Source organism: Thalassotalea euphylliae, from assembly GCF_003390375.1.
In the GTDB taxonomy this organism is placed as follows: Bacteria; Pseudomonadota; Gammaproteobacteria; order Enterobacterales; family Alteromonadaceae; genus Thalassotalea_F; species Thalassotalea_F euphylliae_A.
Genome location: NZ_QUOT01000001.1, coordinates 2,076,171 through 2,191,513 on the forward strand (window position 1 = coordinate 2,076,171; position 115,343 = coordinate 2,191,513).

General features: G+C 44.0%; 94 protein-coding genes and 2 riboswitches (1 of these 96 only partly in view). Of the genes, 35 read left to right on the forward strand and 59 right to left on the reverse strand.

Annotation, left to right across the window (positions count from 1 at the left end; translation table 11 throughout):
- Nucleotides 1–79: 79 nt before the first annotated feature.
- From DXX94_RS09155 to DXX94_RS09185, 7 genes are all read right to left on the reverse strand, one after another.
- Nucleotides 80–1,792 (reverse strand): hypothetical protein, encoded by a 1,713-nt coding sequence (locus DXX94_RS09155; protein ID WP_116015345.1) that lies wholly within the window; start codon nucleotides 1,790–1,792, stop codon nucleotides 80–82.
- Nucleotides 1,793–2,052: 260 nt separating this feature from the next.
- Nucleotides 2,053–3,909 (reverse strand): TonB-dependent receptor domain-containing protein, encoded by a 1,857-nt coding sequence (locus tag DXX94_RS09160; RefSeq protein ID WP_116015347.1) that lies wholly within the window; start codon nucleotides 3,907–3,909, stop codon nucleotides 2,053–2,055.
- A gap of 72 nt (nucleotides 3,910–3,981) precedes the next feature.
- Nucleotides 3,982–4,126: riboswitch (cobalamin riboswitch) on the reverse strand.
- A gap of 74 nt (nucleotides 4,127–4,200) precedes the next feature.
- Complete coding sequence (locus tag DXX94_RS09165; protein ID WP_116018419.1) at nucleotides 4,201–5,040, reverse strand: cobalamin-binding protein; 840 nt, start codon at nucleotides 5,038–5,040, stop codon at nucleotides 4,201–4,203.
- 96 nt (nucleotides 5,041–5,136) lie between these two features.
- The gene (cobO, locus tag DXX94_RS09170; RefSeq protein WP_116018421.1) at nucleotides 5,137–5,751 is read right to left on the reverse strand and encodes a cob(I)yrinic acid a,c-diamide adenosyltransferase; all 615 of its coding nucleotides are present in this window, start codon (nucleotides 5,749–5,751) and stop codon (nucleotides 5,137–5,139) included.
- Nucleotides 5,744–7,297 (reverse strand): cobyric acid synthase, encoded by a 1,554-nt coding sequence (locus tag DXX94_RS09175; protein ID WP_116018423.1) that lies wholly within the window; start codon nucleotides 7,295–7,297, stop codon nucleotides 5,744–5,746. The genes cobO and DXX94_RS09175 overlap by 8 nt, the downstream gene beginning before the upstream one ends.
- Before the next feature lie 60 nt (nucleotides 7,298–7,357).
- Nucleotides 7,358–8,458 (reverse strand): FecCD family ABC transporter permease, encoded by a 1,101-nt coding sequence (locus DXX94_RS09180; RefSeq protein ID WP_116015349.1) that lies wholly within the window; start codon nucleotides 8,456–8,458, stop codon nucleotides 7,358–7,360.
- Nucleotides 8,451–9,320 carry an ABC transporter ATP-binding protein gene (locus tag DXX94_RS09185; RefSeq protein WP_116015351.1) on the reverse strand — a complete coding sequence of 290 codons (870 nt, stop codon included), beginning with the start codon at nucleotides 9,318–9,320 and terminating at the stop codon, nucleotides 8,451–8,453. The genes DXX94_RS09180 and DXX94_RS09185 overlap by 8 nt, the downstream gene beginning before the upstream one ends.
- Before the next feature lie 120 nt (nucleotides 9,321–9,440).
- Nucleotides 9,441–9,681: riboswitch (cobalamin riboswitch) on the reverse strand.
- 166 nt (nucleotides 9,682–9,847) lie between these two features.
- On the opposite strand from DXX94_RS09185, the gene DXX94_RS09190 reads away from it, so the two are divergent.
- A complete protein-coding gene (locus DXX94_RS09190) occupies nucleotides 9,848–11,251 on the forward strand; it encodes a sensor domain-containing diguanylate cyclase (RefSeq protein ID WP_116015353.1) in 1,404 nt (467 codons plus the stop codon).
- Between the two features lie 106 nt (nucleotides 11,252–11,357).
- Here the strand turns inward: DXX94_RS09190 and DXX94_RS09195 are convergent, their stop codons facing one another.
- A complete protein-coding gene (locus DXX94_RS09195) occupies nucleotides 11,358–12,434 on the reverse strand; it encodes a hypothetical protein (RefSeq protein WP_116015355.1) in 1,077 nt (358 codons plus the stop codon).
- A 301-nt stretch (nucleotides 12,435–12,735) separates the two neighbouring features.
- On the opposite strand from DXX94_RS09195, the gene DXX94_RS09200 reads away from it, so the two are divergent.
- Entirely contained in the window at nucleotides 12,736–14,769 is a 2,034-nt protein-coding gene (locus DXX94_RS09200; RefSeq protein WP_116015357.1) for a DNA topoisomerase III, read from the forward strand.
- A gap of 171 nt (nucleotides 14,770–14,940) precedes the next feature.
- Here the strand turns inward: DXX94_RS09200 and DXX94_RS09205 are convergent, their stop codons facing one another.
- The 6 genes from DXX94_RS09205 to DXX94_RS09230 form a co-directional block, all read right to left on the reverse strand.
- Nucleotides 14,941–15,729 carry a hypothetical protein gene (locus DXX94_RS09205; RefSeq protein ID WP_116015359.1) on the reverse strand — a complete coding sequence of 263 codons (789 nt, stop codon included), beginning with the start codon at nucleotides 15,727–15,729 and terminating at the stop codon, nucleotides 14,941–14,943.
- Nucleotides 15,730–16,153: 424 nt separating this feature from the next.
- The gene (locus DXX94_RS09210) at nucleotides 16,154–16,804 is read right to left on the reverse strand and encodes a hypothetical protein (RefSeq protein WP_116015361.1); all 651 of its coding nucleotides are present in this window, start codon (nucleotides 16,802–16,804) and stop codon (nucleotides 16,154–16,156) included.
- Between the two features lie 15 nt (nucleotides 16,805–16,819).
- Nucleotides 16,820–17,602 carry a PEP-CTERM sorting domain-containing protein gene (locus DXX94_RS09215; protein ID WP_116015363.1) on the reverse strand — a complete coding sequence of 261 codons (783 nt, stop codon included), beginning with the start codon at nucleotides 17,600–17,602 and terminating at the stop codon, nucleotides 16,820–16,822.
- A 218-nt stretch (nucleotides 17,603–17,820) separates the two neighbouring features.
- Nucleotides 17,821–19,503 carry a sulfatase-like hydrolase/transferase gene (locus DXX94_RS09220; protein ID WP_116015365.1) on the reverse strand — a complete coding sequence of 561 codons (1,683 nt, stop codon included), beginning with the start codon at nucleotides 19,501–19,503 and terminating at the stop codon, nucleotides 17,821–17,823.
- A 58-nt stretch (nucleotides 19,504–19,561) separates the two neighbouring features.
- Complete coding sequence (locus DXX94_RS09225; protein WP_116015367.1) at nucleotides 19,562–21,706, reverse strand: tetratricopeptide repeat protein; 2,145 nt, start codon at nucleotides 21,704–21,706, stop codon at nucleotides 19,562–19,564.
- Nucleotides 21,706–22,377 (reverse strand): response regulator transcription factor, encoded by a 672-nt coding sequence (locus tag DXX94_RS09230; protein WP_116015369.1) that lies wholly within the window; start codon nucleotides 22,375–22,377, stop codon nucleotides 21,706–21,708. The genes DXX94_RS09225 and DXX94_RS09230 overlap by 1 nt, the downstream gene beginning before the upstream one ends.
- A gap of 482 nt (nucleotides 22,378–22,859) precedes the next feature.
- Here DXX94_RS09230 and DXX94_RS09235 point away from each other — a divergent pair, with 482 nt between their 5' ends.
- Nucleotides 22,860–23,861: an aldo/keto reductase gene (locus DXX94_RS09235; protein WP_116015371.1), complete on the forward strand. Its 1,002-nt coding sequence runs from the start codon at nucleotides 22,860–22,862 to the stop codon at nucleotides 23,859–23,861.
- Between the two features lie 12 nt (nucleotides 23,862–23,873).
- On the forward strand, nucleotides 23,874–24,482 hold the full coding sequence (locus DXX94_RS09240) for a DUF6064 family protein (protein WP_116015373.1): 609 nt from the start codon (nucleotides 23,874–23,876) through the stop codon (nucleotides 24,480–24,482).
- A 91-nt stretch (nucleotides 24,483–24,573) separates the two neighbouring features.
- On the opposite strand, the gene DXX94_RS09245 is transcribed toward DXX94_RS09240, so the two are convergent.
- The 3 genes from DXX94_RS09245 to DXX94_RS09255 all read right to left on the reverse strand — a co-directional run bounded on the left by DXX94_RS09245 (nucleotide 24,574) and on the right by DXX94_RS09255 (nucleotide 31,470).
- On the reverse strand, nucleotides 24,574–26,964 hold the full coding sequence (locus DXX94_RS09245; protein ID WP_116015375.1) for a TonB-dependent receptor: 2,391 nt from the start codon (nucleotides 26,962–26,964) through the stop codon (nucleotides 24,574–24,576).
- 552 nt (nucleotides 26,965–27,516) lie between these two features.
- Complete coding sequence (locus DXX94_RS09250) at nucleotides 27,517–29,253, reverse strand: solute:sodium symporter family transporter (protein ID WP_116015377.1); 1,737 nt, start codon at nucleotides 29,251–29,253, stop codon at nucleotides 27,517–27,519.
- 3 nt (nucleotides 29,254–29,256) lie between these two features.
- The gene (locus tag DXX94_RS09255; protein ID WP_116015379.1) at nucleotides 29,257–31,470 is read right to left on the reverse strand and encodes a glycoside hydrolase family 31 protein; all 2,214 of its coding nucleotides are present in this window, start codon (nucleotides 31,468–31,470) and stop codon (nucleotides 29,257–29,259) included.
- Between the two features lie 424 nt (nucleotides 31,471–31,894).
- On the opposite strand from DXX94_RS09255, the gene DXX94_RS09260 reads away from it, so the two are divergent.
- From DXX94_RS09260 to DXX94_RS09275, 4 genes are all read left to right on the forward strand, one after another.
- Nucleotides 31,895–32,644, forward strand: a complete 750-nt coding sequence (locus DXX94_RS09260; RefSeq protein ID WP_116015381.1) for a GntR family transcriptional regulator — start codon at nucleotides 31,895–31,897, stop codon at nucleotides 32,642–32,644.
- Between the two features lie 283 nt (nucleotides 32,645–32,927).
- Nucleotides 32,928–33,887, forward strand: a complete 960-nt coding sequence (locus DXX94_RS09265; RefSeq protein WP_116015383.1) for an aldo/keto reductase — start codon at nucleotides 32,928–32,930, stop codon at nucleotides 33,885–33,887.
- A gap of 39 nt (nucleotides 33,888–33,926) precedes the next feature.
- Nucleotides 33,927–34,922 (forward strand): TauD/TfdA family dioxygenase, encoded by a 996-nt coding sequence (locus DXX94_RS09270; RefSeq protein ID WP_116018425.1) that lies wholly within the window; start codon nucleotides 33,927–33,929, stop codon nucleotides 34,920–34,922.
- Between the two features lie 22 nt (nucleotides 34,923–34,944).
- On the forward strand, nucleotides 34,945–35,937 hold the full coding sequence (locus DXX94_RS09275; RefSeq protein ID WP_374188830.1) for a YeiH family protein: 993 nt from the start codon (nucleotides 34,945–34,947) through the stop codon (nucleotides 35,935–35,937).
- Nucleotides 35,938–35,951: 14 nt separating this feature from the next.
- Here the strand turns inward: DXX94_RS09275 and DXX94_RS09280 are convergent, their stop codons facing one another.
- From DXX94_RS09280 to DXX94_RS19295, 4 genes are all read right to left on the reverse strand, one after another.
- The gene (locus DXX94_RS09280) at nucleotides 35,952–36,257 is read right to left on the reverse strand and encodes a DUF2845 domain-containing protein (RefSeq protein WP_116015387.1); all 306 of its coding nucleotides are present in this window, start codon (nucleotides 36,255–36,257) and stop codon (nucleotides 35,952–35,954) included.
- 594 nt (nucleotides 36,258–36,851) lie between these two features.
- Nucleotides 36,852–38,015 (reverse strand): acetyl-CoA C-acyltransferase FadA, encoded by a 1,164-nt coding sequence (gene fadA / locus DXX94_RS09285; protein ID WP_115998871.1) that lies wholly within the window; start codon nucleotides 38,013–38,015, stop codon nucleotides 36,852–36,854.
- A 15-nt stretch (nucleotides 38,016–38,030) separates the two neighbouring features.
- Entirely contained in the window at nucleotides 38,031–40,196 is a 2,166-nt protein-coding gene (gene fadB / locus DXX94_RS09290; protein ID WP_116015389.1) for a fatty acid oxidation complex subunit alpha FadB, read from the reverse strand.
- Nucleotides 40,197–40,617: 421 nt separating this feature from the next.
- A complete protein-coding gene (locus tag DXX94_RS19295) occupies nucleotides 40,618–42,576 on the reverse strand; it encodes a methyl-accepting chemotaxis protein (RefSeq protein ID WP_116015391.1) in 1,959 nt (652 codons plus the stop codon).
- A 526-nt stretch (nucleotides 42,577–43,102) separates the two neighbouring features.
- On the opposite strand from DXX94_RS19295, the gene DXX94_RS09300 reads away from it, so the two are divergent.
- The 5 genes from DXX94_RS09300 to DXX94_RS09320 all read left to right on the forward strand — a co-directional run bounded on the left by DXX94_RS09300 (nucleotide 43,103) and on the right by DXX94_RS09320 (nucleotide 47,956).
- Nucleotides 43,103–44,296, forward strand: a complete 1,194-nt coding sequence (locus DXX94_RS09300; protein ID WP_374188831.1) for an MFS transporter — start codon at nucleotides 43,103–43,105, stop codon at nucleotides 44,294–44,296.
- Nucleotides 44,297–44,450: 154 nt separating this feature from the next.
- Nucleotides 44,451–45,587, forward strand: coding sequence for a porin (locus DXX94_RS09305; RefSeq protein WP_116015393.1), 1,137 nt, complete (start codon nucleotides 44,451–44,453; stop codon nucleotides 45,585–45,587).
- 9 nt (nucleotides 45,588–45,596) lie between these two features.
- Entirely contained in the window at nucleotides 45,597–46,013 is a 417-nt protein-coding gene (locus tag DXX94_RS09310) for a substrate-binding domain-containing protein (protein WP_116015395.1), read from the forward strand.
- A gap of 380 nt (nucleotides 46,014–46,393) precedes the next feature.
- Nucleotides 46,394–47,530 carry a porin gene (locus DXX94_RS09315; RefSeq protein ID WP_116015397.1) on the forward strand — a complete coding sequence of 379 codons (1,137 nt, stop codon included), beginning with the start codon at nucleotides 46,394–46,396 and terminating at the stop codon, nucleotides 47,528–47,530.
- Between the two features lie 9 nt (nucleotides 47,531–47,539).
- Entirely contained in the window at nucleotides 47,540–47,956 is a 417-nt protein-coding gene (locus DXX94_RS09320) for a substrate-binding domain-containing protein (RefSeq protein WP_116015399.1), read from the forward strand.
- A 164-nt stretch (nucleotides 47,957–48,120) separates the two neighbouring features.
- On the opposite strand, the gene DXX94_RS09325 is transcribed toward DXX94_RS09320, so the two are convergent.
- Nucleotides 48,121–50,373, reverse strand: a complete 2,253-nt coding sequence (locus tag DXX94_RS09325; protein ID WP_309545216.1) for a bifunctional diguanylate cyclase/phosphodiesterase — start codon at nucleotides 50,371–50,373, stop codon at nucleotides 48,121–48,123.
- A gap of 262 nt (nucleotides 50,374–50,635) precedes the next feature.
- Between DXX94_RS09325 and DXX94_RS09330 the strand changes: the two genes are divergently transcribed.
- Nucleotides 50,636–51,547: a TIGR03899 family protein gene (locus DXX94_RS09330; RefSeq protein WP_116015403.1), complete on the forward strand. Its 912-nt coding sequence runs from the start codon at nucleotides 50,636–50,638 to the stop codon at nucleotides 51,545–51,547.
- A 13-nt stretch (nucleotides 51,548–51,560) separates the two neighbouring features.
- Here DXX94_RS09330 and DXX94_RS09335 read toward each other — a convergent pair whose 3' ends face one another.
- On the reverse strand, nucleotides 51,561–52,370 hold the full coding sequence (locus tag DXX94_RS09335; RefSeq protein WP_116015405.1) for a sterol desaturase family protein: 810 nt from the start codon (nucleotides 52,368–52,370) through the stop codon (nucleotides 51,561–51,563).
- Between the two features lie 18 nt (nucleotides 52,371–52,388).
- Nucleotides 52,389–52,826 (reverse strand): SRPBCC family protein, encoded by a 438-nt coding sequence (locus DXX94_RS09340; protein ID WP_147302263.1) that lies wholly within the window; start codon nucleotides 52,824–52,826, stop codon nucleotides 52,389–52,391.
- Nucleotides 52,827–53,031: 205 nt separating this feature from the next.
- Between DXX94_RS09340 and DXX94_RS09345 the strand changes: the two genes are divergently transcribed.
- Nucleotides 53,032–54,168 (forward strand): AraC family transcriptional regulator, encoded by a 1,137-nt coding sequence (locus tag DXX94_RS09345; protein WP_116015409.1) that lies wholly within the window; start codon nucleotides 53,032–53,034, stop codon nucleotides 54,166–54,168.
- 68 nt (nucleotides 54,169–54,236) lie between these two features.
- On the opposite strand, the gene DXX94_RS09350 is transcribed toward DXX94_RS09345, so the two are convergent.
- From DXX94_RS09350 to DXX94_RS09365, 4 genes are all read right to left on the reverse strand, one after another.
- Nucleotides 54,237–55,025 carry a phosphoadenylyl-sulfate reductase gene (locus tag DXX94_RS09350; RefSeq protein ID WP_116006567.1) on the reverse strand — a complete coding sequence of 263 codons (789 nt, stop codon included), beginning with the start codon at nucleotides 55,023–55,025 and terminating at the stop codon, nucleotides 54,237–54,239.
- Nucleotides 55,018–56,823, reverse strand: a complete 1,806-nt coding sequence (gene cysI / locus DXX94_RS09355) for an assimilatory sulfite reductase (NADPH) hemoprotein subunit (RefSeq protein ID WP_116006566.1) — start codon at nucleotides 56,821–56,823, stop codon at nucleotides 55,018–55,020. The genes DXX94_RS09350 and cysI overlap by 8 nt, the downstream gene beginning before the upstream one ends.
- A complete protein-coding gene (locus DXX94_RS09360; protein ID WP_116015411.1) occupies nucleotides 56,823–58,667 on the reverse strand; it encodes an assimilatory sulfite reductase (NADPH) flavoprotein subunit in 1,845 nt (614 codons plus the stop codon). Before DXX94_RS09360 ends, cysI begins: the two co-directional genes overlap by 1 nt.
- Before the next feature lie 276 nt (nucleotides 58,668–58,943).
- Nucleotides 58,944–59,834: a nuclease-related domain-containing protein gene (locus DXX94_RS09365; protein WP_181901525.1), complete on the reverse strand. Its 891-nt coding sequence runs from the start codon at nucleotides 59,832–59,834 to the stop codon at nucleotides 58,944–58,946.
- 397 nt (nucleotides 59,835–60,231) lie between these two features.
- Here DXX94_RS09365 and DXX94_RS09370 point away from each other — a divergent pair, with 397 nt between their 5' ends.
- From DXX94_RS09370 to DXX94_RS09380, 3 genes are all read left to right on the forward strand, one after another.
- Nucleotides 60,232–61,170 carry a slipin family protein gene (locus tag DXX94_RS09370; RefSeq protein ID WP_116015415.1) on the forward strand — a complete coding sequence of 313 codons (939 nt, stop codon included), beginning with the start codon at nucleotides 60,232–60,234 and terminating at the stop codon, nucleotides 61,168–61,170.
- A gap of 19 nt (nucleotides 61,171–61,189) precedes the next feature.
- Nucleotides 61,190–61,642: an NfeD family protein gene (locus DXX94_RS09375; protein WP_116015417.1), complete on the forward strand. Its 453-nt coding sequence runs from the start codon at nucleotides 61,190–61,192 to the stop codon at nucleotides 61,640–61,642.
- 288 nt (nucleotides 61,643–61,930) lie between these two features.
- Complete coding sequence (locus tag DXX94_RS09380) at nucleotides 61,931–63,982, forward strand: spermidine synthase (protein WP_181901526.1); 2,052 nt, start codon at nucleotides 61,931–61,933, stop codon at nucleotides 63,980–63,982.
- A gap of 194 nt (nucleotides 63,983–64,176) precedes the next feature.
- Here the strand turns inward: DXX94_RS09380 and DXX94_RS09385 are convergent, their stop codons facing one another.
- From DXX94_RS09385 to mpl, 7 genes are all read right to left on the reverse strand, one after another.
- On the reverse strand, nucleotides 64,177–65,262 hold the full coding sequence (locus DXX94_RS09385) for a ferredoxin--NADP reductase (RefSeq protein ID WP_116015421.1): 1,086 nt from the start codon (nucleotides 65,260–65,262) through the stop codon (nucleotides 64,177–64,179).
- A gap of 32 nt (nucleotides 65,263–65,294) precedes the next feature.
- The gene (locus DXX94_RS09390; protein ID WP_181901527.1) at nucleotides 65,295–66,266 is read right to left on the reverse strand and encodes an MBL fold metallo-hydrolase; all 972 of its coding nucleotides are present in this window, start codon (nucleotides 66,264–66,266) and stop codon (nucleotides 65,295–65,297) included.
- A gap of 65 nt (nucleotides 66,267–66,331) precedes the next feature.
- Nucleotides 66,332–66,763: a PaaI family thioesterase gene (locus DXX94_RS09395; protein WP_116015425.1), complete on the reverse strand. Its 432-nt coding sequence runs from the start codon at nucleotides 66,761–66,763 to the stop codon at nucleotides 66,332–66,334.
- A 54-nt stretch (nucleotides 66,764–66,817) separates the two neighbouring features.
- Complete coding sequence (locus DXX94_RS09400) at nucleotides 66,818–68,869, reverse strand: alkaline phosphatase D family protein (protein ID WP_258872137.1); 2,052 nt, start codon at nucleotides 68,867–68,869, stop codon at nucleotides 66,818–66,820.
- Between the two features lie 278 nt (nucleotides 68,870–69,147).
- The gene (locus DXX94_RS09405) at nucleotides 69,148–72,360 is read right to left on the reverse strand and encodes an amidohydrolase family protein (protein ID WP_374188848.1); all 3,213 of its coding nucleotides are present in this window, start codon (nucleotides 72,358–72,360) and stop codon (nucleotides 69,148–69,150) included.
- 256 nt (nucleotides 72,361–72,616) lie between these two features.
- Nucleotides 72,617–73,270 carry a flavin prenyltransferase UbiX gene (locus DXX94_RS09410; RefSeq protein WP_116015429.1) on the reverse strand — a complete coding sequence of 218 codons (654 nt, stop codon included), beginning with the start codon at nucleotides 73,268–73,270 and terminating at the stop codon, nucleotides 72,617–72,619.
- Entirely contained in the window at nucleotides 73,270–74,739 is a 1,470-nt protein-coding gene (gene mpl, locus DXX94_RS09415) for a UDP-N-acetylmuramate:L-alanyl-gamma-D-glutamyl-meso-diaminopimelate ligase (protein WP_258872138.1), read from the reverse strand. Before mpl ends, DXX94_RS09410 begins: the two co-directional genes overlap by 1 nt.
- A 267-nt stretch (nucleotides 74,740–75,006) precedes the next feature.
- Here mpl and DXX94_RS09420 point away from each other — a divergent pair, with 267 nt between their 5' ends.
- Nucleotides 75,007–76,968, forward strand: coding sequence for a hybrid-cluster NAD(P)-dependent oxidoreductase (locus tag DXX94_RS09420; RefSeq protein WP_116015431.1), 1,962 nt, complete (start codon nucleotides 75,007–75,009; stop codon nucleotides 76,966–76,968).
- A 42-nt stretch (nucleotides 76,969–77,010) separates the two neighbouring features.
- Nucleotides 77,011–77,478 carry a Cys-tRNA(Pro) deacylase gene (ybaK, locus tag DXX94_RS09425; protein ID WP_116015433.1) on the forward strand — a complete coding sequence of 156 codons (468 nt, stop codon included), beginning with the start codon at nucleotides 77,011–77,013 and terminating at the stop codon, nucleotides 77,476–77,478.
- A gap of 7 nt (nucleotides 77,479–77,485) precedes the next feature.
- Here the strand turns inward: ybaK and DXX94_RS09430 are convergent, their stop codons facing one another.
- Nucleotides 77,486–78,022: a response regulator transcription factor gene (locus DXX94_RS09430; RefSeq protein WP_116015435.1), complete on the reverse strand. Its 537-nt coding sequence runs from the start codon at nucleotides 78,020–78,022 to the stop codon at nucleotides 77,486–77,488.
- Between the two features lie 69 nt (nucleotides 78,023–78,091).
- Nucleotides 78,092–79,240, reverse strand: a complete 1,149-nt coding sequence (locus tag DXX94_RS09435) for a sensor histidine kinase (protein WP_116015437.1) — start codon at nucleotides 79,238–79,240, stop codon at nucleotides 78,092–78,094.
- 411 nt (nucleotides 79,241–79,651) lie between these two features.
- Here DXX94_RS09435 and DXX94_RS09440 point away from each other — a divergent pair, with 411 nt between their 5' ends.
- The 11 genes from DXX94_RS09440 to DXX94_RS09490 all read left to right on the forward strand — a co-directional run bounded on the left by DXX94_RS09440 (nucleotide 79,652) and on the right by DXX94_RS09490 (nucleotide 94,042).
- A complete protein-coding gene (locus tag DXX94_RS09440) occupies nucleotides 79,652–80,386 on the forward strand; it encodes a 5-oxoprolinase subunit PxpA (RefSeq protein ID WP_309545217.1) in 735 nt (244 codons plus the stop codon).
- Nucleotides 80,387–80,462: 76 nt separating this feature from the next.
- A complete protein-coding gene (locus DXX94_RS09445) occupies nucleotides 80,463–82,370 on the forward strand; it encodes a carboxyltransferase domain-containing protein (RefSeq protein ID WP_116015439.1) in 1,908 nt (635 codons plus the stop codon).
- Nucleotides 82,371–82,690: 320 nt separating this feature from the next.
- On the forward strand, nucleotides 82,691–84,934 hold the full coding sequence (locus DXX94_RS09450; protein ID WP_116015441.1) for a TonB-dependent receptor: 2,244 nt from the start codon (nucleotides 82,691–82,693) through the stop codon (nucleotides 84,932–84,934).
- Between the two features lie 340 nt (nucleotides 84,935–85,274).
- Nucleotides 85,275–85,865: an anthranilate synthase component II gene (locus DXX94_RS09455; protein WP_116015443.1), complete on the forward strand. Its 591-nt coding sequence runs from the start codon at nucleotides 85,275–85,277 to the stop codon at nucleotides 85,863–85,865.
- A gap of 93 nt (nucleotides 85,866–85,958) precedes the next feature.
- Nucleotides 85,959–87,104: an HDOD domain-containing protein gene (locus tag DXX94_RS09460; RefSeq protein WP_116015445.1), complete on the forward strand. Its 1,146-nt coding sequence runs from the start codon at nucleotides 85,959–85,961 to the stop codon at nucleotides 87,102–87,104.
- Between the two features lie 458 nt (nucleotides 87,105–87,562).
- Nucleotides 87,563–88,777: an aspartate aminotransferase family protein gene (locus DXX94_RS09465; protein WP_115998839.1), complete on the forward strand. Its 1,215-nt coding sequence runs from the start codon at nucleotides 87,563–87,565 to the stop codon at nucleotides 88,775–88,777.
- A gap of 183 nt (nucleotides 88,778–88,960) precedes the next feature.
- A complete protein-coding gene (gene astA, locus DXX94_RS09470) occupies nucleotides 88,961–89,977 on the forward strand; it encodes an arginine N-succinyltransferase (protein ID WP_116015447.1) in 1,017 nt (338 codons plus the stop codon).
- Between the two features lie 74 nt (nucleotides 89,978–90,051).
- A complete protein-coding gene (gene astD / locus DXX94_RS09475) occupies nucleotides 90,052–91,521 on the forward strand; it encodes a succinylglutamate-semialdehyde dehydrogenase (protein ID WP_116015449.1) in 1,470 nt (489 codons plus the stop codon).
- Between the two features lie 357 nt (nucleotides 91,522–91,878).
- On the forward strand, nucleotides 91,879–92,679 hold the full coding sequence (locus DXX94_RS09480) for a DUF1338 domain-containing protein (protein WP_115998836.1): 801 nt from the start codon (nucleotides 91,879–91,881) through the stop codon (nucleotides 92,677–92,679).
- A 515-nt stretch (nucleotides 92,680–93,194) separates the two neighbouring features.
- Complete coding sequence (locus tag DXX94_RS09485) at nucleotides 93,195–93,542, forward strand: DUF3802 family protein (protein WP_115998835.1); 348 nt, start codon at nucleotides 93,195–93,197, stop codon at nucleotides 93,540–93,542.
- A gap of 95 nt (nucleotides 93,543–93,637) precedes the next feature.
- Entirely contained in the window at nucleotides 93,638–94,042 is a 405-nt protein-coding gene (locus tag DXX94_RS09490) for an OsmC family protein (protein WP_116015451.1), read from the forward strand.
- Between the two features lie 65 nt (nucleotides 94,043–94,107).
- On the opposite strand, the gene DXX94_RS09495 is transcribed toward DXX94_RS09490, so the two are convergent.
- Both DXX94_RS09495 and DXX94_RS09500 read right to left on the reverse strand, forming a co-directional pair.
- On the reverse strand, nucleotides 94,108–95,361 hold the full coding sequence (locus DXX94_RS09495) for a hypothetical protein (protein ID WP_116015453.1): 1,254 nt from the start codon (nucleotides 95,359–95,361) through the stop codon (nucleotides 94,108–94,110).
- Nucleotides 95,362–96,261 carry a phosphoribulokinase gene (locus tag DXX94_RS09500; protein WP_115998832.1) on the reverse strand — a complete coding sequence of 300 codons (900 nt, stop codon included), beginning with the start codon at nucleotides 96,259–96,261 and terminating at the stop codon, nucleotides 95,362–95,364.
- Between the two features lie 240 nt (nucleotides 96,262–96,501).
- On the opposite strand from DXX94_RS09500, the gene DXX94_RS09505 reads away from it, so the two are divergent.
- Both DXX94_RS09505 and DXX94_RS09510 read left to right on the forward strand, forming a co-directional pair.
- Entirely contained in the window at nucleotides 96,502–97,401 is a 900-nt protein-coding gene (locus DXX94_RS09505) for a cytochrome-c peroxidase (protein WP_258872139.1), read from the forward strand.
- 6 nt (nucleotides 97,402–97,407) lie between these two features.
- Nucleotides 97,408–99,840, forward strand: a complete 2,433-nt coding sequence (locus DXX94_RS09510; protein ID WP_116015457.1) for a response regulator — start codon at nucleotides 97,408–97,410, stop codon at nucleotides 99,838–99,840.
- A 272-nt stretch (nucleotides 99,841–100,112) separates the two neighbouring features.
- Here the strand turns inward: DXX94_RS09510 and rplQ are convergent, their stop codons facing one another.
- The 19 genes from rplQ to DXX94_RS09605 form a co-directional block, all read right to left on the reverse strand.
- The gene (gene rplQ, locus DXX94_RS09515; protein WP_115998829.1) at nucleotides 100,113–100,517 is read right to left on the reverse strand and encodes a 50S ribosomal protein L17; all 405 of its coding nucleotides are present in this window, start codon (nucleotides 100,515–100,517) and stop codon (nucleotides 100,113–100,115) included.
- A 38-nt stretch (nucleotides 100,518–100,555) separates the two neighbouring features.
- Entirely contained in the window at nucleotides 100,556–101,545 is a 990-nt protein-coding gene (locus DXX94_RS09520; RefSeq protein WP_115998828.1) for a DNA-directed RNA polymerase subunit alpha, read from the reverse strand.
- Nucleotides 101,546–101,569: 24 nt separating this feature from the next.
- Nucleotides 101,570–102,190: a 30S ribosomal protein S4 gene (rpsD, locus tag DXX94_RS09525; RefSeq protein WP_115998827.1), complete on the reverse strand. Its 621-nt coding sequence runs from the start codon at nucleotides 102,188–102,190 to the stop codon at nucleotides 101,570–101,572.
- A 22-nt stretch (nucleotides 102,191–102,212) separates the two neighbouring features.
- Nucleotides 102,213–102,602, reverse strand: coding sequence for a 30S ribosomal protein S11 (gene rpsK, locus DXX94_RS09530; RefSeq protein WP_076420861.1), 390 nt, complete (start codon nucleotides 102,600–102,602; stop codon nucleotides 102,213–102,215).
- Nucleotides 102,603–102,616: 14 nt separating this feature from the next.
- Entirely contained in the window at nucleotides 102,617–102,973 is a 357-nt protein-coding gene (gene rpsM, locus DXX94_RS09535) for a 30S ribosomal protein S13 (protein WP_115998826.1), read from the reverse strand.
- Between the two features lie 150 nt (nucleotides 102,974–103,123).
- Nucleotides 103,124–103,240, reverse strand: coding sequence for a 50S ribosomal protein L36 (gene rpmJ / locus DXX94_RS09540; RefSeq protein ID WP_074496180.1), 117 nt, complete (start codon nucleotides 103,238–103,240; stop codon nucleotides 103,124–103,126).
- A gap of 19 nt (nucleotides 103,241–103,259) precedes the next feature.
- On the reverse strand, nucleotides 103,260–104,582 hold the full coding sequence (gene secY, locus DXX94_RS09545) for a preprotein translocase subunit SecY (protein ID WP_115998825.1): 1,323 nt from the start codon (nucleotides 104,580–104,582) through the stop codon (nucleotides 103,260–103,262).
- Between the two features lie 8 nt (nucleotides 104,583–104,590).
- Nucleotides 104,591–105,025 carry a 50S ribosomal protein L15 gene (gene rplO, locus DXX94_RS09550; protein WP_115998824.1) on the reverse strand — a complete coding sequence of 145 codons (435 nt, stop codon included), beginning with the start codon at nucleotides 105,023–105,025 and terminating at the stop codon, nucleotides 104,591–104,593.
- A gap of 2 nt (nucleotides 105,026–105,027) precedes the next feature.
- Nucleotides 105,028–105,207 carry a 50S ribosomal protein L30 gene (gene rpmD, locus DXX94_RS09555; protein WP_115998823.1) on the reverse strand — a complete coding sequence of 60 codons (180 nt, stop codon included), beginning with the start codon at nucleotides 105,205–105,207 and terminating at the stop codon, nucleotides 105,028–105,030.
- Nucleotides 105,208–105,213: 6 nt separating this feature from the next.
- The gene (gene rpsE, locus DXX94_RS09560) at nucleotides 105,214–105,720 is read right to left on the reverse strand and encodes a 30S ribosomal protein S5 (RefSeq protein WP_115998822.1); all 507 of its coding nucleotides are present in this window, start codon (nucleotides 105,718–105,720) and stop codon (nucleotides 105,214–105,216) included.
- Between the two features lie 9 nt (nucleotides 105,721–105,729).
- Nucleotides 105,730–106,083, reverse strand: coding sequence for a 50S ribosomal protein L18 (rplR, locus tag DXX94_RS09565; protein ID WP_115998821.1), 354 nt, complete (start codon nucleotides 106,081–106,083; stop codon nucleotides 105,730–105,732).
- A 9-nt stretch (nucleotides 106,084–106,092) separates the two neighbouring features.
- Nucleotides 106,093–106,626, reverse strand: a complete 534-nt coding sequence (gene rplF, locus DXX94_RS09570; protein ID WP_116015459.1) for a 50S ribosomal protein L6 — start codon at nucleotides 106,624–106,626, stop codon at nucleotides 106,093–106,095.
- A gap of 11 nt (nucleotides 106,627–106,637) precedes the next feature.
- Nucleotides 106,638–107,030, reverse strand: coding sequence for a 30S ribosomal protein S8 (rpsH, locus tag DXX94_RS09575; protein ID WP_116018435.1), 393 nt, complete (start codon nucleotides 107,028–107,030; stop codon nucleotides 106,638–106,640).
- Nucleotides 107,031–107,043: 13 nt separating this feature from the next.
- On the reverse strand, nucleotides 107,044–107,349 hold the full coding sequence (gene rpsN / locus DXX94_RS09580) for a 30S ribosomal protein S14 (RefSeq protein WP_116015461.1): 306 nt from the start codon (nucleotides 107,347–107,349) through the stop codon (nucleotides 107,044–107,046).
- An 11-nt stretch (nucleotides 107,350–107,360) separates the two neighbouring features.
- Nucleotides 107,361–107,900, reverse strand: a complete 540-nt coding sequence (rplE, locus tag DXX94_RS09585) for a 50S ribosomal protein L5 (RefSeq protein ID WP_115998818.1) — start codon at nucleotides 107,898–107,900, stop codon at nucleotides 107,361–107,363.
- 14 nt (nucleotides 107,901–107,914) lie between these two features.
- Nucleotides 107,915–108,229, reverse strand: coding sequence for a 50S ribosomal protein L24 (gene rplX, locus DXX94_RS09590; RefSeq protein WP_115998817.1), 315 nt, complete (start codon nucleotides 108,227–108,229; stop codon nucleotides 107,915–107,917).
- A gap of 12 nt (nucleotides 108,230–108,241) precedes the next feature.
- On the reverse strand, nucleotides 108,242–108,610 hold the full coding sequence (rplN, locus tag DXX94_RS09595; protein WP_115998816.1) for a 50S ribosomal protein L14: 369 nt from the start codon (nucleotides 108,608–108,610) through the stop codon (nucleotides 108,242–108,244).
- Between the two features lie 256 nt (nucleotides 108,611–108,866).
- Entirely contained in the window at nucleotides 108,867–109,724 is an 858-nt protein-coding gene (locus DXX94_RS09600; protein ID WP_116015463.1) for a hypothetical protein, read from the reverse strand.
- A 26-nt stretch (nucleotides 109,725–109,750) separates the two neighbouring features.
- Entirely contained in the window at nucleotides 109,751–111,535 is a 1,785-nt protein-coding gene (locus DXX94_RS09605) for a phosphate ABC transporter substrate-binding/OmpA family protein (RefSeq protein ID WP_116015465.1), read from the reverse strand.
- A gap of 275 nt (nucleotides 111,536–111,810) precedes the next feature.
- Here DXX94_RS09605 and DXX94_RS09610 point away from each other — a divergent pair, with 275 nt between their 5' ends.
- Nucleotides 111,811–112,632 (forward strand): glycosyltransferase family 2 protein, encoded by an 822-nt coding sequence (locus DXX94_RS09610; protein ID WP_258872140.1) that lies wholly within the window; start codon nucleotides 111,811–111,813, stop codon nucleotides 112,630–112,632.
- A 256-nt stretch (nucleotides 112,633–112,888) separates the two neighbouring features.
- On the forward strand, nucleotides 112,889–115,072 hold the full coding sequence (locus tag DXX94_RS09615) for an OsmC domain/YcaO domain-containing protein (protein ID WP_116015467.1): 2,184 nt from the start codon (nucleotides 112,889–112,891) through the stop codon (nucleotides 115,070–115,072).
- A 65-nt stretch (nucleotides 115,073–115,137) separates the two neighbouring features.
- On the opposite strand, the gene DXX94_RS09620 is transcribed toward DXX94_RS09615, so the two are convergent.
- On the reverse strand, nucleotides 115,138–115,343 hold the 3' end of the coding sequence (locus DXX94_RS09620) for a DUF2145 domain-containing protein (RefSeq protein ID WP_116015469.1). It continues 565 nt past the right edge of the window; 206 of the gene's 771 nt are visible here — the last part of the coding sequence; its start codon lies off the right edge, out of view; its stop codon occupies nucleotides 115,138–115,140.

Below are 115,343 nucleotides of genomic sequence, written 5' to 3' on the forward strand. Positions count from 1 at the left end.
GGCTGAAACCGACATTCGGCTCTGACACGAAATTACATCCTATTGGTCAAATGGTCGATAAAGGGGATTGTGGTCACACCTAAGACTGATACAAAATATCCTCCATTTTCACTAGGCCTCTAGCCAGCCCCAACCTCATCGCTGGTGTATCGTTGTTGAACCCTCCCTTCCTGTTTCTAGTTAACTTGACGTAATTGTTATAGACGCGATAGATGTCCAGTACCTTCTGTATGATTTTAGGATTGTAAGGAGCCATACCATGCCACAACCTCCCCTCATTACTTTGTGTCGCAAATGGCCTACCTAGTAATGGAAGATTGCGACGGATGCTCTGAAAATAGCTATCAAGCCGTTCAACCGATGCCGCATTGTACAAGTCGGCCAACTCATTGATATTTAGGTGGAGGTCTACTCTTGTCAGTGCCTTAGCATTTCGGTATGGCTCATTTATCTTGTGTATCTTGTTTTTAAATGTCGTCTTGAATAGCTTTCCGAAGCTAGCAAAGTGCTCTTCCAGTTGTGATTTGGTGAATAGAAACTCAATGAGCTTCTGGTCGTCTTTGTACTTCAAACCGTGCTGAATAGCGAATCTATGCAACATTAATAGTGACTCTGCTCGTAGCGATTTTTTTGCGTCATGCGCCATCCCTTTGGCAAAACCACATGTAAGCGCATGAGTCGTGCCTGCCGATATGCTGCTCTTAAAGACCGACATTACCCCATTGGATAGCATAGAGTCACCATCAAGATAAAAGTAGAGGGGACGTCCTTCACCGATGAGATGACGTAACAGCATACAGTGCCCAAACACCACATATTCGCTATGCAACTGGGAACCTTTTGAGGGAAGGGTTGCATGTGAACCTAGATGTTGTTTGTCGAATATTGATATTTCTTTGCTCATAGCGAGCTCTACGTCGTTGGGTATAAAGTATTGGGCAAACGTCCGAAAGCAACTGTCCGTATTCAAATCTCCAACCTCTCCGGCTCTTTCAACGACTTCACTCGTACTTATCGTCGGGTCATAGTTCACACTAGACCCGAGAACATACCCTCTAGCAGCTTCGATTGAAGTAACACCGGTAAGTTGCACGTTCTTCTTAGAGTGACTATCTGTCCAGTTAACAACGTAATCCTGCTTATCCATTGCTATAGCAATAGGACTAGGCAACTTGTCCGCCATACCTTCTTCGCGTTTTGCGATGAAGCGTATGCACTGGCGGTGTATAAAGTCGATTTTCTTATATAGGGCATTAGGTGTCAGCCCTGTATGCAACATGATCTTATTTAGTGCTGTGTTGTTTACGAGCAAGCTAAAAACACTCTTGTCTTGTGCACTGTACAGTCTGTGTTGGAAACAACGCTTTGTCCTCTGAGTGATTGATTTACGGCACAACTTGCAAGTAAATCGTTTGTTTCCAGAAGTTCCTTTGCCCTTAGAGTGATAGCGTTTGGGGTGTAACTCAACAGAATAGTGGTAGTTGTCGCATTCGTGATTGCTACAAAAGGTCTGATTATCTCTCAGGTAGTTAGATTGGCGTTCAAACTCTTCGATGATGGCCTTATTCGACTTAACGATTGTGTAGGTATTGCAGTATTTACACCGGATAGCTCGCTCTCGGCCTTTTCCTGTCAGGGCATAACCGTCTTTTACGCTGTTGCCGTGTCCTTCGCAGATAGGGGGTACCATGAAGTTACGACATGCAGGATTTTTGCAGCCGTTAAATTGAAATCCTTTAAACGGAAAGGGTACCCGAAGTTTTTTTATCTGGTTTGATAATGCGTTACTCAATTGGCGGTCTCCTAAAAGATATTAGAAAACCACAACTGGAAGACTTGTCAAAAAAGTGAAAAGCCTTGTCACAGGCTGACTACCAAGCAAAAAAATGCCTAGAATATATATTCTAGGCATTTTGATTACATAATTTCCTTTGTAAGCAAAGTTAAATAAGCCATTCGTCTATCTAACTTTCTGACATTCCCCTCTTTGGGTTAATGCCTTGGACGCACCCTCACTTTTTGTGTCGAAATACCTTATCGGTAGTTAACTAGCTACATTGCGTAATTAATACCAATATACGCAGCGCGATCTTGAGTATTGTAATTGACCACCGTTTCATAGTTTTCGTTGAATGCATTAGTAATACGCGACTCAACTGAAAGGTTTGGCGTTACAGGGTAGCTTGCCGTTAAATTAACTAGGTGGTAGCTGTCTAGTTTTACGCGACCAACACCAAACACATTGTCTTCACGCTCGCCGCGATACTGGTATTCAACATAAAGCGATAAATCGCCAATGTTAGTGTCGAACTGGTAACTAAATTGATCTTTAGCACGGCGAATTAACTGCTCACCTGTCGCTTTGTCTTCAGCATCAACATAACCCGCATTAATCTGGTGGTTACCACCAAAACCTTGGTACTTCGCGGTAAACTCGATACCTGACATTTCAGCTTCATTCACATTGGTTGGCTGGAAGAAGAAATTTGCATCAGGTAGCCAAACAATCAGGTTATCGACATCTGTTTGATACAGGTTAAACGCCATATCAACGTTGGCGTAGGTCGTTTCAAACACTAGCTCAATTGTATCTGAAGTTTCCGATTGCAGATCTGGGTTACCAGAGGAGAACTGGCTGGCTGGGAAGTACAAGTCGTTAAAGCTTGGCGCTTTAAAACCACTGCCTGCATTTAGCGCAATGCGCGTATCTTCATTGATTTGGTAGCCAATGCCTGCGTTGTAAGTAGTTTCTGAGTCAACATTTTCAACATCGTCATGGCGAATCGCCGCTTCAACTGTTAAGTCATCTTTGCTGTACAAGCTATGAGCATACAACGCCGTCACATCGCGCTCGTCTTCGGCAAAATCAGTCGTACTGTTGAGTTGCTCGTTGTAGTAGTCAAAGCCTAAGTTGAACTGTAAAAATGGGAAAACTTGCGCATGGTTTACTAGCGAAAACTGATCACGGCGTGTTTCAAATACCGTTGTGAAAACATCGGTACCATCAAGGTAATTTTCCGAGTAGTCACGATTTTGACCAACAGACAAAGTGGTGTGGTTTTGTACATGACCAATAATTTGGCTGTAAGTACCACGTACTAACCAAGCGTGGTTACGAGTTTCTGCTTCGTTGGCACCACCAAATGCATTGTCATATTCATTATCACCTTGATCGGCTCGCGCTAACCAATCAATTGCTAGTTGGCTGTTAACTTGCTGCTGACCTTTGATCGCCACCGAGTCATACTCGTAGCCATCGTTGTCATCTTCAGCAGTTTTTAACACGTCAAAGCCATCGCTTTTCTCACGGTTCAAGGTAATGCTGGTATGGCCCTTACCGTCTGGATGTGCGATGCCTGCCCCCGCTTTGTACTGGCGGTAGTCATCAGCACCCACGGTGACACCAGCAATATATTCACTGCCTTCAAGCTGGCGCGTGAAAATTTGAATCACGCCACCAATGGCATCAGAGCCCCAAATAGCGGCACGAGGCCCTTTCACTACTTCAATACGATCAATCAGTTCAGGTGCAATAATTTGCGTGTTGGTTGAACCCAAGCTAGCAGAGCTAACACGAATGCCATCAATCAGCACTAACGTTTGGTTTGAGTTTGTGCCACGCAAGAACAGCGATGAATTTTGACCACGACCACCTTGGTTAGTGATATCAATACCCGGAATGGTATCAAGCACATCATCAAGTGATTTTGGCTGAATTCGGGCGATATCTTCACGCGTGATCACAACCACGCTAGCAAGCGCGGTATCGATGTTGACCGGCGAGCGACTGCCAGTTACGGTAATAACTTCTTCATCAGCGACAGAAGGAGCTTGGGCGTAAACGTTGGCATTTACAGTGATTGCAGCGCCGATAGCCACTGCTAATTTGGATAAGTGTTTTATGTTCATATGTCCTCAATTATTGATGCCCACCGCACCAAGTACTGCATTAGTGACTTTATTAAGTCTTTATTAAATTAAAGCTATTTAGGTAATCGGGCTTTATGGCTCACAGCTAATGTTTAACTATTCAGAGCGGCCATATTACCGTTGCGGGGGCAGCGCTGAACTCTCATCAGCTTCCCCTAAATAACCCTGCTATGTAGCCTAATAACGTTGGCTAAACGGCGTTAACTTTTCTAGAGTTAACTTTCTAGCGTTAACGCGAAATTTCTTTGTCAGCAATGTGCTTGCTATACGCTATTCACGAAAGCTATCAAGTTGCTGGCACATATCAGCCAAGCCAACCAGCATATTGCTACTAAAGCGATGCATCACATCGCCATTGGTATGAATAATTTGCTGCTTTTTCACCGCAGGAATTTGCGGCCAATTTTGCCAGCCAGCATCCGGCTGCTTGTTGCCTTCACCGCTGCTGGCATCAGGTATGACAATCACATCAGGCATTGCCACCAAGACATTTTCAACACTAACTTGCGGCGTTTTGGTTGGTGCATTAGCAAAGACATTATTGGCATTGCAGCTAGTTACCAGTTGGTTGATCCAACTGTCTTGATTAATGGTCATTAACGGCGTTGACCATAGCTGATAGAACACCGACAGCGCTTGCTTGTCTTGGTATTGCGCTTCAATGTTGCTCAGTTGCGTCATAAACTGATCCGCTTTTTGTTGAGCTAATGCTTCTTGCCCAGTAAGCTTGCCAAGCATCACCAACTCTTTGGCAACATCAGCCAATGCCTTTGGTTCACTAAGCTGCACATTTAAGCCCAGTTCTCGCATTTTGGCTAAGTATTGCGCCTGATTGCCCCCTTGCCAAAACAAGATTAAGTCGGGCTGATAGCTAAGTAACTTTTCGATACTAATCCCCGCATGTCCGCCAATGCGCGGAATTGCCTTGGCCGCTTCAGGGTGGTTGGCATAGTCAACGGTCGCAACAATGCGATCGCCGGCGCCAATTTCATAGAGCATTTCTACAATATGCGGCGCAAGGGCAACAATACGCTGCGCTGGTTTGGGCGCAGACGCGGTTTCTAGACTAGCGGCATCTGGTACTTTTTCTGTTGCTATTTCTGATGCCATTGCTTGTTCCACAGCAAAGCAATTTAGCAATACAAACAGCAGAAGAAAGTAGCTAGTAATTGAGCTTTTAAACAAAATCATAACTTAGTACATTGTTTAGTAATCAAAGCCAACTTGGGCTTTTATGCCAGCATCGAATGCATGTTTTACATTTTTCACTTCGCTAACGGTATCCGCCAGTTCCACTAATTTTCGATGGGCGGCACGTCCGGTAACCACAACAAACTGATGCTTAGGGCGATTGGCTAAACAGTCAATCACTTCATCAACCGGCAAATAATCATAGCTCAGCATATAGGTCAGCTCATCAAGCAAAACAATGTCTAGCTCAGGGTTGGCAAGCATTTCTTTAGCCCCTTGCCACGCGGTTTTCGCTGCCGCAATATCGGCTTCGCGATTTTGCGTTTCCCACGTAAAGCCGGTTGCCATTACGACAAACGGTACATCAAACTTTTCTAACAGCTTGCGCTCACCACAGTCCCACGTACCTTTGATAAACTGCACCACGCCTGCTTTTAAGCCATGACCCACAGCACGTGTTACTGTGCCAAAGCCAGCCGTGGTTTTACCTTTACCATTGCCGGTGATGACCTGCAAAATACCGCGTTCTTCTTGTGCTGCCGAAATACGTTCATCAACTTTTTCTTTCAGTCGTTGTTGGCGTTTTTGGTGGTTATCCGAACGATTTGTCGATTTATCCACGTCACTCATTGCCATGACGATAAAACTCCCGAGTTATGTCTAATAATCTGTCGATATCTAAGTGTTGTTCACACACTGCGGCCAAGCGTTCAAGCTCTTGCTCGCGGTGCAGATCTAAATCCAATGCAGGTGCTGCCGACTGTGGTTTAACCCAGTGCAAAATTGCTTGGGTTGGTGCAGGCTTATCAAATAGGCCGTGTAAGTAGGTGCCGATCACTTGCCCATCGCTTGAGATAAAGCCATCGTGAATTAATTGCCCTTGCTGGTTACGATAACGGGCAAAGGGCTGTGCCATCGCGCTTCCTTGGCTAATACCACAATGGATTTCATAGCCATGAATAACAATAGATTCTGCTGCCAATTTATTCTCAAGCACTTCACTTTCAAGCAATTCACTCTCAAGCAACAGCTCAGCAGCCACTTGCACAAGTGCTTTTTCTTCGGTGAGCTCGGTAACAAAATCGGCAAGACCTAAGGTGGTTTGCTCCGCAACACTTGATTCGATTCCACCAGGGTCGCAAATTTTATGGCCCAGCATTTGTAAACCGCCACAAATTCCCAGCACTTTACCGCCATAGCGCAAGTGCTGCTTGATTTGCTCTACCCACCCTTGCGCGGCTAAAAACTGGTAATCACCAATTACGTTTTTCGAGCCGGGTAGAATAATCAAATCACAGGCAGGAATGGCTTGCCCAACCCGCACATAATGAAGATTAACCGACGGGTTTAAACGCAGGCTATCAAAGTCGGTATGATTGGAAATATGCGGTACCAGCAATACCGCAATGTTAATTTGTTCAATTTGAGCATCGTTAACATTGGCAAGTGCTAACGCATCTTCGGCATCTAGTGCCAAGTCATGCAGGTAAGGTAAAACGCCAAGTACTGGCTTGCCGGTTTCTTGTTCAAGCCAATCAAGCCCAGATTGCAGCAAACTAATATCGCCGCGAAAGCGATTAATCACAAAGCCTTTTACCCTTGCTTGTTCAGTTGGCGACAGCAAGGCCAGTGTTCCCACTAAATGAGCAAACACGCCACCTTTGTCGATATCGGCAATAATAATTACTGGGCAATCGACTGCTTCGGCAAAGCCCATATTGGCAATATCGCCTGCGCGTAAATTAATTTCGGCAGGGCTGCCTGCTCCTTCCACCAACAAATATTGAAACTGCTCACTCAGTCGTTGATAAGAGTCGAGCACCGCATTCATCGCGACTTTTTTGTAGTCTTGATAGGCTACCGCTTCCATATTATTTATCGCTTTGCCGTGCACTATTACTTGCGCACCAGTATCGGAATTTGGTTTCAGCAAAATGGGGTTAAAGTCCACTTGCGCGGGCACTTTTGCGGCTATTGCTTGCAGTGCTTGAGCACGGCCAATCTCGCCGACTTCATCACTTTCTCCTATTGCCGCAACCGCGCTATTAAGTGCCATATTTTGTGGTTTAAATGGTGCGGTATTAAATTGACGGTTTGCCAAAGCGCGGCATAAACCTGCAACGAGCGTGCTTTTACCCGCATCAGAGGTGGTGCCCTGTACCATCAAGGTTTGCATAGATAGGGTTTGCATAGTATCTCGAGTTTTCTCAGTCATTATTGCACCTTCTCGTTACTTTTAGCGGCTTTGGCGGCGATAGCGCACCACCATTAACGACAAGAAAAAGCCACTACCCAGTAGCCCTGTGATAATGCCGAGCGGTAATTCTTGGTGAGATAACAAGGTGCGGGCAATCACATCGACCCAGACCATAAACACGCCACCAAGTAAACAAACAGCAATTGGGTGAATCACTTGCGCCTGTGAAACAAATAGCCGAACAATGTGCGGGATCATTAACCCAACAAAGCCAATACCGCCGCACACTGCGACTAAGCTTGCGGTCAGCAGTGAGCTTAATAGCAGCATAACTAAGCGAAATTTTGCGACATTCACGCCCAAAGTAATTGCACTTTCATCCCCTAACAGTAGGGCCGAAAGCTGACGACGAAACAGTAATACCGCCACTAACGTAGTTAACAATAAAGCCAAGGGCAGAATCAGTTGTAACCACTGGGCGCGAGCAAAGCTGCCCATAGTCCAGAAGATCACCGCGCTGATAGCCTGTGGATCGCTAAAATATAACGTCACGCTAGTAATGGCGCTAAATAAGAACGACAAAGCGACACCAGCTAACAGCATAGATTCAACCTGCCGACCAATAGCCGAACCTGCGACCGCCAGCAATATCGCAATGGCAATCAGTGCGCCAACGAATGCGGCAAACGATAAACTCAGTTGATTAACGAGCGGCGATAGCCAACTCTCGCTCTGGCCGAGTGCGGTGCCAGCAAAGGTCATAAACAGCACGACCCCAACCGTTGCCCCTGACGATATACCAAACAGATAGGGATCAGCGAGTGGATTGCGGGTCACGGTTTGCAGCATAAGTCCCGCCAGTGCGAGGCCGCCACCGGCAATAAAGGCCAATAAGGTACGCGGCATACGCAGTTGCCAAATAATTTGCTCGGCTAAGGCAGCACTTGTTGCGATGCCTTGCTCAGCGGGCTCAGTGGGCATAAATGGCTCAGTAGCTTGAAGATCGCCAATAACAGCATAAAACGCTTGCTCAAGGCTAATCTCCGCCGCGCCAAAAGACAGGGCTGACACCAGCGAGAATAAAGACAAACCCAATAGCCCGAAAAACCAAAGTGTTGAGCTCTTGGTACGACTAATCATGCGCAGCACCTTGTTCTGCCGAGCTCTCTAATTTATTCTCTGAGCGATAGTGGTAAGTAATTAACGGGCTGCCATGCTCAGGGTGCGGCTGCAATTGGGCATTCACACCAAACACTTTGGCGAGCAACGGTTGAGTAAGCACTTGATTTGGTGCGCCATCGGCCACTAGTTCGCCATTGCTAAGTACCAGTAACCGATCACACATTGCGCTGGCTAAATTCAAATCGTGGAACGAGGCAAGCACCGTAATACCAAGTGATTTCGCTAAGTTAATAATTTGAATTTGGTATTTAACATCAAGATGGCTGGTGGGCTCATCCATGATCAGCAAGCTAGGTTGTTGCACTATCGCACGGGCAATTAAAACCCGCTGTTTCTCACCACCAGAGAGGGAATCAAAGCTTTGCTTTGCTTTATCAAGCATCGCCACTTGCGTTAGGGCTTGTTGCACTTGCTGCTGTTCATTTAGGCTAGTGCGATGCCAAATCGAAGTGCGCGGTAATAAACCTAACTCCACCACATCAGTAACCGAGAGGTTAAAAAAGCTTGGTGATTCTTGTAGTACCACCGCCACTTGTTGCGCATAAGCTTGCTGGATGTAAGTGTCGAGCGGTTGGCCTTGATAATATACTTGCCCAGTCGTAGGGCTGTGATAGCGATAAAGACAGCGCAATAAGCTAGATTTACCCGCGCCATTGGGGCCAAGTAAGCCAACAAATTCACCTTGTTTTAGGTGAAAATTAATATCGCTTAAAATGACTTTGCGACCAGTTTGCCAACCAAGATCAGTAACAACGAGCTGTTGCCCACTTAAACTAGGATCTGAAGTTTTAGTCGCGTTCGCTTGTGCTGCTCGCTGCATCGCCTTTGCCAGTATCAACAAGCTATCATCACGATAGCCGCCAAATGTCGGCGCAGTTGCACAGCAAAGCCCGGCCAGTTAGACCGAAATGACAATGCCCGAGTAACCCGCTCGACTTGTTAAAATGAGGTGGTAAATACCGGTATCCTGACTAACAGCATCTCGACCTACACCTTCCCAAGTTTGTTCGCTAGCTTATCGCATTAGCACTTCAATACTCAGTGGTTTACCAATTCTAGTCGCTCAAAATGAACGATGTTTTGGCAAATAGGCTGCTCTGTTTACAGTTGCGGGTACAGTTGAGGATTTTCACCCCATTCCCAAGCACTTACCTTGAGCGGCAATTATCAAGGCTGGCGCTAAAAAAGCAAGCATAACTGGCGATAACTTATACCGTACGCGCATTTAGGTGAGGCACATTGACCGCAATATCGACTCGATATCGATTAATTACAATTTATCATTGGTTAAGCGTTAAGCAATTCGTTAAAATCCGCGCAATTTTTTGTTAATAGCTTGTTACCTCGATGCCTAGAAGTGAAAATTACTTAAAAAAGGAACTGTATTCTCTAATAAAAGAAGATGCGAAGATATTTGAATTTTTACAGTCTGGCGCCACTGATGGCATGTGGTATTGGGATCTAGAGCAGCCCGAAAATGAATGGATGAGCGATCGATTTTGGACTGAGCTTGGCTATGATCCGACGAAAAATTCGCATCACGCTTCAGAATGGCAAGATATAATCAACCAAGACGATTTGCAGTTAGCACTGGAAAACTTTCAAAAGCACTGCGATGATCCAAACCACCCTTACGACCAAGAAGTTCGCTATCGTCACAAAGATGGTTCCACCGTTTGGATTCGCTGTCGCGGCATCGTCATTCGCAATAGCAACAACCAACCCTATCGCATGCTTGGTGTCCACAGCAATATTACCGCACTAAAAGAAAGTGAAGCGCGTTACCGAACAAGCCTTAAGAAAATCGATCATGCCTATGCGTCAGTTAAATTGGCACTAGAAGAAAGTGAGCGACTATTTGAAATGGCACCAGACGCTAACTTAAAGCTGGATGTCCGTGGCAATATTATTAAAGCTAACCAGCAAGCCGAAGAATTATTTGCCTGCCCTCGCAACAAACTAGAACAGCTAAGTGTTTTTAGTTTAGTGCCACTTGCTAAACTGGAAAAATACCAGCAAGCATTCAGACAGTATTTCGATCCTTGCTATACCGGAGACAGCCTTTTTAAAAAATCACTGGCCATTCTCGATTATGCTGGCCGCCCACTAACCATTGAAGTAACGCTTAACCTAATTCCGACAAGAGCAGGGAAAATCGCACTTGCGACCATACGTGATATTTCGGAAAAAGAAGCCCTAATTCAATCGCTGCAACACCAACTAGAAGAAAACCAAAAGCTACACGCTTTGGCCTTATCAGACCCTTTGACCAAAATTTTCAATAAGCGTCACTTTAACAATATGATGCTGGAAGAGCACAATAAAGCGGTTCGTCATCAACAGCGTTTATCCTTGATTCTCTTCGACATTGACCACTTTAAAGCAGTGAATGACAACTATGGTCACGATGTTGGCGACAAGGTGTTAATGCAACTAACCCTGTTTATTAAACAATTTGTGCGCGAGGAAGACACCTTTGCCCGAGTTGGCGGTGAAGAATTTGCCATTATTGCGCCATTTACCAACACAGATGCAGCGTTAACTATCGCCGAACGTATTGTCGAAGAGTGCGCTAAACACCCGTTTGTGATTAATGATCAACAGCAAATAAACATCACGGTTAGTGTTGGTACCGCTTCCCTATCCAGCACAGATAAAACTTGGTCACCATTGTTTGAACGAGCTGACAAAGCGCTATATCAAGCCAAACGTTTAGGCCGCGACCAAGTTCAAGTTAGTGCGATTTTTTAAGTTAAAGGGTTTAAGCTAAGAGCTACCAGCTAAACTTCTAAGTGAGTATTTTAGTCGCAATTCTCGAGCAGCTAAGCACTGCATTAATGCGCTACCATCATATGGGTTAGCTCGCATTTGCTAAGCGCCCTGGCGCTACCAAGGCTTCAGACAATTGCTGTTTTAGTTGTTCTGGTTTATCGACAGCAAGCCAGAGTTTGTTAACGGGCTCTGGCATTTGTCCCATCATTGCCATGTAAGTTTGTGGCTCGCTAAACACCAGTTCAATATTGGCGGTTTGACTCTTGTCGCTACCTGCGCCCTTCGCTTTACCAAGCAATAGTTGCTCTTGGTTATCTGTTTGCTGAAAATCCCCTAAATTAACCTCTGAAATGGCTTTAACGTCAATCACAATAAAACTCCAAAAGGCAGCATTAACCACTAGTTTGTCTCCTAATAGATAAACAGAGTAATGCCTTGCGATACGATGATTTGCCGTACTAAAAATAACGCTGTAGAAGAAAAAGCTGGCAACAATAATCGCCACAAGCTCGCTCCAGCCTGCCAATAACCAATAACAGGTTGTGCCAAGCACTACACAGCCTGTGAGCAATAACAACCAATGCCAACGCTGAGTCGAGTTTACCTGTAACTGCGCCAGCGCCTTTGCGTGGTTACGCGAGAATTTTGGAATAGCGTAATACCAACTAGCTGGCTCCCATGCAAATGGCACAGCCAGCGTTAGCTTCTTGTCATCATCTTGGTACTGATTAAACGCATGAACGCGCGGATCGCCACTTAGCTTTCTGGCCTGCCATAGGCCTTTTACTATGGTCACCATCAAATACAATTCGATAATCAGCAAAACACCGATAATTGGATAGCGCAAATAGGTAATAAATTCGAAATATTCTGCAATGTTGCTAGGAAAGCTGTAACGAGCGCATAACGCACTTAGTGAAAAGATCAGCAACATTTTCCAAGGCTTTTGCTGACCGGCTTTAATCACCCAAAACCAATACAACACAGGTAAGAAAATAAAGTAGCCAAATACCGCCAGCAGCAGTGGCGACATGGCGATTAAGTTGTCAGTGGTTAGTGCTGAGCTGAATGCTAACTGCTCTGGCAATAACTGAAAGCCTGCGGTAAACACCACTATGGCGGTCAATAAGAATTGCAGTTTTTTTCTAACAGGGGTGCGCATCGCTTCATCCTTGAATAATTTTTATAAGTACTCCCTATCAGTCAGCAAGCATAAAAATTTATTACACTATCTCCCCTAATTTATTGAGCTAGCTTTTTGTGCCACTAATTTATTAAGCGAATTTGTTGCGCCGCCAGTTTAATGCGCCGTTAGTTTACTGTGAAAAGATACATAGCTTATTGATTACTGATAACAATTCTTGCTACAACTATTCTTGCTACCACCTTAGCAACTGGATATTTAACCAGTATCAAGTTACACTCGCTTTATCACTCTGCTAGCACTCACTTAATAACACTGCATGAAGCTGTATATCGCCGAAAAACCTAGCCTAGGACGAGCCATCGCAGATGTGCTTCCCAAGCCGCATAAAAAACAGCAAGGTTATATTCAAGTAGGTAACGGCGATATTGTCACTTGGTGCATTGGTCATATTTTGGAGCAAGCTGAGCCTGAAGCTTATGGTGAGCACTATAAGAAGTGGCAGCTTGAACACTTGCCGATTATTCCTGACAGTTGGCAATTAAAACCTAAGTACAAAACCAAAAGCCAACTGACTGTGATCCGCAATTGGCTGAAAAAAGCGGACGAAGTTGTTCACGCCGGCGATCCTGATCGTGAAGGCCAATTACTGGTCGATGAAGTGCTTAATTATTTAAAGCTCACTAAAACGAAAACCGCAGCGGTAAAGCGTCTCTTAATTAGCGACTTAAACCCAGCTGCAGTGAAAAAAGCCCTTAACCAATTGAAGTCTAATCAGGCTTTTATGCCGCTATCGGTTTCAGCGTTAGCACGCAGCCGAGCCGATTGGCTTTATGGCATTAACCTGACCCGCGCGCTAACCATTCAAGGGGGCAAAGCTGGCTATCAAGGAGTGTTGTCAGTGGGCCGTGTACAAACCCCAGTGTTGGGGCTAGTGGTCAATCGCGATCGCGAAATTGCTAACTTTGTTAGTAAGCCTTTTTATGAGGTGGAAGCCAAATTAACGCTTAACCAAACCGCATCCGCGCCAAACATCATGGCCAAATGGCAACCGAGTGAAGCCTGCCAACCCTACCAAGATGGAGACGGACGAGTAGTAGTAAAAGCGCTGGCAGAAAATGTGGTGAGCCGCATTCACCAGCAACCAGCGCAAGTTACAGAGCTGACAAAGCAAGACAAGCAACAAAACGCACCACTGCCTTATAACTTATCAGCCCTGCAAATTGATGCGGCTAAGCGCTATGCCATGAATGCTAAATTGGTGCTAGACGTTTGTCAGGCACTGTATGAAAAACATAAACTGATCACTTACCCAAGATCAGATTGCCGTTATTTACCCACCGAGCATTTTAGCCAAGCGCCACAAATACTTGCCATGCTAAAAGACAGCCAACTGCCACTGGCAAAGCAGTTAGGCGATGCCGATCCCAAACGCAAAAGTCGCGCTTGGCAAGACAGTAAAGTGGGCGCTCATCACGCGATTATTCCGACCACCAAATCGCCAGCTAAGCTCAATTTAAATAACTTTGAGAAAAATATTTATCAACTGATTTGCCGTCAATATGCGGCGCAGTTTTTTCCGGCTTATTGCTATCAGCAGATTAAAGCGAGTTTTTCGATTGCTGGTGGGCTATTTACCGCTAGCACCAATATAGTGTCACAACTGGGTTGGAAATCGCTGTTTACTCCCTCAAAAAATAGCAAAGAGGAAAGCACGAAAGCAGAGCAAGCTATACCTACCAGTGCAGAGGACGCAACACCTACCAGTAACAAAGAAGATAACGATGAACAGCAAAATAACAATCCTGCACTAGCAAACTTAACCCAAGGGCAAACCTTATTTTGCCAACTTGGGCACTTACGGGAAAAACAAACCGAGCCACCAAAGCATTTTACCGATGCGTCTTTACTTGCCGCCATGACCGGAATTGCCCGCTTTGTTACCGATAAACCCCTTAAAGCCATCTTAAAAGAAACTGATGGTCTAGGCACTGAAGCGACCCGCGCTGGGATTATCGACTTGCTATTTAAACGTGGCTTTTTACAGCGCCAAGGCAAACAAATTCATGCTACCGACACAGGAAAAGGATTAATTGATGCCTTGCCAAGTGATTGCACACAGCCAGATATGACCGCACGTTGGGAGTTATCACTTAACCAAATTGCCGATAAAGCCTGTAGTTATGGACAATTTATGCAGCCCATTGAAGGCTCATTACACGGCTTGGTTAATTTGCTTAGCCAGCAATTGCCAAGCTCATTACAAGGGCTGAAAAGTCCACAAAAACCCGCTTATAAAAAACGCCGAAAAACGTCAAATACCAAGCGTAAATCGAGCACAACTAAAAAGTAACAAACTCACAAGCATCAATCACTTAATGAGGCATTATCACCTTATCTCGAAGATTGCCGCCTGAGCGCGGAGAAACGCCGTTCCTTGGCGAGACTTTAACAAAACAAACACTAGACAAACACTAGACAAACACTAGGGCAAACTAACCCTTGATAAGTGCTAAGCAATAATCTATTTAAACCACTTTTTGCGTCGAATGCATAGCGCGGCGAACGATAGTGCAAACAAACTCAACATGCTTGGTGTCGGGATCGTTGCTACTTCGCGGACTAACCATGTCCCTACTGTGGCATTAGCAAATTGCGCAGTATTGGTACCAGTAAATGACAGGATATCGGTAACGTTATCGCTGATCTGAAAACTAGTTTGTCCATCCAAAACAAAAGGGGAGCTAAACCTGCCACGATTACCCACGGCATTATTTGTAAATCCGCGCGTTTCACCTATGTTGGGTAAATTTGGATTTATGTCAAAAATAATGGCACCGCTATCTTCCGATGCCTCATGCACAGTGTCACCAAAGGCAAGAATAAACTGCTCAGTGAGATCGCTTGAGCCGTTTCCTATCGTTACTTGCTCATCACCAGCTAAAGTGAGACCAAAAAACGTTCCAAATAAGCCGGCAAGGTCTGAATTCGCCACGGTTGACCAACCACTACTTAAGTCTGGCGTGAGACTTAGCACGTCATTCAACGCTCCACTATTTGTGGTCAACAAACTAGAAGAATTGTTTAATCGTCCATCATCGTTCAAATCGGCGACAAGGCTGTTATAAGAAATACCATTGGTAACAGACAGATCTAACCACTCCCAAATACTGCCATCACTTCGATATTCAAGAACGGTTAAGCCATTGTCTTCAAAATTATTGTCAACGCCTATCATCGCCGCTTGTGAGCTGACTGATAGACCAGCGAGAAAAATCGTACCGACTAATGCTACTGACTTCAAAAAATTCATAAAAATTCCTTATTTACTAACCACATATAATAACTACACCAAACAACTGCATCCAGTAGTCAGATCAAAAGCGCCTAATCACTTCCTGCTTTTTGGCTAGCTGTCCAATCGACTAGTACTACAATCAATAGAGAGGCGAGTGACTAGCTATGCAAGGATTGCGGCGCAGACCTAATCCGACAAATACAGGCTAACAACAAAATATGGAGGGAAAATGGAGATAAACTCACTGATTTAAGTCAAAAAATGCTTTCGAGAAGAAATTTTTTATAAGAGGGAATGGCGGTGCCTTATTGGCTCAGCCATTAGCTTAACTCTGGCCTAATAGCTAACAGGAAAAGTAGCTATTAGACCTATGATTTAGAGATTTGCTCTTAGTGGCTAAACCAAAAGGTTTAGCGGCTTAAAGGCTTGGTAACTAAGCCTATTGATGAACAGAATTTACTTTCCACAACCTTAACGCCGCTAACGCGAGCACAAAAACCGCAATAGAACTAGGCTCAGGTACTGGTGTTGATGTCGCACTAATCACTTGAATACTATCAATATTCAAGCCATTAACTGAACGGTCAAAAATAGAGGCATTGCGATGACCTGTACGGACAAATAATTGATCAAAGCCACCACCTTCAAAGCCCAGCACGCCTTGCTCTTTCTTGCCAATGTCGAGCGCCCCTTCGAATACGACTTGACCGTCGTTCCACAGGCTGTAATGCACCGCCTGATTATTTAAGTTGGGGCCAAGAAAAAGAAACTCTAACGCAGTAAATTCAGCGCCACTTGCCATGGTGATTTCGGTATAGCCATAATCCCCACCATTGGGAAGCCAAGAGCGCTCGCCTTCAATGCTTGAGCTCAAGATAATATCATTTCCCGCTTGCGCGAAAATTTGGCGCACTTGAATTCCATCTTCTTCGTAATAGTTTTTACCGCTTTTAAAGGTATTACTAAAGCCTTCAAAGCCGTTAAAATGCGTTAGGTTTGACTCATCAATAAAATCAGTGGTGTTAACCATTAGCCCGGCATTGACAGCAAATGCAATTAAATAGGCGCATAAAAAAACAAGCTTGGTCATACGCTTACCCTCAGTTTACGACAAGGGTTTTGCACGGCGCGTGCAAACCAAAGCAATTAACCCAAATGCAACGAGCACTAGTGGCGCAGGCTCAGGAACTGCGGTTGATTCAGTCGAGCGAACAAGTGCGACACCCAAATCTTCACGAAAACCATCAGTTAAAAATTCACGATAATTTACGGCTGTCGCACCATTGTAATCTTGCATTATTCCCCGCTCAAAATCGAAATCATCACGGACAAAGGCAATCTTGTAGTAGTCATCACCACCACTAAAACCAAATAGCGCGCCGGCATATTGCATAGAAAGGCCATTCTCATTTAATGAGAACTCTAAATAGGTATTGCCAAATAGAGAAACAAACATCAGCTCTCGATCATCAGCAGCCTCAGTTCTGCCATCAGAGCCTGAGTTGTGAGATTGATCAACTTCACCACCCTCACCCCAAGTAAATTGGCCATAACTAAAATCAAAGGTGTTAAACAAGTCAGACATTTGAGCAGTAGAGGCTAACTGCCAGCCATCATTAGCATAGGTTGATAACGCTTGATCGATAGACATGCCATCTGTAACTGACCATTGCAGCCATTCAAGGTTATTGCCAGAGTCGGTGACAATATTGGAGTCACTATCAAGCGAATAGTCGCTGATAAGCCCAGCAGAACTGGTTGGCGAAACTAGGCTAGCAATACTCAGCATAATGCCTAAGCCTAATTTAAATGAGGCTAACCAAAATGAGCTTAGTTTGAGTGCGTTACCTTTCTTGTTTACCACCTTTAGAGATGTATTAGATGTCATCGCCATTTCCTTGCAAAAAAGTTGTTACTAAAACCGATAGCTTAAAATTAACAACAAAATATGGAGGAAAAGTGGATAGCTATGAGGTATTTGTAAGTTTTTTTGGAAAAAACACTAAGGCATAAGTCACATAAGCCAAAATTCAGACAAGGCAAACAGGAGCAAGCTATCAGGTCTTGCTCTGGTCAGATAAATCAAGCAAACGGCAGTTACCTAATTTACTCGATGCGTATGCGCTCACCTTCGGCGTTAAGCTCCGCCACAATACCGGATAAAGAGGTGTCGTTGATAAGATCTTCAGCTTCATCAATGTCTTGGCTTATTTGGTATAAGGCTTGTGGCTGACCATCTAAAGCAAGCAGTTTGTAATCTTGATTCCTCACTGACCAGCCCGTTGCGCCATCGCGAATAAATTCAGTGTAATTAAATTGGCGCAGTGGCTGCTCAGCGCTGCTCAGTAGCGCGTAAAAGCTATAGCTGTTATTGATTTGACTGGCCGTGCTCTGCTCACTCGCCGCGCCAACAAACTGGCTAATAGTGGCAAAAATATCAGTGCTATTAATGAGCGCATCTTCTCGCTGATTTTCGCGCTCCACACCAAAGCCAGCGGCTAGCATCGGCACCCTGACCCCGCCTTCGTATAGTGAGTTTTTACTGTGGCTGCTACTAAAAACACGGGTATCAATCACACCGCCTGGCGTGCCATTATCCCCTAAATAAATAATTAAGGTGTTGTCTCGCTCATCTTCTGGCAGCGACGCCAATAGCCGCCCAATTTCACTGTCCATCGCTTCAATCGCGGCCAAATAATATTCCCGTCTGTTGCTTTGGATATCTGATGCCGTGCCAGTTAAATGCGAACGCGAGTGCAGTTCAGCGGGCGGTAAATGAAATGGCGAATGCGGAGCTACGTAAGCGAGCCATAAAAACCACGGGTGTTCTTGCTGGTTTTGCTCTGCCAGCCAATCAACAGCAAGATCGGTAATTCCTGAGGTGTGATAGTCCATGCGTTCACTGGTTTGCCCCATTTCCGTTAGTTGCCATTGGTAGTAATCATCAATTGTGCCGGCGATAGTACCAGCATAATAATCCACGCCACTGTCAGTGGGGTGGGATAAATCTGGGTTGGCACCACCTAAGTGCCATTTACCAATCACTGCGGTTTGATAATCGCTGTCGATGCTTTTTATTTGTCTTTGCAGGGTATTCGTATTGGCATCCATTACCGCAGGAACAAAATCAACACCGCTGTTAATGCCGTGCAGCCCAGTAATTATGGTTGCTCGTGTTGTGGTGCAGGCAGGGGTAGCCCAGACATTGTCGAATACTAATCCTTGAGCAGCCAAGGCATCCAAGTTAGGGGTCACGGGTAAATCTATCGAGAGGTTGTATTGCGCAGAAGCATCAAGCCCTTGGTCATCAGCAATGATCAGTAAAATATTGGGTTTACCAGCACTGTTTTCATCAGAAGTGAGCGCAATAACAGTATCACTTTCGGCGCTGGTAACGGTTTCTTGAAAGTTGTCGCCATCGGTATATTGGATCTGCACAGATAAGCTGGCACCGATATCTTGCTCGGTTATTTGATAACTAGTTGACGTTGCGCCAGAAATCGCTTGATGACTGTTATCGACAAAGCGACGCCACTGATAGCTGAACTGACCCAGCCCATTTGCATCTGCCAAGTTTTGGCTTAAACCCAAGGTTTGCCCAACAACTGCCTCGCCAACTAGCGTGATACTGCCAGTTGGCGCACTGTTTGTTGGTGTAGGGTTAGTGGGTGCCGGACTATCAGGTACTACGGGTGTTGGCTCGTTGGCGTTACTCGACTCGCCACCACCGCCACAGGCGGTAAGCAAAACGAGTAGATAAGCTGTCATTAACACCGGATACTTCATCATTTAACCTTATTCAACTTACGTATTTAACTGCCATTAAGTTGCTGAAAACTTATATGACTTATAGACTAAAACTAACCTTTAGCCCGCCCAGTTCACTCTGCTTTGCACTTATCTTGCCGCCATGAGCTTTAATTAAACTTTCACATATCGCCAAGCCCAATCCTGAGCCCCCCGTTTGACGGCTGCGAGAAGACTCTACTCGATATAAACGAGCAAATATCTTGCCTAGCTTGTCTTCACTCACTGTCGGTGCAGTGTCTTCAACACTAACCACGAGCTGCTGGTTTTCGATAGCTGCAGTTAGCACAATCTTGCCGGGTTTATCGGTATAAACGGTGGCGTTAGACAACAAGTTATCAATTACCTGCTTAATGCGTTCGGTATCCATCGATTTACGCGTATTAGCAAGTGCCAACTGACAGCCCCATGCGAAACCGCTATTTTCCACTGTGCTTTGCCAGTCTGCTTGCCAGCGCTCAAATAAGGGGGAAAGTGCCACTTCTGTTAGGTTAAGTTCAATTGCGTTAGTATCAGCTTGAGCCAGTTGGTAGATGTCAGCAATTAAGCGATTAATCTCATTCACCTTGCCCGCCAGCTTGTCGTAACTGTCTTCAACATTGCTCACTAAGTCGTGTTGCAGCGCCTGAATTTGCAATTTTAAGGCAGTTAGTGGCGTGCGCAGTTCATGGGAAACATCCGCAAATAGTTGCTGCTTTTGTTGAAGTGCTTGTTCAAATAAGTCGGCTTTTAGCACCGCTAATTTACGTCGTTGAATTAGAAAAATTACCAGCACAATAAACACAATGGTTGATGCCAACATCATAATAACAAGGCGCTGTTTAACGGCCTCTTGCATTTCTATGGCTTGTGCTTGCTCAGCCTCTTTTTGTTCTAATTGGCTAACCTTTAATTGTTCTTCTAACAGGTTTAAGTCACCTTTATAGCGCTCAGATTTTTCGCGTAGATCTTCGTTATCCAACTTCTGTTGCAGCGCAAAGCTAGTGCTTAGGTGTTGGTTTGCCTTTTTATAGTCATTTAGCGGCTGGTAAGCATCCGCTAGCAGTTTATTCACCTCTAATTGTACAGGCTCCAATGACAACTCATCAGCAATAGCAAGGGCACTTAACAGTTGCTTTAGGGCTTGCTGGTGATCCTGTTGTTCCAAGCTATATTTTGCTTTTTCAATATCAACTGACATGATCTGATACTTCGACTGCGATTGTGCCGCAGTTCTTTCCGCCAGTTGTAAGCTTTTTAATTGTTCTGTTTGATCGGCAAGATCGCGATAAATTCTCGACTGTTGCAGGTAAGCCCGTGACAGTTCTTGCGGTGCCTTAATTTTGACGAGTTGTTGAATCGCTTTTTGGTTGTTTTGTAACGCCTTTGTATGTTGTTCAAGCGCGGAATAAGCGTGTGCAAGGCCCGTATAGTCGTACGCAACATTACCCAAATCACCCAATTCTAAATCGATTTCCAGCGCTTGTTGATAATAGCTTGCCGCTTTTTCGGGTTCGTGAGAGTCGCGAAAAACATCCCCTAAATTATAGTAAACCGTTGCGCGATACCCTTTACTACCACCGCGCTCTACCGCTTCTCGGGCTTGCAATAAATATTTAATGCCATTAGCCAAGTCACCGTTATCTTTGTGTACTACACCAAGGCTATTTAACGTAAGTAACAGCCCTGTATCGTCTTTCATTTGTTTATATTGGGCTAGGGCAAGTTCAAAATGCTGTTTTGCTGCTAGAATTTTCCGTTGCGCCATTAGCGAATTACCCAACACATAGTAAGTATTGGCGAGTAAAGGTTGGTGAGAAGCTTTAGCAATCGCTGCTGCGCGCCGTGCATATTTCTCAACTTCGCGGTGATTATTGCGTCTTGATTCAAACGACGCTTGTGTTAGCAAGCTTTCCACTTGGTATTTAGGTGGGTAATTATCAAAACCTCGCGAGACATCTTGCAGCACAGCTTCAGCTTGCTCGAATCGCCCTGTTTTCCAATAAAGTTCCGCAATACGAATTTTCGCGCTAACACGAATACCTTGATCTTGATGTTCAAACAATGCGGTTAAACGCGCTTCGTTTTCAGCAGATGGCACCTCTGTTGCCACAATTTCATCTAACAAGCCTTGATAGTTTGATTCGAAAGCGAAAGCTTGTGCCAAGGTCAATAACAGCAGTAAAGCAACAATGATATTATGCATTAGCTAGTAGGCTCTTGGTTAAAACGATAGCCAGCACCATAGACCGACTGAATATGAGCAGGGTCTGCACCATTTTGCTTAATTTTTCTTCGTAAGTTCTTGATATGGCTGTCAACAGCACGGTCAGTGATATCACGATAATCGGCATAAATAAGCTCGATAATCTGATCTCGCGAAAATACGCGATTAGGCGCGTTGTAGAGTAAGGTAAATAATTTAAACTCACCTAATGTAAAATCCACCATCGCACCGTTAAAACTTACGGTAAGCTGCTCTTCATCAATTACCCAGGGCTGATAATGCACTTGTCCTTCTGTTCGTCGCAGTAGCGCTTTAATTCTTAGCAGCAACTCCTGAATATCAAAGGGTTTGCACAGGTAATCATCAGCACCAGTTTCTAAGCCGGCGAGTTTATCGCCTTGCTCAACCAAGGCGGTAAGCATAATAACTGGCACATTAAACGATTGACGAATTTCTTGCGTGCACGTTAAGCCATCAACATTAGGCAGCATAATGTCCATAATAATCAAGTCAGGCTGATTCAATTGCACCGCGCCAATCACTTCAGCGCCATCGTCAACGTGGACAACATGATAGCCTTCATTGCGCAGAAATAGCTGAATCAACTCAACAATATCGGCGTCATCTTCGACAAGCAAAATAGTTTTCATATGAAATTTAGTCCCTAGCCTTTACTATTAAAGGATCAAAATATGGAGAAAATATGGAAGCGATTGCGGCAATTCCTAGTGTTTTAGTATCTAGTCAGGTCGCTAAAAGACAATAAACCAATAACGTAAACTTGTTTTAGATTACCCCTTGAGTAATAAGAATAAAAGATTTCATATTCTGAATAAGCCAATAAAACATGGATTGGAAATGGATAAATCATCTTCGATTAATCCTTACATTCCAAGGGCTAAAAATAGCTGAAAATTCAACTAAAGCTCACTTCTGAAAGGCAGTTATAAAAAGCACTGCAATACAAATAAAGCATGAATCGATTAGCTTGTAGTTAGTCTTTATAATACCTAGATTTACCGTAAAAATATTGCCAATTATCGCATCCCCATATATCTGCTTAATCAGCACGCGATAAAAGGACTATGCTCAATAGAGTAAGCAAATAGCGAAGCAGATATTGGGGTGAATTATGGCAATCAAAGATAGACAACTGACCAGACGCGCGCTGTTAACCACATTAGCTAAGCTTGGTATTGGCGTTGGTTTATTGCCTTTATCAGCACTTGCTCAGCAGCACAACCAACCGCTTAACCCCAATACCATAGCTTACCAGTTAAAAGCGGCAAAATTTCTCAAGAAAACGATTCCCAGTACAGGGCAGACGATTCATCCGATTGGCATGGGCACTTGGATTACTTTCAATGTTGGCAAGGATACGTCACTGCGCAACGAGCGCACTGAAGTGCTTGATACTTTCTTTCAGCTTGGTGGAGAAGTGGTCGACTCATCACCAATGTATGGCTCTGCTGAAGAAGTGCTTGGCTATGGTTTGACAAAACTCAAGGCTAATAGCGCTAACTATCAATCATCACTATTTGCTGCCACAAAAACATGGACAGGTTCGAAAAGTGAGGGCAAACAACAATTTAACGACTCACAACAGTTGTGGCAGCAAGCACGCTTTGCGCTACTGCAAATTCATAACTTAGTGGCGTGGCAGCAACACTTGCCGATGCTGCGCGAGCTTAAGCAGCAAAGGCTGATCAAATACATTGGCGTGACTACCTCACACGGCCGTCGGCATCGCGAACTTGCAAAGATTATGGCTACTGAGCCGATTGATTTTGTACAACTCACTTACAATATTCTTGATCGCGAAGTTGAGCAGGAATTACTGCCACTTGCACAAGAGAAAGGGATTGCCGTTATCGCAAATCGCCCCTTTCAAGGTGGACGTTTAATGCAACGATTCGAACGAGAACCATTGCCAGCATGGGCAACTGAATTAGGTTGTGACAATTGGCCACAATATTTTCTGCGCTTTGTGATCAGCCACCCTGCACTCACTTGCGCCATTCCAGCTACGTCAAAAGTTGACCATATGCAGGAAAACATGAGCGCCGCGAATATCATGCCATTGCCCAATGCACAGCAGCGCCATCAAATGGTAACTTATCTCAACACCTTATAATGATGAAGCCTAGTGTTTGCCGATTTACTTAACCAATTATTTAGCTATTCACTTCATGATTTTTTGCTGTTTTCGCCAGAAGTGTATTGGCGGTTAGTCACTAACTATCTTAACGCGCATCAACTGATCGGTGCCGATGTTGCGATTGCCACCAGCATCGCGGTTTACCTGCTCGTAAAACACCGTTATCCAAGGCTAGTGTTGTGTTTTATTGCCTTACTTTGGCTTTGGTTGGGGTGGCAGTTTTACCTTACTCACTATCAAACCATTAACCACCACGCCATCTACCTTGGCTTTATCTGTTTATTACAGGTTGCTTTATTAGTAGCGCTGGCCATAAAAGAAAATTACTTTCAAAACAAAGCCGCTAACGCAAAAAAAATAACCGTTGGTTTGATTATCAGTACTATGCTGACCATGCCAATTTTAGCGGTTAGCAGTGGCTTGCCTTGGTCGGCAGGTATGGCTGGGCTAATGCCTATTCCCACCGTGATTTTAAGCCTGTTTTTCACCAGCCAACTTGCCTCAAGATGGCGTTACCTATTGTACCCACTGCCAATATTAATTACTGTTGTCGAGCTACTGACACTGGACTTACTGACTTGGCAGCTTATTACCTAAACTGTTAAATAGAATTAAAAGCGCACTTGGTTTGAAAGCAAAAACACCGCCGAAGCGGTGTTTTTGTTATGTAAATACCTTAATAGTTCGTTTAGAAATTTGCTCTAAACTGGACACCAAAATGGCGATCCGCATCACGCAGCACTTGATAACGGAAGCTATCGCCACTGTAGGTAGTAAAGAAGCTTTCATCCGTTAAGTTTTTACCGATAAAGGTAACGCGGTACGCATCGTCATTAAATGACAAGGCAACACTTGCATTCAAAATGCCATAGTCAGGTAGCAATACGGCAGGATTAAATTCACCATTATTGTTTGGCAAGGTTGCAAACTGCTCATCAGTATAGATATATGAAGCATTGAGCAATACTTCCATATCGTCCATTTCCCACACATAATCCGCAGTTAGGTTGTATTTCAAATCAGGCGAAAATGGCACATCTAGGCCAGAACGATCGGTACAGGCTTCGCCATCAGGACAGAAAAACTCATCAATTTCGGCATCGACACTCGCTAAGCCGCCAGACAAGCTAAGTTGATCAGTTGCCTGCCATAGAAAATCAATTTCAAAACCTTGAGTGCTCACATCGCCCGCGTTAGTCAAACGGGTAATCGTCACCCCTGATGAGTTATCAAAGTTATTGGCTTGAAAGCCCTCAATGTCAGTACTGAAAATCGCAGCATTAACCATTAAGTTGCCCATCGCGTACTTGTAACCAAGCTCATACGAATCAGAAACTTCATCGCCAATGGCTGCTGTATCTTTTTCTGCCATATTGTAGAAGACATTAAAACCGGGGCCTTTATAGCCTTGCGCATAGGTTGCGTACACCATGCCCATGTCGCCAAGGTCATACTGTGCACCTAACTTAACCGAAGTATTGGTTTCTGTGGTTTTACCATCAAAATTAGTATTTTCACTGGCCGGACGAACACCAACACCGCGGCGGCCATAAACGTCGTTACTGATGCGGTTATGCATAAACTCCACTTCATCATCGGTATAACGCAAACCAAACAACAAGCGGAAATCTTCACTGACATGATAGCGACCATCACCAAACACCGCCCAGTTGTTAAACTCGGTGCGCATAAAGGCAGTGGCGCTAACAATATCATTGGCGTTACAGGTAATGCCTTCTTGGCTAATAAAGTCGGCAACATCTTGCTCACTTGGGTTCGCTACACCAAGCTCATTTTCAAGATAAAAGCCTATTTCACTGGCCAGTTGACCATTGTTATTTTGACAGCTGGCATCCCGGGTAAAATTACGCTCGGAGTCTTTTTGCCAGAAAAAGGCGCCAACTAACCATTCCAGCGGCTGGCCAACGGGCGACGTTAACCGAAATTCTTGTGAGAACTGATCCCAACTTTGTGGGCCAATATCGTGCAGTTGAAATGGCACGCCAAAGACAGGCTCAGTTGACTCACCTGCAATAGAGGTAAAGTCACCTTCTCGAAATTCGGTGTTTTCCCACTCGCGATACGCGGTGATTGAAGTAAACGTATAGTCGCCAAATTCATGCTCTAATTGCATTGAAAAGGCGGTATGCTCGTCAATCGTGCGGGATTCAAAATCGTGATCTACTCGGCGTTGGTCTAGGTCTAAATCGGCAACACCGTTAACAATCCCATCACTGTTAGGCGCGGCTTCTGACGCTGGGTTGCGGCCGCTTGGCAAGCCTTCAATATCGGCACAACAATCGTCGTCAGCATCCATGGTCTCGAAGATAAACAACATGTTCGTTTTGTTGCTGATCTCAGCATCAACCATCAGGCGCATGCCTTCTTTGTCATAGCCGTTTACTTGCTCATTGTTGTAAACGTTAAATATGTTGCCATCAAATGCCGATTTAGTCGCGACTAGGCTGGCATTAACATTGTCTGTGATTGCCCCCTCAATTTTTGCCTTTAAACGATATTCGTTGTCTTGCAACAAGGTTGCTTCAACCATACCTTCAGTCTCGCCAGTTGGTCGTTTAGTGGTAATGTTAACCACACCCGCTGACGCGTTTTTACCAAACAGTGTACCTTGAGGGCCACGTAAGACTTCGATGCGCTCTAAATCGTATAAATCAGTAAATGCTTGGCCTGAACGCCCCAATACCACGCCATCAACCACCGTTGAAACGCTAGGTTCAGCGGCTACACTAAATGAAATGGTACCGATGCCGCGTACCGTGATTGCCGAGTTTCGCGTTGTGGTACCTTTTCTAAAACTGACAGAAGGCACTAAGGTTTGTAGCCCCTCAAAGCCAGCGGTAAAGGTGTTGTCGATTTGATCACTGCGCAATACCGAAACAGCAACCGGAATTTCCGATAGCCGCTCTACACGCTTTTGTGATGTGACCGTAATACGTTCGATTTCACTTTCGTCATCTGCCGCTTCGGCAGCGAAAGCTTGGGTTGGTAAGGCTGTTATTGACAAGGCAGTTGCTACCGCCAAGCCTAACTTGTTTAGCTTGCTGTTGCTTATGTTCATGTCCATCTCCCTCACTATTTTTTTATTAGTGTTATATCGCTTTGCGATCGCTCTACGGCGATTTTTACGTGGGAATAACGGACGACCTCATTTGTTAACTGGCGATGCCTAAACAAAGCCTGCACAAAACTTTCCGAGAACTGCTTCCTTGACGCTTGTTGTCTATTCAGTCACAAAATGTAGCCATGACTAATTGAATCTTTATTAGCTGGGCTGTGGATTTCACGCTGAAATTGTTGTTATTTGTTTTTCTTATTTTTCTTGTTTTTTATTCTTACTGACTATTTGCAGTCTTAGTAAATGCGCATTTAGTTCTGCGGAAACCAACTTAAACCAACTTAAACTTGCTTGGGTTGCACATTATTTAAACAATACTGTACTGGCTAAAATACCATAATACAATATATATCTTATATAAGACCTAAACGACTTTAGCTAACTATAGATCACAATCGCTAGTTTGCTATTTATTTCAATAAATCAGCAGTGTTCGGCGGCTAGTCTGTGATGAATCTGATTACCATAGTTGAGCGATCAGCTTATCTAACTGGCTCAGACCTTATTGATCTGTACCGCATTAACACTGCACTGGTATCTCTTCTGCCAGCGCTTAATACTCCAAACGCAAAGTGCAACATTTGCTAATAGTATTGCCGCACTTATGCCGTAGAACATCGACCAAGATCCTGTCACTACACCCAATGGCGAGAAGAATACATAACTAATAATAATCAATGACACTAAACTGATAGCAACCGGATGGGCGTAGCGCCAAGGTACTAAATCAACCGTATTTTTATGATGGTAAAAGCGCTGTTCTTCGGTCGGCTGGAAGTAACCAAATAACAGCATAATGGCGGTTTCAGTGACAAATAAAATCGCATAGATGTGAATAAAGTTAATATCCACATCCCAAATAAATTTGAGCAGTGCGTATGCAAGCACATGGAAAATAATCACTACCTTGGCTGCGATGGCGGGTACGCGACGAGTAAACAAACCAACAATAACAATGGTGATCACAGGAATATTGTAAAAACCAGTAAATACCCGAATAATTTGCCATAACCCTTCTGGCGCGAACATCAGCAATGGCGCAACCACAAAAGAGAACAGCGCGATAATCACGCTGGCAATTTTGGCGACTTTAATCAGCTGCTCATCGCTGGCTTTGTCTTTTTTCAGCGGCGCGTAAACATCTAAACAGAATAAGGTAGCGGCACTGTTAAGTAAGGAATTAAACGAGCTAAATACAGTGCCAAGTAATACCGCCAAGAAAAAGCCAGCGAGCGATACAGGTAACACATCTTTCACTAACCTAGGATAAGCCATATCGATGGTTTCTAGCTGACTGGTTTGATAAAGGTGAAACGCGATCACCCCAGGGACCATCATCAAAAATGGCACCAATAATTTAAAATAGCCGGAAAGCAGCACCCCTTTTTGCCCTTCTGCTAAATTCTTTGCTCCTAACGTTCGCTGAATCACGTACTGGTTGGTACACCAATAGAACAAGTTGGCGAAAATCATGCCGGTAAATATGGTGCCAAACGGTACCGGATCTGTTGGCCGGCCAATAGCATTGAGTTTGTCGGTATGCTCAGTTAATACTGTGGTAACACCAGCTGTAAAGCTACCACCACCCAACATCATAAATCCTAAGACGGGCACTAAAATACCAATAATTAGCAAGCCAACACCGTTGATAGTATCGGAAACCGCCACCGCTTTTAGGCCGCCAAAAATCGCGTAAACGGCGCCAACACTGCCGACCATAATAATGGTTAACACCAAAGATTGTTGATAGCTCATCGACAGTAAGGTGGGAATATCAAAAAGTTTAAGCACGGCAACAGAGCCGGAATACAAGACTGACGGAATGGTGATCAAACCATAGCCAACCATAAACAGCACCACAGTCATCCGTCGTACGGTATCGTCGAAACGTTGCTTTAAAAATTCAGGTAGTGTTGTGAAAGCACCAGAAAGGTAGCGCGGCAAAAACACTAAAGCCATAATAATAGTGGCAATGCCAGCCGTGACTTCCCATGCCATGGCACTGAGGTTATAGCCAAATGCTGACCCATTTAAGCCAATAAGTTGCTCAGCAGATAAGTTGGTCAATAACATAGAGCCCGCAATAAAAGTGCCTGTTAACCCCCGCCCCGCAAGAAAATAACCATCTTTAGAATCAGCAACACCTTTGGTTTTTTGGTAAGAAATCCACGCCACTAGCCCCATAAAAAACAAGCAGCTAATCAAGGTAAAAGCGATATCTTGACCAGCCATGAATTATTCTCCGCCCTTAGCTAACTCAGCGTCAGGCCAATAGCGAGCGATGCTGGCAACCGATTTACGCTGTGCCTTGAGCTGTTCAGTATGCTCAACAGCATCACCAAGCGGCATGGCATCGCCCTCACGAATAAATACGGCATAGTCATCTAACGCCAGCTTTTCTTGATAAACATGACCACCTTGATAGCGTGTTAATGCTTTAGTGTCTGGATTAAAACGCAGCCAGTTATTTGCACCACTAACCGAGGCTTGTGTTGCGGCTTGTGTTGAGGAGTGAGGCAAATAAAACTCAATTTCGCCTCCTGCCTGTAAGCAAGGGACAACCAAGAGCTTATCACCAAACATAAACTGGTCTTCAAACGCCCATGATTGTCGCTCATTTGGAAACGCAAGCACCATTGCACGCTGAACCGGTAATCCGGTTTCTGTAGCTTGCGCCATAGTTTGGTGTAAATAGGGTAGCAACTGATAGCGCAGCTTCAATGCTTTGTTCGCTGCACATTCGGCTTCTTCACCATAGCTCCACGGCTCTCGCTGACCAATACCGTGCAAACGCATATGGGCGGAAAATACCGACGATTGGATCCAACGAACATAAAGCTCGGCGTCTCTCGTATCTTTATAAAAACCGCCAACATCCGTCGCGTAAAAAGGCGCTCCGGTTAGCCCCCACGACTGACCACCGCGCAAGCTTGCTGCTAGTCCACCCCAATCGGCTTGAGGGTCGCCTCCCCACTGAGCGGGGTAGCGTTGTGATCCCGTCCACGCAGAGCGACTAAATAAAAACGCGCCATTTTCGCTAAATTTCTCAGCTGCCTCATAGACACAGCGGTTGTATAGCAAGCTATAAACATTGTGCAGCGCCATGCCAGACTCACCATTGCTGGCGAGCATATTGTCATCTTCAATTTGTTCACCAAAATCCGCTTTGATCATATCAATACCTAACTCAAACAAACTTTGATGGCTATCGCGCCAAAAGGCATACGCATCGGGATGGGTGAAATCTAAAATGCCAGATTTGGGCAATGGAGTAAGCACTTCGCCAAAAGCGCTCATGTCCCATTCGTATTGATAGGCTTGCCCTGTGCGCTTATCTTTGATTAGCCAACCTTTATCTGCCAATTGATGATACAGCGGGTTTTCAATCGAAATTAGCGGATATTCCCAAATGCAAATTTTAAATTGCATGGCTTTAAGTTGGTCAATTATCGGTTTGGGGTCGGGGTAGCGAGTTTTATCCCACTCAAAGGCAAAGCGAGTATCAGTGTCTTGCCAGGCACGGCCATCAAGGGTAATTACATCACACGGCATTTGCTGCTGGCGAACCATTTTTGCCGTGGCTAACAATTCATCTGCATCTTGGTAATAGGCTTTGGAAAGAATAACGCCCAAGCTCCACTGTGGCGGCATAGGTGCCTTGCCCGTTAATTCGGTATAGGTCTGAATTAATTGCTCGCCATTACCCCCAGTAAATATAAATATGTCGAGCGCGCTGTCTTCAACCAGTACGCCATAACTGCGCTGCGACCATGGCGCATAGCCAACGCCATGGGTCACTGGTGATGGTGTGTGGACAAACAGCCCCCAACCGTTTGGGCTCCAAGCAAAAGGGGAGTTTTTATAAGAAATTTCTGCGTTTACGCCGAGCGCATCGTGATTAAACGAGCGAATCAGTTGGCCGCGTTTATCGAGCTTGCCCCACTTTTCACCCAAGCCATAAACAGGCTCGCTACTGCCCAACTCGAATGCCATAAACCAACCTTGCTCAATACGGGCAAGTGGCGGTAAACGATAACGACGAACAAAGTGACCATCAGTAGCAGATTGCAGAACGGTTTTGGTGTTGCGTTTTACTTGAATGGCAAAAGGTTGATGAGCGATAACTACTTCGGTATCACCAGCGCTAATAATCGATTCTTGGCCATCCTTGGTTAGCTTAACACCTTGGTTAGCGTCTTGGTTGGGGTTATCTTCTTGGTTGGTGCTCAATGATAAGCTTTTTGCAACAGGGTTGGTGACCAACATTTGATAGTCATAATCAATACGCTTACCCAATTGCAGGCGAACGCCAAATTGATTTACGCTCAAATACAAGTCGCCATGATCCGTTGGGATCACGGCATGATCATCTTGCACTCTGATGTTATCGATAACCTTAACGGCATCAATAGTGTCCCAGCTTGGCGATTCAACACTAAAGCCTGACATTGCTTCCCCCTTGTGATACAGACCTTAGTAATGCGTTTTTTAATCGTTATGTAATGCTTATTTTGATGCTCGCTACGATGACAACTTTGAATAATTTTATAGTACGTTTTGTGTCAACAAAGCTAATTCTTAGGTCTTATATAAGAATATAAACTACCTTAGTTCGATTATTTGTCAAACTTATTTTTTGACCATTTTGTTTAAGGTTTGAGCGTTACTTGAGCATTAATAGCTTTTGAATAAGCGCTAATATTCGCTCATTATTTTATGCAATTTACTTTTCTCTCTGGCTCAGTATGATAGAAAGAGTGAAACTCTTATATAAGATAAAAGAAAGCCTTAACCTGCATAGTCATTGTCTTTTGCACAGCGTTAGGTAGTGAAAATATAGAGTGTCGATTCGCTTATTTGAATAGGAATAAAGATGGCTGATACTGAATTCGGTAATAAACTTGGCACTTCTGGCTTAGCCTTCTTGCCACTGTACAAACAAGTGGAAAAACACGTTACACAGTTAATTGTTGAGCAACGCTGGAAGCCCGGCGATATGCTACCTAGCGAGTTTCAACTGGCTAGTGAGTTTGGGGTCAGCCAAGGCACAGTGCGCAAAGCGCTCAATACCCTAACCGATGAAAAAGTACTAACCCGCAAGCAAGGCTTAGGGACTTTTGTTGCAGAGCATACTGGCATGCCAGCACTGTACCGATTCTTCCCACTGGTCGCCGATAATCACAGCCCTGAGCTACCGATATCTGAAGTGTTATCGTTAACCATTGAGCCCGCAAATAAAAGCATTGCGAAAGAGCTAGATGTAAAAGCTAAAACCAAAGTGGTTGTACTCAAGCGTCGCCGTACATTGAATGGTGAATATTGTTTGCTAGAAGATATTTATCTGCCCTATTCCGCATTTACTGGCATAGAAAACGAACCAGAAATTCCGCACACCCTTTATCACTTTTATCAAACCAACTTTAATCTGACGGTGCATAAAACAGAAGATAAAATCAAAGCGATTCTGGCCGACGAAGCTGATGCTGATTTACTCGCCATAGAACACGGCTCGCCATTGTTAATGTTTACTCGTTCAACTAAGTCGCTAAACGATCAAATAATAGAATATCGCATCACCCGCTGCCGTTCAGATCACTACCACTACTTAGTAAATTTTGATTAGTTCTTTCTTCTGCAGGTAAATTTGTTCAGCTCATTTTCCTGCTTATTTTCCTCTATCTTACGTCATCAACTAAAGCTCAACGTATAACAATCCTCTTGTTATCGGCTCTCTTTTTGCTCCTAGCTCACAACCAACCGAACACTGCCACTGATGATTTTTTCATCAATTAATTGACACCTGAAATCACCAACGCTAACTTATAGTCTTATATAAGATATAACTTTAATGTTAGGCAATATCTCTAACAGCGGTAACTACTTTTCAATTTCAAAGCGAGTAAGTGATGGCAACAACGACTATGCCTCAGGTCGGCTTAGGCCTATGGAAGATTGCAAAACAAGACTGTGCACAAACCGTATACGATGCCATTAAGGCGGGTTATCGACATCTTGACAGTGCCTGTGATTACGGCAATGAAATTGAAGTCGGCCAAGGCATTGCCAAGGCCATAGCTGATGGGCTATGTAGCCGTGAAGACCTATGGATCACTTCTAAGCTTTGGAATACCTACCACGCACCTGAACATGTGCAACTCGCATTAGAGAAAACCCTTAAAGATCTTGGCGTAGAATACTTAGATCTGTATTTAATCCACTTTCCTATTGCTCAAGCCTATGTGCCGATTGAAGAGCGCTATCCACCGGAATGGTTCTTCGATCCAGAGGCAGAGAACCCGAGTATGAAGCTCGCCCAAGTGCCGCTACATAAAACCTGGGCAGCGATGGAGGAACTGGTCGATAACAGTCTAGTGAAAAATATTGGCATCTGCAATTACAACTCAGCACTCATGCATGACTTGATGACCTATGCCCGTATTAAACCCTACGCCTTGCAAATTGAATCGCACCCTTACAACACCCAAGAGCGTTTAATTGCCATGGCCAAAGCCTATGACGTAGAAGTCACAGCATTTTCACCGCTTGGGGCACTCTCGTATTTAGAATTAGATATGGCAGGTGCTGATGAATCCGTACTCACCCAGCCAGCGGTAGTTGCCGCCGCTGAGCGCTTAGGGAAAACACCAGCACAAGTAGTACTGCGCTGGAACGTGCAGCGGGGCTGCTCAATTATTCCCAAGAGTACCAAGCTTGAACGTTTAAAAGAAAATATTGCAATTTTCGACTTTGCTCTCAACGACGAAGAGATGACCGCCATTAGCGCATTGAACCTTGATAAGCGCTTTAATGATCCTGGGCATTTTTGCCAAGCAGCCTTTAATACGCTTCACCCAATTTATGACTAGGAGTGTGGCATGTCTTCAAATACAAAGCCTTCAAATAAGATGAAGTTAACCAGTGTTGACAAGCAGTTTTGCACAGATAAGCCGGATGTATTTCCTGCCGTAGTGGTCAATCCCGATGATTGCGCTAGTGTCGCTGAAAGTGCTGATTATATTAGGCACCATAAAGCGGTAATCGAACAGCAATTGGCACGATCTGGCGCAATTTTGTTTCGCGGTTTTCCGCTCGATTCCGCAGAAGCATTCGACGAGTTTACTGCAAGCTTTGGCTATCCCAACTTTTATTACAAAGATTCGTTATCGAATGCCGTGCGCATTAATTTCACAGAGCGGGTATTTACCGCTAATGAAGCTCCCAAAGAGGTAGAAATTTACCTGCACAATGAGATGGCGCAAACGCCAATTTACCCCGATAAAATCTTTTTCTTTTGTTTAACGCCAGCCGATCAAGGCGGTGCCAGCCCTATATTACGCTGTGATTTACTGCTTGATGCTTTAGCACAAGCCAATCCAGAATTGGCAGCGGCATTCGAGCAAAAAGGCGTGAAATATACCACCACTATGCCGGGTGAGAATGATCCCAATTCAGGTCAAGGACGCAGCTGGAAAAGTACACTCAGTGTTGAAACACAAACCGAAGCAGAAGAAAAGTTAGCGCGCTTAGGTTATCGCTGGCAATGGCAACAAGACGGCAGCTTAAAAGCAACAACGGGAAAATTACCTGCGGTGCGCACCTTAACTGATGGTCGGAAAGTGTTCTTTAATCAATTGGTAGCGGCTTATCAAGGCTGGTCAGGGGTGCGTGAACATCACCAAGATAGCTTATGTTTTGGTGATGACAGTGAAATTCCCAAGGCATGGCTAGAAGAGATTATCGCAACCGCCGAGCAATACGCATTTGATGTAGAGTGGCAGGCAGGTGACGTCGCTGTGGTTGACAATAATCTGGCAATGCATGGCCGTCGCCCTTATGGCGGTGAGACAAAACGGCAAGTGTTAGTTGCACTTGGCGCCGCAACAGATAATATACCAGCCTAGTTGTAAAAATCTGTGTATGTTAATGAAAATAAAGGCGCTTTTTCCCGGAAGTTTTATTGCTGTAATCACTGGCCTTGCCGCCTTATTCCTTGCTGAGCATTACAATGCCCCCGCCATGCTGTTTGCATTACTGCTCGGTATAGCCCTGTCATTTTTACACGAAGAAACTAAATGTAAAGCAGGTATTGAATTTACCGCCTCTACGATTTTACGCATTGGTGTTGCTTTGCTTGGCTTTCGAATAGCCTTCGATGATTTAACGTCGCTTGGTTGGTCAACGGCGTTGCTACTGATTGCTGCTATCGGCTCAACTATTATTTTCGGCGTTTTACTCAGTCGGGCTATGGGGATGAGTCGGCGCTTTGGCATGTTAACCGGTGGCTCAGTCGCTATATGCGGCGCCTCTGCCGCCATGGCAATTTCAGCCATACTGCCTAATGATAAAAACAAAGAACGCGATACCTTGCTGACGATTATCGGGGTCACTTCGCTGTCTACTATTGCGATGATCGCCTACCCCATTATCGCCACCAGCCTAGGCTTAAACGAATACGATACCAGTATTTTCCTTGGCGGCACCATTCATGATGTAGCGCAAGTGGTCGGCGCAGGCTATTCAGTATCAGAGCAAACGGGTGATTTATCAACGCTGGTAAAATTAGTGCGCGTTAGCTTTTTAATGCCAGTGGTACTAATGATGTTGCTAGCGCTTAGAGAGCAATTTAAAAATGACCAGCAAGTTGATCACAAACCTCATTTCCCCAGCTTCTTAATCGCCTTTGTTGTGTTTATGGTAATTAACTCACTGGTCGATTTACCGACTGTGATCACCGAAGGAGCAACTACCATTAGCCGTTTTGCCCTTGTGATTGCTATCGCCGCGATTGGCATGAAGTCCAACCTGTCAAAATTGACCAGTGTTGGTGTTAAACCTATCATTTTAATGGTCGCTGAAACCATTTGGATAGCACTGTTTATTATTGTTTATCTGCTGTGTATGAAAATGATGGGCTAGTCGTATCAAAGCACTTATCTAGATTCTTTAATATTGATCAGCTTACCGCCACGAAAGGTGAAAATAATCAGTGGTGCGGACGGCGATCGTTTAAACTTATAAACCAGTTTATCGACTTTAGGCTGGTCATCGCCGCTAATCGTTTCTTGCGCTCTAGGGTCACCGCAGCGGCTGATCACTTGGTATTTATCCATGCCGTGACGAATATGACCGCCATCACAGCGAACCGAACTACGATCTCGCTCCATGGCCAATAATGGCAAACATACAATAGTAGCTAACACCAAAGTTAATAAATACTTCACTGATATGACCCCCATTCCACCACCATTAAACGACAAAGCTAACCCAACGTGCTTTGGATCTATTGTTAGAGTAGACCATACTAACCGATAAAAACTTAACACTAACTGAAAGTTAAAATTAACTATGCAATAAAATACATAACTTCGTTAAGTCTAAGTTTACTTGCGCGCTAAAATACTTTGAAGAATCATTATTTATTTAAATTGTATTGTCGGGGTGCCGACAGCACAAAAGAGGGAAAAAGCGCTTGTTTCCCTCTTTCATCTTCCTCAGCGCCCTGCACAGTGAAAAGCATTTATATTGCACTTGCGCTTGATTGCTATCCCTGATGATGTCACGTCCATGTGCCACATCAGTGCTCGACGTCCTGTCTCGCATAGCAATACGCCTGCAATTACACTATCAATTTCCTGTGAAGGGATAATGCAGTATCCAGCTCCCGGAGAATCAATCAGGCACAAAAAAGCACCGCCGAAGCAGTGCTTTTAAAATACCTTTAGCGTTTAGCTAATCACGCCGGATAATGACGTAAATTCAAGGCCGAAGCGCGGAATGTACAAGGGTACATGAGCACTTCCAACGCGGAAGTTACGTTATTAAACCAGTGATTAAACGCGTTCGAAAACGGTTGCTACACCTTGACCTAAACCAACACACATAGTTGCTAAACCAATGTTCACGTCTTGCGCTTCCATTAGGTTAACTAGCGTGGTTGAGATACGTGTACCTGAACAACCTAGTGGGTGACCAAGTGCAATCGCACCACCGTTTAAGTTGATCATGTCGTCCATCTTGTCTTCAAGACCTAGTGCGCGAACACACGAAACCGCTTGTGCAGCGAATGCTTCGTTGAATTCAGCTAACTGAATGTCTTCTAATGATAAACCAGCGCGCTTAAGGGCTTTCTTAGTCGCTGGTACTGGACCGTAACCCATAGTTGATGGATCGCAACCTGCTGACGCAAAACCACGGATTTTAACGCGTGGTGTTAAGCCTAGCTCTTTCGCTTTATCAGCAGACATCACTAACATCGCTGATGCACCATCAGAAAGCGCTGATGAAGTACCTGCAGTTACTGTACCGTTTACTGGGTCGAATACTGGGCGTAAGCCTGCTAATGATTCAACCGTTGTTTCAGGACGAATTACTTCATCGTGCTCAATTAGTGACAATACGCCGTTAGCGTCGTGACCTAATGTTGGGATGATTTCGTTTGCCCAACGACCTTCAACAGTTGCTTTGTGAGCAAGCTGGTGAGAGCGAGCGCCAAATGCGTCTTGCTGTTCACGTGTTACACCGTGTTGCATACCTAGTAACTCAGCCGTTAAGCCCATGTTACCAGCAGCACGAGAGATGTACTTGCTTAGTGCTGGATCGAAATCCACATCGTACATCATAGGTACGTGACCCATGTGCTCAACACCACCAACCATGTAAACGTCACCTTGACCTGCCATGATAAAGGCAGAAGCATCGTGTAATGCACTCATTGAAGAGCCACATAAACGGTTAACGGTAATAGCGCCAACTGACTTAGGAATGTCAGTTAATAGCTGAGCGTTACGAGCAATGTTGAAACCTTGCTCTTTAGTTTGCTTAACGTTACCCCAGATAATGTCTTCGATTAACGCTGGGTCTAAGTTAGGGTTGCGATCTAATAGCGCTTGCATTAGGTGCGCAGATAAGGTCTCGGCACGTACGTTACGGAAAACACCAGCCTTAGAGCGACCCATAGGGGTACGAATACAATCGACAATTACGACTTCTTTCATTTTTCTTTCCTCGGCTTAAGCTGTTTTCACATCAGTGGTGTAGTAAGACTTGCCAGATTTAGCCATCTCACGCATACCGTCTGTTACTTGGTAAATTTCACCTAAGTGGGCGAACTTGTCAGCCAATTCGATGAATTTCTCTAGACCAACTGTTTCTAGGTAACGAATTGGACCACCGCGGAATGGAGGGAAACCTAGACCGTAGATTAAGCCCATATCTGCTTCAGCAGCCGTATCAACGATACCTTCTTCTAAACAACGAACTACTTCGTTCACCATAGGGATCATTAGGCGTGCGATAACTTCGTCAGCGTCGAAGTCCTTCTTGTCAGCAACGTTGCCAGCAAATAACTCGTATGCTTTTTCTGCTGGTACTTTGGTTGGACGACCGCGCTTGTCTTTACCGTAGTCGTAGAAACCTTTGCCATTCTTCTGACCGTAACGATCATCACCAAATAGAATGCTTACTGGATCGTTGTCGATCTTCTGCATACGTGTTGGGAAGCCAGCAGACATAACACCTGTACAGTGATCAGCTGTGTCGATACCAACAACGTCAAGTAAGTACGCAGGACCCATAGGCCAGCCGAATTGCTTCTCCATTACCTTATCAACGGCAGTAAAATCAGCACCTTCTTTTACTAAGTGGCTGAAACCTGCAAAGTATGGGAATAATACGCGGTTTACGTAGAAACCTGGGCAGTCGTTAACCACGATAGGTGATTTACCCATTTTCGCAGCGTAAGCAACAACAGCAGCAACGGTTTCGTCAGACGTTTCTTTACCACGGATAACTTCTACTAATGGCATTTTGTGCACTGGGTTGAAGAAGTGCATACCACAGAACTTGTCTTTGCGCTTAACGCTTTCAGCAAGTAGGTCGATAGAAATCGTTGAGGTGTTTGAGGCAAGAATTGCGTCGTCACCTGTAACGCCTTCAACTTCGGCTAATACAATGCCTTTTACTTTCGGGTTTTCAACAACCGCTTCAACCACAACGTCAACATCTTTTAAGCTGTCGTAGCTTAACGTTGGTGTGATGTTATTTAACACGCCCGCCATTTTCTTAGCGTTCATGCGACCACGTTCAACCTGCTTAGTTAATAAGCCAGCTGCTGTGGTTAAACCTAAATCAAGTGCGCTATCAGCAATGTCTTTCATGACAATTGGCGTGCCTTTAGCAGCTGATTGGTAAGCGATACCGCCACCCATGATACCAGCGCCAAGTACCGCAGCTTTTTCAACAGGTGCACCTGCTTTCGCCGCTTTCTTCGCTTTGCCTTTGATCACTTGATCAGACATGAAAATGCCGATTTGTGCTGTCGCTGCGTCAGTTTTCGCAAGCTTAGCAAAACCTTCGTTTTCAATTGCCATTGCCCCAGCACGGTCTAAACCTGCCGCCGCTTCTAATGACTTAACCATAGTCATTGGTGCTGGGTAGTGCTTACCCGCTTTCGCTGCGATCATACCTTTACAAGTATTGAAGGTCATGATGGTTTCAGTTGGCGTTAGCTTTAAAGGCTCTAATTTAGCTTGGCGTTTTGCTTGCCAGTTTAACTTACCTTCGATCGCTTGTTTCACCATAGCAATCGCTGCATCGCGAAGTTGCTCAGGCGCAACAACCGCATCAACAACACCAACGGCTAGTGCTTGTTCAGCTTTGTGAGCTTTACCTGTCGACATCCACTCAACTGCGTTGTCAGCACCGATAATACGAGGTAAACGAACAGTACCGCCAAAACCAGGCATTAAACCTAATTTAACTTCTGGTAAGCCGATAGATGCTGTTGTGTCTGCAACACGGTAGTCACAGGTTAAAATCATTTCACAACCGCCACCTAGTGCGAAGCCGTTAACTGCTGCAACTTTTGGTAGGTCGATATCTTCAAACGAATCAAATAAGTCAGTAGCCGCTTTAACCCAAGGGATTAACTCGTCCATTGGCTTTTTGAAAGTTTCTAGGAATTCTGTGATGTCAGCGCCAGCAATGAATGCTGATTTGCCAGAGGTAACAATAATACCTTTTGCGTCGCTGCAGTTTTTGATCGCGTCGACTACTGCGCGATATTCTTCAAATGTTGCCTGATCGAACTTGTTTACTGAACCTTCGGCGTCGAATTTAAATTCAACAATACCGTCAGCAAGTAACTCGGCAGAAAGGCTTTTGCCTTGAAATAACATGCCTGATCTCCTCCACCCGATTAAGGTGCTTGTTAGACTGGTTTTTGTAATTACTTATTAGAGTGTATTGACCTTTCAGGGCTACTTTAATGCCACCTGCTTGGCCGCTCTAAACATAATTTAACCTCGAAAGGTCAACACACTCGATATAACTAAATCGTTATGAATTGTAATGCTAGCCGACTGAGTTTGCCCTGAAAGAATGCGAAAAGCAACTTTTTTAAACAGGTGTTTTAATTGAGTGTTTACTTGTACACTCAAAATAGCAAACCTAGATAGAATCGGCGGTACAACAAACTTACACACTGACAGATTGACTCCAACTATGCCAATGAATATTTGCTATATCTTGTATTAATATGGGGCGCATAATTTAGTATTCAAGCAATAGCTAAACCATGCGCATTTCAAATAGAATCGACTAACGAAGCTTAAATTGCGCCAATTGTTTTGAAAGGTCGTCGGCTAGTTCAGCCAAGCTGCCAACCGCCTGCGCCGCCCGATGGGTAGATTGCAAAATGGTATCTGCCCCTTTAGAGATATTCTCAGTATTGCTGTCGATATGGCCCAACATACTATTTTGCTGAGTGACCGCTGCTGATATTTGATCTGTACCATCAACAATATTGCTCACTGATTCGGTAATATCATTAAACGATGCTGAAACAAGCTCAGTTTGCTTAACCCCTTGCTCGGCGCGTTCGACACCTTGGGTCATGGCGTGTACCGATTGCTCTGTGCCTTGTTGTAACTTTTCAATAATGTCTTGAATTTCACCCGTCGCATCTTGCGTTTTACCCGCTAAGTTTCTGACTTCATCAGCAACCACAGCAAAGCCTCGCCCTTGTTCACCCGCACGCGCCGCTTCAATTGCTGCGTTTAATGCTAATAAGTTAGTTTGATCAGCAATCTCACGAATAACACTGACAAACTGAGCAATTTCAGAGGTATTAGTGGCCAATGTATTAATCACTTGTGAGGTTGAATTAACTTGCTCTGAAATCTGGCCGATCACAGCAGCAGTTTCAGCAATAATCGTTTGACCGCCATTAACGTGATCACTGGCGGCATGAGTTACGTTACGGGCACTATCTGTATTGTCAGCAATTAGCTGAACCGACTGCGAAAGCTCGTGTATTGCACCAATCACACCATGGGTATTGGTTTGTTGATCCGATACTTGATGCTCCATGCTATCAGTCATTTCTCGAATATTCGCGGTGTCTTGTTCTAGCTTAATAATGTCCTCTTGCACCAGTAATAACAGCGCGTTTACTTTTTCTTGCATATGACAAAAGCTATCACTGATATCACCAAATTCATCTTTGCTGTCTATTGCTATGTGCTGAGAAAAATCACCATCACCCATGATTTGCGCGGCGTGTTGCAATTGCTGAGCATTGCTCTTAATTGACCAGTAAATGACATACAAGAAGCCGGCAATTAGCACGACACCTAAAGACAACAAAACACCAAGCACTACTAACGAGTTCATCTGCATTGATAGTGCTGCACTTAAACGCTCAGTGAGTAACTTGTTAATCTCACTTTCGGTATCCACCACAGCAGCTAACGCTGCTTGCACTGCGCGTCCAGTATCGGCGCGTGACCATTGAATTGAGTCAGGATCGATAACTTGTTGTTGCAGCGCATTTTGGAAATTATCAATATTGCTAACAATGGCTGAAAGTTGCGTAGCTAAACTTTGCGCTGTCGCTTTATCAACACGCTCCAGTTGCATTTGCGACTTATCGAATTGATGCTGAATTTCATCAATACGATTATTTAACGCCACCAAAGAGGTATAAGACTGCGCATTAAAGCCTTCGTTGGTAATGATGTTTTGTGTCAGGTAGCTAGTGCGAGCAAGGTATTCATGCAAGGCCGGTAAGCGCATACGACCAAGCTCAGAAAGGTAGAAAAGACTTGCATCACCTTCACGGCTTAAGCCAGTAATCGCTGCAATGTTTTCACGCAGCGAAAGTGTCAGCTCATAGATTTCCGCAACATTCGCCAAGCTGGTATCTGAATCACTTAGCTGATGGCTAGCTATCAGCTCTTGCAGCTGTGATGCTTTGCTGCGCACTGGGGTTAACAATGGTGATTCGCTAATTGCTTTAGTGAGTTGGTTAACTTGTGTTCTGGCTTGGCCAAGCTGTGCATTTGAGTAAACTAACTGCTCAATCCCTACGATTTGTTCAATCAATTGATGACCAGCAAGTTCTTGATCAAGTATATCGATTTTATTGCGCTGGCTATCGACAATCCACAGTAGCGCAGCGATTAGCGGAATAAAAAAAACCAGCGCCAGCAGAGCAAACTTGGTTTTAAAGCGTAGTTGATTTGAGGCGGCACTGACCACATTGACCAAAGAACTCATAAATTTCCTAACAAGTTAGATGTTAAGGTCTTATTGACCTTTGATGGATTAATATACTTTCATTGCTGATAAAATGATTACTATTAGCAATGTATTAATACCAATCCGCATAATAATATGGTCTACTCAGAGCTATTTTAGCGGTTCAAGTACAAGAAAAATTTTTGCTAATATAGTCGCTCTACATCTAGAAAATTTTGTGCTGTAATTGTGCTGCTGAAAAGCTCCCGAAGGGCTTGGCCAAAACACTTTACTGCGGTGTTGCATGCTTTTGAAATAGAATAACTATGACGAGCAAACATGCGCCTTGCATTAAAGTGTTTTATCTCAAGCTGAGTGAACATTTATTTATGCGGATTGGTATTATATGTTTGGCAGTATAGCTGATACCTCGTCAAGTCAGTCAAGCCATTCAGAAAATTAGCATTTTCCATTAACTGTTTATTTACATAAGCAGTGCATTAGCTATTATTTTTCGATGTTTGAAGCCGACTAGCTTATCTATTTACCATACGGTGCCCAACGCATGATGAAAGGTTTTATCCAACGTTATCACCAACCTCAAAATTTACTGCTGGCAATGGCCTTTATCATGCCGCTGGTATTTTCTGTTTGGATGGTTTTACTCAATAACTTTGTTGTCGAAAAAGCCGCCTTTACTGGCAAAGAAATTGGCATATTGCAAAGTCTGCGGGAAGTCCCTGGGTTTCTTGCCTTTACCGCCGTTTACCTACTGCTATTTATTAAAGAGCAAAAATTAGCGCTTTTATCACTTGGCGTGACAGCAGTTGGTGTGGCGATTACCGGCTTTTTCCCCAGCGCGCTTGGCCTTTATATTACCACTGTGATTATGTCGGTCGGTTTTCACTATTTCGAAACAGTCAATCAATCGCTCACGCTGCAATGGGTAGATAAAGACAATACCCCACATTTTATGGGCAAGCTGTTATCTGCAAAATCCGCTGCGTCACTGGTGGCGTTCAGTAGTGTTTGGTTATTAATGAAGTATTTTACTTGGTCTTATCAAGCTACCTACGCCCTATTTGGTATTGTCGCCTTGCTCATGACAATACTGTTGGCGATGAGTTTTCAGCAATTCTCTGCGCCTACTGAGCAAAGTAAAAAACTGATACTGAAAAAGAAATACTGGTTGTTTTATGCCTTAACCTTCTTTAGCGGTGCGCGTCGGCAGATCTTTGTCGTCTTTGCAGGCTTTTTAATGGTTGAAAAGTTTGGCTATTCCGTTGCCGACATCAGTGCCTTGTTCTTAATTAACTACGTGTTTAATTGGTTATTCGCGCCTTCCATAGGCAAAATTATTGGCAAAGTGGGTGAACGTAAAACCTTATTATTTGAATATGTAGGGCTTATCCTACTCTTCATTTCCTACGGGCTAGTTGAAACAGGTTATCTTGCTGCCGTCTTGTATGTTGTTGACCACCTGCTGTTTGCCTTAGCCATTGCAATAAAAACCTACTTCCAAAAAATTGCCGAGCCACAAGATATCGCCGCCAGTGCTGGCGTCAGCTTCTCAATTAATCATATTGCCGCTGTGGTAATCCCTGCATTATTGGGGATTGTTTGGCTGACTAACCCAAGCTGGGTGTTCTTCGTCGGTGCCGGTTTCGCAGCTTGTTCACTAACACTGTCGCTGCTCATACCAGATAAACCAAATCAGGGGGTAGAATGGCGCTTCAAACATCGACAAAAAGAAGCTTAATTTCACCCGTGCTATCATGCTGTCGCTTGATGCGGGTCAAATTAACTGACTAATAATTAAACTAAACTATAGTTAACTAGGTGTTGGCCGATTACAGCTAAGTAAACCTATATTGGCCTGCAGCATTATTACATCACCTTAGGAATTTTGTGATATGAAAAAAACACTACTTGCTCTCTCGCTTGGCATGGCGTTACCGCTTACTGCCGTGCATGCAGAAATTAGCTTTAACGGCTTTGCCAACATTGTTGCTGGCAAAGCGTCTAGCGGCGATACCCAATGGGGTTATGATGATGACGTCGACTTCAAACAAGATTCATTATTCGCTATTCAGGCATCAACCGATCTTGCTGAGGGGCTAAGTGCAACGGTGCAGATCATCTCGCGTGGCGAAGACGATTGGGATACAGAATTTGAATGGGCCTACCTTGCCTACGATGTAAATGATCAAACTCGTATTTTATTGGGTCGCCAACGTGCGCCTATGTATATGTTCTCTGATTACCTCGATGTGTCATATGCTTACCCTTGGATCACGCCACCAGAAGGTGTTTATGATTTAGAACTTTCGACCTATGATGGCCTAAGTGCTAGCTATAACTTTACCTTGGGTGAGTTCGACAGTACTGCTCAATTATTTCTAGGTTCAGAAACAAACGAAATTGAGATTCTTGGTACTGAAGTTGAATCAGAATTTGACAAGATCTACGGTGGTAGTTTAACCCTAAACCGTGATTGGTTAACCGTTCGTGCGGCTTACTTAACAACCGATTTAAGCTTACCCGCACCGGGGGCTGATCAGCTTATCGCGGCATGGCAAACCATCCCCGGCTTTGAAACCATCGGCGACGAAGCAACCATTGACGAAGAACAAGCCAAATTTGCCGAAGTAGGTTTCCAAATTGACTACAACAATTGGTTGCTGATTGGTGAATATACCCATATTGACTATGAGCAAATGCCATTAGATACAGAAGAGTCAATGTTTATCACCGCGGGCTATCGTTTTGACACTGTTTTAGTTCACTTAACTTATGGCCAAGACGAAAACGAAGTTAACGGTAACGTAAACAGATTACCATTTGGTGTTAGCCCTGAACTGGACGGCTTATCAGCGGTTACCGAGCAAACATTCCGTTTTCGTGAGCAAGACTCGTCATATTACACCCTTGGTGCTCGTTGGGATTTTCATGACTCTGCGGCGCTGAAAATTGAATACAGCCGCCGAGATAACGATCTCATTAACCAAGACACTAATTTAGTTCGCACTGCCCTAGTTACCGTTTTTTAAGGAAGATTTATGAAGTTGTTAAAGTCCTTAACCCTTTGTTTATGCGTCTCTGTTAGCAGTTTAGCCGCTGCTGAAACCGCTATTATTGTTAACCCAGCCAATGCTAATGCCATTTCTGACAATGACATTTCACGTGCCTTTTTAGGTAAGTTAAAGAAGTTTTCAGATGGTCAAAGCATTGAAGCGGTCAACACCAAAGCCAACAGTGATACACGTGTAGCATTTGAGAAAATGGTATTAAAGAAATCACCTGCACAAGTAAAAGCCTATTGGTCTAAACGTTTATTCACCGGTAAAGGTAAGCCATTACAAGAGCTAGCTTCAGATGCTGAAGTACTTAATTTTGTTGCCTCAACTCCCAATGCGATTGGTTATGTTGATGCCAGTGTAGTAAACGACACGATTAAGGTTATCAAAACTTTATAACAAACAAGTATTAAACGATTATAAAGCCGACAACATTGTCGGCTTTTTTATTGCCTCTCCTTTACCCTGTGGCTATTTGTTCTTGGTTTTAGTGTTGGTTTTGATATAGCCTACTCTCAAAGAGATCAACCTCTGCTATTCCGACTAAAAATACCCTCACCTCAAATATTACAGTTTTATTACAAAAACAGAAAAACTTTGACCTCGCTCAATAAAAATACTATCTTGCGCGCGTCATAACGCAGTTGTGACGGGTGATTAACAGTGTGACAACAATTGATCCTGCATAATACAACAATAATTTCACGTCAAACTAGTCCGATTAGGCTAGGCAAGAGCAATTTCACATAAATCCAGACACTAACGAAGTAAGGTAACTCATGAGAAAAGCATTACTGAGCTGTGCCATATGTGCAGCATTACCCTTGGCTTCTGCGCAAGCAGAAATCACCTTCAATGGATTTGCAAACATTGTTGCTGGACAAGCATCTAGCGGCGATACCCAATGGGGCTATGACGATGATGTCGATTTTAAACAAGACTCATTGTTCGCGCTTCAAGCGTCTACGGATTTAGGCGAAGGTTTAAGTGCAACGGCACAAATTATTTCTCGCGGTGAAAACGATTGGGAAGCTGAATTTGAGTGGGCCTACATTGCCTACGACATCAACGACAACACACGTGTATTAGCTGGTCGTCAACGCGCACCTCTTTACATGTATTCAGACTATTTAGATGTCTCTTATGCGTACCCTTGGATCACACCACCGGAAGGCGTGTACAACCTTGAACTATCAAAATTTGATGGTGTCAGCCTAAGCCATAACTTTACGCTTGGCGAATTTGACACAACAGCCCAAGTGTTCTTCGGCTCAGACAATGATGATATTAATGTTCAAGGCATTGATGTTAACTCAAGCTTCGACGAAATTTTCGGTGGTACATTTACCTTAAACCGTGACTGGCTAACACTACGCACAGCCTACTTAGCCACAGACTTATCTATTCCAATTCCAGTATTTGATGAGTTGGCAGCTGCTTGGAATAACATCGAAGGTTTTGGCGGTGTAGCCGAAGCTTTAGTTATTAATGAAGACAAAGCTAAATTCTTCGAATTCGGCGCTGTTATTGATTACAACAACTACTTATTGATCGCTGAAATCACGCGCATTAACTACGATAACATGCCACTAGACACAGAAGAGTCAATGTTTGTTACCGCGGGTTACCGCTTTGATGATGTGTTAGTGCACTTAACCTATGGCGTTGATGAAAACACCATCAATGGTATTGGTGACACGTTACCAGTTGGCTTATCACCAGAGCTTGACCAATTAATTGGCTTTACTCGCCAAGGTTTAGAGTTCCGTAACGAAGACTCATCATACTACACCTTAGGCGCACGCTGGGATTTCCATCCTTCTGCCTCATTCAAAGTTGAATTTAGCAAGCGCGATAATGATTTAATCAATCAAGACTCAAGCTTAGTTCGCACTGCCCTAGTTACCGTTTTTTAAGGAAAAGTCATGAAGTTATTACGACCTTTAACCCTTGCCGTAGCACTTGCTACCAGCATGGTAGCCTCAGCTGAAGTTGCGGTTATCGTAAACCCAGCCAATGCAAATAGCATCTCTGATAATGACATTTCTCGTGCATTCTTAGGTAAGCTGAAAACATTCGCTGACGGCCAATCAATCAAAGCAGTGAACAGCAAAGCAAATAGCGCTGCGCGTGTTGAGTTTGAAAAATTGGTATTGAAGAAATCAGCGGCACAAGTAAAAGCCTATTGGTCTAAACGCTTGTTCACTGGTAAAGGTAAGCCATTACAAGAACTAGGCTCAGATGCTGATGTACTAAGCTTTGTTGCCTCAACTCCTAATGCTATTGGTTACGTTGACGCAGCAAGCGTAAACGGCACTGTGAAAGTGGTAAAAAGCTTTTAAGCTTAAAGCTGGCTAAAAAAGCGATCAAAAAGAGCTACCTAAGGTAGCTCTTTTTATTTGTCTGTTCACTGTGTGAAGAAATCATCGTGCGAAAAAATCATTGTATGAAAAACGGGCGCTTTACATTAGCGCCCGTTTTCAATCATTTAACTAAAATCGTTTGCTTAGACTTGCTTGCTTAAGAACGCCAAGAAATCTTCTGCGGACATTGGTTTGGCATAGTAGAAGCCTTGCACTTCATCACAGCCTTGCGCCACCAAATGCGCTTCTTGTTCTGCATTTTCAATACCTTCGGCAATCACTTTCAAGTCAAGTTGCTTGCCTAGGTTAATAATGGTGTCTGCCAGCAATGAGTCGCCGTCTTCCGTCACATCATTGATAAATGAGCGATCCACTTTAAGACGGTCGATTGGTAGCTTTTGCAAATAGCTCAGTGATGAATAGCCGGTACCAAAGTCATCAAGTGCTATGCTGATCCCTTCTGATTTCAGCTTTTGCAACGCATCGATTATCAGCTGCGGGTCATCCATCAATATATTTTCAGTGATTTCCAGCTCAAGTTTAGCTGCTTCTACATGGTGAGTGCGCGTAGCTTCAATTACCTTGCTGACAAAGTCATCTTGCCTAAACTGTGGAATAGACACATTGATAGAAATACCAACATCACTAAAGCCATGAGCTTCAATGGCTTTAATATGTTTACAGGCTTGGTGCACAACCCAGTCGCCTATGTCTAAAATCAAACCTGAGTATTCAGCTAACGGAATAAACACCGCTGGCGAAATAAAATTGCCATCGCTAGTACGCCAGCGCAACAAAGCTTCTGCGCCAATCACTTTACCTGTTTCTAGATCTAGTTGAGGCTGATACCAAAGTGCCAAACGATTTTCAGAAAAATCGGTACGCAACTGGCGGATCATACCCAAACGCCATAGCGTTTGATCTTCCATTTCTTGCTGATAGTACTGAATATTCTTTTCGCGGTTTTTCTTGGCAAGGTTTAGCGCGATATTAATTTGGTTTAATACCTTAACACCGCCTTGACCTGCATCGCGCTTGCGACATAAACCAATACAAACATTAATAGGTAAGGTTTGCTCACCAGCTTCAAATGGGTGACTGAAGATATCAGCCAATAGCTGAGGCGTAAGTAGCTCCTCTGAGCCAACTAAACCAAACACATCAGCACCAACGCGAGCCACCGACAATGACTTATCCGTGCTATGCAATCTAAGCGCAACAGCACGTAATAGCTGATTACCAATATCTTGGCCTAGGCCATCGTTGATATCACTAAAGTGATTAATATCAACAAGTGCTGCCACAGTATTTTGCGACTGATCTGCTGAGAACTGATCGAGCATATTCAAGAACTGCAAGCGATTTGGTAATTCAGTTAGCCAGTCTTTATAAGCGGCATTACGCAATTTTTGGAATAAGTGAACATTTTCGTAAGCAATTGCAACGTTCGACAGGAACACTTCCGTTAACTGAAAATCAATATCTGAAATTGGGCAATCCAACTCAAGATAAATAACGGCTCGATAACCACCATGACCAAGATACAAGGCAATATGGTCGTCCGTTTTCAAATGCTCTTTATGTTGAAAACAAGCATTGACCGCTTCGGTTAGCTGCACACAACCCACTTGCTCAATTTTGTCGTTGATTGCGCTCTTTTCCCAGCCCTCTTGCGCCAGAATATATAAGCCAAGATCATCTGCACCATCGATAATGCCATGACCACGAGCACAAAACGTTCCTTTGACATAGCCTTTAATCAATGATTTCAGTTGGGTTAATACACCCAGACCAAATTCATGAATGGTGTGAATTTCAAGGAGGTTTGATGCGCCGTTAATAATTCTTTCTAGGCCAGCGCGACCCTGACTTACCGCTGTTATTTGTTGGTATGAGCGAATGGCAGCATAAACGGTAGTCACTAATTTACGGCGAGTTAATTCCGTTTTAGTTTTGTAGTCGTTAATGTCGTAATCTTTGATAACACTTTCTTCAGGCGCGTAACCTGGCTGACCAGTACGAAGTACAATACGAATATCTTCGCGCTTAAGCTGCTCTCTAATATGCTTAACAACATGTAAGCCGGCATCATCGGTTTCCATTACAACATCAAGAAGTACCAAAACAATTTCTTGGTCTTGCTCAATAATGGTTTTTGCTTCTTCACCTGAATAGGCATGAAGATATTCTAATCGGCGACCTAATACGGTGAGGTCGGACAGGGCTAATTGCGTAACAGAATGAATCTCAGGATCATCATCTACGATTAATACCTTCCATGTCTCGCCACATGTTTCATCGACAATTTGGTCGTCTTCACTGTCATCAATAAACAAGAAGTCGTCATTGGTATGTTCTGAAGCCTGCATACTGCCCTCTGCTAACCAACAATGCATTGGTTAGGATCTGTCCTAAGAAATTATTATTGACAATAACTTGGATTACACTATCTGCGTGAAGTACATAATAAAAGTCACGTCCACAATATTCAACTAAACAATTGCTAAACTGCTCACATATGGCTGACCAGTTCTAGATTACCAGCTGACTGCTGCTGAAGTGATTAAATGTAAAACAAAATAAGCATTTGAAAGTTATATAAATCTAGCTAAGAATAAACAATAGCATAGTAATTTTAACTGAATGTGATCTTATCGCATGAATAATGAAAAAACTTCCAATACGCCAGCGGTAATCGATGCAGATGTCGACAACTCAGCAAGCGCGAGCAAAACAATCACCACACAAGAGCAACCAAATAGCCAAAGTAAAAAAAGCAGCCAAATGAGCGCACAAGTGCAATTGCTTAATTTAGCAAAGTTATTTGCCCTCGATGGCAGTCTAAAACCGGCAGATAAGCAAATGCCAATCGAAGACAGAAGTGGTCGTCGCGTTCGCATTAGCCATTTGCGCCGCCAACAAAACATGGAAAAGATTGTTGAAAAGTCGATCCACTATTGCGCAGGCGACCAAGTCGCAGATCGCACAGACGCCGATTGGTTTGATAGCTTTATCGAACTTGCCGAACGTGTGAGCAACCCCGCGATGCAAGAGCTTTGGGCGAAAATTCTCGCCGGTGAAATTAGCCAACCTGGCTCTTTTTCCCTTAAAGCCTTACAAGCATTTAAAAATATGAGCTTGCACGAAGCGAAGTTATTTGGCAAAGCGTGCGCACTAGCGGTTAGCGACAGTAATAAAAAGAATATTCGAATTATCACGGGCTGTTACCAACAACCTGGATTATTGAATTTATTTGATAGTAAGCGCGAACAGCACGTGGGTTTAAGTCAATTTGGTTTCAATTATGGAGACGTGTTAACCCTCGCAGAGCATCACTTAGTCTTTACCCAAGAAACAGAACTAGAAACAAGTAGTTCAGGCGGTGTATTAAACCTAAAGTACAATGGCTTGCCGCTAGCAATCAAAGCAAAGAAAAAGCGCTGCGCATTAACCTGCTATAAACTCACCCCGATAGGTGCTGAATTAGCACAACTGATTGCCGATAAACCCGACAATCAGTTTCTCGAACACCTAAAAGCACAATTGAGTCATCATTATAGTTTTGGCTAGACGTTAGTCGCCCCTACTCATGAGTTGGATAGCCAAATAATGCCGCACGCTTTTGCTGCCAACCTTTGGCCTGTTTTAATTTGCGTAGCATATGTAAGCCTTGGTCAATATTAGCCTTAATCGGATTATTGCCTGGCAGTACACCAACAATGCCAAATTTACATGGCACGTCGTCTTTTTCCTCGATAAAGGTGCCAAACATTTTGTCCCAAATAATTAATATGCCGGCGAAATTCTTATCTATGTATTCGCGGTTCGTTGAATGATGAACCCTGTGGTGCGACGGCGTGTTAAATACTTTTTCTATCCAGCCCAATTTACCCACCGCTTGCGTATGAATAAAAAATTGAAACGCTAAATTAAGGGCGACAATCGCAAATACCATAGTTGGCTCAAAGCCGACTAAAATCATCGGTAACCAAAACAGCCACATACCGGTGATTGGGTACAGCACGCTTTGACGAAATGCCGTCGAAAAATTCAGTTTGGTTGAGCTGTGATGGGCGACATGAGCAACCCAGAACCAATGAATAAAATGTGACGCACGGTGGAACCAGTAATACAGAAAATCTTGAATAATAAAGCCGATCAGTAGTGTCCAGCCGGTAAACGGGATCTCAAACAAACTAAATTGATGCAGCCAAATAAACGCTGGCATCAGTAAGAACAAAATCAGCGTATCACTTACTTGGTAACTAGCGCCCAACGCCATATTAGAAAGGCTATCTTTGACTTCATAGAAATGGCGATATTTAAGATATTCCGCCACCATAAACAGTAAAAATATAGGGCTTAGGGCTATTAAAATTAATTCAACACTCATGATTAACACATTCCAAACTTAGTTATATAAGGCAGCGAGCCTTTGCATTGCCTTAGCAACATCCTTGGTTAATAAATACTGCAATAAAGCCGATGGGATAAACCAAGGCGCCTGGCAGACAATTTGATAGTCCACCACAGTCGTACCATGCTTGGTTTCAGATAAAACAATATCACCGCGATGATTTTTCACAGGCCAGTCACCGACAATCTTGTAGCTCACGCCGTTTTCATCTGCCGCCAATATTTCTTCGACAAAGCGAGTGCCCAGCATTTTTATTTGTCGCTGGCTACCGATGCCGCCTACCACAGCACCATTTTGCTGAGCACGCACTAGGCTAAATTTGGCATCAAAAAAACGAGACAAATTCACATGATCCAACAGCTCAGCCAGCACTTGCTGACGACTTGCCTGAACTTGTTGTTGAACACTCACTTTTACCATATTGCTTTGCACCACACTTCGTTAAGTCGACTTATTCATTAAGTTTACTTTTGCCGAGTAAATTTTTAACGCCTCAACTACGAGACATAAATTATCGGCGCTTAAATTATCAACATGTGTACTAGCATAATAAAGATTTCTATGGGAAACTTGCGCCATCACGCCAACTTTTTGTCCTAAGGCGACATCAAGAAGTCGCAACAAACAACACGCCATTATGGAATTTACCAGCTCAACCCATTACTTTTTAAGCATACTGCACTTTCTTGAGCGGCAAGGAATTCTGTCTAAGCACGCGCTTGAACAAGTAGGTTTGGAAGGTTTTGATCTTAATGATAATGAACAACGCATTGCGCTTAAGCAATACAGTGACTTGCTGGCATTTGCCGAGCAGGAATTAGCGCATCCGTTAATTGGCTTTGAGTTAGGTAAAGATATTAAAAGTGCCGATTTTGGTTTACTTGGCTATCTGATCGAGTCAGCAACCACCCTCGCTGATGCCGTTGATGTGTTATTAAAATATGATCAACTGGTCGCCAATATCGGGCAAGCAAGCTTTAGCCAGCAACACAAGCTAGCACGCATTAGTTGGCAACCGTTTGAGCCTTGCAGTCGGCAAGTAGTTTTGCGAAATTTCACTGCCTGGCTGGCTTCAACAAGGCAGATCCTTGGCCGCGAGCTCAGCCCAACGCGGGTCTGTTTTCAAGACAGCTGGTTAAGTGCGGAGCAGCAAAGCTTAGTGGATTGGTTTGGCTGCCCCGTCTTAGTAAATTGCGATAGCAACTCTGTTGAATTTCCAACGGCATACTTAAAACTTCGGTTTCAAAGTGCTAACCCGTCCTTATTTACCTCGCTTGCAGAGTTGTCGAAACAACAGCTTGCGCAAATCATCGCGCTTAACGATAACCAAGATGGCATTCAAGGTATTAACCAAAAATTTAGCTCTCAAGTAACATCACTACTGGCAGATCACCCAAGTCTAACCGACTGCTCTATCGCACAAGTTGCGCAGCACTTTGCAATGTCGACAAGGCAGCTACAGCGAAAATTGAAAGCAGAAGGGACAAGTTATGCCGAGCTCTTTGATTTAGAACGTAAAGCAAGAGCTGAAGCCTTGCTGAATCAGCTGGTCGGCAAATACTCAAGTGATAACCAAAAAACAAATGCAAGCCCCTCGCCTGCTACAAAGCCCTCTGCTGCACAACACATAGCTAACCAGTCTATTGGTGATATTGCCGCCGCCTGCGGTTTTAATGAACAAAGCTCATTTAATAAAGCCTTTCATCGCTGGTTTAATTGCTCACCATCACAGTATTTGAAATCTAAAGCTCGAAGCTCAGAGAGCAAAATCTAACGCGCACAAAAAAGACTCTTAAAAGAGCCTTAATCAATTCCAACACGCGAGCGTTTCTGTTTACGAACTTAGATACCATCACCATCCGTATGCAAACCACATTCACGTTGCATACCGTTAAAGCGCGTATCACTTTCGTCCATATCAGCCGTTAATGGTCGCGTGCTATGGGTATCGCCAACCGAGACATAGCCTTGATCCCACAGCGGATGGTAGGGTAAACCGTGTTTCGTTAAGTACTGATGGACATCACGGTTTGACCAATCAATAATGGGGTGTACCTTAAAGCGGCCACGTAAAGTGCTAACAACCGATAGACTGGCACGGTGATCCGATTGCTGGCGACGAACACCGGAGAACCAAGCACCTGCACCTAAGTCAGTTAAACCGCGCTCTAGCGGCTCTACCTTGTTCATTTGGTTATAGCGTTTTAACTCATCTGCGCCTTGCGCCCATTGCTCACCATATTTCGCTAACTGCCAAGCCGCGCTTTCTTTGGCGCTGTATACCTGCAAATTCAGGTTGAGCTTAGTGGTTAGCTCATCAATAAAGCGATAGGTTTCTGGGAACAAATGGCCTGTGTCTGTCACCAACACCGGAATGTTCGGATCCACTTGCGTTAGCAAGTGCAACATTACCGCTGATTGAATACCAAAGCTTGATGACAGCACAAAGTTACCCGGCAAGTTTTCCATTGCCCAAGCAACACGCTCTTGTGGTGTTTGCTTTTCTAGCTGCTCGTTCCACTGGCTGAGCCAAGCGGCTGGTACAGTAGCGGGCGATAGCTCGCTACTCGGCGCACCAGCGACGGGCAATTCAGCGACAGAGGCAGCAGCTTCTGACTGAATACTAGGCATGAAAATCCCTTACACTAATGATCACTTCTTCAACAACGCCAGCGCGGATCACAAAGTCACCAAAGCGCTCTACTTGGCCTTGCTCATCTGTTTTACGCTCAGCGACCCAACGGCCAATTAAACCGTCTAGTTCTGCTAATACCGTTTGCTCGTCAATGTTGTCTTTGTAAAGCTTAGGAATACGTGTACCGCCAGTGTTACCACCTAAGTACATTTGGTATTTACCCGGGCCTTTACCCACTAAGCCAACTTCGGCCAACATGGCGCGGCCACAACCGTTCGGACAACCCGTAACACGCAAAATAATGTGCTCGTCAGCGACATCATGCTTAGCAAGTAAGCCTTCAACATCGTCAACTAGGCCCGGTAAGTAGCGCTCTGCTTCAGCCATCGCTAATGGACAAGTAGGGAATGCTACACATGCCATTGAGTTTTGACGTTGCTCTGACGTTGATGCGTCTAATAAACCATGCTCAATCGCTAAGGTTTCGATTTGCGCTTTATCAGCTTCGGCAACACCGGCAATGATGAGGTTTTGGTTAGCCGTCATACGGAAGTCACCTTGGTGAACTTTCGCAATCTCACGTACACCGGTTTTTAGTGGCTTACCTGGGTAATCTAATAAACGACCATTTTCGATAAATAGGGTTAAGTGATGCTTGCCATCGATACCTTCAGCCCAACCGAAACGATCACCACGTTCAGTGAACTCATACGGGCGGCTTGGCGCAAATTCAACACCAGCGCGTTTTTCTACTTCCGCTTTAAAGACATCAACACCGACGCGATCTAGCGTGTATTTCGTTTTTGCATTCTTACGGTTAACACGGTTACCCCAGTCGCGTTGTGTGGTCACCACAGCAGCGGCAACATCTAACGTTTTCGCTAATGGCACAAAACCAAAATCGTCAGCACGGCGCGGGTACGTTGATTTATCACCATGCGTCATTGCAAGGCCACCACCAACTAACACGTTAAAACCAATAAGCTTGCCGTTTTCAGCGATAGCAACAAAGTTTAAGTCGTTCGCGTGCACGTCAACATCGTTTTGCGGCGGAATAACAACCGTTGTTTTGAACTTACGCGGTAAGTAAGTACTTCCTAAAATTGGCTCTTCCGTGGTTTCGACTTTTTCACCGTCTAACCAAATTTCTGCATAAGCTTTGGTTTTTGGTAGTAGGTGTTCACTGATTTTCGTTGCCCACTCGTACGCTTCTTGGTGCAGTTCAGACTCAACTGGGTTTGAGGTACACAGTACGTTACGGTTTACATCACCTGCGGTGGCAATTGAATCAATACCAATGCTGTTCAGCGTTTGGTGCATTAACTTAATGTTCGGCTTTAACACACCGTGGAATTGGAATGTTTGACGCGTGGTTAAACGAATACTGCCATAAGTGCTACTTTCTTCTGCGAACTTATCAATCGCTAACCATTGCTCAGGCTTGATAATACCGCCCGGCATACGCGCACGTAGCATGACATTGTGCATAGGCTCTAGCTTTTGCTTTTGGCGCTCGGCGCGAATATCACGGTCGTCTTGTTGGTACATACCGTGGAAGCGAATTAACTGGAAGTTATCCGCGGTAAAACCACCGGTAATGCGGTCTTGCAAATCTTGAGCAATGGTACCGCGTAAAAAGTTACTTTCGCGCTTTAGACGTTCGTTATCAGCTAAGTTACCTTCTACCTTAATTGGGCCTTCGCCCTTGAGAGGACCTTGCGCAGGTAATGGACCTGTCACTGTATCTAATGGCTCAGTGGTCGCTACTGGCGTTGGTTTTTGTACAGCACTCATTAGTAAACATCCTTCTGATAACGCTTGCCCTTACGCAAGGTGGTTAAATATTCTTCAGCTTGCTCGGCAGTTTTACCTGACTGCTCAGCAACAATTTCAACTAAGGCGTTGTGCACGTCTTTCGCCATGCGGTTTGCATCGCCACACACGTATAAGTGCGCGCCGCGCTCTAACCATGCAAATACCTCAGCGGCATTTTCTTTCAGGCGGTGTTGTACATACACTTTCTCTGCTTGGTCACGTGAGAAAGCGACGTCCATCTTAGTTAACAGGCCAGATTTTAAGTAATTCTGCCATTCCACTTGGTAAAGGAAGTCTTGGGTAAAGGTTTGGTCGCCAAAGAACATCCAGTTATCACCGCTCGCATCGTTTGCTTCACGCTCTTGCATAAAGGCTCTAAACGGCGCAACACCTGTACCTGGGCCAATCATAATTACTGGCGTTTCTGGATTTTCAGGTAAACGGAAGTTGTCGTTGTGCTCGACAAACACACGTACTTGACCGCCCTCTTCTAAACGGCGACCTAAGAAACCAGAAGCACCGCCAACACGCTCATTGTCGTTAAATGAATAATTCACTACACCAATAGTTAAGTGTACTTCTTCATCCACTTCCGCTTGGCTTGACGCGATTGAATATAAGCGCGGCGTAATTTTGCGTAAGTTGTCTGCTAACAATTGCGCTTCAATCGCTGTTGGCGCCGCTTTAATCACATCAACGACTTGGTGATTGGCAGCAAACTCACGCAATGTGTTCTTATCAACAACCTTCTCAGCTAGTTGCTCGTCACCACTGTGCTGTACCCAGAACTCCACAAACGCTAGTGGTGTTTGGGTAATTTCAAGCTGCTCAACTAAGGCTTGCTTGATCGGTAGTGATAAGGTTTCACCTGATTTTTGTAGCTCAACCGTTTCATCACCCGTCAGTGATACCGCCGCTAATAGCTCTTCAACTAAGGCTTGGTCGTTATCAAAATAAACACCCAGTGCATCACCTACACGGTAAGTAACCCCTGACTCACCTAAATCAATTTCGATATGACGAACGTCTTTCGCTGAATCGCGACCCGTAATTCTCTGGCTAACTAACAGCTCTGCGGCATAGGGATTTTGCTTGGTGTAAATCGACGCAGGCGCTTGAGTGCCCGGTAACTGAACGACTGGTGCAAGCCCCGCTGCCGGCGCAGTTAATTCATCTTTTAATGACTCAACAATGGATACGCGCCATGCATCGGCATCAGCATCGTAATCAACATCACAATCAACACGATCAGCAACACGTGTTGCACCTAGCTCAGCTAAGCGTAAGTCAAAGTCTTTACCGGTTTGACAGAAGAACTCGTAGCTAGAATCACCCAGCGCTAGTACGCTGTATTTCAGGTTATCTAACTTAGGCGCTTTCTTGCTGTTTAAGAATTCGTGGAACTCAATAGCATCATCAGGTGGCTCCCCCTCGCCATTGGTACTCGCGACAATTAATAGATGGGTTTCGGTTTTCAAGCCTTTCGCTTTGTAATCCGCAACATTTTTCAAGACAACTTCAATACCTGCGGCTTTTGCAGCATCAGCCACTTGCGTTGCCACGCCTTTCGCGTTGCCCGTTTGCGATGCATAAAGCACAGTTAACGTTTGGCTAACAGCAGTTTGTGTTGCTGCTGCAACCGCAGTTGCCACTGGTGACATTTCGCTTTTCGCGGCTAAGTAGCCGCTTGCCCAAGCCAGTTGCAATGGCGAATAGCCTTGCGTGAGTTGTTGCAGCTGCGCTAGCTGATTAGCATCTAATGCACTAGTACCTGAAGCTGGCGCACCAGAAGTAGGATTCGAGTTTTGCTGATTAGTAAGCATGAAATACTTCGCCCATTTAAAAAGATGGGCAAAGGATAGACAAATGCGGCTTAAAAGAAAAAGAATAGAAAACGCTTTTTTATTCCAAAAGTGAATAGCAGTGATATTAGACTGCAACAAAGCCAGTGACACTGAATCAACTCAGAAATGTGAATGTACTTCGATATTTCGAACTTTCCTCAAAGCTCTCAACTCTAGCAAGCAGTCTGCTTGTTTATGTCGAACATTTACCGCTGCCATTGTTTAGCTTATTGAAACCAAATTTATATCAACGTTCTAAGAATGCAAACTACCACTATGTTTTTCGTTTAAGTAGTCAACATGTTGCTTATCGGTCTTTCGCCCTTGTTTTAGCTTCACAACTCCAACATGCTTTACCACTTTTATTTTCAATTTATAGTTAATGATTTCTTCATTAAAAGCTTTGATATAACTCACCATTTCATCCAAATGACCAACATTTTCAGGAAACTTTGTTTTCAGTTCGGCATTGCGGGTAAACACAACAACCGAATGGAAAAGCTCGTGCGGCAAGTCCAGCAAATCAGAAAGCGTTTTAGTGTGTTTATAATTTTGCCTTAGCGGATTCTGAAACTGATGTTTTGAGCGATGAATCGTTTGCGTCCATTTGGCCTGCTTTTCGTTACCAAAGATCCAGCCGCTCATATTCTTAGTTTCAATGATAAAAATGCCAAATCGAGAAACAACAACATGGTCTACTTGAGTGGTTCCACCATCTTCAAGCGGCAAGGTGACATCATTGATGATGGTATATTCGTCACGATCTAGATGCTTTTCTAAGCCCTTAATTACTAAATTTTCACCGATACGACCTTTAATCTGCGGTAGCTTTTTCTTGAAGTACGCCAGCGCTAGTGAACCTAAAAAGGCCAAAAGTAACATTATTAGCAATGGTTTAAACATTAAAGTAAACGGTGACGGTGGCTCCGTACGCTGCCCAGCTAAATCAGTATCTTTAGTTGGCAGAAAGGCACTAGCTACATGATTTTCTTTAGCAACGAATTCAGCTTTAGCTATTCGGTTGGACGAAGGTTGAGACAAGCGGACAGTCTTTCGAACAGGGTGTTGGCAGTGCTTATCAAAACTTGTTTTTGATTGCAGATATAACCCTGAATTGCTGCCAAGCCTACGCTTATAGTCAGCCACTTGCTGCTTAATAAGAATGCATTCAGCTTCAGTATATTGCTGAATCTGATATTGTTGGATTGAGGCCTGCTGAGTCGCGTATAGCGGTGCCGACATGAGTATCAGCAACCATAAAATCCATTTCACTTACTATTCCTTAGTAACGCCCTATCACTTCCAGCCAGTATAAAGGCGTAAGAGTTTTATCTTCAAAGAAAAATTTAACTTTTCACAACCATCGATATAAGAGTGCCAGCAACAATACCTGCCTTTGTCAGCCAACAAATAAAAACTAATCGTTTCAATATCTTTACTATTCGCTTATGGTAATTATTAAATTTTCTTAGTGCGATTAGTCACCTAATATAGCGCGAGAAATACAGACGGAATTTGAATTTATTAACAAAAAGGATACTCGATGGACATCATCTTAAATTACGTATTTACCGTGCAGTTTGCCCTGCTTGTTTTTGTACTGGTAGTACTAAAAAGTGGGATTAAATTTGTACCGCAAAATCGTGCCTATGTAATTGAGCGCTTTGGTAAATACACCCGCACCTTAGAGTCAGGCCTAAACTTTTTAGTGCCTTTTATCGAACAAATCAGCGCCGATCGCTCGTTGAAAGAGCAAGAGGTCGATGTCCCCAGCCAAAGTGCCATTACTAAAGACAACATCACCCTTACCGTTGACGGCGTTTTGTATTTCCGCGTGCTAGACCCACAAAAAGCGACGTATGGTGTTGATGACTATAATTTTGCCGTGACTCAACTGGCACAAACCACCATGCGTTCTGAAATCGGTAAAATGGAGCTGGATAAAACCTTTGAAGAGCGTGACGCCATAAACGCTGCCATTGTGAATGCCATTAATGAAGCTGCGGGTACTTGGGGCGTACAGGTATTACGTTATGAAATTAAAGATATTATGCCACCGAATTCTGTGATGAATGCGATGGAGCAACAGATGAAAGCGGAGCGAGAAAAGCGTGCTACCGTCCTAGAGTCTGAAGGTTTAAAGCAAGCGGAAATCAATAAAGCAGAAGGTGAGAAACAAGCCAAGATTCTAGCCGCAGAAGCGGATAAACGTGAGCAGGTATTAAAAGCGGAAGGTGAAGCTGAAGCGATTATTAAAGTTGCCAATGCACAAGCGGAAGCGATTGAGAAAATTGGTGAGAAAGCGGCAACCCAAGAAGGTCAAAAAGCGGTTGAACTAGAGCTAGCGACAAAAGCCATTGGCGCTAAAGAAGCCATCGCCAAAGACTCAACTGTTGTGCTGCTACCTGATGGTTCAACTGAAGCAGGCTCACTCGTTGCTCAAGCAACCAGTATTCTTAATGTGATGAAGCAGAAACCTTAATCAAAGGTAAGGAAATCAAATGGAACTTATTGCCAATAGTGCCGGTGAGTCATTAGTGACGCTCGGCCTTTTGCTGCTTATTATTGAAGTAGCCGTACTGGGTTTTTCCACCTTTATTCTGACCTTTGTCGGCCTTGCTTTGGTGGTTGCCGGTAGCTTAGTGTTGACTAGCCTTGTCCCTGTGCAATTGATGCCGATAGTGTTGACCATCGCGATCTTTACTACGATTTTCGCGGCGATATTGTGGAAACCATTAAAGCGTTTCCAAAACCGCCAAGATACACACAAGGTAAAAAACGACTTTATCGGTATGGAATTTGTGCTTGATAAAGAAATTGATGCAACATCTTCTGCGACCCACAAATTGTCAGGTATCGACTGGCAAGTGAAAGCTAAACAAGCGATTCCTGCCGGCACTAAAGTGGTGGTTACTGACACTGAAGTCGGCGAACTCTGGGTAGAGCCAGCTTAGTTTCAATTTTTATAGCTGTGACGATTAAAAATATCAGTCTTCACGTTCAGCAAATAATGCACTAGCCAAGCCAAACACTTGGCTTTTTATTGTCAGTTTATAGCGAGCAACCTGACAAAAAACAGCAAAGTTACAAAAAGCCTCAATGACACCTATTTTAACATTCACCTAACTCGCTAGCTTTTCCCAACACTAACCGAGATAATTGCGCCATTATTCTTCTGTCACTAATCCAATACCATGCTGTTTTTGCTCACCGTTTTTCTAAGCGCTTTTTTACTATTTCAAGTGCAACCTTTTATTGCCAAGGTAATTTTACCCGCCTACGGTGGCAGCGCGACAGTATGGACAACGTGTATGCTGTTTTTCCAGCTGTTGCTGCTGGCTGGCTATAGCTATGCGCATGTCTTGCAGCGACTATCGTTTGCGCGGCAGTGGCAAACCCATGGCGCAGTATTGATTTTAGCGGCATTAAGTCTGCCTTTTACAACACCAGCCGCTAGTCTTGAGTTTGGCATAAATGAGCCAATCACTAATATTTTACTCACCTTAGCCGTTGCCATTGGCCTCCCCTATTTTGCCTTGTCGGTCACAGGCCCGTTAGTGCAGCGTTGGTTAACTTTTAGCGATGAAACTAAGGTGCCGTATCGCCTGTATTCTTTGTCAAATGTAGGTTCATTGTTGGCGCTCATTAGCTACCCATTTGTCTTCGAACCCGTATTCGATTTACCACAACAAACCCTTGTTTGGTCGAGCGGCTTTATTGCATTTGCTGTTGCTATAATGGTACTGGCACTTAAGCTTGAAAAATCAGGGGTTAGTAACGCTAACCAAGCTCAATTGGATAATCATAAGGACACTAGCGATCAGCTAGAAAATACCGGCCGTGCCGTAACTAAAGGCACACTTGCATTGTGGTTAGGGCTTTCTGCACTCGGGGTGATGTTGCTCGTTTCTACCACCAACGCGATGACGCAAAACGTTGCGCCTATGCCATTTCTGTGGGTATTGCCGCTCGCACTTTACTTGCTAACCTTTATTGTCGCTTTTCACAGCCCACGCCTATATGTGCGCTGGTACTGGCTAGCTTTCTATTTAATTTGTGCATTAATGGCCATCATGCTGCCAGTGGTTGGTTCACAATTTGATTTTATCTCGCAAGTGCTGATGTTCAGTTTCATTTTGTTTGCCGGCTGTATGATTTGTCATGGTGAGCTGATCAAACAAGCACCAAATGCTGAGCACCTGACACTCTTTTATTTAATTATCGCGCTAGGAGGAGTGTTGGGCAGTGCCTTGGTCTCTTTAGCGGCACCACAAGCTTTTGATCAATTCTACGAATACCCAATTACGGTTATTGCTATTGTGTTCGCACATATGGTGAGCTTAGCCAAGGCAACACAAGGAATAGCTGGCATTAGCACGGCATTTGGCACTATACCTCGTACTTGGGTGTTGAGCTTTTTAGGGCTTACTGTAGTCGCTTTATCCGGTGTTCAACTGTCATTAGACAAACAGTTAACACAACATCAAATTGCCAGTGAACGTAACTTCTATGGGTTGTTATCAGTGGTTGAAACTTCGGTGAATGGTCAAGCAGAGCGCCGCTTAATTGATGGTACAACTTCACACGGTACCCAAGCCATTGAATCGGCATTGGCACAACAACCAAAAAGCTATTATCGCGAGAATACCGGAGTCGCATTAGCACTTGAAAACTATATGCCTCTTAAGCGTGCAATAACGCCCATTAAAGTTGGCTTAGTAGGGCTAGGCGCAGGCACACTTGCAGCCTATGGCAAACGTGGTGAACAATACCATTTTTACGAGTTAAACCCAGCGGTTATCAATTACGCTCAGCAGTATTTTAGTTATTTAGCCAATAGCCAAGCTGACATTAGTTTGCACCAAGGTGATGGTCGCCTATTGCTGCAAAACGCACTGCAAACAAACGGTAGCGAAAACTTTGATGTGCTAGTGCTCGATGCCTTTTCAGGTGACGCCATTCCTGCACACTTACTGACGATTGAGGCGATGCAGTTATACCAAGCGCACCTAAAGAAAAATGGCGTACTCGCAGTTCACATCTCCAATAGTCATTTAGATTTAACTTCGCTAACCCGAAACTTAGCAGACTTCATTGGCATGCAAGCGCATTATTTTTATACCGCCCCTACCGCCAGCGAACCTAATGCCGCGCAATGGGTATTAATCTCCAACAACACTGAGTTGATGAAGCGCTACCAAGTTAAAAAGCACATTTCCCAATGGCCAAGTGAGCATCAAGCGGATGTGCTTTGGCGCGACGATTACAGCAATCTATTGTCGGTATTGAAATAGTCTTTGTGATTGCGTTATGCGGGTAAAATTCTGGGAAGCAGAAAGAAGAAAGCCAGGTAATGAAACACCTTATCAAATCCCGTTAGCCCCCTAATGGGTTTGATAAAATATTCAGCACTAGGCTTAATATCGCCTGGCTGTATTTATCTTAACAGTGTCCAGTCGCGCTTGACAATTACAAATATATGAAAGAGTTAGAGGCGAATTTTCACTTGAGTTGACTGGGCAATTGCTTGGCAACTAAGAATACTACCCTGTGCTTGTTCTTCGTCGGTTAAGAACAAGTTTTCAACCATTGCGACTTCACCGCTGATGAGCTGGCATTGGCAACTTCCACAGACCCCCTCTTCGCAGCTAAACGGCGCATCGATATTCGCTCGCAACATTGCATCAAGCAGCGATTCATTCGCCTCAACATTGACGGTTTGTTGCTGGCCACTGAGTTCAACGCTGAGCTCAGCAGCTTGACTAGCAGACGCTTTAGCCGTGTTGTTTTTGCCGCCAGCACCAAAGCTTTCCTGCAAAATAAACTGTTTATCGATATCTGCTTGTTGCAATGCCTGATGAACTGTTTCCATAAAACCATTGGGGCCACATAAGTAGTAAACCGCTTGCTTGGCTTGCGTAAGCTCGCCCAACACCGACTGCACTACCGTGTTAGTTACTCGACCCTTGTGCCATAGATGCTTACGCCCAAACCAACTAGGCTTTGAGTGACAGAGCATTAAGGTGAAGCGATCAGGAAATCGTTCAACTAACACCTGTAACTTATCAGCAAAAATCGTATTTCGCTGATTACGGTTACTGTAAATCAAATACACTTTACTACGCGGTGTTTGCTTTGCCATTAATAGCGCCGTGATCATGCTAAAAATTGGTGTAATTCCGCTTCCTGCGGCAAAGAAAATATGGTGTAGTGGCGCGTTTAAATCTTGCTGGGTCGTAGCGTGATTGATGAACGATTTTGGCAGATTGAATAAACCACCAGGCTTACTAACCTCCAAATATTGGCCAGCTTTAACGTTCTTCAAGAGAAAATTTGAAACCGCGCCCAGTTCTACTGATTTTATCGTTAGCCGTAAACCAAGGGTCTGCGGGCAGTTCGACAACGAATAACTACGGATATAGCTTTTATCGCCAAGCTTGACTCTGATATTAACGTGTTGGCCTGGTTGCCAGCTAAAACTGCCTGCTAGGTTGGTGGGTACATCAAGCAAAAACGATTTAGCGTGTTTGGTTTCCTTAATGACTTCTCTGATTTTTAGGTTAAAAAAATCCATGGCAACTTACTGATTATTAGCGCATCCTGATATTACTTAATAAACCATGCCAGTGTTTTTTGCCACCAGCTCGGCTCACCAAGAGGATAAATAATGACTTTATCCAATACTTTACGTTCTGCAACATCACCTAGATTAATCAATTCACGATTAAGCTCATTAAGTAAGCTTGGCGCAAGCGGCAGTGGCAATTCATTTGGCTGATAGGTGCTGCCCATTGGGAAGTCTTTGCCCTTGGTAGTCGACATTTCAATATGGGTGCCCATCAGTGCCGAAATCGGTTGTGATTGCGTAAATAAGTACAACAAACGAATACTGGTTTTAAAGGCTGGCCAATCGCGAATGTATAAACGACCTGGGTAAATCGTATCGCCAGTTAACAGCCAACCGGTTTGCGGATCATAAACAGCAACACTCTCAGCTTGATGCCCGGGGATCGGCATCACAATTAAGCGACGATTACCTAACTGCAAGTAGCTTTGTTGAATGGCACTTTGTTCAACATAGTTAGGGTTGTTATCCGCTTTATTAACCAGTGAAGTGTCGGGCTGAGTAAATTTAAAAAACGCCCTGACGGCTTCAACCTTAGGCGCGATAAAAACTACCTCTGGTTTATTGATAAATTGGCTATCACCAGCGCGATGATCGCTATGAGAATGCGAGTGGCTGACAATCAGCGGATAGCTATCTAACTGGTTCGCTTGTTTAAAATCATTCAAGATACCCTTAACGGTTTGATAAAGCGGGAAGTCTTTGGCACTTTCTGTCGCGCCTGTATCTTGCAACAAAGCTTTGTTATCGCCGAGCAGTAAATAGATAAATGGCGCTTCAAAATGCTGGCATTTGTTCTGCCTGAAAATATAGGTGCGCTCGTTAACTTTAAGGGTTTCAATCGCTGGTTGAGTGTCGTTAGTACAGTCTTCGCTACCTGCATACCAAGGATGCTGATTGACCTTGTCTAGCCAAGCTTGTTGTTCAGCAGTAATTGAGTTTGCGGACGCCACGCCAGACGCCATTAGCATCAAAAATGCGGCTAACATGCTGGGCAAATTTATATTTATCAAGAATTTCATTGGCAGCCATAACCCTTTGCATCAACAAGTCGATTTTTACTGCGGACAAACAGGCCATTGCCACGCCCAACTTCCCTATCTTGATCATCGTAAACTACAGCTTCAACAATAAACTGTGACTTGTTAGCGTTCACCACTTTGCCAACCGCCCGCATCTTACCTTGCGAGATTGGCCTTGTGATATACGTGGTAAACGATGTAGTAACGACAAACACTTCAGTTTCCAGCGAATTAGCAGCAAAGAAAGCGGCATCATCAAGCAGCTTAAAATACACTGAGCCATGGGCACTACCTGCAGAATGTAAATGCTGAGGCTGCAGCTCGATAACCACTTCGCTCACCCCTTCATCGATAGTCAGGGTTGGATGATAAAATTCATTGATTGGCGCTGCGGCATACATGCTGATCAATTGTTGGTAATGCTTCATTGGTTTATTCTTTTTCTTATTAACTTTTAATTGTTAAGTGTTATGAGTGTTGTTTCATTCGTTGCTTGAGCGAGCTGGCGACTTGAAACTAACCTGCTGACCACCTTCAATCAATAAACTTGTGGTAACTTCACTGGCATCGGCATTGAGTTCAAGCAAGCCAATGCCGCAGCCGTTATACAAGGTTTTATCAACCGCAACGTTCGGCCTTCTAACCCGAATACGCATTCGGCGACGCTTGGTAAACCAATTTAGTGGTGAATACCTGCCGTACAAGTAGTAATTTAACCGCTCAAGAGTGTGCAGTAACTTCGGTGGAAACGCATTTTTAATACCGCTACAGGTAATTTGCACAATCGATGAGCTAGAGCGAATAAAGCGATGGCTAACATCGTAAACAAACGAGTAATGAACATCACCTGACAGAATAATAAATTGTGGCGGTGTTTTGCGATTACGGAAGATATTCAGCATTACATTCGCGGTGCCGCGATGTGCCATCCAGTTCTCAGCATCTACCGCCAGCGGATTGCCAAAGAAAGTAAATACCCGCTGCACGGTTTCAATAAGCTTCACACCATAAATAGGCGCTGCTGACACTAAAATCACACTCGGCTCGTGAATGAGTTGTTGCTGTAACTCCGTTAGCGATTCCCAATCCATTAATCCTGAAGGTTTACCGGCATTGCTCTCGCTGCGCCAGCGTTGAGTACGAGTATCGAGTACCAGCATTTTTGGGCTGGTCGGCAAGTGATAATGCCATTGATTAAACGCCAGCATAGTGTCGACCAGCTGATCATACTGCTTTACCCCTTGCTCAGTAAACCAAGCATTATGCTGAGCAATTAATTCGCTATGACGATGGGTTTGATTACCTAGCCCTTGGCATAAGTAATACGCCACTAAGGCATTACCTATAATACGTTTGGAAAACGGATTACCATAGGCGGCTTCTTCCCAGCCACGGGTGAGGTTCCAATCATCAGTAATATCGTGATCATCGAAGATCATATACACAGGCACATGTGCCATCGCTCGCCTAACTTGGCCTAAGCCGGCGATAAAATCTTCAATCGCCTGTAATTCATCAAGGTAAAGTTGATGGCTTTCAGGGGGAATATTAGTCGGCGGCTGCTTAGGAATATCCACTAATGCCCATAGCGTTGGCGACCACGTAAGTAAATACATGGCGAGCATTTCACTTAACGTGACTAAGTGGTTTTTGGCATTAACTGAACTAAAAATCGGTAAACGCCGCGCACCAAATAAACGTCGTTTCCACCCTGTACTGGCTTTGCTATGTGGCAGTAATTGTTCACGTTGATAATAGCCAAGCGGATGATGAAAAAGCTGCTCGCTGTTATGAATACTATGTTCTTCTTTATCGCTACTCTTAACTCTATCGTTATTCTTAACTCTGCTAAAACGACTAGCTTGGCAATGGTCACTCGCAAGCTGCCATGATTCATCAAATAAACCCAGTTTTTCGATCAACTGATGAATGGCGATTAACATGGGGCCTGCAACATCATCGATATACACTTGGTCGCCACTGAGCATTAGTAGAGACGGTCGCTGCTCGGCAGAAAATTCGCTATTTGCGAGTTGGTTATCCAGCTCGACTAAGCTGTCTTTGCCAGCAAAATGCGGCTTGCGACATGAGCCATGATATAAACGGCGAATATCCGGTTTAATGGCAAAACTTGGCCTATGCTGATTGGCACTTCCCTGATCGGTATAGCTCTGGTCTGGCTCTTTTTGTACTTTATAGCAAAGCTCTGGCAGATCTTTGCCTAATGAGAAAACAACCTCGCAGTCATCAGATACCAGCTTTAAGTCATAATGAATAAGCGCATTGGTAGGCAGTGGCTGCGCCAGCTTAATATCAATCACATTGATAAAACATTGCTGGCCCACAGGTATCTGGTGATATTGCTCTACTGTTAACTGCTGTGAGAATAGCACTTGTGTATCCTCACCTTGATCATAAGTTAATTCGAGATGAAATCGATAAGCAGCCTTAGTGGCCAACCACAAGGTAAATTGATGCTGGTGACAATCACGTAATATCGGCCCTGCTAATAGTGCAGGTAAAGAATGCGGCAAGTTAATAAGTGACCTCTTTTTATCGCAACTCAAATCAACAGAGTGTAGTTTTTCTTAGTGAATAATTTACTTTTAAAAACAATAGACTGTCTAGAAGATAAGCCAATGATTACCAGACTATTGTGTTAACAAGTATTTATTTAGTCTAGATAAGGATTGGCTTCAGCACGTAACAATCAGATAAAAAGTACGTAAAAAACCCGAGACAAGCTCGGGTTTTTATAGATTGCCTTATTTTAAGTTAAGGCTAGCGGGTAAAGGTTTACTTTGGTTGCACTTTACTGCTCAAAGTAGAACTTCTCCCGTTTATTGTCGTAGTTACCAATTTCATTCATGGTTTCCGCATCGTACAAACGACCATTAATCATGGTATGAGTAACGCGATCACTAATGCGAATGTCTTGGGTAATATCGCCATCAACAATCATCAAGTCAGCCAGTTTTCCCGCTTTTATCGAGCCTAGCTGCTTATCTAAGCCTAAGGTAATCGCTGGCGACATAGTAGCGGTGCGCAGCGCTTGCAGCGGCGACATACCACCTTGCGCCATCATCCACATTTCCCAGTGCATGGCTAAACCTTCACGTTGACCATGACCGCCTGAGTTAACCTCGACGCCAAGATCTTGCATTTCTTTGGCAACGCGCGCGACATTCATGTGATTATAGTGATGATGCGGCGCAGTTGGACGACGCATTGAACGAGGATCTAAAAACTCAGACGGCACATATTGGCTTAAGCGCGGATGCTTCCACACCTCAGTTTTATCGTACCAGAAGTTTTCGCCCCAAATACCGCCATACGCGACGCCCATAGTCGGTGTGTACGCCATGCCTGAAGCCGACCACAACTGTTTAATATCGTCGTAAACATGTTCAGTTGGGATCGAGTGCTCTAGCGTCGTATGACCATCAACCAACATGGTTAAGTTATGCTGTAATAGCGAGCCGCCTTCTGGCATTACCATCACCTCTAACTCACGCGCTGCTTGAATAAACTGCTGACGTTGGTTACGACGTGGTTGGTTGTAACTTTTCACGCTAAAGGCACCGGCTTTTTTCAAGCGTTCAACGTGGAATTTGGCATCGTCTAAGCTATCAACATGCGAGGTGTAACCCGCAACGGTTGCACCGTATAAAATCGTACCTGTTGAATATAAACGTGCCGCAACAATATCGCCCGCTTTTTGCATTTCACTCGCTGCAAAGAACTCAGTGGTATCGTTCGACGGGTCATGGATTGTTGTCACACCCAAGGCAAGGCCCGCGTAGTTCTTCCAGTTTTGCTGTGGAATGATTTCTTCCAGACCTTGTGGGCCATGAGCATGAGCATCAATTAAGCCCGGCATAATTGACTTGCCTGTGATATCAACTACTTTCGCGCCACTTGGAATCGCAACGTCCGCTTGAGCGCCAACCGCTTTGATGGTGTTGCCTTCAACGATAACCACACCATTGTCGATCACTTGATCACCTTCCATGGTCACCACTTTGCCGCCTACAAAAGCAACCGTACCGGATGGCTTATCGACTTTGTGCTTAAAGCCTAAATAAGTTTGCTTCGGTTCTAATTTGTTATCTGCATCTGACTTATCAGCAATATCAAATAAACCCGTCACCTTGGTTTGATATAAATCAGCACCTAAGCTCCAATACAGCTCGTTTGATTTTGCACCCCAGCTAATACCTTCACCAGCGCGCATGGATAGCTTTTTCACTGGTAAATTACTAGCTTTCGGCCCAGTATCAATAACATCGCCACGCTCGATGTAAGGCGTGACAAACACTTTAAAGCGCTCCGCAAACGCCACGTGCTCGCCATCAGGTGATACCTTGTATTCTGTGGCAAACTTGCCTTGGTATAGCGTGGTGTCGTGCTGACCGTCCAAGTCGATGCGCGCCAGCTGGGTTTTCTCGCCGTTACGTACCACGTAAACGCGATCATTGCGCTTACCAAAGTGCGGTTGTAAACCGTTTTCAGTCACTAACTTAGGCTCACCACCTTTACTAGATACAGCGTAAATGCCAGGATTTAAGCCCCAAACAGGGTTTGTAATAAAACCACCCGAAACTTTGCGATAAACCACAGTTTTACCGTCAGGTGAGAAGCTAGGCTCAACGTATTTACCCGGCGCTTTGGTGATCACTTTACCTTTGCCGCCACGGCTTGACGCGACACGAATTTGACCTAGGTCGTTATCATCCCAAGTCACGTAAACAATTTTCTTACCATCGCGTGAGAAGCTTGGGTTGTATTCGAAATGCTCGCTTTGCTTGGTTAAACGCTTCGGCTTACCGTTTGGCAGGCTGCGCGTATAAATATGTCCCATGGCTTCAAAGACAGCGCGGCGGCCGTCTGGTGAAATTTCCACATCGCGCAACATTTTTACGTCGAATTCATCTTGCTCAATGGTTTGTTCAAAGCGTACAGCGGTTTGTAGTTTTTTCTCAGTTTCCACGTTAAATGGAATAACGCTGGCAGATTTTTTCGCAATATCTAGCTTGTTAATTTTACCGTTTGCCCAGAATACTATGTGCTTGTTATCTGGCGTCCACGCCATGGTTGGGTAAACACCGTGGATCGCCCACGTTTCCTGCATATCACGCTCTAAGTCGTCATAAACCAGCGTTTGTTCACCACTTTGTAGATCGTACAAGTACAGCTTAGATTGGAAATCATCTCGGCTGACAAACGCTAAATAGCGACCATCAGGTGACGGTGTTGGGCGAATCGCGCCGCCGCGACCAGAAAGAATGACTTCAATCTCACCAGTTTCCAGTTCAAGGCGCTTAATTTTATAAATGCCTTTTTCTGAATCTTTCGAGTAATGGAAAGTTTTGCCCGGTGTTTCATCTTGTGAGAAGTAAACGTATTTGCCATCAGGTGAAAATGCTGGCTCGCCTAAATCTTTTTGCTGATTTGGGCGCTTGGTTAGCATCACCCCTTGGCCGCCAGTTTTGTGGTAAAGCCATACTTCACCTGCACCCAGTGAACGTGCGCCAGTGTAGTGCTTACGGCCGACTAAATAGTTACCATCTGGCGACCATGCTGGGCTGTTTAATAAACGGAAAGTCTCTGTGGTGATTGCTTTACCGCTAGAGCCATCGGCATTCATGATCCATAAATTATCGCCACCGTCTTCATCTGAGGTGTAAGCAATATGCTTGCCGTCCGGGCTAAAACGCGGCTGCATTTGCCACGCAATATCTGTCATCAATGGCGTCGCTTTACCGCCAGAAATTGGCATGGTGTAGATATCACCCAATAAATCGAAGGCAAGGGTTTTGCCATCAGGGCTGATATCAATGTTCATCCAAGTACCTTGGTCAACACTGATTTTGGTGGAAGTAAACTGGCCTTGTGGATCGTTAACTGACCACTTGCTCTCGTCTGCTTTTGTGTCAGTAGCAAAGGCGGTTGACGAGAACGCCATACCGACGGCCAAGGCAATCGCCGAAAGTTTGTTTGCGCTATACGCACTTGATTGACCCATCAAGCGGCTAGAAAATCGTTTAGACATGTTGGAGTAACCTGTTTTTATAAACGTTATTAGTTTGAAATTGCAGTGCAGCCACTAACTTAAGCACAGCGGCTGCAAAAAGATAAGGTTTTTGCGATAAATAGGAATATTTTTGCGGTTGTATTCTTTAACTAAGAGTAAAGTAAATTTTACTACCCAATTTTAGGGGCAGCATTAAACCTAATACAAATGCCCTTGCCAAAGGCTAGCTTGCTTAAGGTTGCTTTACTCAAGGTTGATAACCCCAGCGTGGCATAATTTTTTGGTCAATACCTAAGTGATCCAATATTCTACCGACCATAAAATCCACCAAATCACTAATGGACTCGGGTTGATGATAAAAACCCGGTGCGGCGGGCATTACAGTCGCCCCCAATTCAGATAAGCTCAGCATATTGCGCAAATGTATGGTTGAAAATGGCGTTTCGCGTGGCACTAAAATTAGCTGACCGCGCTCTTTAATCACCACATCCGCTGCGCGCTCAATTAAGTTATCGCTCATGCCTTGGCTAATTGCCGATAGCGTACCAGTAGAACACGGGCATACCACCATTTGTTTGGGCGCGGCAGAGCCAGAGGCGACTGGCGAAAACCACTGCTCTTTACCAAAGGCGATTACTTGCTCCGGCTGAGCATTAAAATGCTGGCACCAAAACGCACTTTGCGCTTCTGGTGAGCCCGGCAGTTTTAGGCCAACTTCCGTATCAAACACGACACGCGCCGCGCTCGACATCAAGACATACACTTGCTTATTAGCAGCTACTAAACATTCAATTAATCGTAATGCATAGCAAGCACCGGATGCACCAGTAATGGCGACAGTAACGGCGCTATCAAAGCCCTTATGTTGAGCCTTCGCGATTGTATTAAATTGTTCTGTCATTAAACCTGTTTCAACCTTTCATTCGTTTTCTTTGCTGCAAGCTCTACGTTGTGCTCGTGCTTTTGGCTTAATGCTGCAAGGAGTTTGTTATGAAAACCGCCAAAGCCACCATTGCTCATCACGACAATATGATCTGCTGGCTGTGCCGCTGCTGTAACTTTTGCTACCAGCACATCAATATCAGCCTCGGCAATACAAGTTTGCTGGCATTGCTCAGCGATATCTGCCACTGACCATTGCACCTTTTCCCCTTGGAAAATGTAGACTTCATCTGCTTGAGCAAGAGATTTACCCAAAGTGTCTTTATGTACACCACTTTTCATGGTGTTAGATCTCGGCTCCAGCACCGCTAGCACTCGACCCTTATTGTCATGGCTGGCAACGTGGGCGCGCATGGCACTCAGGGTTTTGGCAATTGCCGTCGGATGGTGAGCAAAATCGTCATAGACTTTGATGTTATTGATAGTACCGCGCAGCTCTAAACGGCGCTTAGTATTGATATATTCTGCCAGTGCTTCAATTGCGATATGACTTGGCACACCTGCATGGCGCGCCGCACCAATCGCCATCAGCGCATTGTCGATATTAAAGTCGCCAATCAGTGACCAGCGCACAGTGCCTTGCAGCTCGCCATTAAAGTAGACTTCAAATTCACTGCCATCTTCCGCTAATTTTATTGCTTGCCAGCCAGCACTTTTCTCTTCTGATTGTGCACAACCGTGGGCTTGTTCGGTTGGCGTCCAGCAGCCTTGTTCTAGGGTTTCGTTAATGTAAGTTTCATTGGCTGGCGATAATACCAAGCCATTACTTGGCACCATACGAATTAAATGATGGAATTGACGCTGAATATCACTGATATCATTAAAAATATCCGCATGATCAAATTCCATATTGTTGATCACCAGCGTTCTTGGGCGATAGTGAACAAACTTAGAGCGCTTGTCGAAAAAGGCTGTGTCGTATTCGTCAGCTTCAATCACGAAAAATGGCGCATCACCTAAGCGTGCTGACACCTCAAAATTTTGCGGCACACCGCCAATTAAATAGCCCGGTTTCATATGGGCATATTCTAAAATCCAAGTCAGCATACTGCTGGTTGTGGTTTTACCGTGCGTACCTGATACCGCTAGCACCCAACGATCTTTTAACACATTCTCTAACAGCCATTGTGGGCCAGAGGTATAGGGTATATTGCGATCGAGTACATATTCCACCATAGGGTTGCCGCGCGCCATGGCGTTACCAACAATCACCATATCTGGCTCATCACTCAAGTGAGCAATGTCATACCCTTGCATCAATTCAATACCTAAGGCTTCCAATTGAGTACTCATTGGAGGGTAAACGTTGGCGTCACAACCTGAGACGCGAAAGCCCAGTTGCTTTGCAATGGCGGCGATACCGCCCATAAAAGTGCCGCAAATGCCAAGAATATGTACGTGCTTCATTTGTTTGTTGATAATTTTCATCTAACTGCAATTAGCCGACAATATACCTGACTGGCAAGCAATTGAATACTTCACCCTATTATCCGCTAATCCACTTAGTTGTGTTCAATCTAGTATTCACAAAGAATTTCATAGATTTGTCATTGCTTTATTGTGGCTAATTGACCAAGATTTATGGAAATAATAGCGCGTAGGCTTTCGGGTTCATTCTTTAGGGTTTCATTTGTTAGGTTTCGAATTAGCAAGACTAAAGCAAACGCGAGCAACAAATAGGAGTAGACAAGCGCAATGGCACACTTGCAACAAATCAGCGTGTATCCGATAAAATCAACGGCAGGTATTCAGTTATCATCCAGTTGGGTTGACCCAATTGGTTTACCTTACGACCGTCGCTTTGTAATTTGCGATCAAAATGGCCAATTTATTACCGCCCGCACCCAGCCAAAATTATGTTTAGTGCAAGCTAACTTAACGCCAGATGGCCTGATGCTAACCGCGCCAGACATGCCCTTGTTAGCAGTGCGATATAGCCAGTGTCTTGACGAATACCAACATGTTACTGTGTGGGGCGATACGACTTTAGGCCAGCGCAGTCATGAAAGTGTTGACCATTGGTTTAGTCAGTTTTTAGGGCAACCTTGTCACTTATTGTTCTTCGGTGAGCAATCTAATCGTCAGGTAAAAAACACCACCAATCCGGTCGCCTTTGCCGACGGTTACCCTTTGCTATTAATCTCGCAAGCCTCGCTTGATGACTTAAATAGTCGCTTAAAGCAGCCAATTTCGATGCGCCAATTCCGCCCCAATATTGTTGTGCAAGACTGTGAGCCATTTGCAGAAGATACTTGGCGTCATATCCGCATTGGTGAAGTAGAATTTGAGCTAACCAAACCCTGCACCCGTTGTGTGTTTACTACGGTCGATCCAGATACAGGTGAAAAACACAGTCAGTTAGAGCCATTAGCGACATTAAAAAGCTATCGCCAAATAGCCAAAGGCGATGTGTTATTTGGTCAAAACTTAATTCCGCTTAATCAAGGGCAAATTCGTTTTGGTGATCAAGTCACTGTTTTAGATCGCCAATCAGCCCCTGATTTCGTCAACGTGAAACCTGTCAGCCGCACCAGCTCAAAAAAACAAACCAGTGATAACAATCAAGTAGCGCAGTCAGCAACTATGGCAGAACAAGCTACGAATCCAGAACAAGCAAGCTTGGTTTGTCAGCATATTTACGAAGAAACCCATGATGTTAAAACCTTTGTTTTTGCTATTGCAAATAATGGCCAACTGCCGGATAACTTTGCCCACTACCAAGCGGGTCAACATTTGCCATTTAAACTAACCATTGAAGGGAAACAAGTTAATGCCATTTACACGCTAAGCTCGTCGCCAACGCGCAACCAGAGCTTAACCATCACCGTTAAACGTGTACCTAATGGCAAAGTCTCCAACTTTTTGCACGATCACTTTAATGTTGGCGATGAAATTCAGGCCAAAGCACCGAATGGCAAGTTTCACTTAGGCAACATCAGCCAGCAACGGATTTTATTACTGAGTGCAGGCTCTGGTATTACCCCTATGTTGTCGATGCTAAAAACGCTAACCGACCAATGCGATAACCGTGAAGTGATATTTTTCCATAGCGCCCGCAGTGAAAAAGACTTAATTGCCATGGATGAAGTCACGGCGTTAGCCAAGCAACACGGTAACTGCAAATTACACTGTACCTTGACGCAATCGGCCCAGCCCCAATGGCAAGACTTTCAAGGACACCTAAGCGCTGACATGCTGGCAGTGATCCCAGACATTGCGAACCTTGATGCTATGATCTGTGGCCCGCAAGGGTTTAGAGACAGTGCCAAAGCATTGCTAATGGCCGCCGGTTTGCCAGAGTCACAATTTCATTTTGAAAGTTTTGGCAAACGTCCGACCGATAAAAAACCTGCAACGGAGTCATTGGCTGAAGCAGCGGCTGCACAAGTCAATATTCGCTTCGAGTCATGGGATAAAGCTGTCGTAGGTAACACCAAGGAATCCGTATTAGATCAGGGTGAAGCGGCTGGGCTAATTATGTCTTACTCTTGTCGCGGCGGTATGTGTGGTAGCTGCAAAGTAAAACTGGACAGCGGAGAAGTGCGCCAGCTCGCCACCGATGGTTTAATGCCGGGCGAGCAAGAGCAAGGCTATATTCTTGCCTGTAGCTGCGTGCCAAAAACCGATATTGTCATCAGTAAAGCGCCAAGAAAGTAGTTAGCGACCCATTTATAGCGTTAAAAGTATAGTAACCAACATATGACCCCAGCAGTTACCTTTGCCAAACGCCAAAAACTGGCGTTTGAGCTTTTAGAATATCAACATGATGCCAATGCCAGCTCGTACGGGATGGAAGCGGTTGAAAAACTACAACTTCCCGCCGAAAGCGTATTTAAAACCTTAGTGGTGGAAACCGACCAAGGGCAACTGGTCGTCGCCATTATCCCAGTGAGTGAAAAACTTAGCCTAAAACTCATCGCCAAAGCAGCAAAAGCAAAAAAAGCCGTGATGGCAGATCCTGAGAAAGTGCAGCGCACCACAGGTTATGTACTTGGCGGTGTTAGCCCACTTGGACAGAAAAAGCGCCTACCAACCTTTATTGATAGCAGCGCTGAACAGCAAGCGAAAGTTTATGTCAGTGCCGGTCGTCGCGGCTTAGAAATTGGCATAGCGCCACAAGATTTAAAGAAATCGTTAAATGCGGGGTTTAGTGCGTTAATCGCATAGAAATCTATCAACTATTTACCGGCTTTTTGACCAGCTTACGCTGCAAGGTTCGACGATGCATATTCAATTGGCGCGCAGTTGCCGAGACATTACCTTGGTTTTCTTGTAGCACACGTTGAATATACTCCCACTCAATGCGCTCAGGTGAGGTTAAGGTTTGCGCTGGATTAGGCAGATTATCCAAACAAAGCTGGTCATTCATCAAACCTAACACCGCCAAAAGCGAGCTAAGCTCAATTGGTTTGGGCAGGTAATCATCTGCGCCTGATTTTATCGCGGTTACTGTTGTAGCAATACTGGCATAGCCTGTTACCAAAATGATTTTACTATTCGGTAAAGCAGCGCGTACTTGGGTGATCATTGGCAGTGATGACTCACTGCCTAAGTTCATATCCAAAACCACCGCATCTGGCTGCCAACGCTGGCAGGTAGGTAGTAAGGCATCAAGCTGGTCGATATGCTCGACCTCAAACCCTTTGCGCGTTAGCTGGCGTGCTAATACTCCCGCAAAGGCAACATCATCTTCTAATAGTAATAATTTCAAACACTTGCCTTTTTCGTTACCCTGCGGAGTTTATGATTGAAAAAATAGAACCTCATCAGTGACCAATGCTCAATGGCCAAGGGCCAACGCCTGACAAGGTAAAGTCACTTGGCTACGTGAGCCGCTGGGTAAATTAAATAACTGTAATTGTCCAGCAAATCGTTCAATGGTGGCATTGGCTAACGCCAGCCCCATGCCCATACCTTGTGATTTACTGGCAACCTTCACTTGCCCTAATTGTGACAAGAGTTTGGGATCTATGCCTTGTCCTTGATCATCAATATTTATCACCACTTGCTGAGCGCTGACACTCACATCAATGGTGATTTCATCCTGCTGATTAGCAAGGCTAGCATAGGCGGCATTTTCCAATAAATTGGTCAGTGACATTTGCAGATTAAAGTCGGTGGATAACACATAGTTCACGCACTCAGGTGCAACATTGAGTTGATAGCGAATATCGTTGCGGCTAATCCACCAATATTGCAAAGTCTGCTCAATAAAGTCATCAATTGCGACCAGTTTCATATTGGCTGATTGATGGCTACGTACTTGCTGGGCAATGGTATGTACAGTTTGGTGACAAACATGAATTTGAGCACTGAGCTCGTCCACTAATCCCTGCTCATACGCTTGATTTTCCTTGAGTTCATCAACTAGCAAGCGTGCCGTCGATAACGGCGTTGCCAAACGATGCGTGGTATTCGCCCCCATGGTTGCCACTGACAATATTTGCTCATCTCTTAACTGCCGCTCACGCAGTTTTAGAATTTGTTTTTGCTGGCTAATAATCGCTTGCCGTTGCTGGGTAACAAACCAAGTCATCAATAAGGTGGAGATAACAAAAGTCAGCCACATACCAGACAAATGATTGGTAAAACTTTCCGATAAGTGTTCAAAATGAGCAGCATGCCCTTGCAGCATTAAGCCGGTATATATGGCAATTGCCAAGACAGCGACCAGCCAAGCAATGCGCCGCTTCATCTCCATGGCAGCAACAATTACTGGCAAATAAAGTACAAAAACGCCTGCATTACTTGCACCGCCATGCATTTGCAGCAACACACCGTAAAAACATAAATCGAGCACAAAAGGGAACAACGACCATAGGTGATTAATAAGATCAGATTGGCTTTGCGCCGCTAGCTCGCGAACATCTAAGTATCGAGTCATTAACGCCAATAACAATGCATAGCCAGCGCAGATTCCCCAAACCATAGGATTGGTCGCATCTCCAAAGAAAAAAATGGCTACTAGGCAGGTCAACCAAAGTAGCCAAGGTAGAAAAAACCATGAGGTTTTTTGCGGAACTTTGTTTGGAACATAGTTCGGAACATGGTGCGGAGTGTTCCATGAAAAAAGAGCAGAAATCACTTGTGCCTTCAATTAGGTAATCTATCAACTAAAGCCAGAGGCTAATCAAGCCACCGGCGTATTGCAAGTTTGCATAACATCACTAGCTAGCTGCTAGCTAAGTGTTAGCTATGCCCAAAATAACACTGGCTAGTCGATCGCTTTATTGGCCTTATTTTAATGTCCGTAGGCTGATATGAGAATGTGACAAATTGTCGCACCAAATGATGAATTGCGGTATAACCAAGAAACCAATGATAGCGATGCAAACTCAGCGTGAAAAAAATTAAGCTTAACTGTGATTTAGGGGAAAGTTTCGGCCAGTGGACGATGGGCCGAGATGAGGCAGTTATGCCATTAATTGACGAGGCAAATATTGCTTGTGGTTTTCACGCTGGTGATCCTTTGGTTATGCAACAAACGGTCGCTTTGGCAGTGAAGCATCAAGTCAGTATTGGTGCGCATCCGAGTTACCCAGATTTACAAGGCTTTGGTCGTCGCTCAATGGCGATGACGTCAGCAGAGCTTATCGCCCACTTGCACTATCAACTAGGGGCGTTGCAAGGCATCTGTCAGGTCAATAATACAAGCTTGGCATTTATTAAACCACACGGCGCACTCTACAACGATATGATGCGCGATATCGCCCTATTTACAGCTATCTGCCGAGCTATCAGCCAGTTCGACCAAAACTTAGTGTTGGTGATACAAGCCTTACCTGATACATCAAAATGGCAAACAATTGCTGAGCAATTCCAGCTAACATTGCGTTTTGAAGCGTTTGCCGACCGCCATTATCAAGACAATGGCTTGTTGGTGCCACGTAGTGAAGCCAATGCGGTCATTACAGATGCTGAGCAAGCTCACAAAAGAATTAAGCAGCTAGCGGCAACAGGTCAACTACTCAGTATTAATGGCAAACCGTTAACACTGCAAGTTGACACCATTTGTGTGCATTCTGATACAGACAACGCATTAGAAATTGCCAGCAAGTTAGCGAGCATTAACTAGCCTCACAACCCTTTTACTACAAGCTTTATTAGGCTTTTGTTAGCCAAGTATAAAATCACTTTATAGGATTGAATTAATGAATATCAGCGCAATCGAATTCGATTTTATCAGTGAAGACACTTTGCTATTGCGTTGGCCGGAAAAAGTGTGTCGTCAGCAACACAGACAAATTATCAAAGCTCAGCAACATTTAACCATTGAACTAAGTCAGTTTATTTCCGACACGTTAGTAAGCTTTAACTCACTACTGATTTACTACCGCTACCCTCTGCTCTCTGCTAATCAACTTCAAACACTGTTCGAACAAGCATTGGCTAACCATGCAGAAGGCTGCGCCACTGCACCGGAGCATGCAAATCCAGCAAGTGCCGATGATAAACCACTAGCGGGTAAGCAAATTAGTATTCCCACATACTATGACGAGCAAGCCGGTTGGGACTTAACCGAGGTGATGCAAACCACGGGACTAAGCCAACAGGCGATAATCGCCAAACACAGTGAACCTGACTATTATGCCTATGCCCTAGGGTTTACGCCGGGCTTTGCCTATCTCGCCAGCCTAGACTCGCAACTGCAACTGCCCAGAAAAGCGATCCCTCGCAAACAAATGCCAGCAGGTGCAGTTGCCATTGCAGGTGAACAAACTGCGGTATACCCAGATACAACTCCAGGAGGCTGGCATATTATCGGGCAATGTCCCGTGCCGCTTTATCAAGTGACGGATACCGGCATCGAAAGTGTTATCAAAGTGGGAGATAGTGTTCGCTTCACGCCAATTGACCGCGCTGAATTTATTGCACTTGGCGGTACGCTAGCAAAAGCACAAGAGTCAATAGCTAGTCCATTAAGCGAGGATCTCACCAACTCAACATTAAATACTTCACCGCCAGAAAAGAGCCTTAGCGCGAATAGCAGTCAACAGCACACGCCACTACTGCACTCGCAACTACTAGACAAGCCATTACTGACAATCAACAAAGGCGCAGCTCGCGTTAGTTTGCAAGACTTAGGGCGCAAACATTGCAGCCAGTATGGCGTAAGCCCATCTGGTGCTGCTGATGAATATGCGTTGATGACAGCCAACCAATTACTAGGTAATGCCTGCTTTGAAGCGGCACTGGAAATACTACTCGGTGATGTTGAAATCGTATTCCATCAAACATGCGAGCTCGTGGTCGCAGCTGTTGGTGATGAACAGCCACTCACGTTAAATAATGAAGCCAAGCCAGTGTGGCAAAGGCTCGGCATTCAAGCAGGAGATACCCTGACTATTGCGCCACTTAAGCAAGGTAATTACGCCTACCTGAGTATCAAAGGCGGTTTTGCTATTAGCCCATGGTTTGAAAGTGCGGTACCTAAACTTAATGCACCAATAGTGAGTGAGTATTTTGCCGCTCAGCCATCTGCTAAAGCCGAACCTGACCTTGCTCAACAAGTTGATTCTCAAGTTACTGCTAAGATAGCGGCTCAACCTGTCAAAAATCAGCGCAGCTATTCAACCTTTTATCCGCATCAAGGGCTGATGAGTGAGCAAGAGCAACCTTTTATCGCCAGATTTATACCAAACCAAACATGGCAACACTTAATGGATGAACAGCAAGACGAATTGCTTAACCAAGTATTCACGATTGATATCAGCTCAAACAAAATGGGTTATCGCCTTAATGGCCAAGGATTTGTGAACACATCAACTAACAGCCAATCTGCATACCAAGCTTTGGGTGACAGCGCAGGCACAATTTCCAAACCAGTCACTTATGGTCAAATTCAGCTACCAAGCGCAGAACAATGGATTGTGTTAATGAAAGATAGGCAGACCATCGGCGGCTACCCAAGTATCGGCAACGTGATGAAAACCGATCTGTTTCGTCTCGCCCAATTAAAGCCGAATCACCCTGTGCGTTTTCAGCCAATTTCGCTGGCGCAAGCGCAAGTGCAACTCGCCGCTTTTTATCAGCGTTTTGGTAACTTGTCAGAAAACTAATTGCTTAAACTTAGTTAACCGCCTGCTTTAAAAGTCTCTGTAATCTTCCGTTAACGAGCGTCTTACGCCGACAATACCTAACCTCAAGATTCACTTGGTATCAAGGGTATTAACCAACGCTTAGACCTCAAGAACCACAAACTACTCATTAACATCATATTTACACTTATTTACATTAATTTAGGTGGAATCGAGTAACATTATTCGCGAATGATACTAATTATCATTTAACAACAAGTACGTGACGGATTACTGCACCAGTTAGTGAACTGAATTAATCCTCGCTTTCCCCTCGGATAATAAGCATTAAAAGGAATATTGTGAAAACACTTAATCTCAATACTATTTCACTAGCAATGATCTCTCTTTTTTCAGCAACCAGCATAGCGGCAACTCAGCCTTCAGACATCGAAGTGATAGAAATTACCGCTAAACCTTTTGAAGTACCCGTTTCATCTTTACCAGGTACCGTGCAATTAATCAGCCAAGCAGAAATTCAGATACAAGCAGCGGTTAGTGCCGATGTTTCGTCACTACTTGCTAACTTAGTGCCCAGCTACAGCCCCGAAACACAAATGCTGTCGAGTACTTATCAAGGGTTTCGTGGTCGCAAATCAATCGTGATGATCGATGGCATTGTCGTGTCTAATTCTTTGCGTGAAACCAGCCGCGTACTAGCCTCGATATCAGTTGAAAACATTACTCGCATTGAAGTGATTCATGGTGCCAGCGCAGTTTATGGCAATGGTGAATCGGCAGGTATTATTAATCTAGTCACTCACCAAGCCAGTGATCAAAACGTTGAATTTTGGAGCCAAGTTAAGTTTGACGGTTCAATTCATAATTCAGATTCACATGGTTATCAATTTAACCAGCGTATCTCTGGCACTGTCGATCAGTTCTCATATCTTGGCCAGTTGAATTGGCGTGACAGTGGTGAAATTTTTGATGGCAATGGTAACCAAATCCCTTCCGATCCCGCGGGTAGAGGAGGTTTAGGCGAACTAAAAGATATTGATGGTCTATTGAAATTCACTTACCAATTTAACCAAGACGCCGATTTAGCCCTCAATACTCATTACCGCAAACTGGAAAATGAATTGAGCTTTGGCCGCAAAACTATCTTTGACGATGTTGTCGTAGTAGATCCAACCAAGCCATTTACTGGAGATGCACCTTATAGCGAAAACCAGTATCTGCAACTTGAGTTTAATCATCAAAGATTATCCAACCACAAAGTCAATATTGAGCTTAGTGTCGCCAACAGTGAGAATACACAGGCGAACACAGTCAAAGTTGAGTCTGATAAATTCGCCTTGCGCTTCGCTGCACAACCTTTATCACTGCCACGTGCGCAAGATGTGTTTACTTACGGTATCGATTATCAAATTGATGAAACAACTCAGCACAGTAGTCGTGGGGTTTGTGAAATTTGCGATGTTGAACAAACCAACTTAGCACCCTTTGCAGAGTACCAGTTCAATTTTGACAACTTTATGGTGCAAGTCGGTGCACGTTATGAAAATTTTGACTTGGATGTGCCAAGCTATGTGGCGACAGGTCGCTACGGTGACGCCCCTTTCTTTGGCCAGCAAATTGATGGCGGCGAATTAAGCTATAACAAAACTGTGTTTAATGTCGGTGCTGTTTACCGCTTCACAGATACCGAAGTTTATGGCTCATTTTCACAAGGATACGGCCTAGGAGACCTACGCCGATTAAGGTCAATTAACGTTAACGATGTTGATAACTACCGCCAAGCACTTCAGCCCGTAGAAGCCGACAACTATGAATTTGGTTTACGTGGGCAAATTAACGCTTTTAGCTTTGATTTAAGCCTTTACTACACCGAAGCTGAGCATGCGCAAAGCTATGTTGATATTACCGACCAAGTGATTTACGCATCGCTTCAGCAAGTCGACCCAAGACTCACTTATGATTTAAGCCAAACGTTTAATCCTGATGCTATTGATGCCTTAGTGACCCGCGATGAGCGCACATACGGTGCAGAGTTTAGCTACGCCTACAGTTTCACCGACTCCTTAGATATCGGCGGCACCTTGAGTCACAGCGAAGGAGAGTATCGCCATCCAACAAGCGGCTGGATTGATCTCAACCACTCGCGTTTAAGCCCGTTTAAAGCGACCCTTTACGCTAACTTAGAGCTAACCGACAAGCTAGGCGCTAATATTCAAATTAATCACATTGGTTCACGCGGTGCTGGCGAGCGAATTAATTTAGCCATCCCACAAAATGGTGCTTTTGGCACGTTTGAAGGCTACCAATACTATGGTGCAGGAGTCGAGGGCTATACAACGGTTGATCTGTCGATGTATTACAACACCGATATGGGTGATTTTAAGTTAGGCATTAAAAACCTATTTGATCGCGTTTACTTGCCAACTTATGCCCAGCAAGGAAGTGGTAGTGTTTACGGGCAAATTGATCTGCCACCAAACCCAGCACTTGATCAGATCGAAAGCTTAGTACGTGATTTTGCTTTTAGAGACAGTTACAACGCCCAAGGAACAACGTTTACCCTAAGTTACAGCGTGGCTTACTAACGCTATTTTCTTCCCTAAAAGCATTATTCGCTTTGTGAGATAAGATCCCAATGATTGGTGCGCTGCTTTAGCGTACTAATCATTCATGTCGATAAGGTTCTCTTTAGGTTGCCCCACTACTTTTTTGCCAAACAGCAATGTAGCAACGAATCGACAGCAGACTGACTACTACCAATCCAGCACAAAATAAGGCGCTGAATAGCGCATTACAGCAAAGCCATTTATCACAAACTGAGCATTCCAATATTTATGCGAAGTATCATAGGCACTCGCATCAAACGCTGAATTACGTTTAAAATAGCGCAGCTTTTACCATTGAGCGTTATAACGAGGTTTTTCTGTGCTGTTAATGATCGACAATTATGATTCTTTTACCTTTAACCTCGTACATTATTTTCAATCGCTCGGGCAAGAGGTAAAAGTGGTTCGTAATGATGAAGTTACTATTGCCGACATCGAAGCATTAGCCCCTCAATATTTAGTGGTTTCCCCTGGCCCTTGCGATCCCGACAAAGCGGGGATTTCACTGGCGGCTATCGCACATTTTGCCGGAATTATCCCCATTCTAGGCGTATGTTTAGGGCATCAATGTATTGCACAACACTTTGGCGCTAAAGTGGAACGTGCACGACAAGTTATGCACGGTAAAACGAGTCATATTAGCCATTTGGGTTCGGGTTTATTTCAAGATCTCAATCAGCCACTGGAAGTCACCCGCTACCATTCTCTGATTGTTAATCGCCAATCACTGCCTAGTGAACTGCAAGTCACAGCATGGACAACATACCCTACCGGCGAGTTTGAGGAAATCATGGCGTTAGAGCATCAAACCTTACCAATTGCTAGCGTGCAATTTCATCCCGAGTCAATATTAACCGAGCAAGGCCATATACTCCTGAATAATTTCTTGGCAAAATACCGTAGAGAATGACGCGTCTAACATAAATTCCTCATGAATTTATTGCCTTAGTCGATATAAAAAACAACTATAATCGCCAGTAAGCCAAAATAATAATTACTCTTCATGCAGCTTTTTGAACAACACGACACCACTTGGGTACTTTATCAGCGCTATATTAGCCTGTGTATCAAGAAAGAATTTGCCCAGCAGCAAACTGGTACCCTAGTGACTTTTAGTCACCAAGACAGTGAACAAGCACATCGTCGTCGTGAATTACTCGAAGTTGAAGAACAAGCAAAACAAGAAAAGGCAATAAAAGAGCACGGTGAGCAACATTTTCGCAATCAAGTAATGAATAAGTTCTTTACCAAAGTTGCTGGCGAGATTAACACTGAGTTCGAACAAAAAGAAAATTTTTACCAGAGCTTTCTGGCCATTGAAGATGCCGCGCCAGCCATTCTGGAAATTCTCTCATTGCGCGCAGCCTCACTTAATCGCGTTACCCCGCTGGTTAGCAGCTTGCATTGGTTGGCTGAAGAAGCAATTAACCTAGTCAATAAACCACAGTATCGCAAAAATGCAGACGTAAAAGTTACACAAGCCAATTTGGCCGTTAGCTATATTGGTTTAGAAAACTTAAAGTTGGTGATGCCAACCTTTATTTTAAAGCACTGGTTACCGCTTAGCACAGCGCCTTACCCGCTGATGAAACGCAAATTGTGGAACGATAGTTTATCAGTTGCCTTAGCGACTAGAGCATTAGGCGAAGCGCAAGGGGTAGACTGGTATCGCGCCTTTACCGCGGGCATGTTATCCAATGTTGGCACACTCGCTGTCACCCGCTGTTTTCTTGAAAAATTTAGTGACTCGTATAACCGAGAAATTAAAGATGCTTACGATAATCGCGATAAGCGATTGCATGACGCGCTGGTCAGTCTAGAGCAATCACCTGAGCTATTGCTAGAGCAGCTGTGCACGCGCAGTTATATGGTAGGTGCAGATCTAATTGAACAAATGAAGTTTGACCGCCTGCCGATTACCGAACCATTATTCGACCTAGCTTTCGCTCGTACCACCTCGGCAATGAGTGAACTGGCACAGTTGGTAACGAAAGCAAAGGCTTACGTAATGTTTCGCACCTTAGCGAAAGATGAACTGATCAATAATGACGAAGCAAAACAATTATTGTCTGTTGCGAAAATAACGCCGGCAGATATTGCGTTGCTTAAGAAAACCGATATCAATCATCTTAAACTGAACTTCAGTTAAGCTAACGCCTAACGGCCTTAATCACCTTTTCCGATTACACTTGTGGGTAAATGCTTCTCCCCTAACGTTTGCTTACTACTTCCTTTTAAAGTGAAAAGTGCTAAGTGATAATCATTCCACCCTTTATTGGTGAATTTACCATCAAGGTTTCACTCGTTTTGACGATAATTGCACAGATTTTTTTTTGATTAGTTATGAACTCAGCTCATAAGGCAATTCTAGCCAACAGCGTTTTGCCTCCCTTGAACGCCTAGGAATCACCGCATTTGGGCGACTAAAATAGTTATGCACTCTTGATGCATAAATCCCTACAAGCCTTGAATTTACTGGCCTTGCAACCTTCTCAAACAAGACATTGATGAATTTTTCTGCCATACTGTCGGTCTTAATTTTGCCCTTTCAGCGTAAAAAGCTGAGCAAAAACTAATTAGACAAGCCCACAAGTAGAGGAGATTAAAATGTCGAACCATTTTCCTGTCGACCGCGCGTTATTTGACGATGTTATGGTGCCAAACTACTCACCATCAGCAGTAATTCCAGTACGCGGTGAAGGCTCTCGAGTTTGGGATCAAGAAGGTAAAGAATTTATCGATTTCGCTGGCGGTATCGCGGTGAACTGTTTAGGCCATTGCCACCCTGCACTAGTTGGTGCATTAAAAGAGCAAGGCGAGAAAATCTGGCACTTATCAAACGTAATGACCAACGAGCCAGCACTGCGTTTAGCGAAAAAAATGGTAGACAGCACGTTCGCTGAAAAAATCTACTTCGCAAACTCAGGTGCTGAATCTAACGAAGCGGCATTAAAACTTGCACGTCGTTGGGCACTAGATAACTTTGGCGCAGAAAAGTCACAAATTATCTCATTCAAACAAGGTTTCCACGGCCGTACTTTCTTCACGGTAACCGTTGGTGGTCAAGCAGCATACTCTGACGGCTTTGGTCCTAAGCCAGGTGATGTCGTACACGCTGAGTACAACAACCTAGAGTCATTCAAAGAGCTAATCTCTGACAAAACTTGTGCAGTAATGATGGAACCACTGCAAGGTGAAGGCGGTATTGTTTCACCAACACAAGAATTTGTTGAAGGTGTACGTGAGCTTTGTAACCAGCACAATGCACTATTAATTTTCGATGAAGTGCAAACAGGTGTTGGCCGTACTGGTGAACTATATGCATACATGGGCTTAGGTGTAACACCTGACATTTTAACGTCAGCCAAAGCACTAGGTGGCGGTTTCCCAATCGGCGCTATGCTAACGACAACTGAGATTGCTAAGCACCTTAAAATCGGTACCCACGGCAGCACATACGGCGGTAACCCATTAGCATGTGCAGTTGGTGAAGCAGCATTCGATACCGTTAACGACCAAGCGGTTTTAGACGGCGTAAAAGCAAAAGAAAAACTTTACTTTGATGGTTTAAAGGCAATCAACGAAAAGTACAATGTTTTCCAAGAAATCCGTGGTAAAGGTTTATTAGTTGGTGCCGTGCTAACTGAAGCATACCAAGGCCGTGCAAAAGACTTCTTAGTTGCTGCGATGGAAGAAGGTGTAATGACCTTAGTAGCTGGCGCTAGCATTGTTCGTTTTGCACCGTCGCTAATTATTCCTGATGCCGATATTGCTGAAGGTTTAGCACGTTTTGAAAAAGCAGTAGCAAAATTAGCTCAGTAATCAACCGAGCTGAACTAAGCTATTAAGCTAAGCGCCTTAGCCAAGCACATAAACCAAGTACATAAGCTTAGGCGCTAAATCAAACAGTTAAACTTAACCAGTAAAATAAGCCAACTAAATAACGCTTGCCGAAGCTTAATTTTAATAAAGCAGCAAGCGTTATTTCTCTACAGAGACAGATTTATGATTATTATACGCCCTATTCAAACTAGCGATTATGATGCTTTGCATCGCATCGCCGTCGAATCAGGACACGGTTTTACATCACTCCCTGTTAACGAAGAACTGCTCACCAATCGTATTAATCATTCGGTAAGTTCATTTGATAGTCAGGTTACTCAGCCGGGTAATGAAGGCTATTTGTTCGTCATGGAAGATACCGAAACAGGTCAAGTTGTCGGTACTAGCGGCATCGAAGCGGCAGTCGGCTTAGAAGATGCATTTTATCACTACCATTTAGGCAAAGTGGTTCACAACTCACGTGAGCTCGGCATTTACAATACCGTCGAAACCTTGTCATTGTGTAACGACTACACTGGTGCTTCTGAAATTTGTACCTTGTTTTTAAGTGAGTCGCACCGCAAGAACAATAACGGCCGTTTCCTATCACGCTTCCGCTTCTTGTTTATGGCAGAGCACAGCGAACGCTTCTCTGACACGGTAATTGCCGAAATGCGCGGCGTGTCTGACGATGATGGCCGCTCACCATTTTGGGCATGGTTAGAAGAACACTTCTTCTCGATGGATTTTCCAACCGCAGATTATCTAACGGGTATTGGCAAGAAAGTTTTTATTGCTGAGTTAATGCCGAAGTACCCAATTTACGTCAACCTACTGAGCAAAGACGCTCAGCAAGTGATCAATAAGGTACATGACAAAACTGTTCCAGCGTTACGCTTACTGGAAGCTGAAGGTTTTGCTCGTCGTGGCTACGTTGACATCTTTGATGCCGGCCCAACGGTTGAAGCGACCAAAGGTAGCATTCGAACCGTTAACGAAAGCCGAAAGTATCAAGTGATCTTTGGCGATGTTGATGAAACCACGAACTACATTATCTGTAATACCAAGGTGAAAGATTTTCGTGCCACACAAGCGCATGCTTCGGTTAGAGAAACGGCTAATCAAGTGGTGATAAACCACGCGGTTGCTGATGCCTTAAATATCGGTGAAGGCGACTGGGTACGTATCGTCGCTAACTAAGCTTATTGCTTTATGGTCGCTCTGCTTACGACATTGCAGAGTGATACCGACAGCAAGAACATAGAGAAATACATATGACGCAAGCAATTCAATTTATCAATGGTCAATGGCAAGCTGGCCAAGGCCATGAAGTTACCTCGCTTAACCCTGCAAAAAATGAAGTCATTTGGCAAGGTAACACAGCTACTGCAACGCAAGTAGATGAAGCGATTAAAACCGCTCGCACAGCATTTACTAGCTGGTCAATGCGAAGCTTAGAAGACCGTATCGCGGTAATTGAAGCGTACGGCAAGCAGTTAGAAGAAAACAAAGAAGCAATGGCGCGTACTATTGCTGAAGAAACTGGTAAGCCATTGTGGGAAACTCGCACAGAAGCGGCGGCAATGATGGGTAAAATTGGCCTATCATTAAAATCTTACCACGAGCGCACGGGTACCGTTGAAAACCCAATGCCAGGCGCAAAAGCATTTATTCGCCATAAGCCACACGGCGTTGTTGCGGTATTTGGCCCATACAACTTCCCAGGTCACTTACCAAATGGCCACATTGTGCCAGCGCTAATCGCAGGTAACACTGTGGTATTTAAGCCAAGTGAATTAACCCCGAAAGTAGCTGAGTTCACGTTAAAACTTTGGGAAAAAGCAGGCTTACCAGCGGGTGTGATTAACCTAGTACAAGGTGAATTAGAGACCGGTAAAGCGCTAGCAAGTCACCCACAAATTGACGGCCTATTCTTCACTGGCTCGTCAACCACAGGTAAATTGCTACACGAACAATTTGGTGGCCAGCCAGGTAAAATCTTAGCGTTAGAGATGGGTGGTAATAACCCGCTTATAGTTAAAGACGTTGCTGATGTTGATGGTGCAGTGCACGAGATTATTCAGTCAGCCTTTATCACCACAGGTCAACGCTGTACTTGTGCCCGTCGTTTATTCATTAAAAACGATGCTCAAGGCGATGCTATTATTGCCAAATTAGTTGAAGTGACAAAGAATATCAAAATTGGTCATTTCGATGCCGAAGAACAACCATTTATTGGTTCAATGATTTCAGCCAAAGCGGCACAAGGTTTAGTGGCAGCGCAAGCACAATTAGTTGAATTGGGCGGTAACAGCCTAGTTGAATTGAAGCACTTAGAAGCTGACACAGGTTTTGTTTCACCGGGTATTATTGACGTTACTGCGATTGATGCATTACCAGATGAAGAGCACTTTGGCCCACTATTGAAAGTGTTCCGCTACACAGATTTTGATGCAGCGATTGTAGAAGCTAACAACACGAGCTTTGGTTTGTCAGCGGGTCTACTTGCCGACAGCAAAGACGACTACGATTACTTCTTCGCTCGCATTCGTGCCGGTATTGTGAACTGGAATAAGCAAATCACCGGCGCCAGCGGCGCGGCACCTTTCGGTGGTATTGGTGATAGCGGTAACCACCGTGCATCGGCATACTACGCAGCAGACTACTGTGCGTACCCTGTTGCTTCTGTTGAAGCTGACAAGGTGGTGATGCCTGCAACATTAAGCCCAGGATTAAGCATTTAATTGATCTTGATTAATCTTTCGTATGCCCGCTTTCTTTATCATGCCTTCTTTTAGCATGGCAATGGTATAGTAAACAGGCATACGATTGATTAAAATATCGACCATGAAGCTGACGTATCAACTACAAACTGCAGGCTTTCGCCCAGCATTTTTCAAAAGTATTGATCAAATCTAAATCACTGACGACAAGTTAGCGTTTGCTTTCGTCATGCTCAACTTTTACACCTAAGCGCTCGCTGACCTGACGCCCTCTTATTCACGTTATTTGAATTCTTTTTATCAACGAATTTAATAACGGGATCTTAACCCTAACTAATGATTTATTAGCGTTTAATTCGCCTCTTATTAGGAACTGTTATGACTGCGCAAGTTACACAATTATTTAACAACATTTGGCAACACTACTTAACCGTGACTCCGTCTGCGGAAAAAATTCACCAGTTATTAGGCTCGGGCAACGATGTGATTAACGATCACGTTGCTTACCGCACTTTTAACATTGAAAAGGTTGGCTTAGACAAGCTAGCAGCTCACTTATTAGCGCTTGGTTACAAAGAGTGTGGTGAGTACAACTTTGAAGCGAAAAAGCTTTACGCTAAGCATTTTGAGCACGCTGACAGCACGCAGCCAAAAGTATTTATCAGCGAATTATTAGTTGAAGAATTCTCACCCGAAGCACAAGCGATTATCCACAAGTTAGTTGAGCAATTGCCAGAAGAAGCTGTTACTGCAGAAAACTTCTTATACTCAGGTCGTCAGTGGCAAGTAAGCCATGAAGACTACCAAACACTATTAGCAGAAAGTGAGTACGCAGCTTGGGTTGCGGCATGGGGGTACCGTGCAAACCACTTTACGGTAAGCATTAACCACCTAGAAAACCATGAAACTATCGTTTCAGTAAATGATTCACTAAAAGACGCTGGTTTTACGCTAAACAGTGTTGGTGGCGAAATTAAAGGTGACGAAACGGTGAAGCTAGAGCAGTCTTCAACCATGGCAGATCACGCTGAAGTAGCGTTCACTGATAAAACCGTTAGCATTCCTAGCTGTTTTTACGAATTTGCTAAACGCTACCCACTAGAAAATGGTGAGTTATACACAGGCTTTGTTGCGGCATCTGCGGACAAGATTTTCGCCAGCACTAACGTTGCAGCCTAGTTGCTCAACTCTCCTGTCGCTTAGCCTAAAAGCTAACCATTAGCTCAGCAAAAGCGAACGATACGCGCTGTTACTGTATTACTTTATGCAGTAGTGGCGCTACCTTTACTAATTAACTGTTACCTTACTCGATCAAATTCTCCGCTTGTCATTTGATGCGTTTTAAATCAATTAGTATAACTACCAAACCACACAAATCCTTCGATTACCTTCACTAAACGCGTTATTTACACCGTGCTAACCAAGCGATATTTTCTTTCGACAAATATCCCATACCAATTGAATTAAATAGTTGATCAATTATAGCGTAGGAAAAAGGTTCATAAACAAGGCGTTATTTTTTAGTAACTAGTTGTTCTAATTCCAAAAATAACAACGAAGTTTATGAGTGTTTTAGCCAGCCAGAATGATCAAGTATATATTGAAATTGGTATCACTAAGCTACTCGCAAACTTGCGTCAGACAAGCGATTAAGAGTAAAGTATCTGCCAATTTAACATTAGTTTTGATGAATTATGGTTACCGATACTGAAGGTTATGTTCATATCATTGAATACCTCACTGAACACTTAAGCCTGTTTGAGAACGCCAATAACAGCAATAGCGGTGAAACCGTAATGGAAGTGATTGAGCAGGAGCTCAGCGAGCAGATCATTTTGGTGTGTAGCCAGAACGAAGATTTAACCTTTAACCAACGCAATATGATTATTCGCGAGGTTGATTCTATTGTTTATGATTTAGAAGAGATTTTATCGGCCGTTGTTAACAATGCAGTCTCTGATAAACAGCGCGTATTTCTTAAAGAATTTGCCACCTTGATCAAAAACCTATTTGATACCGAAATTCACCACCTTCCTCACTAAACTCGTTAGAGGGTCAAACAGCAAAGCGCTTATTTCGCCGCAAACAGTCTCCTAACTACGAATTTACATCTTATATAACAACGACAGAGGCAATTATGAAAGCAACCGTTACTTGGGCTGGTGAAGAACTGTTTTTAGCACAGTCTGAAAGTGGCCATTCATTGGTACTTGATGCAAATGGCGGTAAAACCGCACCAAGCCCACTTGAAAATGTTCTCCTCTCGCTTGGCAGCTGCTCATCAGTTGATGTAGTCAGTATTCTGCAAAAAGCACGTCAAAAGATCACCGACTGTCGTGTCGAAATTGACGCTACACGTGTTGATTCTGTGCCACGTTTATTCTCTGATATTCATCTACACTTTGTGATCACTGGAACAGACATTGCCGCCAAGCATGTTGAGCGCGCTGTCAGCTTATCAGCAGACAAATACTGCTCAGTTGCACTAATGCTGAATAAAACCGTCAAGATTACTCACGACTTTGAAATTGTAGAAGCGTAGTTTTACGAGACTAATCCAAACCAAACTGGGCTAAGCAGAGCCGAACTAGGCAGAGCTTAGCTAAACTACCAGCCAAATGTATCTAGCACTTGCTGGTAATCATCATCAGACAGGAAAAGATTGGCAACCGCTAATGCCGTTGCCTTGTTCACTTGAGCACCTGCTTGTGCTTTAAAGCCCAGCCCCAACCAATAGTCGTAACTGATTTTATCTGGCGCGCCGCTATATTGTGCTAACAATTGATAAAAGTAAGCGCCACACTGATAGAGTGCTTGATAGGCTTGCTGCTCAGCAAATTCATCCACCGGAATTTCGGCTAACTTTACTTCACAGCTAAGCTTCGCCTGTTGACGCTTGTGTTCAACAAAAGCTTTCGCCTCTGGGTAGAAGGTCATGAGTAACTCGCCCGCCACAAACTCAGCGTGACCTTCATGCATCCATGCGTCTTGAGCGCTGATGTGCTGTACATAGCTACCTTGATAAAGGTGCACCACTTCATGGGCGTAAAACCAAATTAAATCATAAGGATTGGTTTGCTTTAGCTGACCGTACCAGTGCATAAAGATCTGATCGGGTAATACCCCACCTTGGCGGCCATAGCGCTCACCATTGGTTTGTTCAAACGAAGCAAAAAGCATAGGTTTACGCGGTAATTTAGGAAAGCGCTCTGTCATTGCGGTGATTGCTTTCGGCAAGAATTGATGAAGTGCAGAAGTAACCTCTTCAGGTAGGGCTTTGTCTATCACCGAGATGTAATAGCGAGTATCGTTGACTTCTGTATTGCCAACAAATACTTTTCGTCCGTCATTATCATCATACCAACTAACTTTGCCATAGGCTGATTGCCCATTGAGGATAATGCGCTCGCTAGGCGGCGCAGACAGCGTTAAATACCAAGTATGCTCATTACCCCTGCACAAAACCGCGCACGCAAAAAAACGCCCGCTATGCAGCAATATGGAGCCATCTGAAAATACCGCAAATGGCGCATAGGACTTAGGCAGATGTGTGTAGCTTGGCGTTAATGCGAATGAAACCGAAGTAAAGCGAGTATTATCTTTTCGAAAAACAGTATCCTTACCGTTGACCTTACGTAAGACGTAGCCTTTATCTAATAATTGCCAACGGTCAAAGCGCGAGTTATCCGGTGAATGATGGAACTGGATGCTTTGGATTGGCGTTTTACTGCGATAGGTGACCGACCACTGATTATCTTCCGATTTCTGTAAGTCAGTAATTAGGATGTTATTGGCACTCAGCGTAAAGCTAGAGGAAAGCAGTGCTATCCAAAGAACAACACGAACTGCTAACGCCAACATTTATAGATCTGACATCCAATCAAGCTGTTTGTTCGCTTCCGCTTTTTTGTCCATCAACTCTTTGATCAGCGGGGTTAGAATTAACTCCATGGCAAAGCCCATTTTACCACCCGGCACCACCAAGGTATTAACACGTGACATAAAAGCACCGTCAATCATCGATAGATAATACGGAAAATCAATATGGGTGGAGTCACGAAAACGGATCACCACAAAACTTTCATCTAATGACGGAATGGCTTTAGCGCTAAACGGATTTGAAGTATCAACCGTTGGCACGCGCTGAAAATTCACATGAGTACGAGAGAATTGCGGTGTAATAAAGTTGATATAGTCATCCATCGAACGAACAATACTATGAGTTACCGCTTCACGGCTGTGGCCGCGCTTATTAGTGTCGCGGATAATTTTCTGTATCCACTCTAAATTGACAATCGGTACCATGCCAATCAGTAAATCAACATGCTGAGCAACATCGTTTTTGTCGGTTACCACACCGCCATGTAAGCCCTCATAAAACAGTAAATCTGTTCCCTCACCTAAATCTTCCCATGGCGTAAACGTTCCTGGCATTTGGTTGTAGGGCACAGCTTCGTCAAAGGTATGCAAATAACGGCGCATTTGGCCTTTGCCCGTTTCACTGTAATCTTTAAAGAGCTTTTCTAGTGCATCAAAGTCATTGGCTTGATCGCCAAAGTAACTAATATTGCGCCCTTCATCGCGAGCTTTGCGCTTTTCTAAATCCATTTCTTGGCGTGAATAACGGTGAAAGCTGTCTCCCTCAACATTGGCAGAGGTAATATCTAACGTGCGAAAAATATGCTCGAACGACTCAGTCGTTGTTGATGTACCTGCACCTGACGAACCGGTTACAGCAATGATGGGATTACGTGAAGACATTGAAAGTCACTTAATTCACTTTTGAGGCCAAGGAGTTTTGTTATACGGGCAATCAATTTTCAGGTCAAGCCATTCTAATTGTTTATTATTCAGCTAAACTAAGGAGGTATTTGAATGGCATAGAACGGATTAATGGTTAAGCGGTATTATCAGTCACTTATCGTTGGAATTGCTTTAGCTACCTCCATTCCTTTTAGTTATTTTGTTTTTTTAACAATAAGCTACGATAAAAGTGAAACTTTGCTCAACAAAACGCAGTACGACTTTGTCAGTGTTGATCATGCGATTCAACCTTTACCGACAAGCTATGTTGTCGATCAACAATGGGCCACGTTAGGCAAAGCCTTATTTAACAGCCCACTACTCTCCAAAGACAATACAATCTCTTGCGCTTCCTGCCATATGCTGGATTTTGGTGGTGATGACGGTTTTAGTGTTTCTACTGGCGTCGGCAGTCAATCCGGTTCCCGTAACTCCCCCACTGTACTTAATGCAGTTTTTAACTTTAAACAATTTTGGGATGGCAGAGCCAATAGCCTAGCGCAACAAATTGATGGCCCTATTCACAACCCCGTTGAAATGGCGACATCTTGGCCAGAGGTGATCAGTAAACTAAGCCAAGATAGCTACTTCTCAACAGCCTTTAGACAGCTAGGCATTAGTCATATTGAAAGTGAACACATTGTTCAAGCACTGACTATTTTCGAGCAATCTTTGATAACCCCTAATGCCCCTATTGATCAGTACTTACTGGGTGATGAAAACGCACTGACTCCCCAGCAGCTTCGTGGTCTAGAAAAATTTACACAATTTGGCTGTAGTGCCTGCCACCAGGGTCGTAATATTGGTGGTAATCTATTTCAAAAATTGGGCCAAGTGGGTGATATTCCTGCTGAGCTAGCGGCAGACAAAGGGAAATTTCACCTTACTAGCGACCCACTCGATTTGTACGTATTTAAAGTACCCAGCTTAAGAAATGTCGCCTTAACCGCCCCTTACTTTCACAATGGTGCGATTAAAACCTTACCAGAAGCAATACAGATAATGGCGAAAACACAGCTAGGCAGAGAGTTATCAAGCGAAGATATTAACGACTTGGTTGCCCTATTAGAAAGTTTTACCGCACCAATGAGTCACTAGCTTGTCATGAATATTTTTAAGTACCTACCTGAAATAGTTTGCTTGGCGGTATTTTGTATCGGCTCAGTTATTGGCGTAAATCTACATCATACAAAATCTCAAGAGCGCGAATCCTTAAACCACCTCTCCAAACTTGCCCAGCTTGTTCCTAAACACACTAATGAGGTGGTGAATACAAACTTCGCTGCTCAGCAGCACTACGACATATATGCTCAACTTCAATTTGAGATTGATCAACTCTTAATTAAGTTGCCGGCTGATAGTGAAGTTAGGTTTTTAGTTAAACGGTACAACGAACTTTCAAGTAGTTATATGCAACTCGTCACTATGCTAAAAACCTCCAGGCAACTAGTTGCCAGTACCAAGTTAACTGAGCTGTCGACCCTCCAATTAAACAAGCTTAGCTTGTTAACCAAACGGCTTTTTCTATTTATTATTGCTCCAAGTCCAGCCTTGCAGTCTGAGCTTTTAGAGCTTCTTCAAGCAATTGACCAGGATGTTACCAGTAAAGCAGCATTGGACAATAGCTGGGCATTGTTTATGCAGCATGTTGTCTTTATTCTCGAAAACACTATTAAGTCTGATGAGCTAAAGCTCGCCATGGAAGCGCTTGATGTAAATAGTGCACTTCAAGCAGCACTAGATAAGCAAACAGTTGCGATTAAGCAAGCTGAACAAAATGCCTTTATCAGTCTTTTAGCCATGCTTATTGCCGCCCTAACACTGGTAATTACAGTATTACTGCGCTTGCAAAAAGAACTCACCCTCAAAAATGAAAAATATAAAGAAAGCGCTGAGGTTAAAAGTAAATTCTTAGCCAATATGTCGCACGAAATTCGAACGCCAATGACGGGAATTATTGGCCTTGCTGAATTATGTTTAAGCACACAATTGAACAGAGAGCAAAAAGACTACCTAGACAAATTATTATTTTCCGCTAATTCACTGCTAACAGTGATTAACGACATTCTCGACTTTTCTAAGATAGAGTCAGGCAAGCTAAATATCGAGCATGTGACATTTGACTTTATTGATGTATTTGACAATTTAAGTGTATTAGTTGGCCGGCCTGCGGAAGAAAAGGGTATTGAATTAATCTTTGATATCGATGAACAAATACCAGCAAAAATTATCAGCGATCCCGTTAGAATCAGCCAAATCCTACTAAACCTCACTTCCAACGCAATTAAATTTACCGACCAAGGCCATGTACTAATTTCGGTAAAACTTAACGCTGACAATACCATAGCCTTCGCGGTAGAAGATACGGGGATTGGCTTATCAGCTAAACAGCTAGCGAGTCTATTTGAACGATTTACTCAGGCAGATAACTCGACAACTCGAAAATATGGTGGGACTGGTCTAGGTTTGGCCATCAGTAAAAAGTTAGCTAAATTAATGAATGGTGATATCCATGTTACTAGCGAGCTGGGTAAGGGATCGACCTTTACCTTAACGCTACCAGTAGAGTTAGTTAACACCGAAAATGCCGATCAACTAGTTAGAGTAGACTCCCCAAAACGCATACCTAATAGTACCCAAGATTCCGTTCAAACAGGTTCTCCTAATAAAAACGCCCTACCCCTTCAGGGCAGTAGACTACTACTCGTTGAAGACAACAAAGTGACACAACATGTTATTGCTCAGATGTGTAAACGATTAGGGGCTAGTGTCGTAATTGCCGCCACGGTAAACGATGCGATAACCAAAATACGAGAAGCTTACTTCAACATTGTGCTGTTGGATTGGCACTTATCCAAGCAAAATGGCTTGACCCTAATCAACCACCTGAATAGCCAGGCCGATGCTGTTGGCTGTGTCATCATTTGTAGTGCATTTAGCCCTGAGTACATTAGAGCCCAAACTCAAGATAGCGGCAGTTTTAAGTATTTAGCAAAACCTGTCACCATAGCTAGCCTAGAGCGTGCACTTGCTGACAAGTGCGATGAGCATATAGCTGCGAAGCAAATAACCCCTAACCCTCCTCCGTCTTTAGCGACACAGAAGAAAGAGGCAAATGATGATGCAAACGTAAGTAGTAAAACGCAGCCGGAAAATCAGCGCAAAAACACCGTTCTTTTGGTTGAAGATAATCGGATCAACCAACTAGTGGCTAAAAACTTGTTAACTGAGTTTGGCGTTAATGTTGATTTAGCTGAAAATGGTAAGGATGCAATCAACGCCGTTGCCGCTACTAAGTATCCACTAGTACTGATGGACATACAAATGCCCGTAATGGATGGTATGGATGCCACTAAAGCGCTCAGAAAGGACTACGATAAGGAGACCCTACCCATTGTCGCCTTAACAGCTAATGTGACTGAACAGGAAGTTTCACAATATTTGGCACTAGGCATGAACGCCCATCTAAGCAAGCCTTATGAAAAGGACAAAATTAAAGCCTTGCTACATGATTACCACTTAATTACGGAAGTCTAATAAACCTTAGCTCAGAATAACAAGCTTAAATTTGCCATCAAAACTAGCCTTGCTAATCTCATGCATATACAGAGAAGTGTGAACAAGTGATTTATTCTAAGGCTTACAATGAGGTTTGTCTATTAATTAGTTTTAGCTAGATATAAAGGGAATAGCTGTAAGAAGCACATTCGCAATGAAAAACTGAGGAACCTCGTTAATTGAGCTCAAATTTCAGCCATAAAAAAACGGAGCCTAAGCTCCGTTTTTTAGTCTTTCACTTAAAGCGTGGTTTATGCTTCAGTGTTAGCTTCTTCTGTTTCAGCTGCTTCTTCAACAACTGGACGATCTACTAACTCAACATAAGCCATAGGCGCTTTATCACCAGTACGGTAACCGCATTTAAGAATGCGAGTGTAACCACCTGGGCGCTCTTGGTAACGAGGACCAAGTTCGCTGAATAAAAGACCTACTACTTCTTGGTCACGTGTACGAGCGAATGCTAAACGACGGTTTGCAACGCTGTCAGTTTTTGCCAATGTAATTAGTGGCTCAACTACGCGACGTAATTCTTTAGCTTTAGCAACAGTAGTTTTGATCACACCGTGCTTAACTAAAGAGCTTGCCATATTGCGGAACATCGCTTGGCGATGACTGCTATTACGGTTTAACTGGCGACCGCTTTTACGATGGCGCATAAGTTAATCCTTCTCTACTATTAGGTTACGATATCGATTTAGTCGTTATCAGCAATGCTTTCTGGTGGCCAGTTCTCTAGGCGCATACCTAAAGATAAACCACGAGACGCTAACACGTCTTTGATTTCAGTAAGTGACTTCTTACCTAGGTTAGGTGTTTTAAGAAGTTCTACTTCTGCACGCTGTACTAAATCACCGATATACTGAATTGCTTCTGCTTTTAAACAGTTCGCTGAACGAACAGTTAACTCTAAGTCATCAACAGGACGAAGAAGAATTGGGTCAAATAGAGGTTTCTCTTCTTTTTGCTCCACTTCTGTCACATCACGTAACTCAACAAACGCATCTAGCTGTTCAGCTAAAATAGTTGAAGCGCGACGGATAGCTTCTTCTGGATCCAACGTACCGTTAGTTTCCATGTCGATAATTAGCTTATCTAGATCTGTACGTTGTTCAACACGTGCAGAATCTACGTCATAAGCAATTCTTTCTACAGGACTGAATGAAGCATCAACCAATAAACGGCCAATTGCTCGCTCTTCTTCTTCGGCTTCGCGACGAGTAGAAGCTGGAACGTAACCACGACCTAACTCTACTTTGATACGCATGCTGATAGAGCCGTCACCTGTTAAGTGACAAATAACGTGCTCTGGATTTGCAATTTCTACATCACCATCGTGCTGAATATCAGCAGCCGTAACAGGGCCTTCACCAGACTTTGTGATCGTTAGAACAGCTTCGTTTTTGCCTTCTAAGCGAACGGCTAGTCCTTTAAGGTTCAGCAAAATTTCGATGATGTCCTCTTGAACACCTTCTTTACTGCTGTACTCGTGTAATACGCCATCAATTTCTACTTCAGTGACAGCACAACCTGGCATTGAAGATAGTAAAATACGACGTAAAGCGTTACCTAAAGTGTGACCAAAACCACGCTCTAATGGCTCTAGTGTAACTTTAGAGCGAGTAGGGCTGATAGTTTCAACATCTACTAAACGTGGTCTTAAGAATTCGGTTACAGAACCCTGCATTGTGTCCTCTCTTAAAGTTCAGCTTTACTTCGAGTAAAGCTCGACAATCAACTGTTCATTAATTTCAGCAGACAAGTCTGAACGCTCAGGAACACGCTTGAACACGCCTTCCATTTTCTTGTTGTCTACTTCAACCCAGACTGGCTTCTCGCGTTGTTCAGCTAATTCTAAAGCAGCAACGATACGCGCTTGAGTTTTAGCTTTTTCACGGATTGAAACCACATCTTCTGCTTTAACAGTGAAAGATGGAATGTTTACAACAACACCGTTTACTACGATTGCTTTGTGGCTCACTAGCTGACGTGCTTCAGCACGTGTGCTTGCGTAACCCATGCGGTAAACTACGTTGTCTAAACGAGTTTCTAAAAGTTGTAACAAGTTTTCACCTGTGTTGCCTTTTAGACGAGCCGCTTCTTTGTAGTAGTTACGGAATTGCTTCTCTAATACACCGTAAATACGACGTACTTTTTGTTTTTCACGAAGCTGAACACCATAGTCAGATAAACGACCGCGACGCGCGCCGTGCTGACCTGGGATAGTTTCGATTTTACATTTAGTATCGATCGCGCGAACACCAGACTTAAGGAATAAGTCAGTACCTTCACGACGGCTAAGTTTTAGCTTAGGACCTAAATATCTTGCCATTTTCTTTCTCCAACTATCCTAATTAAACGCGACGTTTCTTAGGAGGACGACAACCATTATGAGGAATAGGAGTAACGTCAGTAATGTTGGTGATTTTAAAACCAGCAGCATTTAAGGCACGGATTGCAGATTCACGACCTGGACCTGGACCTTTAACGAATACTTCAATATTCTTCAAACCAAACTCTTGCGCAGCTTTACCAGCGCGATCTGCAGCTACCTGAGCAGCAAATGGAGTAGATTTACGTGAACCACGGAAACCTGAACCACCAGCAGTTGCCCAAGATAATGCATTACCTTGACGGTCTGTAAGAGTTACGATTGTGTTGTTGAAAGAAGCATGGATATGAGCCATGCCATCAGCAACTTGTTTTTTTACGCGTTTACGCGTACGAACTGGAGTTTTAGCCATGTCTAATTACCTCGCTACTTTTTAATAGGCTTACGAGGACCTTTACGGGTGCGCGCATTAGTTTTAGTGCGTTGACCACGTAGAGGAAGACTGCGACGATGGCGAATACCACGGAAACAGCCAAGGTCCATCAGACGCTTGATGTTCATAGAAACTTCACGGCGTAAGTCACCTTCAACGGTGTACTTATCCACTTCTGCACGAAGCAAATCGATTTGAGCTTCGTCTAATTCGCTGATCTTAGTAGATTCTGCGATACCAGTTGCCGCCAAAATTGCTTTTGAGCGAGTTAAACCGATACCGTAAATCGCAGTAAGGGCAATTACTGCATGCTTACGATCAGGGATGTTAATGCCAGCGATACGGGCCACTAACACATCTCCTATATTTAAAAATTAATAACCACAGGTTGAAAAGCCCGTTAGGATACTCAACCTGAACCTTTTTGCAAAGCGAAGCGGCATTATACAGAAATATCTCCATAATGCCACTTCTAAAAGATTTAGCTAGCTAAGGGTAAATTAACCTTGGCGTTGCTTGTGCTTAGGGTCGGTCTTGCAAATTACACGAACAACACCTGCACGCTTAACAACTTTACAGTTGCGGCAAATCTTTTTTACGGATGCACGAACTTTCATCTTACTACTCCGTTAAACCTTATCGGCCGTAGCCTTTAAGATTAGCTTTTTTAAGCACGCTGTCATATTGATGAGACATCAAATGAGTTTGTACTTGTGCCATAAAGTCCATGATTACTACAACAATGATAAGTAGCGATGTACCACCAAAGTAGAACTGAACGTCCCACGCAATCATCATAAACTCAGGAACCAAACATATAAAAGTAATGTATAACGCACCCGCTAAGGTTAAACGTGTCATTACTTTATCGATATATTTCGAAGTCTGCTCACCAGGGCGAATACCTGGAATAAACGCACCAGACTTTTTCAGGTTATCTGCTGTTTCACGCGGGTTGAAAACCAACGCCGTGTAGAAGAAGCAGAAAAAGATTATCGCAGCAGCTAGTAGCATTACATACAGAGGCTGACCCGGAGAAATTGCCATCGACAAGTTCTGGAAGAAATCAGCTACCGCACCATCACCTTGGCCAAACCAGTTAGCCAGTGTTCCAGGGAACAAGATAATGCTTGAAGCGAAAATTGGTGGAATAACACCCGCCATATTCACTTTCAATGGTAAATGCGTGCTTTGTGCAGCAAACACCTTACGGCCTTGTTGACGTTTAGCGTAGTTAACAACGATACGACGTTGACCACGTTCAACAAATACAACAAAGAAGGTTACTGCAAACACAATCACTGCAATTAGCAATAATACTAATAAGTGCAATTCACCTTGACGCGCCATCTCTGCTGTTTGACCAACAGCGGATGGCATACCAGCAACAATACCAGCGAAAATTAAAATCGAGATACCATTACCAATACCACGTTCTGTAATTTGCTCACCTAACCACATTAAGAACATGGTGCCGGTAACCAAAGAAACGACCGCAGTGAAATAGAAGCCCATACCTTCGTTAATCACGAGGCCAGGCATCATAGCCGGTAAACCACGAGCAATCGCGATTGACTGAACTGTTGCTAATACTAAAGTACCGTAGCGAGTGTACTGGCTGATCTTACGACGTCCAGCTTCACCTTCTTTTTTCAGTTCAGCCATTGCTGGGTGAACTACAGTTAATAACTGCATGATAATCGAAGCTGAAATGTACGGCATAATACCGAGTGCCAGTACAGAGGCACGCTCAAGTGCACCACCAGAGAACATGTTAAACATTTCTACGATGGTGCCCTTTTGTTGTTCAAACAACTGAGCTAATACAGCGGCGTCAATACCAGGGATTGGCACAAATGATCCAAGTCTGAACACAATAAGTGCAAGTACCACGAACCATAATCTTTGCTTAAGCTCGGTTAATCCACCTTGAGCTTTATCCGTACCTGGTTTAGCCATAGTCTGTATTATTCCTCGATTTTACCGCCAGCAGCTTCAATGGCTGCACGTGCGCCTTTAGTAACACCAATACCACGAATTGTTACAGGCTTAGTGATCTCGCCAGAAAGCATGATCTTAACTGTTTCAATGTTACGCGTGATAAGGTTAGCGTCTTTTAACGTGTGAATGTCAACAACATCGCCTTCGATTTTGTTCAACTCGTGTAAACGAACTTCAGCGTGAACTAAAGATTTACGAGAAGTGAAACCGAACTTAGGTAAACGTTGTTTTAAAGGCATTTGACCGCCTTCGAAACCAGGACGTACGCCACCGCCAGAACGAGACTTCTGACCTTTGTGACCGCGACCACCTGTTTTACCTAAACCAGAACCGATACCGCGACCTACACGTTTCTTGGCTGATTTAGCGCCTGGTGCAGGAGATAATGTATTTAAACGCATAATTAGTCCTCCACCTTAATCATGTAATGTACTTGATTAATCATACCGCGTACAGAAGGAGTATCTTCTAACTCTACTGTGTGGTTGATACGACGTAAACCAAGGCCACGTAATGTCGCACGGTGCTTAGGTAAGCGACCGATTGAACTTTTAACTTGAGTTACTTTAACTGTTTTAGCCATGCTTGATTACCCCAAGATGTCAGCAACGTTTTTACCACGCTTAGCAGCTACAGACTCAGGCGACTTCATGTTCGCTAGAGCACCGATAGTTGCGCGTACAACGTTGATTGGGTTAGTAGAACCGTACGCTTTAGATAGTACGTTCTGAACGCCAGCTACTTCTAGTACTGCACGCATCGCGCCACCGGCGATGATACCTGTACCTTCAGAAGCAGGTTGCATGTAAACTTTAGAACCTGAGTGACGACCCTTAACTGGGTGCTGAAGAGTAGTACCCTTCAAGTCAACAGTTACTAAGTTACGACGAGCCTTTTCCATTGCTTTTTGGATTGCAGCAGGAACTTCACGTGCCTTACCGTAACCAAAACCAACGCGGCCATTACCGTCACCAACTACAGTTAATGCTGTGAAACTGAAAATACGACCACCTTTAACCACTTTTGATACGCGGTTAACAGCGATTAGCTTTTCAGCCATATCTGTTTGTTGTTGTGTGTTTTCTACATTAGCCATGATCAACTCCTAGAACTGAAGGCCAGCTTCACGAGCTGCTTCTGCTAACGCTTTTACGCGACCGTGGTAACGGAAACCAGAGCGATCAAACGCTACAGACTCAATGCCTTTAGCTTTTGCGCGTTCTGCGATTGCTTTACCTACAGCAGTAGCTGCAGCGATGTTACCAGTTTTTTCAACTTGTGCTTTCACTTCTTTGTCTAGAGTAGATGCAGAAGCAACTACTTCAGAACCAGTTGGAGCGATAAGTTGTGCGTAAATATGACGAGGAGTACGGAATACGACTAAACGATTCGCACCCAACTCGCTGATTTTTGCACGTGCACGTTTTGCACGGCGTAAACGAGATGTTTTCTTATCCATCGTATTACCCTACTTCTTCTTAGCTTCTTTACGGCGAACATGTTCGTCATCGTAACGGATACCTTTACCTTTGTAAGGCTCTGGCTCACGGTATGAACGAATGTTTGCAGCAACTTGACCAACCAACTGCTTGTCTGCACCCGTAAGTACAACTTCAGTTTGGCTAGGAGTTTCACACTTGATTCCTTCAGGAATAGCGTGATCAACTGGGTGAGAGAAACCTAAAGAAAGGTTTAACACTTTACCAGCAGCTTTTGCACGGTAACCAACACCATTAAGAATTAATTTCTTAGTGAAGCCTTTGCTTACGCCTTCCACCATGTTGTTGATGTTAGCGCGCGCTGTACCAGCTTGCATCCACGCCGCTTTGCTTTCTACAGCAACAGTAGTAACAATTGCTTCGCCTTCTTGGGCTACGCTTACTAAGCTGTTGATAGTGCGAGAAAGTTCACCTTGTGGACCTTTAACAGTAATGTCTTGACCTGATAACGTAACAGTAACGCCAGCAGGAATTGACACAGGTGCTTTTGCAACACGAGACATATTCTTGCTCCTTACGCTACGAAACCGATGATCTCGCCACCTAAGCCCGCAGAGCGAGCAGCGCGATCAGTCATTAAACCTTTAGAAGTAGAAACAATAGCAATACCTAAGCCCGCTAATACTTGTGGAAGCTCAGTGCTACCTTTGTATACGCGAAGACCAGGGCGTGAAACACGTTTGATTGTTTCGATTACTTCTTTACCTTCGAAGTATTTCAACTCAACAGTTAGTTCAGGCTTTGCTTCACCTGCAACTGCGAAATCTGAAATGTAACCTTCTTCTTTAAGCAAGTTAGCAATAGCTACTTTTAGCTTTGAAGAAGGCATAGTTACTGCAGTTTTAGTTGCAGCTTGACCGTTGCGGATGCGTGTAAACATGTCCGCGATAGGATCAGTCATCATAATTGCTTTCTCCTTATTACCAACTAGCTTTCTTAAGACCAGGTACTTCACCGCGCATCATGTGCTCACGCAACTTGATACGGCTTAAACCGAACTTGCGCAAGTAACCGTGTGGACGGCCAGTTACGTTACAACGGTTACGTTGACGTGAAGAACTTGAATCACGAGGTAAAGCTTGAAGTTTTAATACTGCATCCCAACGCTCTTCTTCAGAAGAGTTTACGTTAGAGATAATTTCTTTAAGTGCACGGCGCTTTTCTGCGTACTTAGCGACTAATTTAGTGCGCTTAGCTTCGCGTGCTTTCATAGATGATTTAGCCATAACTCTACACCTTATTTCTTAAACGGGAAGTTAAAGGCAGTCAGCAAAGCACGACCTTCCTCGTCAGATGCCGCAGTAGTAGTGATAGTAATATCCATACCACGGATCTTATCGACTTTATCGTAGTCGATTTCAGGGAAAATGATTTGCTCACGCACGCCCATGCTGTAATTACCACGGCCATCGAACGATTTCGGGTTCAAGCCACGGAAGTCACGGATACGAGGAACTGAAATAGAGATTAAACGCTCTAAGAATTCCCACATGCGCTCACCGCGCAGAGTTACTTTTGCGCCAATAGGGTAGCCTTCACGAATTTTGAAGCCAGCAACTGATTTGCGTGCTTTCGTGATTAAAGGCTTTTGACCTGAGATTGCAGTAAGATCATTTGTGGCGTTTTCTAATACTTTTTTATCAGTAATAGCTTCACCAACGCCCATGTTTAGGGTGATCTTTTCAATCCGAGGGACTTGCATGACACTTTTGTATTCGAACTTCTTTTGAAGTTCAGCTACAACTGTATCTTTGTAAAAATCATGCAGTTTCGCCATCGTTTACTCCAATATTAAACTAATTCGTTATTAGACTTGAAGAAACGAACTTTTTTGCCGTCTTCAATTCTAAAACCAACACGATCCGCTTTGCCCGTCGCAGGGTTAACGATCGCTACGTTTGAAACGTGGATTGGTGCTTCTTTTTCAATGATGCCGCCAGCTTGCTGTAACTGAGGTACAGGCTTCTGGTGCTTCTTGACTAAGTTAACGCCTTCCACAAATACTTTGCTGTCTTCAACAAGAACTTTGGTAACTTTACCAGTTTTGCCCTTGTCTTTACCTGCAAGTACAATTACTTCATCATCACGACGAATCTTAGATGCCATTATCGTGACTCCTTATAGTACTTCTGGTGCTAGTGACACGATTTTCATGAACTTTTCAGTTCGTAGTTCACGTGTTACTGGCCCGAAAATACGAGTACCAATTGGCTGTAAGTTAGCATTTAACATTACTGCCGAGTTGCCGTCGAAACGAATGGTAGAACCATCTGAACGACGTACGCCCTTTTTAGTGCGCACCACTACCGCGTTTAAAACATCACCTTTTTTAACTTTGCCGCGAGGAATTGCTTCCTTCACTGCAACTTTGATGATATCGCCAATGCGTGCGTAGCGACGGTGCGAGCCACCAAGGACCTTTATACACTGTACACGCTTTGCGCCACTGTTATCAGCAACATCAAGCTGTGATTGCATTTGGATCATTTATATGTGCTCCGCTGTTAATAAATTCAAGGCCAGAAATTTGACCCGTCACTGCCTTTAAAACCCAACCGGAATTCGGCGGGCGCGAGATTATAACACCACCCATTTTAAAATGGTACTTTATTTGAACAATTAAATTAATTGGCGAAATTAAAGACTGAAAATGGATAATTAACTACCGCTAGCTATGCCATTTTACATTGATGAGTTAACAGACAACTGTATCAATTGGTTACCCAAAAGCTATTTTTATTGGCTAGGTTTTCATCATACTTAACAAGAACTTCTTTGCCGCTGAGCCTTCAATCTCTAATTCGTGTTCCATCACTATTTGCTTTTTTTCAGAGGTTTGTTCCAGAGATAGCGCATTGAGGCGATTTTTAATGGCTAATACCTTGTCTTTCTTGTTGTCACCTGCTGAGAATTCCGCAACATTTTTAGGTAACGAACCCACGACTTCCGAGGTTTCGTTGCTAACTTCTTCTATTTGCATAGATAGCACTGTTGAGAGTTTATTGCGTATTATTTGAGCCTTGTCCTCAGGCTCGTGTTGCGACACTCCTTGCTTTTTGTCTTCTAGCGACTTTTTGCTTTGTGGCGACGATCTATGATCATCGCTAGATGCTTGTGGCTGCAATAAGATGTCACCCTTTCTTTTTAGCAATTCAAGAGGTCCTGGTTTTGCTTCCGCAGCTGGCAAAATACCGGGTAAGTCAATGCCTTCCGCCGCCATCCTTTTCATCAGCTCAGGAGAAGGTAATTTCAAATGACTCGCTAATTGCTCGATGTTATCTCGTACCGCCAGACGTTGGGAAAAGCTTAACCCCTCTATCGCCACTAGCAATTCTTGCCGGCTTAAAAACATACGATACAAGTTTGAACGAATAACACTGCCGGGTAAGTCGTTACTAGCAGTTGTTCTGCGCACAGGTTCACTGTCTAGGTCATTAACCGACAGTCCTTCGGCTTCCATCTGTGCCACTAACTCCGCTGACGGTAATTTTAACTCTTGAAAAATTGATGTGAAGTGATGTTTTACTTCCAACGCTTGTGGCACAGAATATTTTTCAAAAACCTGCACGATGTTTTGATCGTCCATTAATATTGCAAACATAGCGAATTCTCCTGATTAAGCGTGCTTTATATCACCCACACTTCAACACGACGGTTTCTTTCACGTCCAGCGTTGGTATTGTTGTTAGCGACAGGCAGCAGTTCGCCATAGGCTTCGACAGCCATCACAGCTATGCCCCGCGCAACCAGCTCTTTCTCTACCGCTTTGGTACGTCGATAAGAAAGTTGTCTATTACTGGCTTGCGCACCAGAGCTGTCAGAAAAGCCCATCAAGACAATACGCCGACCGGGGTTTTGTTCAATGAAGTCTATTAGGCGTAATAAATCTCGTTGCCCTTTGTTGTCTAGATCACCGTTACCTTGATTAAAGCGAAAGTTTAAAGACAGGCGCTGACCACGATTCGTATAATTATTGTAAGAGCGTGGCGCTCCCTGTGAAGGGTATACTTTTTGAAGACGAATGTTCTGCGATATTAAGCCCACTTGATCAACAAGCTCCTGCCCTTCTTTACCAATCGCAAACTGTGCAAAGTCTTTAACAATCGGCGAAGCTGCTGTAGGTGTGTATAGATATAGACGACGAGATAGCGCGTAGTCTTCCGTTCCAACAGTGAACTTGGTCGGGAAAATTGGCGTGGCACCATTACCTTCGGTAATTGCTAGTGCTTTATTGTGACCAATGTAGTTTAGGCCAATAAAGCCAATCGCATGCTCATGCCTAGAGACTTGTTCAGATAACTGAGAGCTAGATTCAAAACGCTCTGGTGAACTATTTAATTGCTTACCTGTTTTTTTGAGTACAAGTTTGTTGAACGTATCCCATGTGCCAGAGTTTGCATCTCTTGCAAAAAGCTTTATCTCGCCTTCGCCTTGACCTATTTGTGCCCAATTGGTCACCTCGCCGGCAAAAATTTTAGCCAGTGTGTTTAGCGACATGGATTTTAACGGACTATTTTGGTTCACAATAACCGCAAGACCATCTAAGCCAATGATATGTTCGTTGCCGACTCGGCTTAAATCACCCAAAGCTGTTTTTGATTGCGCCAACTCTTTCTCTTTAATTGGACGAGATGCCATACCAAGATCAGCTACGCCAGTAAGCATGTCCTTAAAAGCCGTACCAGAACCATGGGCGTGCAACTCAACTGCTTGTACTTTACCATCTGCTATAAACTGAACAGTTCGCTCGACATTATTGTTACCTTCTACCCAAGTGAAATTTTCAGCTCCCTGCTTTTTAAAAAACGCTTCCACTAGAGCCGGAGCAAGCTTTTCACCTATGGTATTAGAGCCGTGAAGCTTAAATACCATGTCTGGGTTTTTAACTGGTAGCGCAGGCAATTCATTAAGCGTTGTATCGCTTTCGAGTGGCGCTTTACTCGTTTTGGCTGATTCCCTTGCAGGCTGAGGTGCGGCTTGTGCCGCTTGAATAGGTTCCTGTTTTTCACTTGATACAATTTGAGGTACAACCTGCGATGATAACTGCTGCCCAGAGTCTTTAACTGCAAAGAAATAAAGTGCAGCAATGACGATTAACGTCAAACAAATCATGGCAACTAACGGCAGCAGCTTGTTACCTTGTTCACTGGCTACTGGCGCTAACGTCGTTTTTGCATCATTGCTTTGTCCAGAGTAGGAATGCATTAAGGTATCGAGCTGTGTATTAATATCTTGATCGTCTAAGGTTCTAAGCTCATGTAATACAGTAAGGCGATACTTTGCATTACTCAGTACTTGTTCAACTGAAATCTCAATATCGTAATCGCGCTTTACTTGTGCTGCTAACGCCGAAATCAATTCTCTTGGGCCAATTTGTTTTTGTGCGGTATTTCCTTTTAACGAGCTAAACATCCTACTTCCACTTCAAACTCAATAGTCACATAGAGTCAAAACTCTATCACCCATTCATTACAGCTAAGTTAATGTTTTATTTCACAATCATCTGCCGTACGACATTGCTTATCATCATTCAGTCTGTCGTTAACCATATGTTTGCTAGCTTTTTTGACATTGCTAAAAGCTGACGTCATTGAACTGACATATATCTGTAAATTTCGCGTCACTTAACTGTTATCTTGCGCGATAAAAATAGGACATTAGTTTGCTCGTTTTATTTGGAAGCCATTGTGTATCAGAAATTGATTAGCGTAATTTTCACCACATACAATTCAATAGACTGGTTGGAAAAAGTGCTTTGGGGCTTTCACCACCAAACCGATAAAAACTTTGAAATCATCATCGCCGATGATGGCTCTGAAGAGGACACTCGAATTGCGATTGAAAGTTTCGCACAGCATAGTCACCTTGATATTCAACATGTTTGGCAACCTGATGACGGCTTTCAAAAGTGTAAAATAATGAATAAGGCATTAAAAAAAGCAACTGGTGACTACCTAGTATTCACTGACGGTGACTGCATTCCACGAAAAGACTTTGTTGCAGTTCATCGTGAACATGCCGAACCAGGTTTCTACCTTTCTGGAGGCTATTTCAAGCTACCTATGACAATTAGCGAACAAATCACACCCAGTGACATCGCTAGCGGCAATGCTTTTGATGCCTCTTGGCTGTTGGCAAATGGCCTTAAACGTACACACAAACTCAGTAAGCTCACAGCACAGGGTTTTAAAGCTAAACTTATGAACAGCATTACACCAACCCGCCGCACTTGGAATGGCCACAATGCCTCTGGTAGGAAAGCCGATTTGGTTGCGGTTAACGGTTTTGATGAGCGCATGCAATACGGTGGTCAAGATTGTGAGCTTGGTTATCGCCTACGCCACAATGGCATTAAAGCGAAACAAATTCGCTACAGTGCGATTTGTGTTCACTTAGATCACGCTCGTGGCTATGTGAACGAAGAGATGCTTGCAAACAGCCGTCGTATTAAAAAAGCGACTCTAGGCCAAAGATTGCGATTTACCGAGTTTGGCTTAAATCAACATTAGCAAGGTTTGGATGGCTACCATTGCCTTACGTTATTAGTGGAGCTAATGGTATATGCGCTTACATTGTTGAGCAAGCCCAAGCCTTACTACTCTTGTTACCTTTGCTATTTACAAAGTAACAATTTTTCCAAGACTATTAGGCTAAAAACACCGATAATTACAGGAATACTTATCATCGCTTGAATGCAGTCTGTTAGCTGCTCAGCAAAGCAGTAACTTATCGACGTAAGTTACTCGCCTGTTATTAGGATCCCCTATGGAAATCAAGGTTAACTTTCTTGACAACCTTCGCTTAGAAGCGAAGTTTGATGACTTTACCGTTATCGCTGACCAACCTATCCGCTATAAAGGTGATGGTTCAGCACCTAGCCCATTTGATTACTTTTTAGCGTCTTCTGCATTATGTGCCGCTTACTTTATTAAGGTGTACTGTAAGGCCAGAGACATCTCTACCGACAATATTCGCCTATCGCAAAACAATATTGTCGACCCAGAAGATCGCTACAATCAAATCTTCCAGATTAACGTTGAGCTACCAGACGATATTTCTGAAAAAGACAAGAAGGGAATTCTGCGTTCAATTGAACGTTGTACCGTTAAGAAAGTGGTACAAACCGGCCCAGAGTTCAAAATTGAAACAGTCGACAACTTAGACGCCGACAATCAAGCCATGATCATGGTATCGCCGGATGAAGCCGCTTCGACTTACATTCTGGGTAAAGACTTACCACTAGAAAAAACCATCAAGAACATGACGGGTATTCTCGAAAACTTGGGCATGAAAATCGAAGTCACCTCATGGCGCAATATTGTTCCTAATGTGTGGTCACTGAATATTCGCGATGCGGCCTCACCTATGTGCTTTACCAATGGTAAAGGAGCAACCAAAGAAAGTGCGTTATGTTCAGCACTTGGCGAATTTATTGAACGCCTAAACTGCAACTTCTTTTACAACGACCAATTCTTCGGTGAAGAAATAGCGAACGCTGATTTTGTTCACTACCCCAATGAAAAGTGGTTCCAGCTAACCGACGATGATAGCTTGCCACAAGGTTTGTTAGATGAGCACTGTTTAGCCATTTACAATCCGGAAGATGAGCTATGTGGCTCACATCTGATTGATACCAATTCAGGTAATATTGAGCGCGGCATTGTTGCCCTGCCTTATCAGCGTCATTCAGACGGTGAAACCGTGTATTTCCCATCAAACCTGATTGAGAACTTGTTCCTCAGCAATGGTATGAGCGCCGGCAACAATGTTTTTGAGGCACAAGTACAGTGTTTATCAGAAATCTTTGAACGCGCAGTAAAACGCCAGATCGTTGAACAAGAAATTGTACTACCTGGTGTGCCGCTATCAGTGTTGGAAAAATACCCAAGCATTCTTGCCGGTATTCAAGGGTTAGAAGAGCAAGGTTTTCCTGTCGTTGTTAAAGATGCCTCGCTTGGCGGCCAATTCCCAGTAATGTGCGTGACGCTAATGAACCCAAGAACGGGTGGCGTATTTGCATCATTCGGTGCACACCCCAGTTTTGAAGTCGCATTAGAGCGCAGTTTAACCGAGTTGCTACAAGGTAGAAGCTTTGAAGGCTTAAACGACGTACCAAAACCAACGTTCAATAGTATGGCGGTACAAGAGCCAGAAAACTTTGTTGAACACTTTATTGACTCAACCGGTGTCATTTCATGGCGCTTTTTTAGTAGCAAGGAAGATTACGAGTTTGTGGAGTGGGACTTCTCTGGCACAAATGAAGAAGAGAACCAGCAGTTACTCGCCATTTTGGAATCGCTTGGTAAAGAAGTGTATATCGCCACTTACGGTGATTTAGGCGCTACGGCATGCCGTATTTTGGTACCTGATTATTCAGAAGTTTACCCAGTCGAAGATTTGATTTGGGACAACACCAACAAAGCCCTGCAATACCGTGAAGATATTCTTAACCTTCATCGCTTGTCAGAAGACGAGTTAATCGACTTAGTGGAGCGCTTAGAAGAAAGTCAGTTAGATAACTACATTGATATTCGTACTCTAATTGGCATTGAGTTTGATGAGAATACGGTGTGGGGCCAACTCACCATTATCGAACTTAAAATTTTGATCTACTTGGCAGTTGGTGGCTTAGAGCAAGCCTTTGAACTCATTGGTGACTTCCTTCAATACAACGACAATACTGTTGAACGCACTATGTTCTTCCGCGCAGTACACAACACACTGGAAGTTGCATTAAATGAAGCGCTTGAATTCGAGCATTACCAAACGGCATTCACTCGTATGTATGGTGAAGATCGTATGGCTGAAGTAATAGGACTCATTAATGGTACTGATAACTTCCACGGCTTAACCGAAACTAGCATGGCACTAGAAGGTATTGAACCACACTTACGTTTGATTGAAAGTTATAAGAAGCTACATCAAGCAAGGGCGAAGAAAGCCTTGTAGCGTATAGTATTTGTAAGTAGCGCTACTACTTTCTAAGTAGCGCTTTTTCTTCTAGCTTTACGGCTTTATCCTCTGAAGATATGGGTATCACCTGCCAGTTCATATTTTTCTAGATATCGCACAATAGAGCCAAACGACGTAGTTTTAACTTTTCCTTTGTGATCTCGAGTCGTCACACCATCGGCAAACAAACCGCCCAAGGCTAATTTAAAGCCACTGACTCTGACACGTTGTGGGTCAAAATACTCACGCGCGTTCGCTTTTAACTGGC

Bases quoted from the DNA above. Each gene is read 5' to 3' on its own strand.
- DXX94_RS09160 (WP_116015347.1), bottom strand. From the start codon at position 3,909: ATGAACATAAAACACTTATCCAAATTAGCAGTGGCTATCGGCGCTGCA.
- DXX94_RS09165 (WP_116018419.1), bottom strand. From the start codon at position 5,040: ATGGCATCAGAAATAGCAACAGAAAAAGTACCAGATGCCGCTAGTCTA.
- cobO (WP_116018421.1), bottom strand. From the start codon at position 5,751: ATGAGTGACGTGGATAAATCGACAAATCGTTCGGATAACCACCAAAAA.
- DXX94_RS09175 (WP_116018423.1), bottom strand. From the start codon at position 7,297: ATGCAAACCTTGATGGTACAGGGCACCACCTCTGATGCGGGTAAAAGC.
- DXX94_RS09180 (WP_116015349.1), bottom strand. From the start codon at position 8,458: ATGATTAGTCGTACCAAGAGCTCAACACTTTGGTTTTTCGGGCTATTG.
- DXX94_RS09185 (WP_116015351.1), bottom strand. From the start codon at position 9,320: ATGCAGCGAGCAGCACAAGCGAACGCGACTAAAACTTCAGATCCTAGT.
- DXX94_RS09190 (WP_116015353.1), top strand. From the start codon at position 9,848: ATGCCTAGAAGTGAAAATTACTTAAAAAAGGAACTGTATTCTCTAATA.
- DXX94_RS09195 (WP_116015355.1), bottom strand. From the start codon at position 12,434: ATGCGCACCCCTGTTAGAAAAAAACTGCAATTCTTATTGACCGCCATA.
- DXX94_RS09200 (WP_116015357.1), top strand. From the start codon at position 12,736: ATGAAGCTGTATATCGCCGAAAAACCTAGCCTAGGACGAGCCATCGCA.
- DXX94_RS09205 (WP_116015359.1), bottom strand. From the start codon at position 15,729: ATGAATTTTTTGAAGTCAGTAGCATTAGTCGGTACGATTTTTCTCGCT.
- DXX94_RS09210 (WP_116015361.1), bottom strand. From the start codon at position 16,804: ATGACCAAGCTTGTTTTTTTATGCGCCTATTTAATTGCATTTGCTGTC.
- DXX94_RS09215 (WP_116015363.1), bottom strand. From the start codon at position 17,602: ATGACATCTAATACATCTCTAAAGGTGGTAAACAAGAAAGGTAACGCA.
- DXX94_RS09220 (WP_116015365.1), bottom strand. From the start codon at position 19,503: ATGATGAAGTATCCGGTGTTAATGACAGCTTATCTACTCGTTTTGCTT.
- DXX94_RS09225 (WP_116015367.1), bottom strand. From the start codon at position 21,706: ATGCATAATATCATTGTTGCTTTACTGCTGTTATTGACCTTGGCACAA.
- DXX94_RS09230 (WP_116015369.1), bottom strand. From the start codon at position 22,377: ATGAAAACTATTTTGCTTGTCGAAGATGACGCCGATATTGTTGAGTTG.
- DXX94_RS09235 (WP_116015371.1), top strand. From the start codon at position 22,860: ATGGCAATCAAAGATAGACAACTGACCAGACGCGCGCTGTTAACCACA.
- DXX94_RS09245 (WP_116015375.1), bottom strand. From the start codon at position 26,964: ATGAACATAAGCAACAGCAAGCTAAACAAGTTAGGCTTGGCGGTAGCA.
- DXX94_RS09250 (WP_116015377.1), bottom strand. From the start codon at position 29,253: ATGGCTGGTCAAGATATCGCTTTTACCTTGATTAGCTGCTTGTTTTTT.
- DXX94_RS09255 (WP_116015379.1), bottom strand. From the start codon at position 31,470: ATGTCAGGCTTTAGTGTTGAATCGCCAAGCTGGGACACTATTGATGCC.
- DXX94_RS09260 (WP_116015381.1), top strand. From the start codon at position 31,895: ATGGCTGATACTGAATTCGGTAATAAACTTGGCACTTCTGGCTTAGCC.
- DXX94_RS09265 (WP_116015383.1), top strand. From the start codon at position 32,928: ATGGCAACAACGACTATGCCTCAGGTCGGCTTAGGCCTATGGAAGATT.
- DXX94_RS09270 (WP_116018425.1), top strand. From the start codon at position 33,927: ATGAAGTTAACCAGTGTTGACAAGCAGTTTTGCACAGATAAGCCGGAT.
- DXX94_RS09275 (WP_374188830.1), top strand. From the start codon at position 34,945: ATGAAAATAAAGGCGCTTTTTCCCGGAAGTTTTATTGCTGTAATCACT.
- DXX94_RS09280 (WP_116015387.1), bottom strand. From the start codon at position 36,257: ATGGGGGTCATATCAGTGAAGTATTTATTAACTTTGGTGTTAGCTACT.
- fadA (WP_115998871.1), bottom strand. From the start codon at position 38,015: ATGAAAGAAGTCGTAATTGTCGATTGTATTCGTACCCCTATGGGTCGC.
- fadB (WP_116015389.1), bottom strand. From the start codon at position 40,196: ATGTTATTTCAAGGCAAAAGCCTTTCTGCCGAGTTACTTGCTGACGGT.
- DXX94_RS19295 (WP_116015391.1), bottom strand. From the start codon at position 42,576: ATGAGTTCTTTGGTCAATGTGGTCAGTGCCGCCTCAAATCAACTACGC.
- DXX94_RS09300 (WP_374188831.1), top strand. From the start codon at position 43,103: ATGATGAAAGGTTTTATCCAACGTTATCACCAACCTCAAAATTTACTG.
- DXX94_RS09305 (WP_116015393.1), top strand. From the start codon at position 44,451: ATGAAAAAAACACTACTTGCTCTCTCGCTTGGCATGGCGTTACCGCTT.
- DXX94_RS09310 (WP_116015395.1), top strand. From the start codon at position 45,597: ATGAAGTTGTTAAAGTCCTTAACCCTTTGTTTATGCGTCTCTGTTAGC.
- DXX94_RS09315 (WP_116015397.1), top strand. From the start codon at position 46,394: ATGAGAAAAGCATTACTGAGCTGTGCCATATGTGCAGCATTACCCTTG.
- DXX94_RS09320 (WP_116015399.1), top strand. From the start codon at position 47,540: ATGAAGTTATTACGACCTTTAACCCTTGCCGTAGCACTTGCTACCAGC.
- DXX94_RS09325 (WP_309545216.1), bottom strand. From the start codon at position 50,373: ATGCATTGTTGGTTAGCAGAGGGCAGTATGCAGGCTTCAGAACATACC.
- DXX94_RS09330 (WP_116015403.1), top strand. From the start codon at position 50,636: ATGAATAATGAAAAAACTTCCAATACGCCAGCGGTAATCGATGCAGAT.
- DXX94_RS09335 (WP_116015405.1), bottom strand. From the start codon at position 52,370: ATGAGTGTTGAATTAATTTTAATAGCCCTAAGCCCTATATTTTTACTG.
- DXX94_RS09345 (WP_116015409.1), top strand. From the start codon at position 53,032: ATGGAATTTACCAGCTCAACCCATTACTTTTTAAGCATACTGCACTTT.
- DXX94_RS09350 (WP_116006567.1), bottom strand. From the start codon at position 55,025: ATGCCTAGTATTCAGTCAGAAGCTGCTGCCTCTGTCGCTGAATTGCCC.
- cysI (WP_116006566.1), bottom strand. From the start codon at position 56,823: ATGAGTGCTGTACAAAAACCAACGCCAGTAGCGACCACTGAGCCATTA.
- DXX94_RS09360 (WP_116015411.1), bottom strand. From the start codon at position 58,667: ATGCTTACTAATCAGCAAAACTCGAATCCTACTTCTGGTGCGCCAGCT.
- DXX94_RS09370 (WP_116015415.1), top strand. From the start codon at position 60,232: ATGGACATCATCTTAAATTACGTATTTACCGTGCAGTTTGCCCTGCTT.
- DXX94_RS09375 (WP_116015417.1), top strand. From the start codon at position 61,190: ATGGAACTTATTGCCAATAGTGCCGGTGAGTCATTAGTGACGCTCGGC.
- DXX94_RS09385 (WP_116015421.1), bottom strand. From the start codon at position 65,262: ATGGATTTTTTTAACCTAAAAATCAGAGAAGTCATTAAGGAAACCAAA.
- DXX94_RS09395 (WP_116015425.1), bottom strand. From the start codon at position 66,763: ATGAAGCATTACCAACAATTGATCAGCATGTATGCCGCAGCGCCAATC.
- DXX94_RS09405 (WP_374188848.1), bottom strand. From the start codon at position 72,360: ATGGGTCAATCAAGTGCGTATAGCGCAAACAAACTTTCGGCGATTGCC.
- DXX94_RS09410 (WP_116015429.1), bottom strand. From the start codon at position 73,270: ATGACAGAACAATTTAATACAATCGCGAAGGCTCAACATAAGGGCTTT.
- mpl (WP_258872138.1), bottom strand. From the start codon at position 74,739: ATGAAAATTATCAACAAACAAATGAAGCACGTACATATTCTTGGCATT.
- DXX94_RS09420 (WP_116015431.1), top strand. From the start codon at position 75,007: ATGGCACACTTGCAACAAATCAGCGTGTATCCGATAAAATCAACGGCA.
- ybaK (WP_116015433.1), top strand. From the start codon at position 77,011: ATGACCCCAGCAGTTACCTTTGCCAAACGCCAAAAACTGGCGTTTGAG.
- DXX94_RS09435 (WP_116015437.1), bottom strand. From the start codon at position 79,240: ATGGTTTGGGGAATCTGCGCTGGCTATGCATTGTTATTGGCGTTAATG.
- DXX94_RS09445 (WP_116015439.1), top strand. From the start codon at position 80,463: ATGAATATCAGCGCAATCGAATTCGATTTTATCAGTGAAGACACTTTG.
- DXX94_RS09460 (WP_116015445.1), top strand. From the start codon at position 85,959: ATGCAGCTTTTTGAACAACACGACACCACTTGGGTACTTTATCAGCGC.
- DXX94_RS09465 (WP_115998839.1), top strand. From the start codon at position 87,563: ATGTCGAACCATTTTCCTGTCGACCGCGCGTTATTTGACGATGTTATG.
- astA (WP_116015447.1), top strand. From the start codon at position 88,961: ATGATTATTATACGCCCTATTCAAACTAGCGATTATGATGCTTTGCAT.
- astD (WP_116015449.1), top strand. From the start codon at position 90,052: ATGACGCAAGCAATTCAATTTATCAATGGTCAATGGCAAGCTGGCCAA.
- DXX94_RS09480 (WP_115998836.1), top strand. From the start codon at position 91,879: ATGACTGCGCAAGTTACACAATTATTTAACAACATTTGGCAACACTAC.
- DXX94_RS09485 (WP_115998835.1), top strand. From the start codon at position 93,195: ATGGTTACCGATACTGAAGGTTATGTTCATATCATTGAATACCTCACT.
- DXX94_RS09490 (WP_116015451.1), top strand. From the start codon at position 93,638: ATGAAAGCAACCGTTACTTGGGCTGGTGAAGAACTGTTTTTAGCACAG.
- DXX94_RS09495 (WP_116015453.1), bottom strand. From the start codon at position 95,361: ATGTTGGCGTTAGCAGTTCGTGTTGTTCTTTGGATAGCACTGCTTTCC.
- DXX94_RS09500 (WP_115998832.1), bottom strand. From the start codon at position 96,261: ATGTCTTCACGTAATCCCATCATTGCTGTAACCGGTTCGTCAGGTGCA.
- DXX94_RS09510 (WP_116015457.1), top strand. From the start codon at position 97,408: ATGAATATTTTTAAGTACCTACCTGAAATAGTTTGCTTGGCGGTATTT.
- rplQ (WP_115998829.1), bottom strand. From the start codon at position 100,517: ATGCGCCATCGTAAAAGCGGTCGCCAGTTAAACCGTAATAGCAGTCAT.
- DXX94_RS09520 (WP_115998828.1), bottom strand. From the start codon at position 101,545: ATGCAGGGTTCTGTAACCGAATTCTTAAGACCACGTTTAGTAGATGTT.
- rpsD (WP_115998827.1), bottom strand. From the start codon at position 102,190: ATGGCAAGATATTTAGGTCCTAAGCTAAAACTTAGCCGTCGTGAAGGT.
- rpsK (WP_076420861.1), bottom strand. From the start codon at position 102,602: ATGGCTAAAACTCCAGTTCGTACGCGTAAACGCGTAAAAAAACAAGTT.
- rpmJ (WP_074496180.1), bottom strand. From the start codon at position 103,240: ATGAAAGTTCGTGCATCCGTAAAAAAGATTTGCCGCAACTGTAAAGTT.
- secY (WP_115998825.1), bottom strand. From the start codon at position 104,582: ATGGCTAAACCAGGTACGGATAAAGCTCAAGGTGGATTAACCGAGCTT.
- rplO (WP_115998824.1), bottom strand. From the start codon at position 105,025: ATGCGTTTAAATACATTATCTCCTGCACCAGGCGCTAAATCAGCCAAG.
- rpmD (WP_115998823.1), bottom strand. From the start codon at position 105,207: ATGGCTAAAACAGTTAAAGTAACTCAAGTTAAAAGTTCAATCGGTCGC.
- rpsE (WP_115998822.1), bottom strand. From the start codon at position 105,720: ATGGCTAATGTAGAAAACACACAACAACAAACAGATATGGCTGAAAAG.
- rplR (WP_115998821.1), bottom strand. From the start codon at position 106,083: ATGGATAAGAAAACATCTCGTTTACGCCGTGCAAAACGTGCACGTGCA.
- rplF (WP_116015459.1), bottom strand. From the start codon at position 106,626: ATGTCTCGTGTTGCAAAAGCACCTGTGTCAATTCCTGCTGGCGTTACT.
- rpsN (WP_116015461.1), bottom strand. From the start codon at position 107,349: ATGGCTAAATCATCTATGAAAGCACGCGAAGCTAAGCGCACTAAATTA.
- rplE (WP_115998818.1), bottom strand. From the start codon at position 107,900: ATGGCGAAACTGCATGATTTTTACAAAGATACAGTTGTAGCTGAACTT.
- rplX (WP_115998817.1), bottom strand. From the start codon at position 108,229: ATGGCATCTAAGATTCGTCGTGATGATGAAGTAATTGTACTTGCAGGT.
- rplN (WP_115998816.1), bottom strand. From the start codon at position 108,610: ATGATCCAAATGCAATCACAGCTTGATGTTGCTGATAACAGTGGCGCA.
- DXX94_RS09600 (WP_116015463.1), bottom strand. From the start codon at position 109,724: ATGTTTGCAATATTAATGGACGATCAAAACATCGTGCAGGTTTTTGAA.
- DXX94_RS09605 (WP_116015465.1), bottom strand. From the start codon at position 111,535: ATGTTTAGCTCGTTAAAAGGAAATACCGCACAAAAACAAATTGGCCCA.
- DXX94_RS09615 (WP_116015467.1), top strand. From the start codon at position 112,889: ATGGAAATCAAGGTTAACTTTCTTGACAACCTTCGCTTAGAAGCGAAG.